The organism is Pedobacter psychroterrae, from assembly GCF_004331695.1.
In the GTDB taxonomy this organism is placed as follows: domain Bacteria; phylum Bacteroidota; class Bacteroidia; order Sphingobacteriales; family Sphingobacteriaceae; genus Pedobacter; species Pedobacter psychroterrae.
Genome location: NZ_SJSL01000001.1, coordinates 692,056 through 807,398, shown reverse-complemented (window position 1 = coordinate 807,398; position 115,343 = coordinate 692,056). Strand labels below are relative to the sequence as shown.

The window sequence follows — 115,343 nt, the reverse complement described above, 5'->3', positions numbered from 1 at the left end:
CTGTCACGGTTTAAATAATCCATTCTGTCCAGATCCAGCTGGCTTGATACAAGCTGAGACAGAAAAGACTTTTCATAATTTCCCTTAAAGATATTGATCGCAAGGGTCAGCTTTCCCTCAAACGCTTTGTTGAGCTTTTCCATGATCAGCATAGAGATGTCTTCATGCTTTATCCCGTTTACCAGGGAGTGCTCCAGTGCATGCGAGAAAGGTCCGTGTCCGATGTCATGCAGTAAAATAGCAATTGTGGCAGCTTCTTCTTCCTCTTTGCTGATCGGATGCCCCTTACCTCTCAGCACTTCTATGGCCAGGCTCATCAAGTGCATTGCACCCAATGCGTGGTGAAACCGGGTATGCAAGGCCCCCGGGTATACCAGATGGGTCATTCCCAGTTGTTTGATGTATCTTAGCCGCTGAAAATAGGGGTGAGAGATCAGATCAAATATGATGGCAGACGGGATGCTAATGAAGCCATATACCGGATCATTTATTATTTTCTTTTTGTTCAATCTTTAAAAATAAATTATACGGTACAAAAATTGCTATTTTTATCCATAGTATGAAAAGGAGAGCCTTCTTTTTATAATTTAATTTACATCCTTTATAAAATAACGATGCAGGAAACCAAGATTCTATGGGCCGATGATGAGATTAACTTGTTAAAACCACATATACTTTTACTCAATGAAAAAGGTTACCACGTAACCACCTATACCAATGGAAATGATGCGCTGGAAGCTTTTGGCAAGGAACACTTTGACCTGGTATTTTTGGACGAGAACATGCCGGGACTGAGCGGACTGGAGACACTTACGGCTATTAAAAACATCAGAAATGATGTTCCGGTAGTATTGATCACCAAAAGTGAAGAAGAAAATCTGATGGAGGATGCAATAGGGTCCAAAATTGACGACTACCTTATTAAGCCTGTCAACCCCAAACAAGTACTCCTGACTATAAAAAAGATCGTAGATAATAAACGTCTTGTCAGCGAACGTACCTCTATGGCCTATCAGCAGGATTTTCGCCGTCTGGGCATGACGTTAAATGATAAGCTAAGTTACGAAGAATGGGTTGAAGTTTATAAAAAACTAGTTTTCTGGGAGCTTGAACTTGAAAAACTCGATGATCCGCAGATGCATGAGATCCTGACGATGCAAAAATCTGAGGCCAATATGCAGTTCTCCAAGTTTATTGAAGACCATTACCTCGGCTGGGTGAACGGCAAAGGACAATCGCCCCTTTTGTCTAATGAGCTCCTTAAGAAAAAAGTATTTCCTTTAATAAACAGCACGACACCTGTTTTCTTTATACTGATCGACAACCTGAGGTATGATCAATGGAGGATCATCAATCCCCTTATTTCAGAGCATTTCCGGCTGGACGAGGAAGATACTTATTCCAGCATTTTACCTACGGCAACCCAATATGCCAGAAATGCGATCTTCTCCGGCCTGATGCCGCTAGAAATGGAGAAGCGTTTTCCCGGATTGTGGCAGAATGATGATGATGAGGGAGGCAAGAATATGCATGAAGGAGCTTTCCTGGCCGACCAGATCAAACGCAGCCTGCGCAAGGATTGCAAGTTCAGCTACAATAAGATCCTAACCTACGATGATGGTAAGGCATTAAATGAAACGATCAACAATCTAATGCAAAATGAATTTAACGCCATCGTCTATAATTTTGTCGACATGCTTTCCCATGCCAGGACTGACATGCAGATGATCCGCGAACTGGCCAACGACGATGCCGCTTACCGCTCCCTTACCCTGTCCTGGTTTGAGCACTCTCCTTTGATGGAACTCCTGAAGAAAATTGCGCAGAAGAATGTGAAAGTGATCATCACCACCGACCACGGAACTATCCGGGTAAAGCACCCAAGTAAAGTCATCGGAGACAGAAATACCAACACCAATTTAAGGTATAAACAGGGGCGTAACCTTAATTTTAATGCCAAAGAGGTCTTTCTGATCAAGAACCCTCATGAAGCCCAATTGCCAAAAATTAATATCAGTTCCAATTATATCTTTGCCAAGGAAGACCGTTATTTTGTTTATCAGAACAACTACAACCAGTTTGTAAACTACTACAATGAAACCTTCCAGCACGGGGGTATATCCCTTGAAGAAATGATCATTCCAATCGCTACCTATAGTTCCAGATAACAATGAATATTACCGTAAGCGGCCTTGCCGATCTAGATCAGGCCGCAGTATCCGTTTTAGACTTTGCCGCAGGGGCAAAGTTTTTCATCTTTGAGGGCGACATGGGCGCAGGAAAGACTACTTTTATCAAGTCGCTTTGCCGTGCCCTTGGTGTAAATGAAGTCGTGTCCAGCCCCACTTTTTCTATTGTCAATGAATACCATTCCGAAGAAAAAATCATTTATCACTTTGATTTTTACCGGATAAAATCGATACGGGAAGCATACGACATTGGCTACGAGGAGTATTTCTATTCAGACAATATCTGCCTGATAGAATGGCCGGAAAAAATAGCGGAGCTATTGCCCGAGGAGTATATAAAAGTCAGCATATCAACCATAAGCCCGACGGAGAGATTGCTTTCCATCTCAAAAATATAAAAGAATTATCCCTGCTTTTCCGTTAATTTTTCCTAATTTCAAGCAAAAAAAATATAAACTAAAATGGCTACAGGATTACGTGAAGGCATGGCCTCTATTGCTCAAAAAGGATTGTTACAACCTAAGGAAGCAATGCTCGAAACTAGTAAAAGAAGCAACAGTTTGTATATTGGTATCCCTAAGGAAATCTCATTTCAGGAAAACAGGATTGCACTGACCCCTTTATCAGTTGCCCTGCTGGTAAACAACGGGCACAAAGTAGTTATCGAGACAGGGGCCGGCGTAGGCTCTAACTTTTCCGACAATGACTATAGCGAACAAGGCGCAATCATCTCCTTCAACAAGAAAGATGTTTTTGAGGCGGATGTGCTCGTAAAAATAGCCCCTCCTACACTTGATGAAATCGCCATGATGCGGAAGGGGCAGACCCTCATATCTGCACTGCAAATGGGCGGGCTCAAAGAGGATTACCTGAAGGCAATGCTCAACAAAAAGATCAATGCACTTTGTTTTGAAAACCTTAGAGACGAAGGCAATATCCTCAGCGTAGTAAGGGCCATGAGTGAGATTGTAGGTGCCACTTCCATTTTTATTGCAGCAGAATACCTGAGCAATGTTACCGGAGGCAAAGGCCTGATGCTGGGTGGCTTTACAGGTGTTCCACCTACAGAGATCGTCATATTGGGTGCGGGCACAGTGGGTGAGTACGCGGCCAGAACAGCCCTGGCTTTAGGTGCAGAAGTAAAGGTATTTGACAGCTCGATTTATCGCTTGCGCCGACTTCAAAACAACCTCGGAAGCCGGGTGTTTACCTCCGTTATGCAGCCAATTGTTTTGGGCAAAGCCATTACTACCTGCGATGTAGTAATAGGTGCCATCCGTGCCTCTCATGGCAGAAGTCCATGCATTGTCATGGAAGAAACCGTTGCGAGGATGAAACCTGATTCGGTGGTTATTGATGTAAGCATCGATCAGGGTGGCTGCTTCGAAACATCTGAAGTCACCAACCATATGGACCCCGTATTCAGAAAACATGATGTCATTCATTATTGTGTTCCAAATATTGCCTCCCGTGTACCGAGAACGGCCTCTTATGCATTGACAAACATCTTTACGCCAATTCTTGTCGACATGGGTGATATGGGCGGATTAATGAACGTGGTGTGGAACAAGCCAGGCATCAGGGAAGCATTGTATATTTACCAGGGCCACCTTACCAATCAGGACCTCGCAGCGATGTTTAATCTTCCCTACAAAGACATCGAGCTTTTGGTAGCCGCCAATCAATAGTACACGCAGATCTTATGCGCTGCCTTAACCTGTTCCTGCCAAAGCTATTACTGATGGTCGCAGTGATACACCTAGTCGACGCCGCAGCCGCCAATGCACAGCAGTTTAGCTTTGCCGGCAAAAGACAGAAAGATGCCATCAATTTTACCATGGTTCGAAACCTGGTGATCGTGCCGCTGTACATCAATGGCAAAGGTCCTTTTAATTTTATTTTAGACACAGGTGTAGGGCCGATGATCATCACAGACACCACGCTGGTTAAAAGCCTTGATCTTAAAAACCTGCGTCCCATTAAAATAAATGGTCTGGGCAAAGGTGTTGAAATAGACGCCTTCCTTAGCGGCGACATCGCCGCAAAAATAGGCCGGGCTACGATTAGCAATATGCCTGCAGCGATCTTAAAGGAAGATATATTCGGCTTATCCAGTTATGTAGGCACCAGGATATATGGATTGCTGGGCCATTCCTTTTTCAACAGTTTCATTGTGGAATTAAAATACGCCAACAAAAGGCTGTTGTTTAACTTGCCAGGGACAAAAAAGAAAATAAGGGGAGAGAAAATACCCGTGCAGATCATCAATAGCAAACCTTATATCAACATAGACATAGAAACAGCCGAGCTGGGCAAAGTTACTGCAAAGATGGTAGTAGATAATGGGGCCAGTCACGCCATTTCTTTAGAAACCTATGAGGAAAAGCCCTTTCCTGCTCCTTCCAATGCCATACAGGCAAACCTTGGGGTAGGGCTAAGCGGACCGATCAGCGGAAGCATCGGCCGCATACCTTTGGTACATTTGGGCAGCTTTACTATGAAAGACGTCATCACATCGTATCCGATATACAGCGATGTTGCCGCCAAAACCTATTTGCGAGGACGAAATGGTAACCTGGGCGCCGACATACTGAGCCGGTTCAACATCATTTTTGATTATGCAGGCGAGGCCATGTATGTCAGACAAAACCAATACTACAAGCGCCCATTTGAGCACGATATGTCGGGCATAGAGTTCTTCATGGAAGAAATAGATAAAAAGCGTTTCTTCATCAGCAGGATCGAAGCCAACTCTCCTGCAGAGCAGTCCGGCCTCATGCCGGAAGATGAGATCCTGACAATCAACTTCGTCAGGACATCCAAGCTCAGCCTCAATGACATCACCAGGATATTCCGTTCTGAAGACGGCAAGCCGGTATTTATCTCGGTATACAGAAATGGAAGTGTGCTAATCCGTCTAATAAAATTAAAGAAAAGAATATAATGTGTTAATTTTACAAAATGCTCAGAAAATCACTACTCATTTTACTACTGCCCCCTGTTCTATTTTTTAGCTGCGATCAGAAAACAAAAAGCAAAGAAAAAGCACCGCCCGTAAGGTTAACTTTTGATCATATCCTGGGGATAAAATATCATGAAGTAAAACGCAGGTTTAGTAATGGGTTGTCGTTTAATGAAATGGGGTTTCAGCAGGAACCCACCTGGATCATACAGTTTAAGTCGAACGATACGGTAATGGCCTGGAGCCCACAAAAACTCAGGATGCAGCCTTTCTTTTTAATGTATGACCATGGAGATGTATACAACTTTGCAAAAGAGTATTTCAGGATCAGGAAGCTCAGCAAAGACAGCCTGGTATTTCAACGTCTCCATGTACAAAAGAAGGAGATTGCCAGCGACATCCGCTCTGATGTAAATATTACCTACTACTCCGAGAACTACATTAAAAACGTACTTAAAACAACACCAGAGGTCTTGCAAAGACCCACAAAAGCAGACACTGTTTATATAAGGGGACTTGCGGAAAAAGCAAACAGGGACCCTGCCAATCCGAAAACTGCCTTTGCGGGGCGTCTGCCAGTCCGGTTTATCCCCCGAAACAACATGGCTAGTGTGATGCAAAAAAGCACAACAGATCCCTTCTCAGGAAGAACTGCTGCCTATGATTATCTGTTCCCGCAGTACAGGATTGTGATCGAAAAAGCCTATAAAGATTTTGGCTATGAATTTAATGTAGTAGTCGATGCCGCCGGTAGAATGCACCTCATTTCCTTTGGAAATGTGCTTCCCGAACACCGGGAGGCACGCAAGAAATCTTTAGAGGCCATTATCAATGTTTATCTCAAAAACCTGCTGCAGGTGATACCGGGCAGTACGCTCGGAATACCACACTCCAGCGAAATAACATTGGTTGTTGTTGGGAGAAAACAAAATTAATATTGTTTTTTAAATTTTATATTCGTCAAAAAATGAAGCATTTGCATTTTTAATAAAAAATATTATGTACCTTGCACACTTAATTTTTTAATAAATAATACAATGCAAGAAGGAACAGTAAAATTTTTTAATGTAACTAAAGGTTTCGGATTCATTATCCCTGCAAACGGAGATAGCGAAATCTTTGTACATTCAACAGGCCTTATCGATGAAATTCGTGAAAACGACAAAGTTGAATACGACGTTGAAAGCGGTAAAAAAGGGTTGAATGCGATTAATGTTAAAGTAATCTAGATTATTAAAAACATAAATTGTAACGGGTGTCTAACAAAATTAGACACCCTTTTTTTGTTTTAATTACAACCCGTGTCATGCTACAACGCTTACTTTTGCGCTTTCCCTTTGAGTGTCTCCAACAACAGTTCAGGCTCATTGGTAGTAATGAATTCTACCTTATTCTCAATTAACCAGTTCATATCTTTTAATTCATTCACCGTCCAGGCGTTGATGGTTAGGCCCAGCTCCTTTGCTTTGACAAACCACTCACCCTTCTGATAAACGCTGTAATGATAGTCGGCACCGTAAAAGCCGTCTTCTTTAAGTTTTTCAAGTGGTATATCACCTTTTAAATAAGCAACTTTAGCTTTCGGGTCGAGCGTTAATATACGCTGCAAAATATCATATCCAAAACTGATGTAATCCACCAAAGGCTTGATCTTTAGTTTTTTCACCATCGCCACAGATTTGTCGGTCATTTTCATATCCCAGTCCTTGCTTACGCCTGAAGGCTTTATCTCAAGAATCAATTTGGTCTTCTTTTGCTTCATTCCCGCTTTTAAGTATTCCTCAAGCGTAGGGATGCTTTCCCCGTTAGACAGCTTTTTCTGCAACAGGTCAGCATAATTGGTTTTAGCGATCTTCATTCCGAAAAAATCAGCATCGTGGTTTACAACCAGGATACTGTCGGCCGTCATATGGATATCAAATTCAGCCCCGAAACATCCCAGTCTTACCGCTTCATTAAGGGAAGCAATAGAATTCTCCGGCAAAGCTTTTGCTTTCCAGGCTCCACGGTGGGCGATCACCGGGTTATATTGTGCATTAGTTGTTGAAAAGGTAAGGAGCATTATTCCAATAGCTAAAATTGATTTCATTCGTTTTTTCTATAAATATCGGTTTTCAAAAAGTTATGCCCTGGATGCTGACCACGCAGTAGCTGCGAAGCAAAATAAACTCAGCAGGACGAGGAGCATAATAAATACTTTCAGCTAAAATAAGCGTTAATGATAATATAAATGTTTTCTTGAAGTTATTTTTTAACTTTATTGATCATTCGAGTGTTAATGGACAGCAATTACGACCTTTTAATTTCTAAAGTCAATGAGTTCATCCAAAAGTTTTATCTTAATAAACTTTTGCGTGGAACCATTTATGCTGCAGCATTATTGTTAGGCGCTTACCTCTTTTTGTTCCTGTTCGTCTATTACACCAATCCTGGCATTGTTGTTAAAACGGTATTATTTTTTTCTTTCCTGTTTGCTGCCACTCTGATCATTGCCATGCTGATCGTTAAACCTGCCTTGTCTTATTTCAAGCTAGGCAAAAACCTAAGCATACAGCAGGCGGCCTTGCTCATTGGCGACCATTTTTTTAACGTGAAGGACAAGCTGCTAAATACCTTGCAGTTAAAAGCCCTGGCAGATCAGAGCCCAAAGGACAATATGTTGATCCTGGCGGGAATTGACCAAAAGATCATGGAACTAAAGCCCATTCCCTTTACCAATGCAATTCGCTTTAACGAAAATAAAAAGTATGTCAAATACTTTCTGGCGCCATTGTCTGTCATTATTCTGATCGGCATCATCTCACCAGCTATTCTTAGCGAAGGGACCCGCAGCTTTGTACAGTATGATAAAAAGATCCTGCCAAAATCTCCTTTTCAGTTCGTGTTACTAAACAGTAACCTGATCGTATCACAGGGCGATGATGTGACCATCAGATTAAAGATGACAGGCAATGAGATTCCACAGGAAGTATATGTTTCTGATGGCGTAAACTCCTATAAACTTGAAAAGGAGCGCAGTACCTTATTCAATTATACTTTCAAAAACCTGCAAAAGAACAAGCAAATCAGTTTTTTTGGAGGTGGCTTTAGTTCGCTGAACCATACCATTGTGGTAAAATCACGTCCGGTGGTCATCAATATCACTGCCAGGCTAAACTACCCGTCCTATCTGAATAAAAAGTCAGAATCAGTTCTGAATGCAGGAGATTTGCTGGTTCCTGAAGGCACGGTTATATCCTGGGAATTCCAGACGCAAAATAGTGACAGGCTCCGTTTCGTCCTGGGCGACAAAAACCACTCTTTGTTAGCCAATGGTAGTGCATTTAACTTCAAAGCTGCTATCCGCAACAATACCGCCTATCAGATTATCCCTGAAAATGACTTCATAAAAAGCAAGGATGTTTTGTCGCATCAGATCAGTGTGATAAAAGACGAGTTTCCCGATATAAAGGTAGTGGAATCAGCTGATTCGCTGAGCAGCAAAGTACGCTATTTTTCGGGCAACATCTCTGATGACCATGGTTTTTCAGCACTGAAGTTTCATTATAACGTTCGCGAAAATGGATCGCTTAAGGCTGGGTTTTCAAAATCCATTGCGATTAAGAAAGGCGTTCAGGATGATGCTTTCTTCTTTCTCTGGAACCTCCGCGAAGTCGGCTTAAAGGCAGGGCAATCGCTTGAATACTATTTTGAACTAGCAGACAACGATGGCGTAAATGGCCCCAAAAAGATTAAATCTGACATAAAAATAGTTGAAGTACCTACACCATATGAAGTATCTGAAAAGATAGAGCAGGGAAGTTCGGCATTAAAAAACCAGATGGAAAAGGCCATTAAATTGGCGGCAGCAGTAGAAAAGGAAAGTAAAAAAATTACGGAGACACTCCTGGATAAAAAGCAGCTGACATTTGAAGATAAAAAACAAGTCGAGCAATTACTGGATAAGCAAAAACAGCTGGAAGACCTGGTTAAAGAAATTAAAAAACTGAATGAAAGGAATACCTTCGAAAAAGAAGAAAACAATGTTTTAAAAGATGAGCTCGCAGAAAAACAGAAACAAATAGACGACCTGTTTAATAACGTGCTGGATGATAAAACGAAGGCTTTGCTGGAACAATTGCAAAAGCTAATGGACCAACAGAACAAAGACCAGACACAGAATGAGTTGTCTAAAATGCAAATGGACAATAAATCTTTGAAGAATGAACTGGATAGGATTCTGGAGCTGTACAAGCAACTGGAATTTGAACAAAACCTGCAGAACAACATAGACAGGCTAAAGGACCTCGCTAAGGAGCAAAAAGAATTGTCGAAAAAAACCAATTCAAAAGACGCAGCTACTACTGAGCTGAAAAATGAACAACAAAAACTATCATCCCAATTCGAAGAACTTGAAAAGGAATTGCAAAAGCTTTCTGATAAAAACCAATCGCTGGAGCGCCCCAATGATTTTAAAAAGCCTGAGAAGGAAGTAAACAGCATAAAGCAGGATCAGAAAGGCAGTAAAGAAAATCTCGACAAAAACAACAAAGAAGACGCTGCTAAAAGTCAGGACAAAGCCGGCAAAGAGATGGAGGAGCTGGCAAAGCAAATGGAAGAGACGCAGCAGCAGTCGGAGGAAGCAGAAAACAGCGTAAACGCGCAAGAATTAAGACAATTACTTGAAAATCTGCTAAACAGCTCCTTCGATCAGGAAAAAGTAATGCTTGGTCTTAGGAATATTGGATCCGGCGACCCGCAGTATACACCGCTGGTACAAAAACAGCGCAACATCAAAGACAATATGGCTATGATTGCCGACAGCTTATTATCCTTGAGTAAAAAAGTCCCTCAGATTGAGTCGGCCGTGAACGAGGAAATGCAAAAGATCAATTTCAACCTTGATAAGAGCCTGGAAAACCTGGGAGAGCGGAATACTGCGGTAGCCAACAGGAACCAGCAGTACACCATGACTGCTATTAACAACCTCTCGCTGATGCTTAATGAAGCGCTTGACCAGCTGCAAAATGCAAAGAAAAAAGGTCAAAAGGGCGGTAGCAAGGGCAGTAAAACAGGGATGCAGGAACTGCAAAAAATGCAGCAGCAGCTGAACCAGAACATGCAAAAGGCAAAAGAGCAAATGCAGAAAAACGGCAACCAGGGAACAGTTCCAAAAGGGCAGATGAGCCAGGAATTTGGTAAAATGGCCCAGCAACAGCAAATGATCAGGAAAGCATTGCAAAAGATCAATAATGAAAATAAGAATGGCAAGAACGGTCAGGGCAATACGGATCAAATGATCAAGGACATGAAAGCAACCGAGACAGACCTGGTTAATAAAAGAATAGAGCAGGCGACAATGGATCGCCAGAAGAAGCTGCTTGATAAATTACTTGATGCAGAAAATGCAGAGCGGGAAGAAGATGAAGAACAAAAAAGGCAAAGCAAGGCGGCCAAAGACTTCCCTCCGTCCTATAAAAAAATGCTTGAAAATTTTAAAAAGGCACAGCAAAGCCAGACAGAAAGTCTTCAGAAATTACCTGCAGACCTGAATCATTATTATAAAAATAAGATCATCGAGTATTTTAAAATGTTAGATTCGGCCCAATAACAAAACAATAAATGGGAAAGCGGGTAATCAATTTTTTCACGGAAGAGATTAAGTATGTCTTAAAAGACAAGCGTAAAATAAAAGCATGGATAGCGAAAGCCATCCTAGCAGAGGGATACGAAGTGGATGAGCTGAGTTTTATCTTTTGCTCTGACGAGTATTTATTGCGTATAAACCAGCAATACCTGGATCATGACACTTATACCGATGTAATCACATTTGACAACTCAGAAGTACTTAAAATGATCACAGGGGATGTGTTTATCAGCATAGACAGAATCCGGGATAACGCGATGCTTTATAAGCACAGTCCGAAGGAGGAGCTGTGCAGGGTAATGATCCACGGCACATTGCATTTGTTGGGTTACAAAGACAAAAGCAAGGCTGATAAAACACAGATGACACAAAAAGAGAACCACTACCTCGCCGCTCTTCATATATAACAATCATACAAAACCTTATACAAAAAGAATTATTGTACTTTTGTAATAATTTCTTATCAGTAATATCGTTTAAACACTTACTTTGAGCACACTAATTGCAGCCGAAAACTTAGGCCATGCTTATCACGACGAATGGCTATTTAAAAACTTGACACTGGGTATTCAAACCGGTCAGCGTGTAGCCCTTGTGGGCATCAATGGCGCTGGAAAAAGTACCCTTTTAAAACTATTGGCAGAGCGCTTCTCTCCTCTTGAAGGTAAAATTGTAAAGAATAAATTTGTGAAAATTGGATTCCTGGATCAGGAGCCTTCCTTTCCTGATGGTTATTCTATCAGTGACTTTATCTTTTCTCTGGACAATAAACAGCAACAGCTTATTAAAGAATATGAAGAACTGATTGAAGACCCTAATCCTGACGAGAAAGCATTAAACCGCTTGTATGAGGAGCTCAGCGAGCACAATGCCTGGGAATATGAGCATGAGATTAAAACCATTCTGAGCAGAATGGGAATTACCCACCTTCAGCAACAGATATCGACACTTTCAGGCGGACAAAAAAAACGGCTTGCACTGGCAAAGTTGCTTATTGAAGATCCCGAAATCCTGGTGCTGGACGAGCCCACCAATCACCTAGATATTGATACTATTGAATGGCTGGAGAAACTACTCACTTCGGGTAATAAAACAATTCTGCTGGTTACGCACGACAGGTATTTTCTTGACAATGTCTGCAATACCATTGTAGAACTAGACAGGGGGAAGATCTACAACTATAATGGCAACTATGCCTATTTCCTAGAGAAGAAGTCAGAACGGGAGTCTGCCGACGAGAGTACTTTTCAGAAGAACAAAAACTTGCTGAAGAAAGAACTGGAGTGGATGAGAAGGATGCCACAAGCGCGTGCCACCAAATCTCAGGCAAGAATTGATGCTTTTTACGATCTGGAAAGCAAAACCAAGCAAAGAACTGACAATCAATCTATTACGCTAAATGTTAAAATGTCTCGCCAAGGAAACAAGATCTTGGAATTGGACCATATTGGCCAGAGCTTTGACAACAATAATATCATTGGTGATTTTAGTTATATATTTAAACGTGCTGACAGAATAGGATTGGCAGGAAAGAATGGTACCGGAAAGTCGACTTTATTAAATATCATAACAGGTTACTTAACACCTGAAAAAGGGAAAGTAAGCACAGGCGAAACAACCGTATATGGGTACTATAAACAAGGCGGACTTGCATTCAATGAAAAGGAAAGGGTAATTGATATTGTTAAGTCAGATGCGGAGTACATCAAAATGGCAGACGGGCAGACGATCTCTGCTTCCCAATTATTGACTTTGTTTTTGTTTCCTCCAAAAAAGCAGCATGGGATGGTAGAAAAGCTTAGCGGAGGGGAAAAGAAACGGTTGCACCTAATGAAAGTGTTAATGCAAAATCCTAATTTCCTGATATTGGATGAGCCAACAAATGACCTTGATATTGATACATTAAACGTATTGGAAGAGTTCTTGGAAAATTTCCCTGGTGTATTAATTCTTGTTTCTCATGACAGGTATCTATTGGACAAGATGAGCGAACAGCTCTTTATCATGGAAGGAAATGGGGATGTAAACATTTACAATGGCAATTATTCTGAATACAGACTTAGCCTGGATGTCCCAAAAACCGAAAAGAAAAAGGACAGTCCCGCGCCAAGCCCCAATACAGCACCTGCGCCCGCTGCAAAAAAACTCAGCTTTAAAGATCAGAAAGAACTGGAATCACTGGAGTCGAGAATAGCGGAAATTGAAGAGATCATTGCAAAGAGCACGGCTGCACTGCTAATAATAGACAGTGCGAATTATGTAGAAATTCAAACCATCACCAAATCAATAGAAACACTAAACAATGAAATGGATACAGTCATGGAAAGATGGCTGGCCTTGTCATGACGAAATAAAAACAAACGTTTCACGTGAAACCTATTATCAATGTTTCACGTGAAACGCAAACTAAAAAGACGATGTTTAAAGAATATGATGTAATTGTAGTTGGGGCTGGTCATGCGGGCTGCGAAGCAGCCGCGGCGGCAGCAAACATGGGTTCCTCGGTCCTGCTGATTACCATGAATATGGAAACGATTGCCCAAATGAGCTGCAACCCAGCAATGGGTGGCGTAGCTAAAGGTCAGATCGTTCGTGAGATCGACGCAATGGGCGGCTATTCTGGTATAATAAGCGACAAGACAACTTTACAGTTCAGAATGCTCAATCTATCGAAGGGGCCCGCTATGTGGAGTCCCCGTAGCCAGAATGACAGGAAAAGATTTGCAGAAGAGTGGAGGTTGGGTTTAGAGCGTACGCAAAACGTGGATTTCTGGCAAGACATGGTGAGCAGCCTGATCATTAAGAACAACACTGTTGTCGGTGTTAAAACCTCTATTGGAGTAGAAATTTATGGTAAGGCGGTCGTGCTGACCAACGGCACGTTCCTCAACGGATTGATACATATCGGAGAAAAGAAATTTGGTGGGGGCAGGACTGGCGAAAAAGCAGCGACAGGGCTCACAGAGCAACTTACTTCTATTGGTTTTGAAGCAGGAAGAATGAAGACCGGCACCCCACCCCGTGTAGACGGACGTTCACTAAACTACAGCTTGATGGAAGAACAGTGGGGCGATGAAAATCCGGGCAAGTTCTCCTTTACAAATACCACTGTTCCAAAAAAACAACGTTGCTGCTGGATCACCTATACCAATACAAATGTACACGAAACCCTAAAAGAGGGCTTTGAGAAGTCGCCAATGTTTACAGGAAGGATCAAGGGCCTCGGTCCAAGATACTGTCCTTCTATCGAAGACAAGATCAACCGTTTTGCAGAACGGGAAAGACACCAAATCTTTGTAGAGCCAGAGGGCTGGGACACCTGTGAAATCTATGTCAATGGATTTTCCACCTCCCTGCCCGAAGATGTTCAATATAGAGCGCTAACCCAAATCCCCGGGTTTGAAAACGCTAAAATGTTCAGACCTGGTTATGCCATAGAATATGACTATTTTCCACCAACCCAGCTATCACTGACGCTCGAAACGAAACTGGTAAGCAATTTATTCTTTGCAGGACAAATAAATGGCACTACTGGTTATGAAGAAGCTGCCAGTCAAGGGTTTATAGCTGGAATTAACGCCCATCAGAAGGTTTTTGACCAGCATGAACTAATTATGAAACGTTCCGAGTCATATATTGGTGTTTTAATAGACGACCTGGTAACAAAAGGTACCGAAGAGCCCTACAGGATGTTTACTTCCAGGGCGGAGCACCGCTTGTTACTGAGACAGGACAATGCCGACATCCGGCTCTCTCCCATCGGCCATAAACTCGGCTTAATCAACGATGAGCGCCTGGAACTGGTAAACCAAAAAATTAAAGATTCAGATGCCATTGTTGCTTTCGCTAAAAAACAGGGAGTAGAAATGTCAGACGCCAATGAACTACTGGAAGGTCTTGGCACTAGCAAGCTAAATCAAAATGTTAAACTCTTCAGTCTCCTGAGTAGACCGCAGGTCGGCATTAATGACCTCAGGACCGTAAGCACAGGCTTCAACGAATTTCTCCAGCCATTTGATAAAGAGACCATAGAACAGGCAGAGATCAAAATTAAGTATGAGAGCTATTTTGAAAAGGAACAGGAAATTGTAAATAAAATGCAGAAAATGGAAGACAAAGACATCAATCCAAATTTTGACTATTCACAACTTGTATCACTTTCAAAAGAGGCAAGAGAGAAATTATTGAAAATTAAACCCAGAACCTTAGGGCAGGCATCCCGTATTTCAGGCGTGTCACCCTCAGATATCTCTGTTTTAATGGTTCACATCAGTAAATAATTTATAACTTACTGATTAATAATATTTTAAATACCAAGAAAGAAATAAAACACAAGACTCATTTTAAAGCGATATAAGCTATTTTCTAACTTTTTGAATGATATCCTTCGGAATGACAATAAATTTAAATACAGCGCAGATAAATGGCCAAAAAAGACATCCTATCAAAGTTCAACGTTTTTAACACTGTATTATTCGCCTCCCTGGTGTTAGCGGGCTGTGCCAGCATGCAGCAACCGCAGGGAGGGCCGAGAGACCTCGCTCCTCCTAAAGTGATAAAAATGATTCCTGAAAACCTCACTGTTAATTTCAACGCAAAAAAAGTCATCATACAATTTGACGAGTACTTCAAATTGCAAAATGAGTTTAAAGAATTTTCTATTTCTCCTGAACTGGAAAAACCACCAATTCTTAAAACAAAACAAAAAAGCCTGGAGATTACATTCCCTGATACGTTAGAGAAAAACACAACCTACACTATGAACTTCGGAGCTGCAATAGCTGATGTAAATGAAAGCAATGTAATTAAAAATCTCAGCTACGTATTCTCAACAGGGCCGGAACTGGATTCTTTGAGCATAAGCGGACGGGTAACGAATTCCTTAACAGGATTACCTGAACTTGATGCCCTTGCTTTTATATTTCCCATAGAAAGGGATACTTTATTTGGGAAAAATAAACCATCCATTTACATCACTACGGATAGTAGTGGAAATTATAGTTTGAAAAATTTAAGAAAAGGGACCTATAGATTGTATGCTTTAAAAGAAAAAAATGGCGACAAAATCTATCAGCAGAACCTGGATGATATCGCCTTCTTAAAAGATTCTGTAGTATTGGTAGATAAAAATCGCGATAGTATGAACCTCAAACTATTTAAGGAAAATGCAGCGGCTTTAAGAATACTCGATAAAAAACTTAACCCGGATGGAAGTATATCGATCGTTATCAATCAAAAACTCAAATCACCGGAAGTGGTAGTGCTTGAACCAAATAACCTCGATGTCAGTAAAAAAATCAAATGGAGTAAAAACAACGACTCACTAAAGGTATGGCTAACAGACCTTGGATTTGACTCAACCAAGATTGTATTAAAAGAAGCAGGCAAATTATTGCAGACGATCATGATAACGAGGGGTAAAAAAGATACTTATCAGAGGCTGTTAACGGCTACAGACAACATTGAAGGAAAAGTCCTTCCTCCAGCCCGGCATTTCAAAATGACCTTCAATTTTCCCATAGAAAGCAGCGACATAAGCAAGATCAGCCTGCTGGAAGATTCTGTAGCCAGGCAAAACTTTACATTGGAAAAAGACAGTCTGGACTTACTCTCCTATTATGTCAAATACCCATGGAAACCAAAGAAAATATACGACCTGAAGTTTTCCGAAGGTGCATTCACCGCAATTTTCAAGGCCAAGAATAAAGAATTTAGTAAAAGCTTCGAACTGGCAAGCAAAGACAATTACGGTACTTTAAGTGTTAAAATAACCATACCTGAAAAGGATAAAGCCTACGTCCTGGAAATTGTAAACGAAACAAAAGCAGTCGTAAATACCATTCCTATCAGACAAGATACTACCATAAACTTTAGCAACTATAAAGAAGGAAAATACTTTATAAGGGTGATTTATGATGCCAATAAAAATGGGATATGGGATACCGGCAACGTTAGTTTAAAAGCACAGCCGGAAAAAATCTACAACGAGCCCAAAGAACTCTCTATAAAGGCCAACTGGGAGCGGAATGAAAAAATCGAAATTCCTAAAGAAAACCCTATCTAAACCAGTCCGAATACATTATATAATTATCCGGCAACTTATTTAATAAAGCCCTTTGCTCCTCAGTAATGGGTTTTATTTTTTTTGCCGGGGTGCCGGCATAGATAAAGCCGCCTTCACAATGCGTATTTTCAAGCACCACGGATCCGGCAGCGATAATGCTGTATTCTTCCACTACTACGTTATCCATCACAATAGCTCCCATACCAACCAGCACATGATCTTTAAGCGTACATCCGTGAACGATGGCATTGTGTCCAATAGAAACCCTATTCCCTATGTGTGTGGAGGCTTTCAGATAGGTAGCATGTATCACCGCACCATCTTGTATATTGGTATCATTTCCAATGGTTATAGCGTTCACGTCACCCCTTATTACTGCATTAAACCAAACCGAACAATTTCCTCCCATCAGCACATCGCCCACTATTGTTGCATTCTCTGCAATAAAACAATTGTCTCCCCATTGCGGGCTAACTCCATTTACTGGTAAAATTACTGGCATAAATTAAAAAATTGTATCCGTTAACTGTTTAGCATGCTCCGGATGATCTGTAGTATAGTGCAGTCCCCTACTCTCTTTCCTAGTCATAGCAGATTTAATCACAATAAAGGCTACCTGAATCACATTTCTAAGCTCACATAGCTTTACAGATACCTTATTACCTTTATAAAAGTCCTCCGTTTCCTGGTGCAAAAGGTATAACCTTCTCATTGCTCTTTCCAGTCTGAAATCTGAACGGACAATCCCCACATAATCACTCATTAGTTTTTGTGTTTCCCGCAGGTTATGCGTTACCAAAATATCCTCGTTAGACTGAATCACCCCATGATCATTCCAATCAGGTATATTATCCGGAATGATATTGTGTTTAAATCTTGCTACAGCATCTTCAAAAATACGATGTGCAAATACCGGAGCCTCAAGTAACGAATTGGAAGCCAACCTATTGGCACCATGTAAACCTGTAGAAGAGCATTCCCCACAAGCATACAGATTATTAATAGAAGACTTACCGTATTCATCCACCAGAATACCTCCGCACATATAATGTGCTGCAGGCGTAACAGGGATCAGGTCCTTTGTCATATCAATTCCAATAGACAGACATTTGGCATATATATTAGGAAAATGTGCTAAAATATCAGCTTTATCACTATGCCTTATATCCAAATAAACAAAATCTTCACCAGATTTTTTCATCTCAGCATCTATAGCACGCGCTACAATATCCCGCGGTGCAAGTGATCCGCGTTTATCATATTCATACATAAACTCATCCCCATTCTTTCTTCTGAGTACCCCTCCAAAACCTCTCACAGCCTCAGAAATTAAAAAAGCAGGATACTCTCCAGGATGATAAAGTGCTGTTGGATGGAACTGTATAAACTCCATATTCCTCACTTTCCCTTTCGCACGGTATACCATCGCCATTCCATCTCCTGTTGCAATAACTGGATTGGTAGTACTGGAATAGATATGTCCTGCTCCTCCTGATGCCATTATAGTGACACTAGCCAATATTTTCTCCACATCGTTAAGCTCTGTATTAAAGGCATATATACCATAACAGTTAATATCTTCAGTACTTTTATCAACATGCTCACCTAGGTGATGCTGGGTGATTAGTTCCAGACAAAAGTAATGTGTTAATATCTCTATGTTGTCATTTTGATGAATCTGCTTCAGCAATACACTCTCTATTTCATATCCCGTTACATCTTTATAGTGCAAAACACGGTGTTCAGAATGGCCACCTTCTTTTGCCAGATCATACACTCCAACCTTGTTCTTATCAAAATTAATACCGTAGTCAATGATCTCCTGTATACGCTGGGGACCTTCTTTTACTACAATTTCTACAATTTGTTTATCACACAATCCATCTCCGGCAACCAGTGTATCATCTATATGTTTTTCAAAAGAATCATCTTTATCTACTACTACTGCTACCCCGCCCTGCGCATACTTTGTATTAGATTCATCTTCGTTTGATTTAGTAACAATTAAAACTCTACCGTGTCTGGCGGCCTTTAAAGCAAAACTTAAACCGGCAATACCGGACCCTATAACCAAAAAATCTACTTTTCTCATTAAATTGTATTAATTCGCTGCTTTGTTAACAACGTTGATAGTAATGTTAACTTCTTGTCTAAATAAATAGAACAACTATTTTTAAATGTTTAAAGCTACTCTAAAAAGACAATTTGACACAATATTTTAAGTTATTTTTGAGCAGCTTTGTATGGTTTATTAACTTTTTAGACACACCTTAACAATACACATATTTCTATTGATAAGTTTTATATACCAAAAATAGATCGCTGTTAATCAGCTTATATTTCATTTAAAAAAGCAATATAAATGTTGGTAATTCACTAACAACTCAAATAATCACATTTAAAAAAAGTATTTATAAACAATACCAACACACTAATAAACAATAGAAATCTATTTATATTAAATAATTATTATTTATTGAAGTGTGGAAAGCACCTATCTTTACAACAGATTCAAAAACCGGATGAAATGGATACCCTAGAAGAATTAACAAAAAAAGGTTTTGTAGATGAGCACATAGATCCCACGCTGGACCTGTTTGATGAGATTGAAAAATTAAAGAAAGAGAAAAATGCAATTATACTGGCACATTATTACCAGGAACCTGATATTCAGGATATTGCAGATTATATTGGAGATAGCCTTGGTCTTTCACAGGAAGCTGCAAAAACTGAAGCCGATGTAATCGTATTTGCAGGTGTGCATTTTATGGCAGAAACAGCAAAGATACTCTCTCCTGGCAAGAAGGTTTTGTTGCCTGATTTAAAAGCGGGATGTTCGTTGGCTGATAGCTGCCCACCCCATTTATTCAGAAAATTTAAAGAGAAATATCCTGATCATGTGGTCATTACCTATGTAAACTGTACTGCGGAACTTAAAGCACTGAGTGATATTGTCTGTACTTCTACCAATGCTGTTCAGATTGTAGAAAGTCTGCCTAAAGATCAAAAAATTATCTTCGGACCGGATAAAAATCTTGGTGCCTGGGTTGCTAAAAAGACAGGAAGAGACCTGGTATTATGGAACGGTGCCTGCATGGTACATGAAATATTTTCAAGAGAAAAAATAACAAAGCTTAAAGAACGGCATCCAAATGCTAAATTTATTGCACATCCAGAGTGTGAAGAAGCAGTGCTGCAAATGGCAGATTATATAGGATCAACTACCGGATTGCTGAAATATACCATGAACAGTGATACTGAGGAGTTCATTGTAGCTACGGAAAGTGGCATCATCCATCAGATGGAAAAAGCCAATCCCGGTAAAACATTCATACCGGCACCTCCAAATAATAACTGTGCCTGTAATGACTGCCCGTATATGAAAAGAAATACGCTTGAAAAGCTTTATTTGTGTTTAAAGAACGGATACCCAGAAGTTACCGTACCTGAAAATATTATAGTGGAAGCACGTAAACCAATTGAAAGAATGCTGGAGATATCAGCGAGCCTTGGACTTTAACTTGCAATAATTAAGGATGACGTCCGTAATAGCTTAATAGCTTAAAAAAATAAAATATATGTTTGAAAATAGTGAGCGTACAGATATAGCGGAATTAGGAGAGTTTGGATTAATCAAGCACTTAACTGAAAACTTTAAAATTAGGCATGAAAGCAGTATTAAGGGTATTGGAGATGATGCCGCGGTACTTAATTTTGATGGTAAAGAGATTCTTGTTTCTACAGATCTGCTGCTGGAAGGCATTCATTTTGATCTGGCCTATGTGCCACTGGTACATTTGGGATACAAGGCTGTACAAGTCAATCTAAGCGATATTTATGCTATGAATGGTGTGGCAACTCAGATAACCGTTTCTATTGGCTTATCGAGCAAATTTTCGCTTGAGGCTGTAGAAGAAATCTATAAAGGAATTGAGCTTGCCTGCAATAAATTTAACATAGACCTGATCGGTGGTGATACTTCTTCAAGTAAACAAGGTCTGGTGATCAGTGTAACGAGTATTGGTTATGTAGATAAAAAGGATGTAGTATATAGAAACGGGGCGCGAGAAGGCGACCTGCTTTGCGTATCAGGTGACCTTGGCGGTGCGTATCTCGGACTTCAGATATTGGAAAGAGAAAAGCTTATTTTTCTTGAAAACCCTAATATTCAGCCTGATCTGGAAGGTAAAGATTACATCATTGAACGTCAGTTGAAGCCAGAAGGCAGAAGGGATATTGTAGATCTCCTTGCTCAGATGGAAATAATACCCACTTCCATGATTGATGTTTCTGATGGGCTTGCCTCAGAAATACTTCATATCTGTGAGCAATCTGGTAAAGGTTGTAACTTGTATGAAGAAAAAATACCCATTGATCCCGTTACTTATGAAACAGCAAGGGAACTTGGATTGGATCCTACTGTATGTGCACTGAGCGGAGGAGAGGATTATGAACTGCTTTTCACCATCAAACAGGAAGATTATCCAAAGCTAAAGAACGATGTAGATATTAGCATTATTGGCCACATTACTGAAAAAAATTCTGGCTGTAAAATGATATCCAAATCCAATATGGTACATGAATTAAAAGCCCAGGGCTGGAGTGCATTTAAAGGCTAGGCCAGGTTCCTACCTGCGTTTACAATACCATATACTGTTCTTATCGCCAACTTTTCGTACGACTGTTGTTCCTGTTCTGACACTTTCCCCTGTAGCTGCTCCAATGCATAATGCTGGATGAGTACCAACGGCAGTACTATTTTCTCTCTTACAGCAATAGAGCGCTTTTCAGCAGGGTAATTTTCCATTAATGTCTGATGCCCTGAAAGCTTTAACAACATGGCTTTAGAAAGCTCAAATTCATCAAAAAGCACTTTCCAGAACGCACCATATTCTTTATCATTTATAAAATGAGCTGTGATGGCAAAGTCAGATTTACTCATAGACATCATACAGTTGTCTACAATGGTTTTGAAGTAACCTGATTCATTGTAGGTCTCCACTACTTTATCCCAATTGCCTAGTTCATCCTGATTCTTTAAAGCGGTGCCTACCCCATAAAAACCGGGGATGTTTTGCTTCAGCTGGCTCCAGGCAGTTACAAAGCTGATGGCCCTAAGATCTTCCAGTTTTAATGATTCGCCTGAATTTCTTTTTACCGGCCTGCTGCTGATCGTAATTTTGGAAAGCAAGGTAAGCGGAGAGAATTTTTCGAGATAGCTGAGGAACAATGGATGCTTGCGGAGTGAAACAAAGACATCGAAACTGTCCTTTGCCATTTCATCAAGCAGGTTTTTATGTACGGGATCAAGCAATATATTGTGTTTTTCCCTGATGCCTGCTGAAATACCTGCATTGATCAATTGTTCTATATTGAATTCTGCACTATCTATTGATCCGTACTGAGAGCTGATAGTCTGTCCCTGTACAGTTAGCTGTATGTTTTTATTGGCGATCTCTTTACCCATAGAGGCGTAGAAACGGTGTGTTTTACCTCCACCCCTTGATGGCGGGCCACCACGGCCGTCAAAGAAAGCAAGTTTTATATTGTGCTTATTGGACGTTTCTGTTAGGGCCACCTTAGCGTTAAATATGGACCAGTTGGCCATCAGATATCCGCCGTCTTTAGTGCTGTCAGAAAAACCGAGCATGATGTCCTGTTTGTTACCTCTCTCCTGAAGGTGTTTTTTGTAGAAAGGATGTGAATATAGGGTTTCCATAATCTCCGCAGCACCCTCAAGGTCATGGACTGTTTCAAACAATGGAACAAAATCTATCGTGAGGTCAGTTTCTTCCCATCCGTTCCACAAGAACAGCTCTATCAGTTGTAAGATATCGCTTGCCTGCTGGCAATTACTGATGATGAAACGATGGCAGGCCAGTTCGCCATTGCTTTGCTGGATCTGGCGCATTTCTGCAATGGTTTGCAGGGTGTCGTCGGTTAAGGAATCCGGCTTTTCTGTATACTGGACCTTTGCGCTTTTAAAAGAAATTGTTTTGATCTTTTCTACTTCAGAGAGGTCATTGTAATTTTCTGGAAAGAGGGATACAATCGGTTTGTTCTGTCTGCAATAGGTATGTACATCCCTTAGTACCCTGCTGTCCTGTCTGATATCAAGTGAAGCAAAATGACAACCATAAAGTTCTACTTTGCGGATCAGGCTGGATACCAGGTCGGCAAACAGGCCGTCATGGTCTTGAAGCAGGGTGTTTTTTATATCTGTCAGGTGTTCGATCACCTGATCAGAAATATTATTAAGATCTATGTTGGGATCAAAAGCATTCTGGTATAGGATGTCGTGTACGATGGCAATAGAATCTTCCACACCTCTGAAAGTAATGCGGCGTTTCAGGTTTCTGAAGTCGCGGTAGTAGCAGCGGAACAAGATCTGGCGCAGCATTTTGGATACCTGTATGGTCGAGTCAGTATGGACATTGGGGTTTCCATCCCTGTCGCCACCGGGCCAGAAGCCAAGTTCCACGATCTTTTTTGGTTCAATGTTAAAATCATTCAGCGTTTTGTCTATGCCCGACTGGATATTGGCAGCAGCAAAGTAAAATACGTTTTCAAGATACCATGCCAGGCTTAGCGCTTCATCAACAGGGGTAGGCGATTTCTTGTTAAAGAAAGGCGTTTTGCCAAGCTGTTGCAGCAGCAGGTGTATGGTTGAGATCTCATTGGTCTTTATGGCTGTGGTCAGGTCGGTAATGATAGACAATACACTGCCCGGATAGAACTGGGTAGGGTGGGCGGTCAGTACCAGGCGCAATGAAAATTCTTCAATTAATTTTTCGATCTTGTCGCTGAGCGGATTGTTATCTACCCCCTTTTTCAAATAAGAAAGGAGGGCATTCTCTTCGTCATCGGCATTGAGCTTGCTAAAAGAGGCATCTTCTACCGCATCAAAAAGTACTACCTGTCTTTCGATATATTGAATAAAACGGAACAGTAGGTCGATCACATCTTTTGTGGCGGTGGCCTGCGTATACTTTTTGAAGAAAACATCAATGATCTTTGCAGGGGTTTCGTGGTTATTTACACCATCTTCACAGTATTTAATAAATAGTGGCAGTAAAGTGCCGGTATCTTTTATCTTGTAGAAGGGAAGGGTAAGGAAAAGACTGTTGTATAGTTCGAATCTGGAAACTACTTCATTGTTAAATACGGATTCTCTCTGGCCTTTTGCGCGTTGTTTCTGCATCATTGTTAAAGGGGAATATATTTTTGCGCTCAAGTTACCAAATAATCTTTACTTAGTAACAAAGAGATTTTAACAGTTTTTAATGTATATCGGCAGGTACGGCTACATTTTTCTTAAACTTTTGCAGGTACAATAGCGGGATCGCTATAAGTGAGCAGCAAGGACTGTTTCGGTACGGTACCTTCTATGGCTTTGATAGCCAAGTGTTTTGCATCCAGGTAAGGATATCCCTTGGCCATAAAGTTTTTTGTAAAGCCATTGAGCCGTTCGGTATCGGGTCGCTGCCGCCAATGCTGAGGGTGTTGGTTGTGATTTCTGCGTGGTTGTATAAAAAGCCCGCAGAAGCACCGGGCAGGGCATTGTCTTTTACCTGTGCCAGCCTGGAGAGGGCTTCGTCAATTTTGCTCTGCGAAAGCTTTAAATTTTTACTGTTGCCTAAACCCAGCTCAATTGCTTCGGACAAGCTCAGCTTTTTAATATTTTGAGCCATTAGCATTGCGGGGAACAGCGAGCTCAAAAGACTTATTTTAATCGTATTGGGTATCATTTTTGGGGCGTTAAAAAAGTTATGATCAGGTCTTTCAGATAGGCGATCAACTGTTCGGTGATGACTTTCCTGTCTTTCTTATTGTTGATGTCGAGTGAGGTGCCAGAGATAATCTGTGATGGTGAAAGGGCCACATTGCTGATGGTGCTCATGACCGTTGCGATCAGCATCCGCACATCTACCCGCCTGAAACTGCCATCGGCTATGCCGGTGGAGATGATGTTTTCAAAGATGAGTAAATTCCCTGCCTTGGCGTCTTTGACTTTTATAAACATTTCGGGGCGCTGCGATAAGAGGAGTTCGCGCTGCATCATCCTGTGAAATGAATGGTTGGAAAGGATTCTGACCGCATAGCCTTCCGCCACACGCAGCAGTTTTTCCATTCCGGTAAGGTTGTCTTTATTGATGCTATCCAGTTCCTCTTTGAATGACTGGATCTTTTGGGTCATGATCTCCATAAAGACCCCTTCTTTAGAGCCGAAATAGTAATTGATCATGGCCATATTAGCTCCCGCTTCTTTGGCTATCTGCCTTGTAGATGCACCCTCGTATCCAAGTTGGGCAAACAATTTGGTCGCTGCTTCCAGTATGCGGGACCTTTTATCTATTTTTTCCATCTGTCAATTATACAGCAAAACTAATCAATCGATTGATTAGTTTTGCTGAAAAATAACACGTCGAATATTTATTGACGCGCTATTGACAAAAGGGTATACAATTGCGGTATCTAGCTTTTCTGCTGATCCAGCCATTTCTTTTCAATGGCATAAGAAACGATCAGGCCCATTCCTCCGAAGATAAAGATGGAGCCGAAGTAGAGCGGTACAGACTCTTTATTGTCAATATTGGTATTGACTACTGTAAGCAGTGCTGCTATTAGCCCCAAGCCCAGGCCTACCATCAGCAAACCAAATTTTAAGCTCAGGAAGGGTTTGGGTGCACTCTGTGCAGGTTTGCCCATGCGTGGGTCAATTCCTCTTTCTATCATGGCCATTCGTTCTTTGTTTGACAAGTATCTGATGCCAAATACCATTGCTGTCGCACATAAGAACAACATTATAAATACAATTCCAGGTTCCATTTTTTTTAGTTTAATTGGTGATTCTTAATTTCTTTGAACTTCGTGTTCTGTATGCTATGACTACATCAAATTTTATTAGGTTACACCAGGAGATCATAAATTGTTATAAATAAAATAATTGAGTAAATTGCTGTAACCTGCTCAGGTAAACCTACGTCATAGCAGATATATGCAGCAGAAGCTAACAGATCAGGACTTAATATCAGCAGTTTTGGCGGGCAATACCAAGGTTTATGCTGAACTGGTAAAGCGTCATGAGCGGTTTGTATTTACGCTGGCCCTGCGTTTTGTGAAGAAGCGAGAAGATGCGGAGGAGGTGGCGCAGGATTGTTTTGTAAAAGCATACAGGGCATTGGGCACATTTAGTCATCACTCCAAATTTTCTACTTGGCTGTATACGATCACCTATACTACTGCTATGACTTTTTTACGCAAGAAGCAACTGGATACACAGTCCATTGATGATGAAGAGACAGGAATACAGCTGGAAAACCAGCTATCCTCCTATGATGCCAATGAGATAGAAAGAAAATCGGCCTATGTGTATTTAAATCAGGCAATAGCCTTACTTTTGCCTAATGATGCGGCGATCATTACGATGTTTTACCAGGGAGAGCAAAGTCTGGAAGAGATCTCGCAAGTATTAAAGACGGAGCCCAACACGGTAAAAGTAAAACTGCACAGGGCGCGGGCAAGACTAAAAGAAAAGATGCAGTTAATATTGAAGGATGAAGTAAAGGAATTATTATGAAGATCACAGATGAACAATTGAGCGAGTTGCTGGAAGGAATGGAGATGGAGCAGCCTTCCATGTCTTTTAGCCGCAATGTAATGGATCAGGTAAAGCTTGAAATTAAACCTGTGGCCTTGAAGACCAGGGTAGACACGAGAATAATTTATGGGATTGCTGCGGTTTTCCTTTGCTCTATAGCGGGAATCTTAGCCTATGTATTCATGAACGCAAACTTCAGTTATTCACTGCCCAGGATAGATGTAAATCTTGATGGCATGGTGCGCATGACATTGACTTCGGGCTTCTTAAAAGCATTTTTATTTACGGACGCAGTGATTGCGCTGATCTTATTTGATCGTTATTGGAAGCTCCACAGAAGTTAAATCCCAATCATTGATCAGGATTGCGCCATTTTATTATTGCCTTTCAGACGGTTATTAGTACTCGCGGTCTTTAACGATTCCGTTTAAAAAGATAGCGCCAACTATAAAGCCGATGATTCCGCCAAGTAGTATCCATCCAACGTGAAGGGTAATCGCTGCTACAAAAAGCATCCCGGCTACGAGGCCAAGAATGTAATAAACCCAGTCAAAACTATTGTTGTTATCTTGCGTACTCATTTGTGAAAGTTAAGGGGCCAAAGATATTGATTATTTTTTAGTTTAAAAAGGCAAAGGCCAGCAAATTTTGCTGGCCTTTGCCTTTTAGGTTTTTCTATGAGGGATATTATGTTGTAAGTAATCCCTCATTATCTTGGAAAAAGTTGTACCAGCTCATAAAACTCCAGATAGAAGTTTTTTCCGTCTGCCGGTTTCCGGTTGAGATATACGCTTTGTACCTTACCCGGCGAAACGCCCAAAAATGGAATCTGCATATTTACAACACTCCGGTCCCGATCCTTATCTACATAATAATCTTTGGTTTTCGAGTCCCTTACCACTACGATGGGGTATAGCTCTGTACCGCTTTGCTGTGGGGTGACCATCGGTACTGGTATCTGCAAATAGGGAGTCCATTCGCCGGGTTTAACATTTTCGGCGATTGGAATCGTAGTCGTGTTTACCACTATTAGCGGATCTGGCTTGGTACTGTCATAATAGTATTCAAGTACATCAATATTGATGTCTACGGGGTTAGTGCCCCCTTTTTTATCCACATAAAAATTAGCCGTATAATCATCTCCCTGTGCATCTGGATAAGAATAACCGTCGTTGAACTTGAGCCCGTCAAAATAGAAATTCGGAACAATGCTCTCTTTATCGTCTATTTTAAATTTCTGGCGATAGATCGTTTCCCCGGTACTTTTTCTTTTCAGTTCCATGTTGACTTCATCCGTTACAAAGGCCAACTGGTTTTGCATCCTGACGGTCCTTACCTGCCCGTAATATTCACGTATTTTAACGTTATCAAAATACTGTTCAATGGTATCCCCCAATACAAACCCACTGATGTTAAAATTTTTATTGATCGCTTTTAGAGTAGGCGATATATGGGTGCCATCTTTTTCACAAGCACCCAAGAATAATACAGGCAGAATAGCCACCAGATATATTATTTTATATTTTCTGATCATGATGTAATAAATTAAAAATTATAAGATAATGAGAGACTGAATGTACGGCCGGTGTAGCGGGTAGAAGTCTCCCTGTCACCCACCTGCCTGTTCGTAACCGGATCTGTATATCCTTTTTCAAATTTTTCCGAGAAACCAAATTTATAGGCATATCTATCGTTCCATTCCAGGTTCAGCTTATCCTCATTTCCCGGTTTTAGTTCATAGGTTGATGGATCATTGATAAAGTAACGGAAGGGAGCATCGAGCAAGTTGCTCATATTCAGTTTGGTTTCCATTTTTCCTTTCAGAAACCTATAGCTGATCTGCGCATCCATTTGCGTACGCGGTCGTTCGTATTCAACAAAAGCTGGCTCTATCCCGGTAATAAAGGTTTTATAACCAGCATGGTTTAAGGTAACGTTCAAGCCCAATTTTTTGCCTGCGTACTGTATGCCTGCATTATACAACAATGGCACCTGTCCATACAATGCACGCGGATATTTCAGGTATTTATAATACATTGAGTCGACGCCGGCAGCGGTTTGTCCATACTGTATTTCTCTTGCCCTTACTTCTGATTTTTGAAGAGTGAGGTTTCCGCTAACAAACACATCCTTTAAAAAAGAAGGCCCATCATTTATAAACCCTAAACTTTTACGTATTTCAAATTCCCATCCCCGTACTTTTGCCCAGTCAGAATTTGAGATTGTGATGTAGCCCCTTCCATTATTTTCATTATCTAGCCGGTAGTATTCTGCCGGTTTATCAAAATACTTATAGAAATAAGCCGCAGATAAAATTTCACCAGCGCCCGGAAACAGCTCTATCTTAGCATCATAATTGTCAATAATCGTACTGCTAACACCATTGCTCCTTACGATAGAGCCGTAGTTGGGGTTGAAACGGGAGAACCTTGAATTTTCCATCATTCCGGGACGAACTGCGGACTTGGCATACGATGCACGCAGGTTGATGTCCTTTATAGGAGAATAGGTAACATTTGCCGAAGGCAGAAAATACCAGTCTTTTTTTTCAGCAAAGAATATTTGACTGTTTTTGTCCGCCAGTTTGCTGGCTGAGTTTACTAAAGTATCCAGCTTAAAGTACTCAGCCCTGGCACCCCACACTACCCTAAGACCGGAGAGTAATTTATGGTCCAACATTGCAAACGCACCTTTATTTAAACTTTTAGCCTCAAATTTATTTGACGTATAATCCTGCTTAAAATAGAACAAACTGTTTGCTGCATTTTCCATGCTCATGTAATTCCCCCAGTCCTGGATAGGGATCAGCTCGACCGGAACAGTAGAATTGGGCCCCATTGTTATAGGAAGTACCTGCCAATCATAAAATGCATGCTTTTTTAAATAATTAGCACCCGTTTTCAAAGTGTGCCTGGTCTTGCCGAGCTTAAAATCATAGGCAGCACTAAGCACACCATCGAGGTTATTTTCCTTGTAGAGGTACTCATCGCGGTGCAGCGGGCCGGAACCTGGATCGCTTATGGTCCCTAAAGAATACATATAAAGCACTCTATTTCCAGTTTCTCTGGGATTCTGTGCGGCCGAAACCGCATCGCGTTCTATAGATTTTAAAGAAGTCCTTGCAAGCCCCCACTCGATAGTGAAGGATTTAACGCGATGGGTGCCGCTTACTTTATTCTGCAGTAGATCTGTGAATTTGGGTCTTTCATCATCTAGTATGCTTGGGTATTTCGTATCATCCTCATTTTTAGGCCTTTCAAAAGTCCAGCCGGTATAGCGGCTAAACTGGTTGTCGAAGATACGTGTGTATAGATTATAGGTATTGATCTGGTGTTTTTCCGTCTTGAAACCACCGTTTAACAGTAAGCCCAGGGTCGTATTAAACTTATAAATATTCCCGGTATTTATATCAGTAGGATCGTCCGAGCGCGTAGGAACCTGGGCCCAGTCTCCCCGGCGCATGCTGGAAACATTATCATTGGTCTGTGTGTTACGGTAACTTACCGAACCAACAAAACCAAACTTTTGTACTTTGGTGTCGCTAAACGAATAGGTTCTGCCCAAACTCAGCTGGTAATTTTGTGAGGGTGCGGCTTTAAAACGGCGCGTACCCAGTCGCTCTGTTCCTCCTATACGTTTGTTCTGTTCTGCGACCTGGGCGGCTTTGATCTCATTTTCAGTATCTTCCTTGGTTGGATCAAACTTACCGACAAGATTTAGCATGTTATCAGGAAAGTGGTCCCTTCCCCCGTCATCAAAACCTAAATAATCATACTTGCCACGTCCATACCCCAGAAAGTCGTTACCGATGGTGCGGCTGTTGTAAGAAGAGCCTGCACTGAAGGACAAAAAATTGCTTTCAGGTACAGATTTAGTGGTGATCTGGACCAGACCTCCGGCAAACCCATAAGGCATATCTGCAGTAATGGACTTAGCCACAACGATATTGTCTACCAGGTTGGTCGGGATCAGGTTGAACTCAAAATCACGCTCCTGAACATCGGTGCTGGGCAAAGTACTCCCGTTCAGCAGGGACACGTTGTAACGCTCGGCAATACCACGGATGACTACTTTCCTATTTTCGTTGGTAGATACCCCGGTGATCCGTTTCAGGGTTTCTCCCACATGTTTATCCGGGGTTGCACTGATTTGCTCGGCGGAGATTCCGTCTGAAAGATTGGACAAGTTTTTCTGTTGTGCATATAACCCTGCTACCGATGCTTTTTTATAGCTGGAAGTGATCACCACTTCAGACAGACCCTTGGTATCTGCCTTCATAGCGATGCTTAACATCGTATTTTTTCCTTCAGTGATAACCACGTCTGTTATCCGCTGGGTTAAAAACGAGACATAGCTGATCTCCAGTGTATAGGTGCCCGGCTTTATATTCAGCTCATAGCTGCCATCAACCATTGACTGCGCCATTTGTCCGGTTTCAACGACTTTAACAGATGCACCCGGCAACACCTCGCCCCTGTCGTCCGTGATTTTACCGGTAATCCGCCCGGGTTGTTGCGGAACAGGCTTGGCATCAATAATGATATAGTTTTTAAAGAGCCGGTATTTAAGGTTGGTTTTCTCCAGGATATTCCGTAAAACCGATCCTGCTGTAATGCTATTGCTGTTTAAAGTGATCTTTTTACTTTCTTTCTGCAGCACTTCTTCCGCATAGGAAATCCTGATGCCGCTTTTTTGCGAGAGTGCAATAAGGCCCTCTTCGACGGAAGCATTATGGAGTGTAATCCCGATTTTTAGCTCATCGAGGTTTTGTCCCCGTACATCACTACCCAGCAGAACACCAATGAAGGTGAGCTGGAACACGGCGATAATCAGAGATAATTTCATGATAAATGGAATTGTTGGACGTAGTTTTCCTACATTATGCATATTTTTGAATGTTAACGTTGTTTGATAAAAGCACTTTAATTGTATCCGGGCCTGGCCCAGAGCATTTCACTTGTAGTACAGCGTCTTGGTAAACATGTTACTGCATGTGATCACATCTTCCGTTTCCGGTTTTACCGGGGACGGATTTTTTATTTTAGTAAAGACTAACCGTTCATTCTTCTCCTTTCCATTTCGTTGTTATTTGTTACCTGATAAGACGACCTGCCCCTTTCCATTAAAATGGTAATTCAGGTGAGCGGTCGTACAGATGATATCCAATGCATCTGCCAGTGAGGCTGTACCGTCGATACTCAGTGAGAGGTGTTTGCGGACTACTGTTGTATTTGCAAAACGAATCTCTACGTCGTACCAGTTTTCCAGTTCAGCTGCAATCTGGGGTAGCGAACGGTTTTTAAATGATATTTCTCCGGTAGCCCAACTTTTAACTGCGGAGATGTCAGTATGGATTGCTTCCGCTTTTCCGCGCTTTTCGTTCCATATGATTCCTTCTCCGGGAATTAGCACGGCGAGTTCAGCTACTTTTGTATTTTCTTTCCTGGATACCCGGACCTTGCCGGTGGCCACTTCAACGGATAACAGGTTATCTTTGAATGCAGCTATTTTGAAGGAGGTGCCCAGTACTGTTGTCTGTATTTCTCCGGTATGGATTACGAAAGGCCGCTCAGGATTTTTTGATATTTCAAAGAAAGCTTCCCCTGTAAGCGTCAAAGTTCTTTCCTTCACAGCAAATTGTTCGGGAAAACTGATGCTGCTGCCTGGCCCGAGATATACAACCGAGCTGTCCGGCAGGGTGACTTTAGAACGGACACCTCTTGGATTCGTCTTTTCCACCATCGCAACTGTAGGGATCGCAACACGCTCAACACGTTGTTTGCTTAAAAAATAGGCGCCGGCACCCAGCACTAGCAGGCAAGCAGCGGCATAGTTCATCCATTGCGTATGCCAGAACTTGATCGGTGGCTTTTTAAAATATTTAGTCCGGAACTCCTGGTCCCATTCCTCCAAAACAGCTTCATCCGCCTTTGGCGGATCCTCCATTGCAGAAAAGTCGGATTCCAGCATCTTTTCCAGCGCCAGCTTCCACATGGGATCTTTAAGAAACTGCTGCACCTGTAGCAGGTCTTCTGCCGTACAGTTGTTGTTGATATAGCGGATTAATAATTCCTTGTCAATTTCTTTCTTCATGCTTTTGGTTTGTGGCAAGCTGCCCTATTCATACATACCGTAAGAAATGGAATTTATACCCAATGGGAGGGTGTTATTTTTTAAACAAACCCGTAAGCAGCTGATATTGAGCGAGAAAATCTACCTGAATTTTCTCATGAATTTTCTGACGGTATGAAAAGAATCTGTAAGATGGCGATTTACTGTTTTTGAGGAAATATTAAGTTCATCTGCTATTTCCTGGTAGCTCATCCCTTGCTGCTGACGCATTTCAAATACCAGTCTTCTTTGGGGACTAAGGCTGTTCAGGCTTTCCTGGTATAACTGGGTTAGTTCACGGTAATTGATCAGGTCATCTGCCCTTTCTATTGAGGCTGGTTCGGTTAGCATGTCCCCGATGGGTAAGATATGGAGGCTTTTCTTTCGAAACTGATCGATAATCACAGCTTTCAACAAATGAAACAGGAAGGGTTGCAAACTTGGACGATCATTGGCCAGTTCATCCTTTTTTTGCCAGGCCTTGAACATGACGTCCATTGCTATTTCTTTTGCCAGTTCAGCATCATGGATATAGCGGGAAGCAAATTTGAACAGTTTATAAAAATGAAGTTTAAATAATTGGTTAAATGCCCTTTCATCTCCGCTTTTCCAAAGGCTAATCAATTCACGTTCGTCATTCGGGTTTGCAGACATTTGGACCAAAATTTATTTCCACCAAAAGTACGGTGCAAGTAAATAAGGGAACATTAAATGTATGTTAACTATTCGTTAGCTAATGTATGTCATATGGATAATATTTTCCGGGTTTTGTCAGGGTCGAAAGGCGAAGGTGTTATAAAGCGACTATTGCGGCTTATTGATAATTGCTACAGTAAGCCTGCTTACACAGTTCATCTTGCCTTTATCGTTGTAAATTTTAATTTCCCAGATGTGCGTTTTGGCGCCAATGTGCAGGGGTTTGCAAATACCTGTTACCAGTCCGCTTTTGACTGGGCGGAGGTGGTTGGCGTTTACTTCGAGACCTACCGCGATGTATTTTTCAGGATCGATACACATGTAAGAAGCTACGCTGCCAAGGGTTTCGGCTAATACCACCGATGCGCCACCATGCAAGATGCCCGCGGGCTGATGAGTACGCTCATTGACAGGCATGGTTGCTGTTAGAGAATCTATGCCGACCACTGTAAACTGTATATCCAGAAAAGCACCCATATGGTTTTTTGGGCGGTCATTTAGCCCCTGCGGAGTAAATTCAGAAAACCACATTACAGATAGCGCTCTTTAATGATCTGTACATGGTGCATAATGTGGCCTGCAATTACGAAAAGTAAAGCCCTTACGGTAATTTGCCTGTTGCTTGCGGTACCCATCTTTTCCAGTTCAGCTTCTGTGAGGGACTTGAACAAGTAAAGGTCAGATTTTCTTAAAAGCGAGAACTCCTCGGAAAGGCTTAGAAGGCTCCTGTCTGAAAAATGGGCATTCGCGACATATTCATCTTCTTCAAAGCCTGGCAAAGGCTGCCGCTCATTACGGGCAAAGCAAGTCAATCTGTATACCAGAATACGCTCTGTGTCAATGATATGTCCTGTCATTTCTTTGATGGTCCATTTGCCTGGCGCATAGGCATAGTCTGCTTTTTCTATCAGATTGCGGATAAAATCGGGATATTCAGTTGCCTGCCGCTCCAGTAAGTTTATCACATCATCGCCATCAATCAATTTGATGTAGGTTTCTGCCCATGCTGGATACTCATGTGTTTGAGGTCGGTTCATAAGTAATGCTGCTTTTTAAAATGATACGAAAGGTAGTCCCTTTGCCCAATTCGGATTCTTTAACAAAGATCTGCCCGTTATGATAATTTTCAATAATGCGTTTGGTAAGTGAAAGGCCGAGGCCCCAGCCGCGCTTGCGTGTAGTATAGCCAGGCTGAAAGACGGCGTCGAATTTAGACCGTGCGATCCCCTTTCCGGTGTCTGATACATCTATAAAGACTTCTTCCTTAGCCAGGTTTTCGATAATGTTGATGGTGATCTTTCCTTCATTTTCAATAGCATTGGCCGCATTTTTAAGCAGGTTTTCTGTTACCCAGTCAAAAAGAGGCACATTTAGTAGCGCCCTCACCTGGTCATCACCTGTGATGCTGAAAATGATCTTATCGGATGTGCGCAATTTAAAATATTGGACAAAATTATAAATAACAGTATACATCACATGGTCTTCTACGATGGGCTTGGACCCGATTTTAGAGAAGCGGTCAGTAATTACCTCGAGGCGCTTGATGTCGTTTTCCATTTCTGCGATCAAGGGGTCTTCCTCTGCATTGAAGCGTGACTTGATGAGCTCAACCCAGGCCATCAATGATGATATCGGCGTGCCAAGCTGATGGGCTGTTTCTTTGGCCATTCCTACCCATACCTGGTCCTGCTCTGCCTTGCGTGCGGAACTGAAGGCTACATATGCAGTAAGTAAAAACAGGGCGATCACGGACAATTGTATATAAGGGAAATAACGCAACTGTGTCAATGTAGGTGTATCCTTGTGATAAATAAACCAGCGTTTTCCATCCAGGCCGGTGATCGGTATTCGCGGATGTTGCTTCCTCATAATCTTTAGCTGACGTGCAAAATATTCGGGGTCATAATTTTCCAGCTTATTATCATCGACATTGTAATAAGTTTTTATAGAATCCAAGCCCTGATAACCGATAATATCGTCGTTGCCGTCAGTCATGATCACCGGCAATTTATTGTTGGTCCTGATGAGGTCGATCACGCCTGTATACCGGTCATCATCGTACATGTTAAATGATTGTTCGGTTACTTTTACATAGAGTTCAAACTGCAACCGCTCTTCGCGTTCCATTTTCTTAACGAAGAAATCGCTGTAAAAAACTGAGGCTGCGCCGATAACAATGGCAAAGACCAGTAAAAAGAATTTCCAGCGCCGTTTTTTCTCGTAAGGATTCATAGATTATGAAGCCAAATTACAAAAATATATCTTTGCAGGCAGTAATATGGAAAAGAAAGTAAGAGTAAGATTTGCCCCCAGCCCGACAGGAGGGCTGCACCTGGGCGGTGTGCGTACTGCGCTGTTTAACTATTTGTTTGCCAGACAGCACAATGGTACGTTTATTTTGCGCGTGGAAGACACTGACCAGACACGCTTTGTGGAAGGTGCAGAAGCGTATATCGTGTCCTGCCTGGAATGGTGTGGCATTGTTGTGGATGAGAGTCCGCAGCAGGGAGGTTCATTTGGGCCTTACCGTCAGAGTGAGCGAAAAGCAAGCTACAGGCAGTATGCGGATCAGTTGATAGCTGACGGCCATGCATACTATGCTTTTGACACGCCTGAGGAGCTTGATGCAAAGCGCAAGGAAGTGCTAAATTTCACTTATGGACAGGGTACGCGGAACGGAATGCGCAACTCCCTTTCGCTGACTGAGCTTGAAGTGGCCGCGCTTTTGGCCGACAATACGCCTTATGTGGTCAGGATAAAAATGCCAAAAGATGAGTTGGTTTCATTTACTGATCTCATAAGAGGACACGTAAGTTTTGATACCAATCTGATAGATGATAAAGTTTTATTAAAAGCTGACGGAATGCCTACTTATCATTTGGCTGTAGTAGCTGACGACAGGGCGATGGAGATCAGCCATATATTCAGAGGAGAGGAATGGCTGCCCTCGGCCCCCATCCACATCTTATTGTGGAGGTATCTGGGCTGGGCCAATGAAATGCCGCAATGGATACATCTACCTCTCATATTAAAACCGGATGGCAATGGTAAGCTGAGCAAACGTGATGGTGACAGGCTTGGATTTCCGGTGTATGCACAGAACTGGACTGATCCGAAAACTGGCGACCTGACCAAAGGATTTAAGGAGCTGGGTTTTATGCCGGAAGCTTTTGTAAATTTACTGGCAATGTTGGGCTGGAACGACGGATCCGATCAGGAATTGTTCAGTTTAGCAGAACTGACCGAGAAATTCTCTGTGGAAAGGATCAGCAAAGCAGGGGCAAAGTTCGATTTTGAGAAAGCAAAATGGTACAATCATGAATGGATTAAACATACGGATGCGGTAAAATTACTGCCAGCTGTAAAAGCTGTTTTTGCTGATCAGGGTTTCGTACCTGCTGATGACAGCTACCTGGAGAAGATCATTGACCTAATTAAAGATCGGTGCAATGTATTTACTGATTTTATAGCACAGGGTTCGTACTTTTTTAATGTCCCGGCTGAATATGATCTGGTTGCGGTAAAGCCAAAGTGGACACCGGAAAAGGAAATCTTTTTTGAGGAATATGCCCTGGAGATAAATGAAGGGCAGTCAGCATCAAACCTGGAAGAGAGGTTTAAACAATTGGCTGAAGCGCGTGGTTTTAAACCAGGGGAGCTCATGCTGCCATTCAGGATTATGCTGGTTGGCGGAAAATTTGGACCTGGTGTATTTGACATCGCAGTTGCCCTGGGAGTGGATGAAACCCGTAACAGGATAACCACTGCCCTCAGTGAATTTTAAGTAATTCGATTTTTTAGTTAGTTTGGTATAACAATTGCCGCTAAGGAACTGTACCAAATTTAACTAAGATTTTATGCAATGGTTCGGTAAAGGAAGTGGTAACATAGATGACCGCAGGGGGATGAGTGGGGGAATGGTAGGCGGTGGAGTCGGTATTGTAGTTGTTATATTAGGTCTGCTTTTTGGCACAGATTTAACTGGGTTGGTTAGTCAGTTGCCAGTTGATGGTGTTACGCAGACTGAAGGTAAAAAAGGTGATCCTACAGATGCTGAAGGGAAGTTTGTGGATGGAGTACTGGAATCAACCAATCAGGTGTGGGCCCAGCAATTTGAATCGCTTGGAAATACATATGAAGAACCTAATATGGTCCTGTTTACAGACATGGTTCAATCTGCATGTGGTAGCGCAAGCGCAGCAGTAGGCCCATTTTATTGTCCTGGCGATCATAAGGTTTACATTGATCTCTCATTTTACGAAGACTTAAAAAATAAGTTTGGTGCTGCTGGAGATTTTGCTCAGGCATATGTGATCGCACATGAAGTAGGGCACCATGTTCAAAACCTGTTGGGCATTTCAGAAAAGATGCAGAGGGCACGCGGCGAGCTTAGTGAAACGGAATACAACCGCTTGTCTGTTAAACTGGAACTTCAGGCAGATTTCTATGCTGGCCTATGGGCACATCACGCACAAAAATTAAAGGATTTTAAGCTTGAGGAGGGTGACATTGAAGAAGCGTTAAATGCCGCAAATGCCATTGGTGATGACAAGTTGCAAAAGCAGGCACAGGGAGAGGTTGTTCCCGATGCTTTTACGCACGGTACATCCGCACAAAGAATGTACTGGTTTAAAAAGGGATTCGATACCGGAGATATTAATCAGGGAGATACTTTTAATTCAAGTCAGTTATAACAAGTTTATTTTTAACTTTATTTTTTTTGATGCTATATAAGCGCATTTATTTTTATAATGATATTAATTGTAGATGATACACCTGAGAACCTGATTTCTTTAAAAAGGGTTCTTGAAACACATAATTTTGAAATAGATACGGCATCATCGGGAGAGGAGGCTTTAAAAAAAGTCCTTAGAAATGAGTATGTTCTGATTATTCTGGATGTTCAGATGCCAGGAATGGATGGTTTTGAAGTAGCAGAGGCGATCTCAGGATATAGCAAAGCAAAAGAAACCGCCATTATCTTCTTGTCAGCAGTAAATACGGAGCTTAAATTTATTACAAAGGGCTATTTGTCAGGAGGTTTGGATTATATTACTAAGCCTGTTGACATGAGTGTTTTACTATTAAAAGTAAAAACGTTTTACAGGATTTATGAGCAGAATAGAAAACTGATAGATATCCAAAAAGCACTGCTTGATGAAATAGAATTCAGAAGGCAGGCAGAGCGTAAAAAGGACGAATTTATCAGTATTGCAAGCCACGAACTAAAAACGCCGCTGACAAGTGTGAAAGGCTATATGCAGTTGCTGGAGAGAAGTATTGATAAAGGAGATACTGAAACATTAAAAAAGCACTTGGGGAAAGCCCAGGTGCAGCTTGAAAAACTCCATGACCTTATAGCGGACCTCTTGGATATTTCAAAAATCGAAAGCGGAAAGCTTAAGTTTAATAAAAGATATTTTTATATTGATGAACTACTGGATAGTGTGATTGACATCATCCATCAATCTAGTCCTGAATTTAAGATTATAAGAAATGGAACAGTAGCGAGAGAGGTTTATGCTGATGAAATGCGTATTGAGCAGGTAGTCATTAACTTTTTGACCAATGCCATCAAATATTCTCCGGGAACCAGTGAAATTCACATCAACCTAAATAATAAAGGAGATAAAGTCTATCTTGGGGTGAAGGATTTTGGTATAGGCATAGCACCTGAACAACAGAAATGTGTGTTTGATAAATTTTACAGAGTAGAAGAAACTGCCATACATTTTCAGGGATTGGGGATAGGCTTGTATATTTCTGCTGAAATCATCAGGCGTCATGGCGGAGAGGTTGGCGTTAAAAGCAAACTAGATGAAGGGTCGGAATTTTATTTCCTATTGCCAGCAGATTCGGGATCAGAAACCGATTAATATATTAATTTTATGGAGAAAACATCATTAAAAAATAATCTGCGTATTGGCTTGGGATTATCGCTACTGATACTTTTTATCACTTCACTGGCGTCTTATATAAGTATAAAGAATCTGATCAGAAGTGCAGACATGGTATCCCACAGCAGTGACATTATCAACAAACTGGAGGGGGTAATATCAACACTCAAAGACGCGGAGACGGGCCAAAGGGGATATCTGCTGACTGGAGATAAAGTTTTTTTAGATCCATTTAACGGTGCTAAGGAGGACGCAACAGCGCTTTTAGACGAAATAACTATAAAAACAAGAGATAATGCATTTCAACAACAAAGTGTAAAGCAATTGCAAAACATCATTGAAGAACGATTGGGTATTATCGAAAAAACCTTGGTTATTAAAGGCAGGGGTGGAAATGTAAGTATCGATGAACTGCTGACCGGAAAAAATTATATGGACAAAGCAAGGTCTATCATAAAAAAAATGCAGGATGAGGAAAAGAGATTGCTTGATATCAGAACTAAGGACTTAAACACCATTGCAGGCTATACACCTATTCTAATAGTTATCGCTGCGGCACTTGCGGTCTTAATTACGATATTTTTTTATCGAAAGGTTTCTATGGATTTCACAACCCGTATGAGACTTCAGCAGGAACTGCAGGAAAAGAATGAGGAAATGGATACCAGGATAACAGTGATCCAAAATATAGCCAGTAAGATCTCAAACGGAGATTATAAAATTCGTCTGGATGAGAAAGAAAAGGATGGTCTGGGTAGCCTGGCAGGGTCATTAAATGCAATGGCGGAATCTCTTCAGTATTCGTTTACGCTTTTGGCCGACAAAGAATGGCTTCAGTCGGGAATTGCCAGTCTGAATGACCAGATGGTTGGTGAGAAAAGCGTAGATGTACTTGCAGATGATATCATTGCGAGTATTGTAGGGCATACCGATAGTGTGGTGGCAGCACTTTATCTGATTGGAGAAGATGGTCATCTGTATCTGGAAGGCGGATATTCGCTTATTGAAGATCAGTATAAAACGATGAAGATTGGAGAAGGGGTGGCAGGACAGGTGCTTAAATCAGGAAAGCAAATCTTAATTAATGACATTCCTCAAGGGGAACTAACGATTAGTTATGCCGCAGGAAATACAAGGCCAAGGAATATCGCGGCGGTTCCGATAATGCGGAACACTGAGGTGATTGGAGTGATGGAATTTGGTTCTTTAAACAGTTATACCCCCTTGCAACTGGAATTTCTTAACAATGTTTCCCATAATATTGGAGTTGCTATTCAGGTTTCTCAGAACCGTAGAAAAATGCAGGAGCTTTTAGAGGAGACCCAGGCACAGGCAGAGGAACTGCAGGCACAGCATAGTGAGCTTGAGGGCCTGAATGCAGAGCTTGAAGCCCAAACGCAGAAAATACAAACCTCTGAAGAAGAATTAAGGGTGCAGCAGGAAGAATTGCTGCAAAGTAATCAGGAACTTGAAGAGCGGACCAGTCTGCTTGAAGAAAAAAACCAGCTCATACAAGAAAGAAATCTTGATATACAGCAAAAAGCTGAGCAGCTGGAGCAGAGTACAAAATATAAATCTGAGTTTCTGGCAAATATGTCCCATGAATTGAGGACTCCTTTAAACTCCATATTGCTATTGTCAAAGCTGATGTCTGAAAACAAGGAGCTGGAAGCGGAATATATTGAGTACGCAGAAGTAATTCAAAGCTCCGGACAAGGCCTGCTAGGCCTGATAGATGAGATCCTTGATCTCTCCAAGATCGAAGCAGGTAAAATGAAGCTCGAATTTACCAACATGAGTATTGTGGAGATCACCACAGATATGCGGTCATTATTCAATCCTTTGGCTAAGAACAAAAACCTGGAGCTCATCATTGAGGTAGAAGAAGGCGTACATCATGTGAATACAGATAAGATGCGCTTAGAACAGATTTTAAAAAATCTGCTTTCTAATGCTATTAAATTTACCAGCCAGGGCAGGGTTTCGCTGACTGTTACAAAGGCAGATAAATTCATATTATTTAAGGTTACAGATACGGGGATTGGCATACCGTCTGACAAGCAATCGTTAATATTTGAAGCATTTCAGCAAGCTGATGGATCAACGCGGCGTAAGTTTGGGGGAACAGGACTTGGCTTATCTATAAGCAGGGAGCTGGCAAAGCTCTTGGGTGGCCATATTGAACTTACAAGCAAAGAAAATGTAGGTAGTGAGTTTACTTTTTCACTTCCCATTGACAGAAGCGATGCGGTTAAACAATTGGTTCAAGCGGCTACAGCACCAGTTTCTTTCGACAGGCCTGAAGAAGTAGTGGCAGAACGGTTTACGGTGACTCATATACCTCAGGAAGTTGACGACGACCGTGACAGCATCAAAGCTGAAGATAAAATTATTCTGATTATAGAGGACGATACTGCATTCGCAAAGACCTTGTTGAATTTTACGCGTAAAAGAAATTACAAAGGAATTGTGGCTGTAAGAGGAGATGCAGGCATAGAACTGGCCAATCTTTATAAGCCGCTCGCTATTTTATTGGATATACAGTTGCCGGTCAAAGATGGCTGGCAGGTGATGGAAGAATTAAAACTGAACCCTTCTACACGGCACATACCGGTTCATATCATGTCCTCGCTGGAGGTTAAGAGGGAGAGCCTGTTAAAGGGAGCTGTTGATTTTATAAACAAACCTGTGGCCCTGGAGCATATGAAGCAGATTTTTCAAAAGCTGGAACATGCATTAAGCCGTCATCCCAAAAAAGTACTGATAGTAGAAGAAAATAAGCAGCATGCAGAAGCCCTTAGTTACTTCTTAAGCAATCATGATATTACTACAAAAGTAACTAACAATGTAGATCAAAGCATTAGTGACCTGCGGAAAAAGGAGGTTGACTGCGTAATCCTTGATATGGGAGTTCCCGACAAAAATGCATACATAACGCTGGAAACCATCAAAAAGACTGAAGGACTGGAAAACCTTCCGATCATCATATTTACAGGGAAACACTTGTCAAAAGGAGAGGAATCGAGGATTAAACAATATGCAGACTCCATCGTGGTTAAAACAGCCCATTCCTATCAGCGGATACTGGATGAGGCGGGATTGTTTTTGCACCTTGTAGAGGAGAAAGAGACTGATAGCAAAATTAAGAAGCCCTTTTCTGAAAGACTGGGAGGGCTATACGAAGTACTGAATAATAAGACTGTTTTGATTGCGGATGACGATGTACGGAATATTTTTTCGCTAACAAAAGCGCTGGAGCAGCACAAAATGAAAGTGCTTGCGGCTACAGATGGCAAAGAAGCCTTGCAGATATTGAAAGAAAACCCTCTTGTAGACATTGTACTAATGGATATGATGATGCCTGAGATGGATGGTTATGAAAGCACTAAGGAAATCAGAAAAATTTCTGCATACAAACATTTACCTGTTTTGGCTGTTACTGCAAAAGCAATGATGGGAGACAGGGAAAAATGCATCTCCGCAGGTGCGTCAGATTACATTTCGAAGCCTGTAGATATTGATCAGTTAATCTCATTGCTCCGTGTTTGGCTTTACGATAAGGTGTGATATATATGGCAAAAAAAGTATTAATAGTTGATGATGATAACAGGAATATATTTGCTTTAACAGCAGTATTAAAGTCTAAGGGTTATCAATGTCTTTCCACTACAGGCGGAGAAGATGCCATTGCTTTGCTCAGGAAGGATAAAGACGTAGCCGTTGTTTTGATGGATATGATGATGCCTGGAATGGATGGCTATCAGGCCATAGCAAGGATAAACGGTAGCCCCGAACTCAAAGATATTCCGGTAATTGCTGTGACAGCACAGGCAATGGTTGGGGACAGGGAGCGCTGCATTGATGCGGGAGCTGTAGGCTATGTTTCTAAACCTATAAATGTTGAGGAGCTGACTAAATTACTTACGCAATATTTTTAAAGGTTTGGAGACGAATGTAATCAATGATGAACAAGTGGAGATTTTGCTCTCAGATCTTTTGGAGCAATATGGGTACGATTTTACAGGGTATTCCAGGGCTTCCCTAAAAAGAAGAATTGTAAGGCTTTACGGATTGGATAAGGCATTGAGTTTTGCTGAGTTCAGGTACAAAATAAATAATGACCATACTTATTTTAAAAGATTTGTAGAGCAAATCACCGTTAATGTAACGGAGATGTTCAGAGATCCGGTTTTTTTTAAAACACTAAGAGAGGAAGTGCTTCCAAAGTTAGGCACATATCCTTTTATCCGGATCTGGCTTGCCGGATGCTCTACCGGAGAAGAGGCATATTCTATATCGATCATTTTAAAAGAGCTTAATTTACTGCACAAATCGCTTATCTATGCTACAGATTTAAATCCTACTGTTTTAGAGAAGGCAGCACAAAGTATGTTTGCCATGAGTCAGATGAAGCAGTATTCGGAAAATTATATCCTTTCCGGGGGAAAAAAGGATTTTTCAAGTTATTATACAGCAAACTATTCTTTGGCTAAGTTTAACGAAGATTTGAAAAGTAAGATTATATTCTCGACCCACAATCTGGTATCAGACTACTCCTTCAACGAGTTTCAACTGATCTTGTGCAGAAATGTATTGATTTATTTTGACAGGGAGCTGCAGTTTAAAGTATTGAATCTTTTTGATGAAAGCCTGGAAGAATTGGGGTATTTAGCATTAGGGACTAAGGAGACGATTAATTTTTCGCAAATTGCGGGTAAATACAAACGTTTGCAAACAGAAAAAATTTGGCGGAAGGTAGAATAATGGAGAAATGTGATGCTTTTATTATCGGAGGCTCAGCTGGAAGCTTGGAAGTTCTTTTGAAAGTCCTTCCTAGAATTAATTCTGAAATTACATTTCCAATCATTATTGTTATCCATCGCAAACATGGGAGTGATTCCCTGCTGGCAGAGTTACTTTCAGGCAGGACATCGCTACCTGTAAAAGAAGTAGACGAGAAAGAGCAAATTTTACCTGGCACCATCTATATTGCCCCTTCAGATTATCATTTGCTAATAGAACAAGATCATACATTTTCTTTAGACTATTCAGAAAAAGTAAATTATTCGAGGCCTTCTATTGATGTGACTTTTCAGACAGCGGCAGAAGTTTATAAGGCTAATCTGGTTTGTTTGTTGCTTTCTGGTTCCAACTCTGACGGGGTAAGTGGGTTAAAGAGCGTTAAACTTTGGGGAGGAGTTGCGGCTATTCAAAATCCCGAAACAGCCCAGGTTTCCTACATGCCTGCTCAAGCAATGTTGCATGTAAAAATTGACCAAATTTTAAATATTGAAGAAATTGGAGGATTTTTAAATTTATTATCCTAATATTACACAAATGAGTATGAATAAAAAAGTATTTGTATTTGATGACAACGCTGATATTTTAGAATTGTGTACTATTATTCTGGAAGATGCAGGTTATGAAATCAAAACATCTTCTACTTCTAATAATATCATTGATCAGGTATTGTCCTATATACCGGATATTATTTTTATGGATAATTGGCTGCCTGATGTAGGAGGTATAGATGCAACAAGGGAATTAAAACAGCATGCAACTTTAAAAAATATCCCTGTTATTTATTTTTCTGCTAACAATGATGTCAAATCGCTTGCGGAACAAGCGGGTGCGGATGGTTATTTGTCAAAACCATTTGATATAGAGGAATTAGAAAATATCATTCACAAACATCTTTCTGTATAAGAGAAATTCGGGTTTAATGTACGCCCAAAACATCAACCCCTTGTTCAAAAATAATATCAACAGGGATTCCCTTTTTGGTAAGTTTGTCTAGATCCTGCTGTAACTCAGTCGTGATAACTGCTTTTTCTTTTTGTGTTTTTTCTACAGCTGCTTTATCCCCATTGCCCTGAAGGGTAATTATTAAGCGACTTAATTTATTCATCGCTTGTTCAAATTTTGTAAAGTCAACTTTATAAGTTCCGTTTTCGTTTCTGATGAATGCACCGTTCTCTTTAAAGAAATTGAAACATTGCATATTGGCTTTGCCATGGGCGCTTGCAGCTCCAAATCTTACAGAACGTAAAATGCCTGCCATATAGGTGGTGTAAAACTGTTTAATGTCACCATCAAGTTCACCTTTTTTAAGCAGACCGGTAACCATGTATAGCCCTAGGACATCGGCTTTTCCTTCTTCGAGCCAGGAGTATTGTTCTTGCAATGCCTCTTTTACAAATCCTTTGCCTGTTATTGTTTTTTTGATACCCAGGCCGTGAGCTACTTCATGAAACATTACGTTGGCAAAAAAGGCATCGAAGTTTAAGTACTGCAGTTGATCCTTATCTATCAGTTCTTTTGCAATTGGCATCAGGATCTTATCAAATTTGGCTTTCATCGCATTCTTTAACTGCGAACGGCGTGTTCCTTTTTTCTGCTGGATGACTTCATCATTTGGCAGGTTTACCGCAATTGTTTTAGATCCTGCATTACAATCTCCGGCATAATAAACTACATCATAGGCATTAAGTTCGGAATCTGTCCCAGGCCTTTCCTTTTTATATTTGGCCTCAACAGGCAGCCCCTGTTGCAACTGTGGGAGCATACTAACATACTTCTCAAGGCGTTTACTCCATGCTTTGTCTTTTACCAGAACATAGGCTTCAAAAGAAGCGCGTGCATTGAACAATTTGTCTTCATAGTTTTCAATAGGACCGATGATGATGTCAAGCGTATTGGTCTTCATATCCAGCCACGCATAGTCGCTAGCCGTATAATTGTCTGTAACAAGTGCGTCAGCACGCAGGGTCAGGTATTTTTTAAATCCTGGATCTTCTGCAAATAAAGCAGCCTGTTTAAGCAGATTTGATGCTTCCTGAAGTTCACTTGCAAATAAGGCATTGTATGGAACTGAAATCAGTCGTCCTGATGAGTCTCCTTTAATCACAGAATACAGGCCATATTTATCAGTAACAGCAGATTTTTCCAATGCTTCTTTCGTCATATTTAAGGGATAGAATGAAGCCCCGGCTGGCTTTGGTCCTATGCCTGCTACAAAAGGTTTATCTCCGTTCAGACGATCCCAGGGGCCATAATTAATCATGACAAAAGATTTAGTCTTTTCATTTTTTATGGTGCTTAATAAGCTGTCACGCTGAGGATAAGCTTGCTTCCAGAACAGGTTGTCCATTATTTGGGCCGCCTGGATAAGCAAGGGTAAAATCTTACGCTCGTTGGTAGTAAGGCCATTTAAATTTGTAGTAAGTTTGACGGTTTCATAAATAGCAATACGTTGATCAACATAGTTTTGCAAGCTATCTTTGCCTGTTGTAGCTGTGCTGCTAGTATCTGTGTTTTTCGAAGTATTATTGCATGATAAAATTCCAAAAATAAGTAAACATCCGGTTAAAAATAAGGTTACCCTGGTAATGTGTTTCATACTGCCGTTAATTTTGCTATTATCTGTTTGATCAATATAGATGTATATTTATTGTGCCTAAAATAGTAAAAAATAGTAATTTCACGACTCATCTAAACATATTATGATCTGCCAAACTAAATTGACAAAAGCACCTGCTTGTCTGATACTGGGTCTACTACTGGCGTCCTGTTCAGTGAACAAATATACTGCCACTAATAAGGTCTATAAAAAACAGGCAAAGGAGTATGCAAATGCCATGTCAGCAATGCCTCCGTTGAACCAATTGATAGATTCGCTGGCGCCTGAAATGCAGTCATGGGTAGGCTCTGTTAATTTTGGTATTCGAAGGCCCAATTTTGTGATCTTACATCATACCGCACAAAAATCTACAGATCAGACAATAAAGACATTTACCGTTAAGCATTCAGAGGTAAGTGCCCACTATGTGGTTGGCAGAGATGGCCGGGTCGTGCAAATGGTGAATGATTACCTGAGGGCTAATCATGCTGGGATAGGAAAGTGGGGCAATGCTACAGATCTGAATTCTTCATCTATTGGAATTGAAATTGACAATGATGGATTTGAGCCTTACACGGAAGTACAAATCAAAGGTGTTGTGACACTGCTCTCGTCATTGAAAAAGAGATATAAAATTCCTGCGGCCAACTTTATTGGTCATTCGGATGTGGCACCAAGCAGAAAACCAGATCCGCATGATTTTCCATGGAAAATGCTTGCGAAAAAGGGGCTTGGATTGTGGTATGACGATGTGCTTAAGATGCCGCCTGCAGAATTTGATACAAATGCCGCATTGCGGATCATCGGTTATGATATTAGTAATCTGCCGGCGGCGATTACGGCCTTTAAAAGACATTTTGTACAAATTGATATTAAGCCTGTGCTTACACCGGCTGATAAACTGATACTTTTCAATCTGTATAAGAAATACCTATAAAAGCCTGCCGCAGACTTTTTATAGGTCAACAAATTTATTTATTGGTTTTAGCCCAGGCGTCTTTTAATGAGACTGTCCGGTTAAAAATAAGAAGCTCAGGAGTAGAATCATCGTCAAGGCAATAGTATCCTTTTCTAATGAACTGATAACGAATGTCCTTGCTAGCATTGGACATGTAGGGTTCGATATATGCTTGCTTAATGACTTCGATACTGTTAGGGTTTAGATAATCTTTAAAATCACCTTCTTCAGCATCCGGAGATTCTACGGTAAACAGACGATCGTACAATCTGATCTCCGCATTTTTTGCATGTTGACGGCTTACCCAATGAATCGTTCCTTTTACATTTATTCCACTGGTATCCGCTCCGCTTTTGGTATCAGGGATGTAAGTACAGTGAATTTCAGTGACATTGCCTTCTGCATCTTTTTTAAAATCTTCACATTTTACAATATAGGCATGTTTAAGCCGTACCATTGAACCAGGAGCTAATCTGAACCATTTTTTTGCGGGTTCTTCCATAAAATCCTCGCGCTCTATCCAAAGTTCATTACTAAATGGTATTTCGCGTGTTCCACCTTTGTCTTCAGCCTCAGGGTTATTTTCGCCGATAAGTATCTCTGTCTGGTCTTTCTGGTAATTGGTAATAACCAGTTTAATCGGGTCTAATACTGCCATAACTCTGGTAGCAGTTTTATTAAGGTGCTCACGAACACAGAATTCTAAAAGACCGAGTTCAATTAAGTTTTCTCTTTTTGCAATCCCGATCCTGTCACAAAATTCACGGATACTTTCAGGCGTATAACCCCTTCTTCTCAATCCACTTATTGTGGGCATGCGGGGATCATTCCATCCACTGACGAAGTCTTCATTGACTAACTGGAGCAACTTGCGTTTGCTCATTACCGTATAAGAAAGATTTAAACGGGCAAATTCATATTGTTTTGAAGGGAAAATGCCGAGTTTCTCAATAAGCCAGTCATAAAGCTCACGATGTGATACGTATTCGAGTGTGCAGATGGAGTGTGTAATGGTCTCCATACTATCGCTTTGTCCGTGTGCAAAATCATACATTGGGTAGATGCACCATTTGTCGCCAGTCCGATGGTGCGCAGCATGTTTGATGCGGTATAAAATTGGATCACGCATCAGCATGTTCGGACTTGCCATATCTATCTTAGCGCGTAATGTGCAGATACCGTCTTCAAATTCCCCATTTTTCATACGGCTGAAAAGATCCAGGTTTTCCTCAACACTACGGTTTCTGTATGTGCTGCCTATACCCGGTTCAGTAGGCGTTCCTTTCAACGCTGCGATCTCCTCTGCAGTGCTATGATCTACATAAGCGAGGTCTTTTTTGATCAGGTCAACTGCGTAATCGTACAGTGTGTCAAAGTAGTCAGAAGTATAAAGTTCATTTTTCCATTGAAACCCAAGCCACTTAATGTCTTCCTGCTGGCTGTTTACATATTCGGTTTTTTCAGTAACAGGGTTTGTGTCGTCAAACCTTAGGTTGGTATAGCCGCCATATTTTTTTGTCAGTCCGAAATTAAGACAGATAGCTTTAGCATGACCTATGTGCAGATATCCGTTGGGTTCAGGTGGAAAACGTGTTATTAACGTTGCATATTTTCCGCTGTTTAAATCATTTTCAATGATCTCTTCGATGAAGTTCAATGACCTTTCCTCACTCATAAAAACTGTAAATTTAGCATCAAAGTTAATATAAAAGCGCTAAATTAATTACATTTACCACCTATTATGTAAATTATGAGCAATGTGTTAAACAGGCCAATCAGGGTTTTGGTAGCAAAAGTTGGATTGGACGGCCATGACAGAGGGGCAAAGGTTATTGCGACTTCATTAAGAGATGCAGGCATGGAGGTAATTTACACCGGACTGCGTCAGACTCCGGAAATGGTGGTAAATACTGCATTGCAGGAAGATGTAGATGCAATTGGTATTTCTATATTGTCTGGGGCCCATATGACTGTTTTTCCGAAAATTATAGCACTGATGAAACAGAAGCAAGTAACTGATGTATTGTTGACTGGCGGTGGGATCATTCCTGATAGTGACATGAAAAAACTTCAGGAGATGGGTGTGGGCGAATTGTTTGCGCCCGGAACTACGATGACTACCATAGTAGCGTACATTAAGAATTGGGTTGCAGTAAATAGAAATTTTTAGGTCATGACTTATCATAATATTTTATCAGAACTAAAGGAACAAATTTTATATGTGACCATTAACAGGGAACACAAGCTTAATGCACTGAATAAAGATACCTTGGCAGAGCTTGCAGACGTGATTGAATTTGCTGGTAAAAGTGATGTGGTTAGCGGTGTTCTTTTGACAGGGGCGGGTGAAAAAGCTTTTGTAGCAGGGGCTGACATTTCAGAATTTGCTGATTATGACTCGGCGCAGGGCGAAGCGCTTGCCCGTAATGGACAGAAAATGGTTTTTGATGCTATTGAAAACTGTCCTAAGCCAGTACTTGCAGCTATTAATGGTTTTGCCCTCGGGGGCGGTTTGGAATTGGCCATGGCATGTCATATGCGTATCGCTTCAGAAAATGCCAAACTTGGACTGCCAGAGGTCTCGCTTGGTTTAATTCCCGGTTACGGAGGAACACAGCGGTTGACCCAGCTAGTAGGAAAAGGCAGGGCGATTGAAATGATTACAACAGGAGAAATGATCACAGCTATACAGGCAGAAAAATTTGGTTTGGTTAATTATGTTGTTCCACAAACTGAGTTAATTGCAAGATCAGAAGCGCTCTTAAACAAAATAAAATCAAGAGCTCCGCTTGCTGTGGGCAAAGCGATATCGGCCATAAATGCATCCTTTAATGCTGAAGGATTTGAAGTGGAGATAAAAGCATTTGGCAAATGCTTCCAAACCGGTGATTTTAAGGAAGGGGCATTGGCTTTTATAGAAAAAAGGAAGCCTGTATTTAAGGGAAAATAATGCCCCCAAATGGGACATAGAGAAAAATAAATGTAATTGCAGGAGCGCCTCTAAAAACATCTTTAGAGGCGCTCCCGTATAAACTGTAGAAAATATTTCCCATAATAAAAAAAACTGATTACATTTAGTTCTAATTAAGCGCCATCCTAATATTATGAGAAAAATATTGATCGTTGACGATGAAGTAAATATCGGCTTACTTTTATCCAAATTCCTGACCAGAAATTCTTTTGTTGTATCTACTGCAGTCAGTGGGGTAGCAGCAATGGATTACTTATCCAAAGAAACCTATGATCTTGTTTTATGTGATTACAGATTAGAAGATACAGATGGAAAAGAGATGCTAATCAAGATCAAAGAGAGCTATCCAAGCACCGGAGTTATTATTATCACCGGTTATTCTGATATAAAATTAGCAGTTGAACTGATCAAACTTGGAGCTTATGATTACATCACGAAGCCATTATATCCCGATGAAATTCTCAATACGATCAACAAAGCAATAGAAACGCAGATTGCCTTGAATGTTAATCAATCAGAATCTTTGTCAGAAGCACCAAAACAAAAGACCGTTAAACAGACATATAGCCAGGCTGAAAATTTTGTTGCCGGCCAGAGCCAGGCATCCAAGGACCTGTTAAAGCAGATCCAATTGGTTGCACCGACTACTTACAGTGTTATTCTAACCGGAGAGAGCGGAACCGGCAAGGAATCTGTAGCTAAGGCAATTCATTTAAACAGCCCAAGGAAGGATGCTCCTTTTGTAGCAATGGACTGCGGTTCGCTGACAAAAGAGCTGGCAGGGAGTGAGTTTTTTGGTCATGAAAAAGGATCATTCACAGGCGCACTTTACACTAAGATCGGACATTTTGAAATGGCCAATGGTGGAACGCTTTTTTTGGATGAAGTGGGAAATCTTTCTTATGACATACAGGCAGCATTGCTGAGAACTGTGCAGGAACGGAAAATAAAGCGTATCGGAAGCACTAAAGAGATCGACCTGGATGTCAGGATCATTGTTGCCACTAATGAAAATCTGGCGAATGCCATTCAAAAAGGTAGGTTCAGAGAAGATTTATACCATCGGTTTAATGAGTTTTCAATTAACCTGCCTCCACTAAGTCAGCGGGGAAGAGATATCATGGTGTTTGCAAATACTTTTTTAGGTGTTGCCAATCAGGAGCTTTCCAGAAATGTAGAACATTTTTCTGAAGAAGTAGAAGAGTGTTTTCTTACTTATAACTGGCCTGGGAATGTAAGAGAGCTTAAAAATGTAGTAAGAAGGGCAACACTGCTGACCGAAACAGAAGAAATACAGCTAAAAGCACTGCCTCTTGAGATCTCAACCTATGCCAAAGCCTCTGCAATAGAAAATTCCATATCACGTGCCGAAAAACCACGGGATTTAAAAAATGCCGCATTGGAAGCAGAATATGATGCAATCTTAAGGGTGTTGAGGGAAGTTAATTTCAACAAAACTAAAGCAGCAAAAATCTTAAATATTGATCGTAAAACATTGTATAATAAAATGAGGGCCATTAATTTGGATACATAAGTGTTACCTGCAACAATCTTTTTCTTTGTATGTTTTTTGGCTTTGTTGTACTGCCACGTTAGAAATATGAATTCAATACAAAGGTTAAAGCATGAAGTCAGTTCGTTGAAAAGAGCAAATGAATGCCTGTCTGAAAAGGAAGCACTTCTTACCATTGCAGAAGGCATCGCTCATTTAGGAAGTTGGGAGTTATCAGTTGAGCAGGATATTATTAAATGGTCTGATGAACTTTACAATATATATGGTTTTGAAGAGAATGATTTTCAGCCTGATGCAGCTATAAATGAAAAAATAATTGCACCTGAATACCGGGAAAAGGTATTGAAAGAGTTAAATGCCACAATTTTTAACAAGACAACTTTTGCTGTAGAATACCAGATCATCCAACCATCTGGTAAGCGGAAATACGTATTAAACCAAGGTATTTATATTGAGAAAGAGGGCAAACTTGTTGGAGCTATCCAGGATGTGACGGAGTTAAAGGAAGCAGTTTTAAAACTCAAAGTAAACGAATCTTTATTAAGAGAAGCGGAGATGGTATCCCATAGCGGCAGTTGGGAATGGGTTGAAGAGAGAGAATTCATGCTGTGGTCTGATGAGATGTATAATATTCATGGATACCTTCCCCATTCCGTGTTTATCAATTTTTTCTTTTATAAAAGCCTTGTACACGAAGATGACCGTCTCGCATTCATCAATAACTTTAACCGGTTGAGAAAGAGCAAGCAGGCTTGTAAAATCAATTATAGGGTCGTAAGGCCTTCAGGAGAAATCAGGCATGTGCTTTCTACAGCTGAGTATAAAAGGATCGGGCTAAATGATAGATTTGCTTTTATTGGCAATACACAGGATGTAACGGAATTGAGGGAGGCCCAGGTTCAATTGGAAGAAAAAGTGATTGAACTGAATCGTTCCAATCAGGATCTGGAACAATTTGCTTACGTCGCTTCCCACGATCTTCAGGAACCTTTAAGAAAGATTCAGCGCTTTAGCGAAAAAATAAAGATTAAGCTTTCCGGACAACTGGATAGAGAGGTATCAGACTATCTGTACAGGATGAATAATTCTGCAGAAAGAATGAGGATTCTAATTGATGACCTGCTTGCATTTTCTAAAGCGACACGGGATAACAGAAACTTTGCAAAAGTCAGACTTGACAAGGTTGTTTATCAGGCTGTTCAGCAGCTTGACTTTATGGTCGAATTGAAAAAAGCCAACATAGAAGTTCATTGTGATATGGAAATCGATGGAATTGGAAGTCAACTGGTGCAGCTATTTCAAAACTTAGTGGGCAACTCCTTAAAATTTACCTGCCATGACATTTCCCCTGAAATAACCATCAATGCTAACATTAAATATGGACATGAATTGGATATAGCTGAAATTCATCAAAATCAGGTATATTGTATCATAGAGGTAAGGGATAATGGAATAGGCTTCGAAGAAACAGAGGCTTTACAAATATTCGATGTTTTTTACAGACTGCACACCCGGGCGGAGTATGATGGCACAGGAATTGGACTGGCTATTTGTAAAAAAATTACAGATAATCACTCAGGATTTATATACGCAAGTGCTGCAGAGGATAAGGGATCTGTTTTCACCGTTATTTTACCAAGAACGCAAATGAAATAAGAGATGAGAGAAGTTAGGGTCTTATTGATTGATGACGATGAAGACGATTATGTCCTTACCAAAGGAATATTCGATGAGGTTTCAAACCGATACGCGTTCTATTGGGTTAATAGTTATGAAAAAGGAATCAGCGCGATTCTAAAAAAACAGTATGATGTCTATCTGGTTGACTATAGACTGGGAAAAGGTACCGGGATCGACCTGCTCACTGAAGCTGTTAACTCGGGTTGCGAGCAGCCAATTATTATCCTTACAGGAAAGGGGGATACGACAATTGATGTGCAGGCAATGAATATTGGTGCAGCAGATTATTTGATCAAAGACGAAATAGATTCCTCCACTCTTGACAGAAGTATTCGTTACGCTATTAAGCAAGCCGAAACATTAAAGGCTTTAAAGTCCAGTGAAAGTAAATACAAGGCTGTTTTCGAGCAAGCCAATGATCCGATATTAATATCAGATCAATCCGGGAAAATACATGATATCAATAATGGGGGATTAAAGTTTTTTGGTTATAGCCGTTCAGCAATTATGAAACTCCAGGATGCTGCGATCTTTAAAAATTTGAATGACAGAGAGCAGTTTGGAACGTTGCTTGAAAAGAATGGATCGCTTGTTAATTTTGAATGTGAACTGATCTCCGGACAGGGCATTGTTTCTTATTGTAGCCTGTCCTCTTTTATTCAGACCGACATGGTCAATTTATCGGAGGTTTATCATACAATAATCCGTGACCTGAGTTACAGAAGAAATAAGGAAGAGAGGTCGGTTAACTTAGGGAAAATGTCTATTTCAGAGCATATCGCCAAAGGATTAGGCGAAGAGATCCGCGATCCGCTATCAACCATTAACCTTGCGATTGATGAGCTGGCATCAGATAATGATATTACAGGCAATGAAACTGTACAGTCCTATATAGAAATCATTAAAAACAACTGCAACAAGGTAAATCGGCTAGTGCAAAACTTCATATCCAGTACAGAGACAAAGACTTTAAACCTTCAGCGGCATAATATTGTTGAAGTGATAGAAGCCGCAATTTCTGATACAGAAGACCTGATGACAGGTCATAATATTAAACTCATAAAAGAGCTTGTGCCCTATGAGCAAATGATTTTGATAGACAAACCCAAAATAAAAAATGTACTGATCAGCGTTATAATGAATGCTATTGAAGCTATGCATAGCTATCCAAAGACCATTAGCATCACCAGCACCATAGACAAGGATGTATATGAAATTGCTGTTGCGGATACTGGAACGGGAATTGAATCTCAAAATAGCGAGATTATTTATGAACCTTTTTTTACGACAAAAAAGCGGGCAGGCGGACTAGGTCTTACTCACGCACAGCGTGTATTGACAACCCATAATGGAAGTATAAAATTTAAACCACTGGCCAATGGAAGCCTATTCCTCATTCAAATTCCTATTTATCATGAAAGTAAACTCTGGATTTAATACAATCAACTATGTCATTATTTACCTATAAGCAACGTAATAATATTAACCTGGTAATTATCATAGCTTTAGGCTGTTTGATTGCCTATTCGCTTCAAGGGATTTTTGGCTCTATCTTAAGCACATTGGTACTTTATACCATATTACGGCCTGCGTACATCTGGCTTACAGATGTGAAAGGCATGAACAGGAGCTTTTCTGCCATACTTCTGCTCTTCCTCTCCATTGTTGTTATTATTTTGCCGTTTTATGCGTTAAGCAGTATGGTGATAGAGAAAATTGCCGAACTCCAGAGTGATCCCAGTTACTTTAAAAACATGCTTTTTAAATTAAAGCACCTGATCCCAATGGGCAATGATATGCAAAACCTCGTGGAAAATGGTCTTCAAAAAGCCGGAACCTGGGCTACAGAGTTATTTCCATCACTTATTTCAGGAGCGTTTAACATTGTACTTGGCTTGTTGCTGATGTACTTTTTATTGTATTTTATGCTGGTGGATATGGAACAGTTTGAATCTGCCCTTGTAAAATATGCCCCGTTCAGAGAACAGAATGCACAAAGATTTGCTGAGGAAATGCGCAATACAACTTACGCCAATGTTGTTGGACAAGGTTTTATTGCCTTAGTACAAGGTTCTTTGGTCAGCCTTGCCTTCTATGTACTTGGTTATACAGATCCCTTATTTTGGGGGATCATTACCACTTTTATTTCGTTTGTGCCGATATTGGGACCACCAGTTATATTTGTTCCGGCTGCTCTGATGCAGATAGCTAATGGCAATGATTTTGCCGGTTGGGGGATGCTGATCTTTGGGTTTGTGATCGTCATAAACATTGATAATGTCCTTCGCTTAATAATCGCAAAGCGGGTGGGAAATATTCATCCTATTATAACTGTTCTTGGCGTAGTTATTGGGATACCGTTATTTGGCATTTTAGGTTTAGTTTTTGGCCCTTTGTTATTGTCTTATTTCGTATTATTGATTAAGATCTATGAAACAAGCTCTATGGCCTCTGAAAGATTGGAGAGAATTAAAACAATTTCAGAACATGAACAGTTATAAACATGTAATCATGCAGTTATTATAAATTTGTAAACATTAAAAAATTAAAATATCATGAACGATAATTCAAAAGTATTGATTGGCTTATTAGCTGGTTTAGCTGCAGGTGCAGCATTAGGATTGTTATTTGCTCCTGATAAAGGAAGTGAAACAAGGGACAAATTGAGTCAGTCTTTAAAAGATCTGGGAGATACAATTAAAGATAGAGCAGCAGACGAAATCAATAACCTTTCCAGCTTAAAGGACAAGGTTGTTAGTTCTGTTAAGAATAAACTACGTCAAACAGAGGAAGAATTGGCAGACGATGTAGAGCACGCTTAATATTATAGCTTTAAAAACAGGATAAAATGCAGGAAAATAAGGAAAAAGGCATAGAAGATCTATATGAAGATGCGAAAAAATATATAGATACCCGGGTAGAGTATACCCGTTTATATCTGGTTGAAAAGATTTCTAAAGTGTTTGCCGATGTGGTGACCAATGCCACTGTTATTTTATGCTTTGTACTGGCTTTTCTATTTGGAACAGTCACCCTTGCTTTGTTTCTGTCTGAAGTATTGGGTAGTTATGCGCGTGGATTCGGATGTGTATCCTTAATTTACGTTATTTTAGCGCTCATTGTGTATTTTACTAAAGAAAAATATATAGAAAAAGCCATTATCAACTTTACTATAAGAAACTATTTTAACAAACTTGCAGATAAGGATGAAGAAGACGAAAAAATATAATATTAATAACCTGGAAGACCTGCATGCCGCAGTAAGTAGTCTGAAAGCTGAATATACCATTCAGGAGAACCTGCTGATATCAGACTCAAAGGCTTATATTGGTCGTTTTACCTTAGGAAATCTGATCAAGAGATACGCCACACCATCTGCTTTCTTTAAAGTGGATGAAAAGTATAACCTAAGCAGCGGTTTACTGTCGTTGGTATTGCCTTTTGTAATGAATAGCACTTTATTTAGAGGTTCCGGTTTTCTTACAAAAACACTTGTTGGCCTTGCTTCCAATAAAGTGGGTAAATCATTGGATGCAGAGCATTTATCAGGCTTGTTCAATTCTGTTAAATCCTGGTTTGGTAGTGGTAAAAAGAAGAATGAAAAATCACAAGAATACGTAGATTACGGGATTCCTCCAGATAGCGAAACGTATTAAAACAAAAATCCCCGTCAGTAACGGGGATTTTTGTTTTAAAGGGCAGTCTTTATTTTTAGTTCATTCAATTGCTTATCGTCAATTGTTGACGGGCTGTCAATCATTACATCTCTTCCTGAGTTATTTTTTGGAAAAGCAATCACATCCCTAATACTGTCAAGACCGGCAAATATCGAACACAATCTGTCAAATCCGAATGCAATTCCACCATGGGGAGGGGCCCCAAACTCAAAGGCATCCATTAAAAATCCAAATTGCTTTTGAGCTTCTTCTGTTGAAAACCCTAAATGTTTAAACATCAATGCCTGTAAAGCCCTGTCATGGATACGTATTGAACCACCGCCGATTTCCGTGCCATTCACCACCATGTCATATGCATTAGCCCTTACCTCACCCGGTTTAGAATCTAATAAAGCAATGTCTTCTGGTTTTGGAGAAGTGAACGGGTGGTGCATGGCATGGTAACGCTCAGTTTCCTCATCCCATTCCAACAGCGGGAAATCCAATACCCATAGTGCGCTAAATTTATTTTTATCCCGGAGGCCAAGCCGTGAGCCCATTTCCAAACGAAGTTCGCTTAGTTGCTTGCGCACTTTATCCGTTGTCCCTGCCATTATTAATACAAGGTCTCCGGCCTGAGTATTTAAAACAGAAGACCACTTTTTTAATTCCTCTTCATTATAGAATTTATCTACAGATGATCTTAAAGAACCATCTTCATTGTGTCTCAGATAAATCAATCCCGTTGCACCAATTTGCGGTCGCTTAATGAAATCAGTTAATTCATCAACTTGTTTGCGCGTATAGCCAGCACATCCTTTAGCATTAATTGCGATAACCAGTTCGGCATTGTCAAATACCGGAAAATCCTTTCCTTTAACAAGATCAGTCAATTCTACAAACTGCATCTCAAAGCGGGTATCAGGTTTGTCAGAGCCATATAGTCTCATCGCATCTGCATATTGCATTCTTGGAACTTCAGGAAGGTCAAAATCCTTAACATCTTTAAACAGTGTCCTAATCAGTCCTTCAAAAGTATTAAGGATGTCTTCCTGTTCTATGAACGACATCTCACAGTCTATCTGTGTAAATTCAGGTTGTCTGTCTGCACGAAGGTCCTCATCTCTAAAGCATTTCACTATCTGAAAATACCTGTCAAATCCAGATACCATCAGCAGCTGTTTAAATGTTTGAGGAGATTGTGGCAGGGCATAGAATTCACCCGCATTCATACGGCTAGGTACTACAAAATCCCTTGCCCCTTCGGGTGTGGATTTGATCAGCACCGGAGTCTCTACCTCTATAAAATCAAGTGCATCCAGGTAGCGGCGAACCGTCTGAGCCATTTTATGGCGAAGGATCATATTGTTACGTACCGGATTTCTGCGAAGGTCCAGATAGCGGTATTTCATGCGCAGGTCATCGCCGCCGTCAGTTTCGTCTTCTATTAAAAACGGAGGTAATTTGGCCGCATTCAATATATCTAGTGAAGTAATTTTTATTTCCACTTCACCGGTTGGCATTTTCAGGTTCTTGTTAGAGCGTTCCACTACCAGCCCGGCAGCTTTTATTACAAACTCCCTTCCCAAACTGCGTGCAGCTTCACATAAGTCGCGGTTATCATCCATATTGAAAACCAATTGAGTAATCCCGTATCTGTCGCGGATGTCTATAAAGGTCATCCCTCCTAAATCTCTTGATTTTTGTACCCAACCGCAAAGGATTACATTTTCTCCTAAGTTCTCCATGGTCAGCGCGCCGCAAGTAGTTGTTCTTAACATTATTAAAATAATTAAGCGGCAAAAATATTCATTTTGAACCACATATTTTAAACACTGGCAATTTTACTTGGTATATTAAAAAATATTTTAGCGTAGTATGCAACGTTTTAAAAAACTGGCTGTCTTTTAATAAGAACCATAAACATTGGAAACAGTATACATAGATAAGCATGTTGCATTGGTTAACGAATGCAGGCACGGCAGCCGGAAGGCACAATTTGAGATTTACAAATTGTACGCTAAAGCTATGTACAATGTTGCCCTGAGAATTGTCAATCATGAAGCGGAGGCCGAAGATGTCTTGCAGGAGGCATTTTTAGATGCTTTTACTAGGATAGAAACATTCAGGGAAGAAACATCCTTCGGGTTGTGGCTCAAGCAAATTGTGATTAATAAATCAATTAACTTGTTGAGGAAGCGTAAAGTGGAATTTATCAGCATAGATGAAATAGATGTGGCTGGTCAGGAACCAAAAGAGGATGATGACATGGAGTGTCAGGTGAACGAGATTAAATCGGCAATAGGGGAGTTGGCAGATGGATACCGGATTGTGCTGACCCTGTATTTATTTGAAGGATATGATCACGAAGAAATAGCCCATATCCTCAAAATATCAGAAAATACCTCACGCAGCCAATACATGAGGGCCAAAATGAAATTAAATAGCTTATTAGCAAAGAGAGGAGTATCGAGATGAACAACAAATTAGAAGAATACGTTAAGGAACATAAAAAAGCTTTTGATACCGGATCGCCTTCCGGGCAGCTATGGAGCAGGATAGAAGCAGGACTTGACCAGGAAAGCATAAAAAAGCCTTTGAGGGTGCCGTTTTGGTTAGGTATAGCTGCATCCTTGATCGTGATAATGACGGTTATTTTTATGTATACCTATCATAGTCCTTGGGCGAAAGGGGAACTGGAAATTGCTGATATCAATCCCGTCTATGCAAAAAAAGAAATGAAGTTTGCCAACCTGATTGAAGAGAAAAAAGACAGCCTGGAAGTATTCGCAAGGAAAAACCCGGAGCTATATGCACAATTCAGTACCGACTTAAATCAGCTGGGGAGTAATTATGAAGCATTAAAAAAAGAATTAAAGACCAGTCCTAACCAAAGAGCAGTAGTCAAGGCGATGGTAAAGAACCTGGAGCTGCAGCTCCAGGTGATCAATCAGCAATTGTCTATTATCAGTGAAGTGGACGAATATAAAAGGGAGAATCAAATATGAAAACTTTAACAAAATGTGCAGTGGTCTTATTGCTGCTGACCAATTATGTGCATGCCCAAGAGGGCCCTGTACAAACTAAAACCTTTACTAAAACTTTTGCTGCCGACAATTCAGACAAACTGATGCTGAGTAATCAGTACGGATCTATACAGATAAAGATTTGGGACAGAAAAGAAGTAAAGGCTGATGTAGATATCAAGGCTTATAGTAATAATGATGCGGATGCACAAAAATTATTGGATGAAGTCAGCATAGAGGCAGATAAAACGGGTGATCAGATCGCATTTAAAACTAAAATGGACCAGAACAATAAAAGCTGGGGCAATATGACCAGGAACGGGAAAAAGTGGAGAAGGGAAGTTAAGGTCAATTATATTGTCTACATGCCTGCAGGAAATGCATTGACCTTATCACAGACCTATGGAAATGTAACTATGGGAGACCTTTCAGGCGCATTATACGCAAAAGTACAGTACGGAAATTTTACCGCACAAAATCTTGGTAACGCAAACAATTACGTTTCTGTTCAATATGGCAATACGGACATCCAGAGCTTAAATGGCGCGGTGATCAAACAACAGTATGGGTCGGGAGTGAACATAGGTACCGTTGGTAGGTTAAACCTGGATGCACAATATGCCGCAGTTAAAGTAGGCACAATCAAAGAAAACGCAACAATTAAGCAGCAGTATGGCTCCGGATTAACCATTGGCAGTGTCGATAACCTAGATCTAAATGCTCAATACGCCAGCGTGAATATAACTACCATAAAGGGCAGTGCCAAAATAAACCAGCAATACAATAACCTCGTTATCGGAACGGTAGGTAAGCTTGACCTCACTACTCAATATACCGCAGCCAATGTGGGTACGCTAAACGGTGATGGCAAGTTCAATATGGACTACAACAAGCTAAACATAGGAGCAGTAACAAATGGCTGTAAAGCATTGACCATTGATGGTGACTATTTGGGTATTACAATTACTTTTAATGACAATTATAATGCAGATTTTGAAGTCCGTACCAGTTATGCAAGTTTTAAGTATGGTGAGAAAACTGCCTCCAGATCTGTTGGAAATAATGATAACTCCACCAGTAAGCATTATGCAGGTAAAATAGGAAGTGGCGGCGGTGCAACAGTCAGTGTGAAGGCAGACTACGGTTCAGTCGCTTTCAAATAAAATATTTAAACCAAATGCCATTAAAGCTTGTTGATACAATCAGCAAGCTTTTTTTATATCTTAGCGGCAAGATTAGTTTTTTAGCATATGGAATTTTTAAGTACCCCAGAGGCCTGGATATCTCTTTTAACGCTTACGGTATTGGAGATCGTTTTAGGGATAGATAACATTGTTTTTATATCGATTCTTGCAGGGAAGCTTCCTGCTGATCAGCAAAAAAGGGCCCGTACTGTCGGCCTGGGACTTGCAATGATTACCAGGGTGTTACTTTTATTTTCACTGAGCTGGGTAATGAGGCTGACTGCGCCTTTATTTAATCTGGGAGATATAATTGGTGTTACAAATGCTTCCTGGTTAGAAAAACTTGCCATATCGGGGCGCGACCTGATCTTGCTTGCAGGAGGACTTTTTCTCATCTATAAAAGTACCCACGAGATCCACAATAAACTGGAAGGAGAGGACGAAGCCAGCGTTAAGGGTAAGGTTCATTCTTTTGCGGGGATCATTGTACAGATCCTCATCCTTGACATTGTTTTCTCACTTGATTCCGTAATCACAGCTGTTGGGATGGCCGACCATATAGAAATTATGATCGCCGCGGTAGTGATCGCTGTGGTTATCATGATGATTTCCGCTTCAAGTATTAGTAATTTTGTCAATGACCACCCTACCGTCAAAATGCTGGCACTTTCATTCTTATTGCTGATTGGTGTTTCCCTGCTGGCAGAAGGACTGGACCAGCACATTCCAAAGGGCTACATCTATTTTGCTATGGCCTTTTCCGTGCTTGTAGAAATGCTCAATCTGAAGATGAAAGGGGCGAAAAAAGAACCCGTTAAACTTAGAAATGTTCCCCAGGATAACGAGGTAAAACCATAATATGATTTCTTTTTTTGAGGCCTCGCTAGCCGAGCTTTCCATCCATAGGGTAGGCAATAGATCGCAGGACGAATTTTATGTTTTGTCGGAGCAGCCCGTACACATCAAAGACACCCTGCTCAGCGGGTTATTACAGCAGTATTTTCTCGGGCCATTTGAAAAGGTCAATGAGATCTATCGCTTTTTTCACCCCAATAGCGACCTAAATTTAAACGAGGTCTACCATTTTGCAGCCGAAATATTCAAAGATGGAACTACCTTCCATGAAAATAGTAAAGAACTTGCCAAGTACCTGTTCGACGTATCCGCCCATCCTAAAATTAAGTCAGGGGAGCTATACCTTGCCTATTTTGAAAATGTGCAGATAGAAGGTGAACTGCACGATGCGATTGGTATTTTCAAGTCCGAGACCAAAGAGACCTATCTAAAAGTATATCCGCAAAACAGCGGGTTCGAAATCAGTTATGAGCAGGAGGCCATTAATATCCATAAACTGGACAAGGGCTGCCTGGTCTTTAACACTGATAAAGAAGAGGGCTACCGGGTTGCCGTGATAGACCAGACCAACAGGAGCACAGAGGCCGTATATTGGAAAGACGAGTTTCTGAAGCTGAAGGTTAGAAATGACAACTTCAGCCAAACCAACAATGTATTAGGCGTATATAAGAACTTTGTTGCCGAAAAACTGGATCAGGATTTTGAGATTTCCAAAGCAGATAAAATAGACCTGTTAAATAAATCCATGAAATACTTCAAGGAAAAAGAAAGCTTTGATCTTGATGAGTTTTCAAATGAGGTAATAGGTAATGAAGCCGGTATAGCATCGTTCAAAAGCTATAAAAAGAATTATGAAGAGGAATTTGATACTGCCATTCCAGATAGTTTTGATATTTCAGGTGCTGCGGTAAAAAAACAGGCAAGGGTTTTTAAAAGTGTCTTAAAGCTCGATAAGAACTTTCATATCTACATTCATGGAGATAAAGAGTTAATAGAAAAAGGTTTTGATGACGATAAATCTATGAATTACTATAAAGTTTATTTCAGGGAAGAGCAGTAGGTATATTGCAATATTTGCATAGATCTTGTATATATAGTGCAAACTTTTGCAAAAATAACATCATAGATAATTAAGAATAAATGGTAGCTTTATTTCCTAAGCCAAATATTCTTAATCTTACATGAGCGCCGAACCACAAAAGAACAGTATTTTTAAAGTAATAGGAGCCTCTTCACTGGGGACATTGATCGAATGGTATGACTTTTATATTTTTGGAAGCCTTGCCAGCATCATTGGAACGCAACTGTTTCCGGCAGATGCCGGGGCTTCTGCTTTGATCAATACACTTGCCATCTTTGCCGCAGGCTTTATCGTAAGGCCATTTGGCGCACTGGTATTTGGCCGTTTGGGAGATCTCATCGGTCGTAAACATACCTTTTTACTCACGCTCGTACTCATGGGAGGTTCGACTTTTCTGATCGGACTAATCCCTTCTTATTCAAGTATTGGTTATGCAGCACCAATTTTAGTGCTGATCCTTCGCTTGGTACAGGGACTCGCATTGGGAGGTGAATACGGCGGAGCCGCCACCTACGTAGCAGAACATGCACCGGCTAATAAACGCGGATTTTTTACCAGTTGGATCCAGACAACGGCCACTGGCGGACTATTCCTGTCGCTGGGCATCATAGTACTCACAAAGAATATGATGGGTGCAGAAGCTTTTGCAGATTGGGGCTGGAGGATTCCTTTTTTACTTTCCATCCTCTTAGTAGGCGTATCCATCTATATCAGGATGAAAATGCACGAATCTCCGATGTTTACCAAGCTTAAGTCGGAAGGCAATGTTTCTAAAAATCCGTTGAAAGAAAGTTTCCGCAACAAGACAAACTTTAAAATGGTATTGCTGGCTTTGTTTGGCGCTACCATGGGGCAGGGTGTGATCTGGTATACCGGGCAGTTCTATGCCCAGTCTTTTCTGGAAAACACGTGTAAAGTAGATTTCAATGATTCAAGGTATATCCTCTTATGGGGCATTGTTTTTGCCACACCGTTCTTTGTGATCTTCGGATCATGGAGCGATAAAGTAGGCCGAAAATGGATCATGCTTACCGGAATGCTCCTGGGCATCATTTTTTACAGGCCTATCTACCAGATCTTCCTGGACGATACAGATGTCAGTAAAATTGAACAAAAGGACATTAAGGAAGTGTCTAACCCTGTTGTTAAACGCACAGCGATAGAAAATACAGGCGACAGCTTGATCACGACTACCTCTACCATATCTTTATTAAATGGCGCATCTTTTACTAAAATACAATCGCATACCAAGTTTGCAGATTTAAGTAAAGCCGAGGTGGTATCTCCAGATACTTATCACGATAAAAAGCTTTCCACTGGTATTTTCTGGAAGTTTGTAGCACTTATCTTTTTCCAGATATTATTGGTTACCATGGTTTACGGGCCCATTGCAGCCTTTCTGGTAGAGCTTTTCCCCACCAAGATCAGGTACACTTCGATGTCGCTGCCCTACCATGTGGGCAATGGCGTATTTGGCGGTCTGGTTCCATTTATCGCTACCCTGATTGCGAGTTTTTCAGGCTCCACTCCACTGTCGGGTTTGTGGTATCCTATTGGAATTGCCACGCTGAGCTTTATCATCGGGGCAATCTATTTGTCAAATAAAAAACCTGATCACGGAGAGGCTGATCATTAATTTAAAGATATAGACGTCATGAACGCATTAAAGAAAGCACTAGGATTGTTCTGGATCATACTAGGTCCGGTGTCCATTATATTTATGTTTATGCAGGCCATTGAAAAGGTTGGTCTGGCAGCGGAAGGCGTTGCAAAGACAAATACTGCATTGCAATGGGGAATTATTCTTTTCATATTCATACCCATCAGCGCCGGACTAGTCATTTTTGGGTATTATGCCATGAAAGGCGAGTATGATAAGCTCCCTGAAGATTAGGTTACAAAACCCGTAACAGCAAGCCTTTCAGATATTCTCCTTCAGAAAACGACATCCTTACCGGATGATCTTCCGGCTGGCTGAATTGTTTGATGATCTGTACCTCTCTGCCGGCATCCAGTGCGGCCCAGGCAATGATTTGTTTAAAAGTGTCCATGTCTACTGCACCAGAGCAGGAGAATGTAGCCAGTATGCCTCCTTTTTCAAGTATCAGCATGCCAAGCCGGTTTAGGTCCTTATAGGCCCTTGCAGCCCTGTCCAAGGCGGAGCGTGAAGGTGCATATTTAGGCGGGTCCAATACCACTACATCAAATTTCTTTCCTTCTTCTTTAAAAATGCGCAACTGTTTGTTCACATCCGATTGGATGCTGAACTGATCTGCTTGTTTAAAGCCATTTAACCCCATATTGTGCTGCAGTGTCTCGATGGCCAGCGCAGAGCTGTCCACGCTTGTTACCTGTGCTGCTCCCGCCTTTAAAGTATTCAGTGAAAAGCCACCGCTGTAGCAAAAGCAATCGAGTACTGTTTTTCCTTTAGTATAGGCTGCCAGAATTTGCCTGTTGTCGCGCTGATCACAATAAAATCCTGATTTCTGGCCCTCAGAAATATTGATGTGGTAGATGATCCCACTTTCTTTTACCTCGATAAATTCTGGTGGGTGCTCCCCCCAGAGCAGTCCCTGCCCCTCGGCCAGGTTTTCATGTTTGCGTGCACCCGCATCGCTCTTGTCAAATATCCCTTTAGGCTGAAGAAGGTTTACCAATATCTCGATCAGTTCTTCTTTTACCGCATCAATTCCCGAACTCAGGATCTGTAAAGAAAGAAAATCAGCATACTTATCTACAATCAGACCAGGAAGAAAATCAGCTTCGCTGAACACCAGCCGGCAGGTATTTGTTTCTTCGTTCAGGACGTGCTGGCGCGCAGCTATCGCATTTTTTAATTTCTCTGCATACCAGTCCTTATCAATCGTTGTATTTTCATTCCATTCCAGCAGGCGTAAAGCCACCCGCGACTGGTCATTAAAATAGGCATAAGCAAGGAATTCTTTATCTGCTGACCATACAGAAACTACTTCACCATTTTCCGGTTTCCCTTTGATTCTGTCCAGCGCGCCTGAAAAGATCCATGGATGATGCAGCACTGCTGCTTTTTCTTTACCTTTCTTAAGAATTACTTCGATCATGAGGGCAAAAGTAAGAGAAAAAATTAGTATTCTCTTCACGGGCTGCGCCAGCCAGTGCCTGAAGGGGCACAGCCTGACAATGCCCGTTCTGAGAAACTAATTTTTTTGGGAAGAGGAAGTAGGAACCGGTTAGTGGTCATTATAAGTGCAGATAACCTTATATTTGGCGCATGAGTTTTTACAATTTTTCAGAAGAAGCCAACCCGGCGGCAGAAGATGAATATTTTATGAAGATCGCACTGCAGGAGGCACAAAAAGCCTATGCAGAAGCGGAAGTCCCCATTGGGGCCGTAGTTGTTTGCAAAGGCAGGATCGTAGGCCGCGGCTACAACCTTACCGAGCGGTTAAAAGATGTAACTGCTCATGCAGAAATGCAGGCTTTTACAGCGGCCTCAGAGACCCTGGGTGGCAAATACCTCACAGACTGCACCCTTTACGTAACCATCGAACCTTGTGTCATGTGTGCCGGGGCCAGCTACTGGACGCAGATCAGCAAAATAGTATACGGTGCCCCAGAGCCAAAGCGGGGTTTTACCACAAAGGGCGGAGCCTTGCTGCACCCGAAGACCACTTTAAAGGGTGGTATATTGGCAGAAGAATGTGGCATGCTGATGAAGCGGTTTTTCCTTGACAAAAGAGGGTAATCTTTACAAACTGTTGAACAAAAGTTAACTCCCGATTGTTATATTTGTCATTATCTAATAAAATATATAAACTTAAATCCTTAATAATATGGCTTTTGAATTACCTGCGTTACCGTACGCAACAGATGCATTAGAACCGCATATCGATAAACAAACTATGGAAATCCACCATGGTAAACATCACCAGGCTTACGTTACCAACCTAAATAAAGCTTTAGAAGGCAAACCAGAAGCTGGTCAGAGCATAGAAGAAATCGTTAAAAATATATCCAAGTTTCCTGCTCCGGTAAGAAACAATGGCGGTGGTCACTACAATCACTCCTTGTTTTGGGAAGTTATCGGCCCAAATAAAGGCGGTGAGCCTACCGGCGAACTGGCCACAGCTATCAACGATGCATTTGGTTCATTTGCAGACTTCAAAACTAAATTTGCAGAAGCAGGCGCTACACGTTTTGGTTCGGGCTGGGCTTGGTTGAGCGTAAGTGCCGATAAAAAACTGATAGTTTCTTCTACACCAAATCAGGACAATCCTTTAATGGATATCGCTGAAGTTAAAGGGACTCCAATCCTTGGTATGGACGTTTGGGAGCACGCTTACTACCTGAAATATCAAAACAGACGGCCGGATTATATTGCAGCTTTCTGGAATGTAGTAAATTGGGACGCTGTAGCAGCCAAGTTCAAAAAAGGATAATCGGCTTTAAATATTTAAAAGAGGCTGCGTCAATAGAATGATAAGTCTCTTTTTTTATGTGCCTTACTGCCGCTTTTTAAGCACGATTTCTGTCATTAATGGAAGGTGGTCTGAATGGTGGACCTCAGTTCCTACCCAACTCGTTATCACCTTCTTTACATTTTCTTTAGTCACTAAAATATAATCAATTCTTTTTGTGGCTTTTTCATCGGGGAAGGTCAACATATCCGTTCCTTCAAGACCAATATTGGCATAATGCGCTTCCAGCTGTAAAAGCTCTTCCTGACCAGGCTCCACATTCAGATCGCCCGTTAATATAGCCGGGAGCCCTCTTTTCAGATATGCGATGGTTTCCAAAGACTGCGTAATCCTGGTGGGCTGGTCTAAGGCGAAGTGTACCGTCGAAAAAACGATTGCTTTCTTACCTGGCAGGATTACTTTAGCAGACAACAAGGCTAGTGATTTCTTCTCTTGCCCCTTAGACAGGGAGGTGATTCGGTCATTTCTGACCTCCGATATGGGATATTTAGACAGGATTCCCAGGCCATACGCGCCTCCCTCATAGGCAAAATGCCTGACAAAGGCATATTGCATACCGGTTATCTCGCCGAGCTTTTTCATCTGGTCTACCTTTCCTGACCGGTTACACATGCTGTCTACTTCCTGTAGCCCTACCAAATCTACACCTGATTCTTTAATAAAGCGGCCAATTTCAGCTAAAGTATTTACCTCCTGCTTATTTGCACCATGATGAATGTTGTAGCTCATGATCTGAATTTTCTGAGCCAGTAGAGGGTGCTCAATAAACAGGGTCAATAGCAGCATGCATAAGATATATGTTTTCATAATGCAAATAAAACTACTTCTTTTTAATTTATATATTAGGCAATACCAAATATTGCCAACATTGAAAATATTATCTTACCTGGCAGCAGGTACTTTTCTTACTTTGCCGGCACTAGCTCAAAATACAGATCAACCTAAGAAGTTGAATGAAGTCATCATCAACAGCATTTCCCGGCAGGGCCATCAGACGGGCGGACATTTTCTACTACTATATCGTTGAGCTTTTAAAACTGTTTTTTCGGTTTAATATGCACTTCGGGGGATTCGCGTCAGGTGTATACCTGCTGCGGTGCTTGTTCGCAAAAAGTACCTTGATTTGCGAAGGAAGTATCGGGAAGGAGCGAAGGGTTACCTATTCCCAATTTTTGTATTAAGTTCAACTGCGCCAAAGTAATGAGGCACGGGAACTTCTTGGCCATAGAAGCTTTATATAATTGAATGATAGAAAACTTAAAAGCACTACATCATGAAGAGAAGTATAATAGCTATAGCTGCTGCTGTTGCAGTAATGTTATATGGCTGCAACAACGAAAAATCCGCAGATTATCAGGAAAGTGAACAGGTAGCCAATGCCTCGTTGGAAACCGGTGATACCACTGTTACTGAGAAAATAATTAAAACCGCAGAAATTCGGTTTCGGGTGAAGAATGCGCGACAAACCAAAAAGGAAATTAGTGATCAGTTAAAGAAGTTGGGAGGAAAACTTGTTGAGTCTGATATGCAGAGCAATATTCAAAAATCTGAAAAAGTAAAGTATAGCGCAGATTCCTTGCTAGAGATTACCGCCTATAAAACCGAGGGAAAGATTATTGCGAAAGTACCATCAGCGATGTTGGATGAGTTTACGGATTTTGTTGCGGAGAAAGCATATTTCGTAGACTACCAATCGCTTAAGTTCGATGACAGTAGCGTCTCTTATTTAGGAAATAAAATTAAGGCCGATAACAGGGTGGCTGCAATCAACAGCCTGAACAAACAAGCCAACAAAAAAAGCGGGAATGTAGAAACTTCTCTATACATCAAAGATGACTACGTCGATCAGAAAATCAAAAATCTGCTTATTGATGAACAAGTAAAGTTTAGTACCATAACATTGAATTTCTATCAAGATAATACAATCTCAAGGCTAGTTGTGGGCAATGACAATTTATATGATTATCGCCCTGGTTTTTTTCAAAGGATGGGATTGAACTTTGTGACAGGTTGGACGATTTTTCAGGAAATGATCCTGATAGCTGTAAACTTATGGATGTTGATTCTGGTTGCTGCACTTATCTATTTCGGTATCGTATACTATAGGAAACATCGACGCTTGCTGAGCGGAAGAGGGATGGTTTAGGGTTTAACTTAAAAAAAACGACTTTTATGCAGGTGAGTCTGTTGTTGAGATGGCATCGCAAAATGCGATACCATCTCAACAATCTTTAGGAGGCGCTCTGGAGTTAATATCTCTTGAGTTTACCAGAAATTCCGACCTCATATTCTTTGCGGTCAATTATCTTGCTTATTTTTGGATATGGCTGAGTTAAAGATTAAATATTCTAATGAAGATTATACGTTGCTGGAAAATGGGCAGATCGGAATAGCAGATTTTTTAAATAAAGTGCTGCCAATTGTGCCTGAGGACATTCTTAATCCTGATAACGACTTGATTAACCTATTGCTGTCTTATCATTCAGATGACGGCGGTGCAGTTACTGTCACCAAGGCAGAACTTGGGCAGGTAGTTTACGATTTGAGTAAAAAGACGGGAAAAATTACTTTTAAGTATCATCTGGCTTATCATTACGCCTGCTCATACAGTGAAAAGGATTACGAAAAAAATGATAAAGTGGACTTTTCAATAGATACTATGACCAACACTGTTGTTCTAACTTTCCTGGATGTAAATACGAGGTCTACTGCAGAAGAGTTTTAATTTCTGTGGTTATTGATGAACTGATTGTCAAATCCCTACTATATCTTTCTTTTTCTTCTGTTTCATGCTTTTCGGAATGATGGCAAGGATTTCTTCCTTTAGTGCATTGAGCATGCGTCTTTTGATGAAGTTTTTATGGGTGATCAGACTGATCTCCCGCACAGGTTCCGGGGATTTGAAATACCTCACTTTGCTCAATTGCTTATTGCTCAATTCTTCCAGTGCCAGTTCGGGCAATAAAGTCGCGCCATTGTTCATGTCCACCATACGGATCAAAGTCTCCACACTTCCGGTGTTATAGGTCAATCCCTGCAAGCGGTTTTGTTTGGTGGAGCGGCAGATGTTCAGTACCTGCGAGCGCATGCAATGACCCTCATTCAGCAACCAGATGTTTTCGTCTTCCAGGTCATCTGCATCTATTGTTTTCTTTTTATAAAGCTTACTGTTTTTGCTGATATAGGTCACAAAGTTCTCATAATAAAGCGGAATTTCATTTATCGCATTGTCTCCAAGCGGTGTGGCCAATATCCCGCAATCCAGTACACCGGTTTTTAAGTGGTGCAGGATGTCTTCTGTAGTATATTCCCATATGAGTAGCTTCAGGCCCGGATATTTTTCCATCATGGCTGCAATTACTTTTGGCAAAAGGTAGGGGGCGATAGTAGGGATAATGCCCACTTTTATTTCTCCTGCCACATCCTGCTGCTGACTGCTGATGATCTCTTTGATTTTTTGACTTTCCTGTAGCACCAGCCTTGCTTGTTCGATGATCTGAGAGCCAATCTCTGTAGGAATAATTGGCTGTTTACTGCGGTCAAAGAGCTTTACATTCAGCGTTTCTTCTAGTTTCTGCACCTGCATGCTTAGCGTAGGCTGGGTTACAAAGCATTTTTCTGCTGCCCCTACAAAACTTCTGTAAGTATCTACTGCTACTATGTATTCAAGTTGGACTAAGGTCATATAGTTAAAATTGATTTACTTTAACAAATATATCAATTTTAACTATGTTTCGATAAAAAGTCCTGATAAGCTAATTTTATGCCTTCTTCAAGTGCTATTTTATGGTTCCAGCCAAGGCTGTGCAACCTGCTCACATCCATTAATTTTCTTGGTGTGCCATCCGGTTTTGAACTGTCGAAATTAAGTGTTCCTTCGAATCCAACTACTTTTTTGATCAGCAGGGCCAGCTCTTTTATGGTCAGGTCTTTGCCTGTTCCTATGTTGACAAAGCCAGGCTCATCATAATTTTGCATTAGGAAATAGCAGGCGTCGGCCAGGTCATCTGCAAAAAGAAATTCGCGCATGGGACTGCCAGATCCCCATATCGTTACTTCCTGCTGTCCATTTGCTTTTGCTTCATGAAATTTGCGGATCAGCGCGGGTAATACATGCGAGTTTTGCGGATGGTAGTTGTCATTATAACCATACAGATTGGTGGGCATTACCGATATAAAATTGCAGTCATACTGCGCGCGGTAAGCATCGGCCATTTTAATCCCCGCAATTTTGGCGATGGCATATGGTTCGTTTGTTTCCTCCAACAAACCGGTAAGCAGGTATTCTTCCTTTAACGGTTGCGGAGCAAGCTTTGGATAGATGCAGCTGGAGCCTAGAAACATCAGCTTTTTAACACCCGTTTTATACGCTTCGTGGATGACGTTGTTTTGGATGCAAAGATTTTCATACAGGAAATCGGCCCTGTAGGTATTGTTGGCAACAATGCCCCCTACCTTGGCTGCTGCAAGGAAAACGTATTCCGGTTGCGCTGCTTCAAAAAAAGCAGTGACGGATTGTTGATCGCGCAAGTCCAGTTCGGCAGAAGTTCTGGTGATGAGATTGGAATAACCTTCGGTAAGCAATTTACGGTAAATGGCCGAACCGACCATGCCACGATGACCGGCTACATATATTTTTGCGTTTTTTTCCATTGAATATTGATCTAATACAAAAATAAGAAATCTCTTTCGTTATTTGATGTTATACCGTCATGCCAGACTTGATCCGGCATCCCGTCCATATTAAATGGTCTTTCCAATTCCGTATCCTGAACCCGAAGAAGCTGTTAAGCAAATTAAATTCAGGATGACGGGGGTGTTCTAAATCACAATCTACTAAGTTTTATATATTTGTATTTTATATTAAAATTAGCGGTGGGTAAAGATAAGTTAAGAAAATTCGCAGAGATAGATACGTTTCCTAATGTATACCAGCTTGATGAAGGCAAAGCCTTGAAAGGAAAGTGGGCAGAGGAACATTTTAAAAACAACAATCCGGTGGTGCTGGAACTGGCTTGCGGAAAAGGAGAATATTCGGTAGGACTGGCCAAGCTGTTCCCTGGAAAGAATTTTGTAGGGGTGGACTTAAAGGGCAACAGGATCTGGCGCGGCGCGCGAACTGGTATGGATGAAAAGATTGCCAACCTGGCATTTTTAAGGATACAGATCGAAGACATTGTTGAGTACTTTGGGGAAAATGAGATTGATGAAATATGGATTACTTTTCCTGATCCCCAGCCCCAGGAAAGCCGTGAGAAAAAAAGACTGACCTATCCTGGATTCCTGAATAAATACAAAACTTTTTTAAAGCCTGGTGGTTATGTAAACCTGAAAACAGATAACGATGGATTATATGCGTTCACAGTTGAAACGGTAAAGGAACTAGGCCTGACCTGCCATAAAAAAACAGAGCAGTTGTATAAATCTGAGTTTGCGGATAGTGTGCTTTCTATCAAGACGCATTATGAAAGAATTTATCTGAAGCATGATAAAAATATAAACTATATTCAGTTTTCCTTATAAACACCGCCTATGAAATTGGACCAATCTTTTTATGACATGGTATTTGACCTGGTAAGGCTGATTCCAAAAGGACGGGTTACTTCGTATGGCGCCATTGCCCGTAGTATTGGTGCCGGTGGCTCGGCCCGTATGGTGGGCTATGCGATGAACCATGCACATCTGGCGCATCCGGCTATACCTGCTCACAGGGTAGTCAACAGCACGGGCCTGCTCACCGGGAAGTTTCATTTTGCCACGCCAGACCTGATGCAGGAGTTACTGGAGCAGGAAGGGGTTTTAGTTAAGGATGATAAGGTCCAGAATTTCAAACAGCATTTCTGGGACCCGATGGATGAGCTATAACTCTAATGCCCCTTATTTTTTCATATCGTTATAAGCCGAGACAAATGCCCTGATGAGCTTGGCATCAAAAGATTCAGTGGCTTTTATGCGCTCTGCCAGGTCTTCGTCATTGGCCAGTTTCTGGAGCAGCACATTTTTGATATGTTGATTTTTACTGTCTGAATTCCCACCCCCTATAGGGATCTCCAGCATTGGGCCTGTACCAAATTTCTCAATAAAATAAGCCGTGGGCCTGACCTGTGCCGATTTATTTTCATCATTGTCAGACCGGCCTCCGCCAATGGTGATGCCTACACCTCCGCCTACACCCCCTAATCCTCCGGTACCACCGCCGATCCCAAAGCTGGGCCTTACCTTAGCACGCTTAGGTTTTGGCTGATCCGGGGCAGTATTGCCGCCTATCGTATAAAGGTTTACAGCTCCATGTTCGATGAGTTTGAAAAACCGGTGCTCCATTTTCTTTTTTACCACAATGGGTTTGCTCACATAGGTTTCTCCGTTCCATAAAAACTCTTTAATGTCTTTAGCTTTATAGAGTGCCACCACATCGTCTTCCTGCTTGATGGCTACGCTGGCATAATCAGTTCCACGGATGGTTCCGCGAATGAAATTTCCCTCACTGATGACCACGATATCCTGCGCAGTGGCCGGAAATAATGTTAATGAAAGGGTCACAATGACGGCAAAGGTTTTAAACAACTTCATACAGCTAAGTAACGAAAATCAGCGGAGTATTGTTACCTTTATCGTAGTAACAAAATTATAGACTGATATAAATACCAATGAAAAAACTCTTCCTTCTAGACGGCATGGCGCTCATTTACCGGGCTCATTTTGCGCTGAGCAAAAACCCAAGGTTTACTTCTACGGGGGTAAATACTTCAGCAGTGATGGGCTTTACAAATACCCTCCTGGAAGTACTAAAGAAAGAAAAACCCAGTCATATCGCAGTAGTATTTGATACGGAAGCGCCTACCGAAAGACATATAGATTTTGAGGCTTACAAGGCCCACAGGCAGGCAATGCCAGAAGACCTTTCGGCTGCTTTACCCTACATATTTAAGTTGATTGAAGGGTTTAAGATCCCAGTGATCACGAAGGATGGCTTTGAAGCGGATGACATCATCGGGACGATGGCCAAAGAAGCGGAAAGGCAAGGTTTTACGGTCTATTGTATGACGCCGGATAAGGATTTCGCACAATTGGTATCAGATAATATTTTTATCTATAAGCCTGCCCGGATGGGTAATGAGATGGAGATCATGGGTGTCCCTGAAGTATTGGCCAAATGGGAGATAGACAATGTACTGCAGGTGATCGACATCCTGGGACTATGGGGTGATGCAGTAGACAATATCCCTGGTATTCCGGGTATTGGCGAGAAAACGGCAAAATCACTGATCAAACAATACGGCTCTGTAGAAAATATCATCGCAAACTCGCATGAGCTGAAAGGTAAACAGCGAGAGAATGTAGAGCTGTATGCGCAACAGGGAATGGTCTCGAAGAAACTGGCTACCATCATTTTGAATGTGCCGGTAGAGTTTGACGAGAAGGCCCTGGAACTGGAAGAGCCGAGCAGAGAACTGCTGGAACCCTTGTTTGCGGAACTGGAATTCAGGACCATTGGTAAACGTGTGTTTGGTGATGATTTTAGTGTAAATGAAGGGAAGTTTGCTGCATCTCAACAAATGGATATGTTTGGAAACGTTACTGAACAGGAGAATAAATCAAAGGTTTTTGTGGTAACAGAGGAATATATTGAAGAGGTAAGGCAGGCCAAAACGATAGAGAACACTGAACACAATTATAAATTAATAGATACACCTGAATTGCGCCGCGAACTGATCGCATTGCTGCTGCAACAGGACAGTATTTCTTTTGACACCGAGACGACCGGAACTGACGCCAACATGGCGGAACTGGTAGGTCTTTCCTTTAGCATAAAGCCTGGTGAGGGTTATTATATTCCGCTTTCAGCAGATCCTGCACTGGCGCAGCCCATCATCGATGAGTTTAGACCGGTATGGGAGAACGAAGCGATCAACAAGATCGGTCAGAACATCAAATACGATATGCTGATACTGAAATGGTACGGTGTGACCATAAAGGGCAAACTATTTGACACCATGCTGGCGCATTATTTAATTGATCCGGATACGCGTCATGGTATGGACGTGCTTTCAGAAAACTATTTGAACTACTCCCCCATTTCGATTACTTCATTGATCGGGCCAAAAGGGAAAAACCAGGGCAATATGCGTGATTTACCGGTAGATAAAGTGGTAGACTATGCGGCCGAGGATGCTGACATCACCCTGCAACTGGCCCATGTGTTCGCGCCGATGCTGAAGGAGCTAAATGCCGAGCAACTGGCCACAGATGTTGAAAACCCATTGATCTATGTACTGGCTGATATTGAGAAGGAAGGGGTGCGCATAGACATGGATACCCTGATCAATTACTCTAAAGAACTGGAGCTGGATATCAGAAAGTTTGAACAGAATGTATATGATAAATGCGGGGTTAAGTTTAACCTGGCATCACCAAAGCAGCTTGGAGAGGTACTGTTTGATAAGTTGTGCCTGGATCCTAAAGCAAAGAAAACCAAGACCGGACAGTACCAGACAGGAGAGGATGTATTGCTGGCCCTGTCTCACAAAAGTGATGTGGTAAAGGATATTTTAGAGTTCCGTCAGTTGCAGAAATTAAAGTCTACTTATGTTGACGCGCTTCCTCAGATGGTGAATCCTAAAACAGGCCGTGTGCATACCAGCTATAATCAGGCTGTTGCCGCTACAGGCCGACTGAGTTCCAATAATCCAAACCTGCAGAACATCCCGATCCGCACCGAAAGGGGACGCGAAGTGCGTAAGGCTTTTATTGCCAGAGATCAAAACCACATATTGTTATCTGCAGATTATTCACAGATAGAACTGCGGATCATTGCGGATATCAGCAAGGAAGAAAACATGCTGGATGCGTTCAATAAGGGCATAGATATTCATACCGCAACGGCGGCCAGGGTGTATGGAATAACGATCGAAGAGGTAGATACTACACAACGGCGCAATGCCAAGGCCGTAAACTTTGGCATCATCTACGGGCAGTCGGCCTTTGGCCTGGCGCAGAACCTAGGCATTTCGAGAAAAGAGGCAGCTGATATCATTGAACAATATTTTGCCCAGTATCCCGGTATTAAGCGTTATATGACAGATACGATGAACTTTGCCCGTGAAAATGGTTTTGTAGAAACTATATTAGGCAGAAGAAGGTATCTGCGCGACATTAACTCGGCCAACCAAACGGTACGCGGTTTTGCAGAGCGAAATGCGATCAATGCACCGATACAGGGTTCAGCGGCAGACATGATCAAGGTGGCTATGATCAATATTCATAAAGATATCCAGGAGCAGGGTCTGCAATCGAAAATGACCATGCAGGTACATGATGAGTTGGTCTTTGATGTGCTGAAGACTGAGGTCGATGCCATGAAAGCAATTATTTCACACCGAATGAAGACAGCGATTAAGACTACTGTGCCTATTGAAGTAGAAATAGGAGAGGGTGAAAACTGGCTGGCTGCACATTAATTGTACTGCATAGAAAAAAATGGTTTTACTATTCGCCGACTCAAAATCTTAAGCCCTGAAGGAGGGCAAAGATTTTACATGTCGTCTCACAGTAAAACCATTTTTTTTGCAACACGCCTAAAGGAAGTATGCGTTCTATGAAAGGCATGTAAAAGCTTTGCGCGCTTCTTCAGCGTGCCTAAGATTTTGAGCCTTTGAATAGTAATGCTTACTTTCTTTAGTATGCGTTAAAAGTGCCACCTTTCACAATTTAAAGCTCAATGGTTTCCCCAATGACGGGTAATAATAAGGTCTTGTTTTCTCTTTTGAATTTGGCAACAGCTTCCTCGGTATCGATCTGAATAGGCGGGAACGTATTGTAATGCACACCAATCACTTTGTCGCATTCCAGGTATTTTGTAGCGATCAATGCATCATCTACATCCATGGTGTAATGCCCGCCTATAGGAAGGATTGCATAATCCAATTTGTGCAGATCAGCCAAAAGCTTCATTTCTAAGGTGAGTGCGGTGTCACCGGCAAAGTAAATGGTTTTGCCTTCCAGCTCCAGGACAAAACCCGCAGGATTTCCTCCATAACTCTCGTCAGGGTTTGCACTGCTGTGTACAGCCCAGACGGTGCGGAGTACGCCAAAATCAAGTTTGGCCTTCCCGAAGTTGATATCAATGACATTTTTAACACCTTGTTTGCTAATCCATGCCGCTACTTCTACAATGGCAATTACCTGTGCATTGGTAGTGTTGGCAATTGCCACCAAGTCCGCAACGTGATCGCTGTGGCCGTGACTTACCAGGATATAATCGGCTTCGATGGTCTTGATGTCGATATCCTTTGCCAGTGGGTTGTGTGTAATGAAAGGATCGAATAAAAATTTTTTGCCATCGGCCTCCAATAGGAAGCAGGATTGGCCATAGTAAGTATATTTCATAAAAGGGATTAATTTCCGAACAGTCCTCCCATTCCTCCTAACATATCCTTTGCCATGGACTGCATTTCAGCCGCATTTACCTGATCCGCCTGTACAAGGGCTTTATTTATTGCTGTGAGCAACAGCTCTTCCAGTTCTTCTTTTTCGGCATTCTGATGTAATTCATCATCAATATCAATGGCGGTGATTACTTTGTTGGCCGTTGCCGTAATGCGGATCTTACCACCCTCTACTTCACCATATACAGAAATAGCATCCAAACGTTTTTTTACCTCATCGGCCTTTTGCTGTGCGGCCATTAATTTATCTAACATAATACAGGGTATTTAGTAATTAAGCTTTAATTAGTTAAACGAATTTAGCAGAAATTAGTTTAGAATATTCATTCCAATAACATATTCATTCGCTACGTGGTTATTTTATCCTTGGTTTGGCAGCTCTGTCATATTGTGCGGGCCATCTTACATCTTCGCCCAATTCTGTTGCGGCATGGAGCGGAAAGTAGGGATCTCTTAGTGACTGGCGGGCAAAAAAAACCAGGTCTGCTTTTTGTTCCTTAAGGATTTCTTCAGCCTGTGCGGCTTCGGTGATCAGGCCAACTGCGGAGGTCCGAATACCCGTTTGCTGTTTGATTGCCTCAGCAAATTCTACCTGATAGCCCGGAAATAATGGGATCTGCTGATGTGCGGCCAATCCGCCACTGGAGCAGTCTATAAGGTCAACACCAAGGGTCTTCAGGATACCAGCCAGGATTATGGATTCTTCGGCCGTCCAGCCCCCTTCGGCCCAGTCCGTTGCCGAGAGACGAACAAACAGCGGGTTTTCTTCCGGCCATTCCTTTTGTACTTCCGCAATGACTTCCAGTAATAGTCTGGTCCTGTTTTCAAAGCTGCCGCCATATTGGTCAGTTCGCTTATTGCTCAATGGCGACAGGAATTGATGCAGCAGGTAACCATGAGCAGCGTGGATCTCAATAACTTTAAACCCTGCTGCCAATGCTCTTTGTGCAGCAGCCTTAAAGTCTGCTTTTACCTTTTCTATGCCATCGTCCGTCAGCGCAAAAGGTGCATCATCCCCCTGATAAAAAGGAATGGCGCTCGGGCCAAGCGTTTTCCATCCGCCGTTTGCTTCGGTAACCTGCTTGCCGCCTTTCCAGGGAGATAGCGTACTTGCCTTTCTTCCTGCATGCGCCAGCTGTATGCCCGCAATGGCACCATGCTCATGTAGGAAGCCGGTGATCCTGCTTAGCATGGGAATATGGTCGTTGCTCCAGATGCCAAGATCGTCGGCACTGATCCTCCCTTCTGGAGAAATAGCGCTTGCCTCCAGGATGATTAGTCCGGCACCACCTACTGCCCGGCTACCCAGGTGTACCAGGTGCCAGTCGCTGGCAAAACCTTCTTCTGATGAATATTGGCACATTGGAGAAACCACAATCCTGTTTCTAAACGTAACGTTCTTTATGCTGAGGGGAGAAAATAATAGTGACATATCTTAATGTTTTATGCAAATAAACAACAGTTCTTTTGCTTTGTTCGGATATCAGTATAATCAAAACATAGCTTTGACAAGCCAGTCCCTCAGCAATCTGAAAAGGTCCTCAAATTCGGTTAGTGGCAGCGTCTTCGCAATATCATTTACATCATGGTACGCATCGATACCGCCTTGTGTATAAATGAAAAAAGCCGGGACACCTTTTTCTGCAAAGAAATAGTGATCGCTATTGGCCGCTTTGCCCCTGGAGTTTATTTTGCTAAGGTATTTTTTTTCGTCGTTGACCTTATTAAGCAAGGCAAATTCCTTTGGATGCTCTGTAGCATTAACCACGGTAATGCCTTTTTCACCAGTGCCCACCATGTCTACATTGACGAGAAAACGAATGGCCTTTAAAGGCAGGAGTGGGTTTTCGGTAAAATACTTAGAACCTACAAGGCCGGCTTCTTCTGCCGCGAAACAGATAAAAGCGATGCTATAGGGCTGCGGGTTGGCGGCATAGTATTTTGCCAGGCCCAGGAGGAAAGCAATTCCACTGGCATTGTCGTTGGCCCCAGGAAAATAAGTGTCGCTGCCCATACCTCCCAGGTGGTCGTAATGCGCAGTGATCAATATCACCGAGTCCGGATTTCTGGTTCCCTTTACTATTCCACAAATGTTGGCAGTTTCAAAATTCTGCACAAAGGAGTTTTGAATGTTGATGCTGATTTGTTCAGGTTTTCCAGAAATGGCCATTTTGAGTAATTCGATGCCCGTATAGTTTTCCTGAAGCTGAGCTACCGACCAGGTGAGCTTATCTTTGAGCACTACAACTACACGTTGAGCCGAATCAATAAAGGTGATGCTGTCTTTTTGCTCCAGTTTTCCGGTGCTGCTTTGTCCCAGGCTTTCAGGCAATACGATAAAATCTTTTCCCGGTATAAGAGATTTTCCGTTTACAGCGACTTCCATTTTTCCTGGAAAGGTATTTACTGAAAATGAGAAGGGCTGCTTGTAAGCCTTCCCATTCATGGGGTTCAAACCATAGGCTTTAAATTCGTTAACAATGAAATCAGCAGCCTTGATCATTCCATTGTTGGTATAGCCACGTCCCCATAGGGTTTTGGAAGTAAGGGTGTCTACCACCTTCTTCGCATATGGCAGATCCTGAGCTGCTAAATGCCCGGTAAGGAGCATCAAAGAGAGGATAAAATAGATTTTCATTAATTGTCTTTGTGTGTTTAGTCATAAACTTACAGAAAATTTGAAATACAATGCATGTAAAGTCACGGTCATCGCATATTAATTTTTTGTAAAAAAATGCGCAACTTATTGCACAACTCAATATTTATTTAAACCTTTGCGCCTCAACACATTCTAAAGAACAATTATATACAGAAAATGATCAAACACGCAACGCATAAACTTTCTATTGTAGAGGCAAAGAATATTGCTTCCAGGAGTCTGTTTATTGAACGTTTACAACCCGTGTTTTTTGTGACTACGAACCGGCAAAACTATACACCGCGGATCTGAGTAAAGCCCTAATTCAGCGCATTTACGAAGAGGATTGCCTCTCAAAAAACAATTAATCAGAACATTTATTTTTTTTCGTTAACCTATTAATGAATATAAACGATTTTATAGTGCAGGTTGCACTTCCTGAACATCGTGTCTTTGCAGAAGAGATCTGTGATGAAATGGCAGAATCTGCTAAAGCACGAGGTACGGGTATCGCAAAACGCTCTCCCGAATATGTAGCCGGTAAAATGGCTGACGGTAAATCGGTGATTGCATTTCATAAAGACGGCTCATGGGCGGGGTTTTGTTATATAGAAACCTGGTCGCACGGACAGTTTGTGGCCAATTCTGGGCTTATTGTGAGTCCAAAATACAGAAAAGCCGGACTGGCCCATGCCATTAAAGAGAAGATCTTTGAACTCTCCAGACAAAAATATCCTAAGGCAAAGATCTTTGGCCTCACCACAGGACTGGCCGTTATGAAGATCAATTCTGACCTGGGCTATGAACCGGTCACCTATTCTGAACTGACTCAGGACGAGGAATTCTGGAAAGGCTGTCAGAGTTGCGTGAACTTCGAAATATTGAAGATGAAGGAGCGCAAGAACTGCATGTGTACCGCTATGCTGTATGATCCGGTAGTACAAAAGCACGATGCTGCAAAGAAATTTGCTGAAGAGCTGCACAAAAACCCGACGCTGTACGAGCGTTTTATGAGTATCAAGCAAAAGCTGGTGCTTAAGTCAAAAACCCCCAATAAGAAGGGCTTGAAATCCCTGCTTTTATTATTATTTACTGTTTTATTTAAATAGCTGTTATATAAGATGAAGAAGAAAGTTGTTTTAGCGTTTAGCGGAGGTCTTGATACCTCATTTTGCTGTATTTATCTGGCCCAGGACCGCGGACTTGAGGTGCATTCTGTAATTGTAAATACAGGTGGTTTTTCTGATGAAGAACTACAGGAAATAGAAAAGCGTGCTTATTCTCTGGGTGTTGTTTCTCATGCGGTAGTGGATGAGACTACCAATTATTATGACAGCTGTATTAAATACCTGATATATGGCAATGTCCTTAAAAACTCAACTTATCCGCTTTCTGTAAGTGCAGAGCGTGTAAGCCAGGCTACGGCAATTGCCAATTACGTTAAAAAGATTGGTGCTGATTATGTGGCACACGGAAGTACAGGGGCAGGCAATGATCAGGTACGTTTCGACATGATCTTTAACATCATCATTCCAGGAGTAGAGATCATTACACCGATCAGGGATTTGAAATTATCCCGCGAAGCGGAAATCGAATATTTGGCCGAACGTGGCGTAGTGTACAGCGCTGAAAAAGCAAGGTACTCGATCAATAAAGGACTGTGGGGAACATCAGTAGGCGGTAAGGAAACCCTTACTTCTCATGAAACCCTTCCTGAAGAAGCCTGGCCTACGCAGATCACAGAGACACAACCGCGCAAGCTGGAACTGAGCTTTGAAAAAGGCGAACTGGTAGCCATTGACGGGGAAACCTTTGAACCGGTAAGGGCCATTCAAAAGCTTCAGGCCATTGCACAGCCTTATGGCATAGGAAGGGACATCCATGTGGGCGATACCATTATCGGAATTAAAGGCCGTGTGGGTTTTGAAGCTGCTGCACCAATGGTGATCATCAAAGCGCACCATACACTGGAAAAACATACCCTGACCAAATGGCAACTGAGCTGGAAAGAACAGCTGTCGTCGTTTTATGGTAACTGGCTGCACGAAGGTCAGTTTCACGATCCGATTATGCGCAACATTGAAGCATTCCTGACGGATACCCAGAAGGTTGTCAGCGGAAAAGTATTTGTAGAGTTGTTGCCTTATCGTTTCAATATTATTGGTATCGAATCAGCGCATGATCTGATGAGCAATAAATTTGGCAGTTACGGTGAGATGAACAATGCCTGGAGTGGTGAAGATGTAAAAGGCTTCTCCAAGATTTTTGGCAACCAGGTAATGATCTGGCACAAAGTGAACGGCGATGAAGATTAAAGCAGGAATAGTAGGCGGTGCCGGCTATACTGGCGGGGAAATGCTTAGGCTGCTGGTAAACCATCCATCGGTAGACGTTGTATTTGTACATAGCAACAGCAATGCAGGCAATCTGATCTCTGATGTGCATACAGATCTTTTTGGCGATACAGAACTACGTTTTACAGAGGCACTATCATCAGAAATAGACGTATTATTTCTGTGTGTAGGACATGGTGATGCAAAGAAATTTCTGGATGCAAACCCTGTTGCCAAAGGCATAAAGATCATAGACCTGAGCCAGGACTTCAGATTAAGAGCCAATGCTGGAACGGACTGGGTTTACGGCCTTCCCGAACTGAACCGTGAAAAGATAAAAACAGCTGATTTTGTGGCCAATCCGGGATGTTTTGCTACTTGTATTCAGTTGGCACTATTGCCCCTCGCGGCTAAGGGTTTGCTGAAAAGTGAAGTACACATCAACGCTACTACCGGATCTACAGGCGCAGGACAGAGTTTGTCTGCTACTTCTCATTTTAGCTGGAGAAACAATAACCTGTCTGTCTATAAAGCATTTGGTCATCAGCACCTGGGTGAGATCGGCGAAAGCCTGCAGCAATTGGATGCGGAATTCGACCAGCAAATGAACTTTATTCCGCAGCGTGGTGATTTTACCAGGGGGATACTTACCGCTGTTTATGTAGAAAGTGACCTTACGGAGGCGGAAGCACAGGAGTTATTTGAAAATTATTATGCGGGTCATGTATTTACGCATGTGAGCAAAAAGAACATAGATCTCAAACAAGTGGTGAATACGAATAAAGGGCTGGTGCATGTAGAAAAGCATGGCAGCAAGCTGTTTATAGTAAGTATCATTGATAATTTGTTAAAAGGTGCCAGCGGACACGCGGTACAAAATATGAATTTAATGTTTGGACTGGAAGAAAGTGCAGGGCTGCGGCTTAAGGCCCAGGCATTTTAAGCCGGGCCCAATATGCCAGCTATTTCAATTTTGTACTAACCCGCTCTGAGAAAGGGCATCAAATTTAAAACAATGAACTTATTCGACGTATACCCATTAAATAATATAGAAATTACCAAAGCATCAGGCAGTACTGTCTGGGATGCCGCAGGACAAGAATACTTAGACCTTTATGGCGGCCATGCCGTTATCTCCATAGGTCATACCCATCCGCATTATGTAAAGCGACTGACAGAGCAGCTGAATAAAGTTGGTTTCTATTCGAACTCAGTGCTGATACCGCTGCAGGTACAACTTGCCGAAAAACTAGGAAAGGTATCAGGCAAAACTGATTATCAGTTGTTCTTATGTAATTCAGGAGCTGAAGCCAATGAAAATGCTTTAAAACTCGCCTCTTTCTACAATGGCAGAAAGAAGGTAATTGCATTTAAAGGAGCCTTTCATGGTAGAACATCTCTGGCTGTTTCGGCAACGGACAATCCTAAGATCATTGCCCCGGTAAACGAAACTGATAATATCATCTTCCTGCCGCACAATGATCAAGCGGCACTGGAAGCTGCATTTGTACAAAATGGCAATGAAATCGCTGCGGTTATTATAGAAGGCATACAGGGTGTAGGCGGGATTAAAGAGGCTTCCATTAGCTTCCTTCAGAAGATCCGTTCCTTATGTGATCAGTACAATGCAGTGTATATTGCAGACAGTGTGCAGTGTGGTTATGGCAGAACAGGACTTTTCTATTCTCATGACTATGCCGGTGTTGAAGCCGATGTATATACCATGGCAAAAGGAATGGGCAATGGATTTCCAATAGCCGGCATATCAATAGCCCCTAAGTTTAAACCATGGCATGGAATGCTGGGCACTACTTTTGGTGGAAATCACCTGGCCTGTGCTGCAGGATTGGCCGTATTGGAGATCATTGAGCAGGATAACCTGATGCAGAATGCGGAAGAAGTAGGGGCTTACCTGATCACCGAACTTAAAAAGATCGAAGAAGTAAAAGAAGTGCGCGGAAGAGGCTTAATGATCGGGATCGAATTGCCGGAAACATTGCCAAACGTAAAGAAAGACCTGCTGTTTAAGCACAAGATCTTTACCGGAGAAGCCAAACCAAACGTAATCAGATTATTACCTGCTTTAAATCTGACCAAAGCTCAGGCAGATCAGTTTTTGAATGAATTTAAAATTGCATTAAAAGGATGAACCAGTTTACCTCAGTACACGATGTGCATGACATCAAACAATTGCTAAATGATGCACTTACCATAAAGGAAAGCCCATATGCGCTACAGCACCTGGGAAAGAATAAAACCCTTGGGCTGGTATTTTTAAATCCCAGCCTGCGTACGCGTCTGAGCACCCAAAAGGCGGCACTTAACCTGGGCATGAACGTAATGGTGATGAACATGGACAAAGAGGGTTGGGCATTGGAAACGCAGGACGGCATCGTGATGAATGGCACCACGGTAGAGCATATCCGCGAAGCGGCAGCTGTAATGGGCCAATATTGTGACATACTTGGTCTGCGTTCCTTCCCTAAACTGGTAAACAGGGATGAAGACTATAATGAAGATTTCTTTAGTAAATTCATCAAATACTGCGGAGTGCCTGTGGTAAGCTTAGAAAGTGCCACGCGTCATCCTTTGCAAAGTCTGGCTGATCTGATCACGATCAAGGAAACCTGGAAAGGTGAGGCTAAGCCAAAAGTTGTACTGGCCTGGGCACCGCACATCAAGGCGCTTCCGCAGGCAGTGCCTAATTCTTTTGCCGAGTGGATGTGCAAAGCACAACAAGATGGGATGATCGATTTTACCATTGCTCAGCCAGCGGGTTATGAGCTGAATGAAGATTTTACACCAGGGGCTACCATCACGCACAACCTGGATGAAGCTCTGGCAGGTGCAGATTATATTTATGTGAAAAACTGGTCTAGCTATAAGGAATACGGCAAAGTGCTTACTTATCCTGAAGGATGGATGCTGAACAATGATAAATTGAAGGGCACCAATGATGCCAAAGTAATGCATTGCCTTCCTGTACGCAGGGATCTGGAGCTGTCTTCCGAAATACTGGACGGGCCGAATTCCCTGGTGATTCATGAGGCGGGGAATCGCTTATGGGCTGCGCAGGCAGTATTAAAGCAAATGTTAGAAGCACTGTAAATTCAGGATGACCTTGGGAATAATAAATGAAAGCATTAAGTATCATAAAAATTGGCGGCAACGTCATTGACAATTCAGAAAAGCTGCACCAGTTTCTGCTGGATTTTACAGCCCTGCCGGGCGATAAGATCCTGATCCATGGCGGGGGTAAGATCGCTACAGAACTTGGCGTGTCATTAGGCATTGAAGCCAAGATGGTAGATGGCAGGCGCATTACCGATATCGATACCCTGCGGATCGTTACCATGGTCTATGCCGGACTGATCAATAAAAATATGGTGGCCCAGTTGCAGGCCAAAGGCTGTAATGCAATAGGCCTGACAGGGGCGGATGGCAACATCATCAAGGCTGTCAAGCGCCCTGTTAAGGACATAGATTATGGCTTTGTTGGTGACCTTGATGCTACATCAGTTTCTTCACAGACCTTGGACAGCTTGTTGAAATCGGGTCTGGTGCCCGTGCTTTGTGCCATTACCCACGATGGGGATACCCAGTTGTTGAATACCAATGCAGATACCATTGCCTCTGCGGTAGCAGTAGCGATGTCGGCCCTGTACGAGACTTCGCTGATCTATTGCTTTGAAAAAAGAGGGGTGATGCGGGATATAGATGATGACAACTCCCTTGTCCGGGAAATCAGGATGAACGAATTTGAATCATTACAAGCAGATGGCATAGTTTCAGGAGGAATGATCCCTAAATTGCATAATGCTTTTGAAGCAATAAAAAGTGGGGTAAATGCAGTATACATCGGCAAGGCCGATGAACTGTCGCAGATAGACCAGCAAAATTTTGGAACCAGATTAATCAGATAGACATGAACCAGTTTAAAGGCAGCATAGCCATTTTAGGAAGCGGAAATATTGGCATCTCATTGGCCAAAGGACTAGTTAAGGCCAATTATGCACAACCCCGGCAGATTAGCTTAACAAGGCGCAACATTTCTAACCTGAGCAGTTTGGCAGATCAGGGCTTTGTGGTTAGTGCAGACAATGCGGCTGTAGTTGCAGGTGCGGACATTATCGTGCTGGCGGTATTGCCTCAGCAGCTCAATCACTTATTAGATCAGATCCGTCCTTCGGTAGATCCTGCTAAACATGTTTTCATTTCTGTGGCTTCAGGTGTTAGCTGTGCGGATATCAGCAATAAATTGGGTGAGCAGGTGCAGGTAGTAAGGGCGATGCCCAATACGGCAATTGCCATTGGCCAGTCCATGACCTGCGTAGCTACCGACAGTGCAAGCAAAGAAAATGTGGAAGAAGTGATCAGGATGTTTGAGACAGTGGGTTCGGTGGTAAAGATCAATGAAGACCTGATGACCTCCGCTACAGCCTTGTGCGCTTGTGGTATTGCTTTCTTTTTACGTGCCATCAGGGCAGCTTCACAAGGAGGGGTTGAGATCGGCTTTCATGCAGATGAGGCTTTGAAAATGGCTGTTCAAACTGCCAAAGGAGCGGCCGATCTGCTGTTGCAAATGCAGTCACACCCTGAACAGGAAATAGATAAAGTTACTTCACCAAAGGGCTGCACCATTGCAGGATTAAATGAGATGGAGCATAATGGCTTCAGTTCATCATTGATTAAAGGCATCAAGCTGTCTGCTATAAAAGCAGGTGCTTTATACACAAAAGAATAATATATGATAGAACAACTGCAAAACGAAAGTTTAGAATTGTTAAAGCAATTGATAGCCATCCAGTCCTTTAGCAAAGAGGAGGATAAAACGGCTGATCTGATTGAGCAATTTTTGCAGCAGCGAAATATACAGACACACCGTAAGCTCAATAATATCTGGGCCTACAACAAGCATTTTGATGCGGCTAAGCCTACGCTTTTGCTTAATTCGCATCATGATACGGTAAAGCCAAATTCAGGTTATACGCGAGATCCATATGATGCCGCAGTGGAAGATGGCAAACTATACGGCTTGGGGAGTAATGACGCCGGGGGATGCCTGGTATCACTCATCGCCACTTTTCTGTATTATTATGATCAGGAAGCCCTGAAATACAACATTTGTCTGGCTACTACGGCAGAGGAAGAGATCTCCGGAAATAACGGACTGGAATGTGTATTGCCTGATCTCGGGCAACTGGAATTTGCCATTGTTGGCGAGCCTACCCAAATGAACCTGGCCATAGCAGAGCGCGGACTGCTGGTGCTGGACTGCACTGTAACAGGCAAAGCCGGCCATGCAGCCAGGGAAGAAGGAGACAATGCCATTTACAAAGCACTTAAAGATATTGACTGGTTTAGGAGTTATCGCTTTTCAAAAGTTTCAGAAGTATTCGGTTCTTTAAAAATGACCGTTACCATTATCAATGCAGGTTCACAGCACAATGTAGTGCCCGCTACCTGTACGTTTACTGTTGATGTGCGCGTAACAGATGCCTATACTAATGAAGAAGTACTGAAGATCATCCGCACCAATGTAGACTGTGAGGTAAAACCAAGGTCTATCCGCTTAAAACCATCGTCAATAGATAAAGCCCACCCCCTGGTACAAGCAGGTATTGCTTTGGGCAGGACAACTTATGGATCGCCTACTACTTCAGATCAGGCTTTGCTGAGCATTCCTTCACTGAAGGTCGGTCCCGGTGATTCTGGCCGCTCGCACATGGCAGATGAGTATGTCTATGTAGATGAAATAGCCGAGGGGATAGACTTGTACATTAAGATGCTTGATCCGGTACTCAAGGGATAGATTGCTTAGCGTATAATTGTCCGGAAGGTCAGGTTCACTCTTGGTGTCATGATTTTTTTCGTTGGAGGTAACCTGTGCAGCCAATGGGTTTGGGTATCATCCTTCATTACCAGTATGCTTCCGTGTTCCAGAAGTAAAGACATCGTTTCTTTGCTTCGTTTGTGTTTAAATGAGAATTTCCTTTCGGCGCCAAAGCTCATGGAACCAATAGCCCCATTCTTTTTCAGGTCTTTTTCTCCATCGCTGTGCCATGCCATGCCTTCATCGCCACGATGGTAGAGATTGAGGAGGCAAGAATTATAGCTTTCTCCTGTTTCCTGCTCTGCGATGGATTTTAATTCCAGCAGATCCTTAGTCCAGGGTAGGGCCTGTTTGGTGATATTGGAATAGGTATATTCAAAATCATGATCTCCATACCAGGCTACTTTTCTTTTGGTAAGGATGTGCCGTCCAAAAATGACTGCTTCATCTTGTTTCCAGGAAACGTTGTTTAATAATGCTTCAAGGTAATAATCGGCCTTTTCTAAAGGCATAATTTTACCATAGTAAATTACCGTGCCGTCATAGGCCAGGAGATTTGTTTTTTCCATCGGAGATTAGGTTGGATTTTTTGTATTTACAAATATCTATTAATCCAGCTTACATAAAACCCGAAACTTGCGGTATGCTCTCAATCTTCTTTTTAAATCTGCCAATACCATATCGCTTATTTCTGTTCCAATCCAGTGTTTTATCTGGTCTTGTATTCAGTGAAAGATAATTGCATAATTGATAAATATCTAGTCCAACTTTTTTCCAGAAATAGTTGGACTAGACTTGGACTCAACTTGGATTCAACTTGGATTTACTATTTTGACAGATTAAACAAAAGACGATAGCTTTCTAGTTAGTTTCTACTATTGAATGACGAACTTTCGGCCTTCATCCGCTAACTGTTACGTAGCCAGGTATACGGCTTCCTGTTTTTAAGGTAATCCGGATCCAGGTCATTGGCATATGCTTCTTTTTCAAAGCAAATGTTAAAATAGGCCTTGCTGCGGTTTTGGTATTTTATCAGATTTACGAAGTAATGAAGTAGATAAAGCACATAAAAAGGAAGGATCAATAGTTCCAGTTGTTGCTTAAAATGGATCTTTTCGTGCCTTATAATCGCTTCGTTATATTTAATGCTTTTAGTTTTAAATAGCATAAAAGGGTAGAGCGCCATTGCCTGGGCAGGAAGTTTGGAAAAGATAACAGACCAGTATTTCATACTCAATTCGAAGATAGCTGGATTAATTCACCAATGCAACAAGGAGGATAAGCTTTCTTAAACTTAGCACGGTATGGGAACGGGACAAAACGGATATAGGGGTATAGTCGTAAAATATAATTATGTGTACGTTATTCTTGAAAATTCGATTATTTTTAACTTTCTAACCATCCAAATATGATCCGAAAATTATTTCTGTTGCTGTGCGTATTGATAGCCCTGCCGGCATATCTTGTTCAGGCTCAGGAAGCTTCTGCAAAACGCCCCAATATTGTGATTTTTATTGCGGATGATCTAGGAGCTGTCGATATCGGTCCTTATGGCAACAAAATAGTGCGGACACCCAATCTGGATGCTTTTGCCATAGAGTCCATGCGCTTTACACGTGCCTTTGCAGGATCGCCTACCTGCGGTCCTTCCCGCAGTACGATCCTTACCGGGCTGTACCCTTTCAGACATGGCGGACATGGCAACCACAGTGCGGTAAAGCATGGTACAATTTCCATAGTGCAGCAATTGAAGCCACTGGGCTACCGGGTGGCAATAGCCGGTAAGCTGCATGTGGGGCCGGAAGCATCTTTCCCTTTTGAAAGGATCTCCCACTCTAATGTGATTGAACCAGGATTTGAAAAAAAGCCAGGACTTAATTACGATCTGAATATGACTGTGGTAGAGGAATGGATAGCGGGACTTAAAAAAGATGAGCCTTTTGTACTGATTGTTTGTGACCATAGTCCGCATGTGGTATGGCCGGAAAAAGCGACTTATACCGCGAAGGAGGTCAATATTCCGTCAAAGCACATTGATACCGAAGATACCCGCAAAGCACGTGCACGATATTATACCGACATTACGAAGATGGACAACAATATGGGCAGACTGATGAATAGTTTGAAAAAGAACGGTTTGCAGGAGAATACGATGGTCATGTTTACAGCCGATCAGGGTCCGCAGTGGGCATTTGCCAAATGGAGTTTGTATGATTATGGGATACAGGTGCCTATGATGGTACGCTGGCCCAATGTAGTGAAAAAGGGCAGCACAGCAGATGCTATGGTATCCCAGGTTGACATAGTGCCGACCTTGCTGGATATCACGGGGGGCAAATCGCCGGTAGAACTAGACGGCAGCAGTTTCTTTGATGTGCTGAAAGGAAAAGCAACTTCGAATCAGGTATATGTATACGCCACTCATACGGGTGATAACCAGATGAACCGCTCGCCGGCCCGTATGGTGCGCACAAAGCAATTTAAGTACATCCTGAACCTTGCGCCGGAGATCGAGTTTAATACCCATATGAACAAAGCGACCGACCATGACGGTGGACGGGAATACTGGCCATCATGGATAGACAAGGCCAAAAGTGATACCCATGCAAAACAGGTACTGGATCTGTACCATCACCGGCCAGCAGAGGAGCTTTATGATGTGATAGCTGATCCTGAGGAGAAACATAGCCTGGCTGCCGATCAGAAATACATCGCTACTTTAAAGCTGCTTAGGGGAAAAGTGGCTGCCTGGAGGAAACAAGAGGGCGACTTTGAGACCGGGCCGGAAAAGGCCGCCGATCCGAATGTAAAGAAGCCTAATGTACCTTATGTGTTCCTGGATTGAAATGACAGAATTAATGTTTGTTTTAACGCAGGTGCTTATTTAAAGTTGATTGTACAGTTGCTTTATTGGGTTTAGAGACAGGAATTTTATCTCCATTGGTTAACAGGAGCGTACCCCCGTCTTCCTTGATCCAGCTCTTTACAAACAGGCTGTTGACCAAATGGCTCTGATGTGTGCGTAAAAATCCAATGGGTTTTAAAAGTTCTGAGTACTCTTTAATGGACCGGGATACCATAATCTTATCGTTATTGGCAAGATAGAAGAGGGTGTAGGAATTGTCAGCTTCACACCGAATGATGTCGCTGATAGCTACATAGCGTATTTCATGAAGTTGAGGCAATGCTATTTTTGCTGGTGCGGCTTCTTCATTTTTCAGGTGGCTTAATAGAAAATTTAACTGCTGTGTTTTCTGTTTAGCCATCAGTTTGTCTTCTGCTTTATTCACTGCCAGCACCAGTTCAGGTATTTCTACCGGTTTGAGCAGGTAATCGAGGGCAGCGAATTTTATAGCTTCTATGCCATACTTGTCAAACGCGGTGACAAAAATCACTTCAAAATCTTTGGTTGGCAATTGCTTTAGCAGATCAAATCCCGATTGCAGACCCAGCTGTATATCCAGAAAGATTAGGTCAGGCTGCTCTGAACCAATCTTTTCAAGAGCATTTTTAACAGTGTTGGCAGAGCCCGCGATGATTACACGCGGGCAATAAGTATTAAGCAATGTGCTGAGATTTTGGATGTTTGACTGTTCGTCGTCTACTATCAGTGCCTTCATGGTTATAACCAGTTCTCTAAAATAATGGTAACAGTGGTGCCTTTTGTTCCTGAGTCAATGGTCATTGAAACAGGGCATTCTTTGTACAGTTGGTTCAATAATTCAATTCTTTTTTTGCAAAGTTTGAGGCCGAGGCCTTCATAGGTTTTGTGCGTGTCAAAGCCTTGGCCATTGTCTTTGAGCGATAAGATAACATTTTTTTGATCGGCTTTTAATTCTATCAGCAGTTTGCCCTTGTCCTGCAGAATCGCCATGTTGTGCTTTATTGCATTTTCTACAAAGGGCTGTAGCAGCATGGCCGGAATTTCGGTATTAGGGAAATTTGTATCGCCGATGATGTTTATCTCGTAGGTAAACTGAAACCGTAGGCTTTCCATGGTTAGGTAGTCGTCCAGCAGATTTCGCTCATCCTGGATGCTGATCAATTCCTGGTCATTTAAGATGTTTCTTGTTAGCCGAGCGAACTTGTTCAGATAGGAATTTGCCTTCTCGGTTTCATTTTGATTCATCAGATTCTGTATGCCACTGAGTGAATTATAGACAAAATGCGGATTGAGTTGGGACCGAATCTGGTCAAGCTCCCCCTTGGCGGCTTCTGTTTTAGATTGGGCCTGCATTACTTTTTTTCGTGTCTTTTTCTTGTTGCGCTCAATGATTAACACGGCAATACATATGGCAGCCATAAGAATTATCATCGCTATGATGCCCATTTCTCGTATTGAAAATACACCGGGAAGAGATGCTACATTAAATGACATTTGACCTTTGCTGTTAATAATATGAGCCGAACTCTCAAGTGTGTAACGATGGCCTAGCAGAATAGGATCTGGTATAATCTTTATTTCATAATCACCCAATTCGCCAAAGTAGCTTTTGTCAATAAAAATGATCGGGTTACCGTCACGGGTGTTATAGTCCCAATTGTTATTTGGGACGTAGCGATATTGCAACTTAGTCTTTTCTACTTGGTTAAATACGTATACCTGATAAGCGAAGTCCAGGTCTGTTTTCTTGACAGACAATGCAATTCCATTGGTTTTTTCATCAACAAAAATCTCTGGGTAATAACCCAGATCCATAACTTTTCTATGTCTTATTTTGCTGGTCCGGTCATCGGAGATCAGACGTTTTGTCAATATTTTTATTCGCTCAAATGGTTTGTTATAGATGATGAGTGTAGTAATCCTATCTACTTCAGGCAAGCGATATATCTTTATAGTGATTTTTTTGCCGGTAACCTCCGGTATTTGTAGGTTCATGGTAAGATGTCCCGGTAAATCGCTTCCGTCTGGCCAGGCAAAATCAATTTTCCTTAGGGTGTTATTGCTAATAATTACGTTTGTGTCATTTTCAATAATTGAATAACGGTAATACTTTAAACTATCTTTTTTGAGTCGGGTCGTTACCTCAACCTGTTTCGCACCGTCCAAAAATACAATGCTACCAAGTGGGTCGTTGGGAATTTGATTGAACGGTCTAATTGATTTGGTATGTTTATCGGCCTTTAGGAACAATGTGATTTTTGATCGTAGCTGAGTAACGCCAAAACTATTCAAATTGCCATTTGCATCTAAGGCGGTGGGTGTGTCACTAAGAGGATAAGTTCTTTCTTGGTCGGTGACAACTTGGCCGGTGACAACTACACATATGAGGGATGATAGAAATATAATAATTAATGTTTTCATGGTTTGCGGTTTAAATATGGCTTAAACCTGCGATAAATATCTGCTTTTGAAAACACATAACTTGTAAGTGAGGAGACTAAACCCATAAATTGGCAGATTGGACTTGAATCTGAAATCGACCATGTAAGTTTTATCGCCATAAAGAAACTTTCACAAGGAAAATAAGTAATTATTGTATTTTTGCTGAATGAAGATCTGGCAAAAAAACGTAAACGTAAATAAAGACATAGAAACTTTTACCGTTGGTAAGGACAGGGAACTGGATTTGCAAATGGCTGCTTTTGATGTGCTGGGCTCACTGGCACATGTGGAGATGCTGGAAAGTATAGGTTTGCTTACCGCTGATGAACTTGCCTCCATTCAAAAGGAACTGAAGAATATTTACGCCGAAATAGAAGCCGGAGACTTTACCATCGACGATACGGTAGAGGATGTACACTCGCAGGTAGAGTGGTTGCTAACTCAAAGAATTGGCGAGGCTGGTAAGAAAATTCATAGCGGACGCTCGCGAAATGACCAGGTGCTGGTAGACCTTAAACTCTTTTTCAGAAACTGTATTGAAGAGATGGTGGGCAATACATCGGTATTGTTTGGCCAACTGATTGAACTGAGCAATACACATAAAGATAAACTGCTGCCGGGATATACGCACTTGCAGATCGCTATGCCTTCTTCTTTCGGCCTGTGGTTTGGCGCCTATGCAGAGAGTTTGGTAGACGATATGGAGCTGATGTTGGCAGCCTATAAGATCTGCAACAAGAATCCATTGGGTTCGGCAGCAGGCTATGGCTCTTCTTTTCCGTTGAACAGAACGATGACTACGGAGTTGCTTGGATTTGAAAGCTTAAATTATAATGTAGTATACGCCCAGATGGGCAGGGGCAAGACGGAGCGCATACTGGGACAGGCGATGTCTTCTATTGCAGCTACACTGGCCAAAATGGCCATGGATGTATGCTTGTTCATTAACCAGAATTTCGGCTTTATCAGTTTCCCTGATGAGCTGACTACAGGTTCGAGCATTATGCCACACAAAAAGAACCCTGACGTTTTTGAGCTGATCCGTTCGCGTTGCAATAAGATCCAGGCTTTGCCTAATGAGATTGCGATGATGACCACCAATTTACCCTCGGGCTATCACCGTGATCTTCAATTATTGAAAGAGAACCTTTTTCCGGCAATGACTTCTTTGAATGAATGCCTGGAGATGACTACTTTCATGTTGCAAAATATTAGTATAAAAGACAATATTCTGGACGATAAAAAGTATGCTTATTTGTTTAGCGTAGAGGTAGTGAATGAGCTGGTTTTAAAAGGAGCGCCTTTCAGAGAAGCCTACAAAATTGTAGGCGATGCCATAGATAAAGGCACTTTTGAGCCTGGAAAAGCAGTACACCATACCCACGAGGGCAGTATCGGCAATCTGTGCAATACAGAAATTGAAGTGATGATGGGTGATGTGCTTGCACAGTTTAAATTTGAAAAGACACAAAACGCGATTCAGAAATTGCTGGCTTAGAATAATCAGGACATTATGCTATTTATTTAAACTCTGAAGTCTTATGAAATTCGATATCCGGATAATCTCTCATGGTCATATTGATCATGAATTCATTATCGGCCAGGTATACCGGGTTTCCGTCTTTATCTTCACCAATGTGCTGCTGTTTCCGCTTTAAAAACTCCTCCAGTTTTTTCGGGTCTTTAGATGTTACCCAGTTTGAACGGGTATAGCTCAGCATCCTGAAATGGGCTTTTGCACCATATTCATGCTCCAGCCGGAAAGCAATTACTTCAAACTGCAGGTCTCCTACAGCGCCGATTACTTTACGGTTGCCGGGCTGCATTACAAACAACTGCGCTACGCCCTCCTCGGTAAGTTGCTGTAAGCCTTTTTCCAGCTGCTTGGTCTTTAATGGATCTCTGTTCTCTACTTCCTTAAATATTTCAGGAGAGAAGCTTGGAATGCCCTTAAACTGAAGTTTCTCACCCTCAGTGAGTGTGTCTCCGATCTTGAAGGTTCCACTATCATACAGGCCTACTACATCACCTGGCCAGGCCTCTTCTACAATGCTCTTTTCATTGGCCATGAAATCCATTGGGTTGGAGAACTTGATCTTCTTGTTGTTGCGTGTGTGGAAGTAGAACTTATTTCTTTCAAACTTGCCCGAGCAGATCCTTAAAAAGGCAATTCGGTCCCGGTGGTTAGGGTCAAGGTTGGCATGGATCTTAAACACAAAACCTGTAAAGTTTTTCTCTGTTGCCAGTACCTCGCGCTCTTCAGCCTCCCTGGCCTTTGGGCTAGGGGCGATGTTTACGAAGGTATCCAGTAATTCTTTGATCCCAAAATTGTTGATGGCACTACCGAAAAATACCGGAGCCAGTAGTCCTTCCAGATACATTTCCTTATCAACAGCACCATATACGCCCTCCACCAGTTCCAGGTCTTCTTTGAGTGCCACGAGCGTTTTTTGTGGTAAGAATTTATGAAGATTTTCATCGTTCAGGTCACTTACCTCGATCACAGGCTCGCTGATCTTGGTCTTATCTGGCTCGAACAGGTTTAAGTGTTTGTTGTATATGCTATAAACGCCTTTAAAGGTATGGCCCTGACCGATAGGCCACGAAAGCGGGCAGAGGCTAATATTCAGCTTGTTTTCTATTTCATCCAGTAGGTCAAACGCATCTTTACCTTCGCGGTCCATTTTATTGATGAAAATTATGACAGGTGTATTTCGCATGCGACATACAGACATCAGTTTTTCCGTCTGCTCTTCCACACCTTTCACACAGTCTACCACCAGGATTACGCTGTCTACTGCCGATAGCGTACGGTAAGTATCCTCAGCAAAGTCTTTGTGGCCCGGTGTATCGAGTATGTTGATCCGCTTATTATTATATTCAAATCCCATTACAGAGGTAGCTACAGAAATCCCCCGTTGCTTTTCAATTTCCATGAAATCTGAAGTGCTGCTTTGATTGGCCTTGTTGCGCTTTACTGCCCCGGCGGTATTGATCGCTCCTCCAAACAGTAAGAATTTTTCTGTTAGTGTGGTTTTGCCCGCATCCGGGTGACTAATAATGGCGAATGTTTTGCGTTTTTCTATTTCCGGGTGAATCATATAACGTTTAAGCCTGTTGCTTGGTAAAAGGCTGCAAAGATAACTATAATATACAAAAGAAAAACCGGCTTATTAGACCGGTTTTTCAACTATATATATTTATTTAACCTCTTCCTCTGCTTTCCCTGGAAGAACTTTCTCTTCCACTACCTGAACTACTGCGGCTTTCTGAACTCCTGGCAGGCCTGCTTGGTTCTGCCCGCTGTTGCCTTGGTTGTTCTACACGCTGCGGTTGTTCAGCTCTTTGCGGTTGCTGTTGCACCCTTTCCTGGCGCTGTGGCTGTTCCTGACGGGGTTGTTCCACACGTTGCGGCTGTTCAGTTCTTTGCGGTTGCTGTTGCACCCTTTCCTGACGTTGCGGCTGCTCTTGTCTTGGTTGTTCCACACGTTGCTCCTGTCTTGGTTGTTCCGTGCGTGCGGATTGTTCTGCACGTTCCTTTGAAGGTTGCACTACACGTTCAGCCCTTTGTGGCCTGGTTCCTTCTGTAACCCTTCCACTTTCGCGCTGCGAATTGTCTCTGGGAGTAGCTACACGCTCAGGTCTGCCATTTACAGTACCCTGATCACCTCTGCTTTGTACCCTGTCAGGAGCTTCTCCTCTTCCGGCCGCAGATACCCTGTCTGGTCTTGCAGTAGCATAACCTTCTCCTCTAACCACCTCTCTCGGGCCTGTGTTTGCACTTGGCCTGCTGCTTCTGGTAGGTGTATACAGATCGATCCTGTTGTTGCTAACGTTTGTTCTGCTAGGCCTGCTGGTTCTGTTTACTGTATATACAGGCACATCACTTCTTGTATACCTTCTGATATCATCTGCTCTCGGGCCGGTATAATAATGGTTCCTGTTTCTGGTATACACATTATTGATAATGGTAGTATTGTGTATGATTGTTACATTTCTGCGCGAATAATACCTTGGGAAACTACTGTAATAGATGTTTCTATTCGGAACAAATACCCACCAAAGATCAGGAATGTTGAAGTTTACGTTGATATTCATGCCAGGTCCCATTGGGGCCCATCCATAATACCCTCCACCTGTTCTCCAGCTTACCCATGCAGGTCCCCATACAGTGTCGGGAATCCATACCCATTGATTATAACGGTTATACACCCATCGTCCATAATGGAAAGGAGCCCATCCCCAGTTATAGTTGGACACCCAGGTGTTTCCATATTCTGTCATTGCCCAACGTCCGTTTGTGTAGTAGGGCCTAAACTCTCCCTGGTCTACGTCCGGTCTCCATACATACCCATACTGCGAGTCCTGTATCCAGGTGCCATAAGGAGATAATTCGTCATAAAATGATTGCAAGGAGATGTCCTCGTCTTGTGCCATAACCTTTTGAGTGGTCCCGGTTAGAAGGAGCATGAGCCCCAGCACAATAGCCGGTAATTTGATCATGTGTTTCATTTTGTGTGTGTTTAATTTACCTAACGATCTTTATATATCAATTTGAGTTCCAATACCACCCAAAGTTTAATTGTCTAAGAAATATTACATTATGATAGTGCTTTATAACGTAATTATATTGGTTTAAGTGTGTTTATGACAAGTATAAAATTCGCCTGCACCAACGAATACTATATTACAAGTTACGCATTATACTATAAAAGACGATGGAAAATATCAAAAGGTTACACAGCTTTTATAATATTTAAGCCGGTATGTGCGCTTTACAGGAAATTATTTTCTTCTTTTGTACACAAAATAAGTTCACACCAATGACCAAAGGCACGTTATTTCTTATCCCGGTTCCCTTGTCTGATAATTCAGCACATAAATCTTTTACAGCTTATCTTGGAGATACCATCAATTCTATCGGCACTTATATAGTAGAAAACGAAAAAACTGCCCGTAAGTTCTTGAAGGAAGCAGGTATAAAAATACCTCAGAGCGATTTGGTGATCCACGACTATGGAAAACATAAACGTAATGATTCTATGGTTCCTTACTTTAAAGAGCTGATGACCGGCAAAGATGTAGGACTGATGAGTGAAGCCGGTTGCCCCGGTATAGCAGATCCAGGTGCTGAAGTAGTGCTTGAAGCGCATAAGCGTGGTATAAAAGTGGTGCCTTTAGTTGGCCCCAGTTCTATTTTGCTGGCACTGATGGCCTCGGGCTTCAACGGACAGAGCTTTACTTTTAATGGTTACCTGCCTATTGATAAAGCGGAGCGGGGCAAAAGGATTAAGGAACTGGAGCAGATAGCGGAAAAGAATAAGCAGACCCAGTTGTTCATTGAAACCCCTTTTCGAAACAATCACCTGTTTGAAGATGTGTTGAAAAATACTGCCGCACAGACTTTACTTTGCGTGGCCACCAACCTTACGGGCGAAGATGAATATGTAAAAACGATGTCAATAGGCCAATGGCGCCAGGAACGGATAGACCTTCATAAAAAACCGACCATATTTTTATTGTACAGGGCCTAACGGTACATGTTTTTACCTTCTATAAACGCGAGGACTTTATCAGGCACAAAATACTGTACATTCTTGCCTTCTTTTATGCCTTTGCGCACAAAAGTGGATGAAATGTCCATTTGTGGTGTGTCGGTAATCACAATAGAAGGATGATCGCGCCATTCAGACAGGTCTACGCCAGGTCTGGGGTAAACGTAAATCTGGTAATTTTTAAGCAATACTTCGTAGTTCTTCCATTTTCTGAAAGATGCCAGGTTATCTGCCCCCATGATCAGTGCAAACTCTTTACCTGGATATTTTTCTTGTAAATAAACTAAGGTGTCTATGGTGTAGGAAGGCTGTGGAAGTCCGAATTCTATATCAGAAACTTTGATTTTACTTGCGCTTTCAGTAGCCAGCCGGGCCATTTCAAGCCTGTCATACATATTGCCCAGGCCGGTCCTGCTTTTTAAAGGATTGTGTGGTGATACGACTAGCCACACTTCTTTTAAACCTGTAAATCCGGCCATATAGCTGGCAATAATCAGGTGCCCGGTATGTATGGGATTAAAGGATCCAAAAAACAAGCCTGTTTTCATTGTCTGGCTATTTTTCAATAAATTCTTTTACCAGACGTTCTGCTTCCGCACATGCTGTATCCAGGTCGTAATTTTTAAGGATCACATCAAATTTATCTGCGTAGCCGAGTTCCTTTTCAGCCTTAATAAATCTTTCAGCCAGCTTTTCAGCGCTGTCGGTTCCACGGCCGCTCAATCGCTCTTTCAGTACTTCAAGTGATGGGGGCTGAACAAATATCGCCAGGGCATCGGCTTCATATTTGCGTTTAAGGCGTAGTCCGCCTTCCACATCTATGTCAAAAATAACGTGTTTATCTATATCCCAGATGCGTTCTATCTCAGATCTCAGGGTGCCGTAAAATGTGCCATTGTACACTTCTTCAAATTCTACAAACTCCTGATGTGCCACTTTATGAAGAAAATCTTCTTTGGAAATAAAGTAGTAATCTTTTTCATTCTTTTCGTCGCCACGAAGTTCACGTGTTGTGGCCGAAATAGAAAAACTTAAGGAAGGGAATTTCTTGAGCAGGTGCTTTACAATCGTTGTTTTGCCTGCGCCTGATGGGGCTGAAAATATAATGAGTTTACCTTGTTTCATTTGTGTTACTTGTTTCTAAGCTTCGGGCTACAAAACATTTAATAGTTGTTCTTTAATCTTTTCAAGCTCTTCCTTCATGCCCACTACCAATTGCTGTATCTGTGCATCATTGGCCTTTGAGCCCATGGTATTGATTTCACGGCCTATTTCCTGCGAGATAAAGCCAAGTTTTTTACCATTTGCATCCTTGCTTTTTAATGTTTCAATAAAATAATCACAATGGCTTCTCAAACGTATTTTCTCCTCTGTGATATCAAGTTTATCAATATAATAGATCAACTCCTGTTCAAGGCGGTTCTGATCTACATTGATCTTGCCCACATTGTCTTCCAGGAACTGGTTTAGCTTGTTTTTAATTTGATTGATCCTCAGTGGCTCCAGCACTTCAATTTCAGAGAAGAACTGAAGTATATTTTTTATCCTAAGTTCCAGATCGGTTTTTAATACCGCACCCTCATCCAGTCTGAACTGATTGAAATTCTTCAGGGCTACATGGAATGTGCTTTGTAAAATATCCCAGTCGCCTTCATTTGCTTCCTCTTCGGCATAACTGATTACTTCGGGAAAGTTAAGTGCTGCCTGCATCAAATTGCTTGAATTGGCACCTAGAGAAAGGTTGATTTCTTCGAGTTGTTTATAATACTTGGTTAGGAGCGCAGCATTAATGGTAGCTCCTTTCAGGTTTTCTTCACTACGCTCTATATTGATAGACACGCTCACCTTTCCGCGTTCAATATCTTTGCTGCATACATTGCGCAGCACCAGTTCTTTTTCCGAAAATGCACGCGGCAACTTTAAGTTTAGTTCCAGAAACTTGCTGTTTAAAGACTTGATCTCGACAGCAAATTTTACATTCTCGTGATCAGCGGAAGCCAGGCCAAACCCTGTCATAGATTTTATCATGTGCAAAGATATAATTTATTGCCTTTGATACCTATTTAACTTTTTTTAACTTAATTGATTGGTAAACAATGGCTATTTTTGCACAAAATAATCAGTAAAATGATAAAACCCAATTGTTTAAGTGCTTTTCTTGTCTTGCTGGTGTTGACAATGAACACCAGTTCAGGACTTGCCCAGCAAGTTGCTGCAATTGGTGGGGTGGTAAAGGACAAAGAAGACGGCAGCAGGATTTCTGATGCTAGGATCACCAATCAAAGAACAGGTGCTGCTGCATTGAGTAGTAGTATGGGCCTGTTTAAGATCACCGCCTCGGTAGGAGATACCTTGATTATCAGCAAACGTGACTACTCAGATTTTACAGCGGCGGTTCCTGTCGACAAAGATATGATCATTCTGCTCAACAGAGAACGGACCTTAAAAGAAGTAAATATAATAGGGCAGTCCAAAAAGAATGAACTAAATGAACTAAAAAGAGAATATAAGCGTAAAGGCTCCTTTTACCAGGGCAAGCCACCTTTTTTATCCTTTCTTTTTATGCCTTTAACTGCAATTTATGAAGTTTTTGGCCGTACGCCAAAGAATGCAAGGAGGTTTGGCAGGTACTATGAAAATGAACTTCAGCAGACGTTAATAGATGGGTTTTTTAATGAATCAATTATCCAGAAGAATACAGATCTGAAGGGAGCGGATCTTGAAAAGTTTATGCTGGACTATCGCCCAGCCTATGAAAAAGTACAGCATTGGGCCGAGTATGATGCCATTAGGCACATTAACACTTCCTACAAGAAGTACACAGATACATTAAGGAAATAGTATTGTTCTAAATCGACAGGGCCTCACAGGCCTTTTCAGCAGCCAGCTTTTCTGCATTTTTCTTATTATAATCCCTGCCTACGCCGCAGCTTTCTCCTTCAATAACAGCCTGAATGGTAAATAATTTAGCACTTTCTCCCTCTCCATTTTGAACCAGGTCAAAGGAAATATCCTTCCCGTGGCGCTGGCACCATTCTATCAGTTTACTCTTAAAATTGGTTTCAGTAAGCTCCAATGTGTGAATGTCAATGTAGGGCTTAACAATTCTTTTCAGCAAGAAATCTTTGGTAAAATTATATCCCTTATCCATATAAATAGCGCCAATCAATGCTTCAAAGGCATCTCCAAGCATAGAATGGTGCTTTGTTTGTACGTTAACCGCTTTCTGATCGAATACGATGAGCTGATCGAAGCCCATTTTACGGGCGAGCTGATTTAAATTCGCTCTGTTTACAATTTTAGAGCGCATTTCTGTAAGGAAACCCTCTTCTTTGTAGGGATAGCTTTTGAAAAGTAACTCAGCAATTACAGAACCAAGAATGGCATCTCCCAGAAATTCCAGGCGCTCGTTGCTGCTTCTGCTGCCATTCTTTAGGATTTTTGCCACAGACCTATGCCTGAACGCCATTTTATATAAAACGGTATTTCCGGGCACAAAGCCCAAAATGTTGTTCAACTTTTTTATAAAGTCTTTATCTGACGACAGATAAAGCTTATACAGGTCAAATAATGACATTAATTATATTTACTCTTCGTATTTTTTGAATATCACAGACGCATTGTGACCGCCAAAACCAAAGGTATTACTTAAAGCAGCACGAATGGTTCTTTTTTGAGCCTTGTTGAAAGTAAAGTTCAACTTTGGATCAAAGTCAGGATCATCAGTAAAATGATTGATAGTAGGAGGTACTATATCATTTCTTACCGCCAGGATTGAAGCAATCGCTTCAATTGCACCTGCAGCACCCAATAAATGCCCTGTCATGGATTTGGTAGAGCTGATATTCAATTGATAAGCATCTTCCCCAAATAAATCTACAATAGCCTTAGTCTCAGAGATATCACCCAGTGGTGTAGAAGTACCGTGGACATTGATGTAATCAATATCTGCAGTAGTCAATCCGGCATCTCTCAGTGCATTTGTCATCACCATTCTTGCGCCCAATCCCTGCGGGTGTGGGGCAGTAATATGGTTCGCATCTGCACTCATTCCGCCACCTACCAGCTCGGCATAAATCTTGGCGCCACGTTTTTTAGCATGCTCCAGCTCCTCTAGTATGATGGTTCCGGCACCTTCACCGGCCACAAAACCATCGCGGTCCTTATCAAAAGGCCTTGAGGCAGTTGTAGGGTCATCATTTCTTGTAGAAAGTGCATGCATGGCGTTAAAACCGCCAATTCCGGCTTCATTGATGATCGCCTCAGATCCACCGCTTATGACAATGTCACACATATTCAATCGAATATAATTGTAAGCATCAATCATTGCATTGGTAGAAGAGGCGCAGGCCGAAACCGTAGCGAAGTTTGGTCCGCGGAGTCCATATTTTATAGAAATATGACCGGGAACAATGTCAATAATAACCTTAGGGATGAAGAACGGATTTATGCGCGGTGTCCCGTCGCCTAAAAAGAAATTCTTCATTTCATCCTGAAAAGTTTTAAAACCGCCGATGCCTGAGCCCCAGATTACGCCTACACGGTTGGTATCGATTTGTGAAAAATCAAAGTTACCATCCTTTACTGCTTCGTCTGTAGCTACCAGCGCATACTGAACAAATGGATCTAGCTTACGTGCTTCTTTTCTATCCATGAAGTCTTCAGGATTGAAATTTTTAAGTTCACACGCGAATTTAGTCTTGAATTTTGAAGTGTCAAAACCAGTAATGGGGCCGGCACCGCTCACCCCATTCAGCAAACCATCCCAGAATTCCGGGATGGTATTACCTATAGGAGTGAGCGCACCCAACCCTGTAACTACTACTCTTTTTAATTCCATTTATACGGATTATACGGAGACCGTATTTTACTTAACGTTCTTTTCTAAGTAGGCAATTGCTTGACCGACTGTACCAATGGTCTCAGCCTGATCATCAGGGATTGCTACATTGAATTCTTTTTCGAACTCCATGATAAGTTCTACTGTATCTAAAGAATCTGCACCCAAATCGTTAGTGAAAGAAGCTTCCGGGGTAACTTCGCTTTCATCCACACCTAATTTTTCAACGATAATAGCCTTAACTCTTGAAGCAATATCAGACATAATGTTATAATTTAATGGTTAAATAATTCAGTGCAAAGAAAAATAAATTCTGACACATTTCAAATGTTTTTATTTCTCTATCAATTTTAATGTTTTTATTTTGAACATCAATGTAAAATTAGTTTTATAATTTCGTATTCCCGTAAAATATTCTGTTTTGAACAAAACTTATTTAAAACTGTCCCTTGATCTTGACTTCGTACTCATTGCCATAACTGCATCTTTAAAGGATTATGTGTTGTGTCATAAGATCAATACCAGTCTGAATTTTAATTTTGAAAAGCTTGAGGATCATGAAGTTTACTTTAATGTGGATGAGGAACCGCTGGCTTTTTCAAAATATTATTTTTTTGTTGAACAAGGTGAAATCGAATATTATTTAGTAAACAACCGAAATGCAGAAGGGTTTTTGATTCCTGAAATGAATAAGGTAGATTTTTTCATGATCGTCCATCAGTATATTGACAAAGAAGATCTAAATTATCTACTCAATGGTTTGAACAAACTATCTGATATTCAGGTAGCTGCGCAGATAGACCAGTACAAGTTGAGGTCGAGGGAAAATTTGATAATGTAATTTTTATGGTGAAGGTGTATTAAATACACTATATTTGAACTTAGATAACGAGACAAATAACAATATTAAGTAATAAATGAAACCATTTCATTCGAGAACAAAAATCGTAGCCACCTTAGGCCCAGCATCTGCTAAACCCGAAGTTTTATACAGTATGTTTAACGCCGGATTAGACGTTTGCCGTTTAAATTTCTCTCACGGCTCTCAGGCAGATCACCAGGAAGTGTTGGATACGATTCGTAATATCAATAAAAAATATAACTATAACGTCGGTATTCTTGCCGATTTGCAAGGCCCTAAGATCCGGATCGGTATGGTTCAGGATGGTGGTATCCACCTGGTTAACGGCAATCGGACAATCATTACTACTGCCAAATGTATTGGAAACGAAGAACGTATCTACATCACTTACGAAGCATTTCCCAAAGATGTGCAGGCTGGTGAGATCATTTTGCTGGATGACGGCAAGTTGCAGATGCGTGTAATAGAAACCAATCTGGTAGACGAAGTTCTTTGCGAAATCGTACATGGTGGTATCCTGACTTCCAGAAAAGGGGTAAACCTTCCTAACACAAAAGTTTCCATTCCTTCTCTTACAGAAGAGGACCGCGATAACCTGGAGTTCGTTCTCGCAAACGATGTAGAGTGGATCGGTTTATCTTTCGTACGTAATGCTGCGGATATCATTGAGTTAAAAGAGATTATCAAACAAAGAGGTAAAAGTGCCCGTGTAATCGCTAAGATTGAAAAGCCTGAAGCAATTGCAAATATTGATGAGATCATTGCCGTGTCAGACGGTATCATGGTTGCCCGTGGTGACCTTGGGGTAGAGATGCCAATGGAAGAAGTACCGTTGTTACAAAAAATGATCGTACAGAAATGCCGCGCAGCCTCAAAGCCGGTAATTGTAGCTACTCAGATGCTTGAAAGTATGATCACCACGCCAAGGCCTACACGTGCTGAGGTGAATGACGTAGCCAATTCTGTATTAGACGGTGCTGATGCGGTGATGCTAAGCGGAGAGACATCAGTAGGAGAATTTCCACTGATCGTGATCGAAACCATGCAAAAGATTATTCAAAACATTGAGACAAATAACTATCCGTTCCATCCTGACAAGTTCCTTAAGCCAAAAGCAGAAAGCTTTTTGAGTGATGCAGTATGCGATTCTGCTTGTACGCTTTCTAAGCAAACAGGTGCAGTTGGAATTGTTTCCATGACCGTGAGCGGCTATACTGCATTTGAAATTTCAAGTCACAGGCCAAAGGCTTTTACTTATATCTTTACCAGCAACAGATCATTGCTAAATGCATTGAGCTTAATTTGGGGAGTGCAAGCATTCTACTATGATAAGTTTGAAAGCACTGATGAGACGATATTGGACGTAAACGAATTACTGAAAGCCAAAAAATTAGTTAAGAAGGGCGATGTGATCATCAATACCGCAGCCATTCCTATGGAGGCAAAAGGTAAGACCAATATGCTAAAAGTTACGGTAATTGAATAATATTCGATAGCAACCAAAAATTTTTCTACTTTTGCAATCCTAATAAAAAAGGAGAGTTGTCCGAGTGGTTGAAGGAGCACGCCTGGAAAGTGTGTATACCTCAAAAGGGTATCGAGAGTTCGAATCTCTCACTCTCCGCCTTGTCTTACAAAATAGCCTGCTAAAGTGTTGATTTTAGCAGGCTATTTATTGTCGGCTTAGTTATCTCAGCTCAACCTAAGTAAGGACCACCCGGCACCCCCCAACCCCATTTTGGCATCGGCTCATCCTCAGCTGCCTGAACTTCATCCAGATTAGAATTGATCAGCGCCAGCCGAGTCCCCCACTCCACATAGGCCATAAACGCAGAGCGGAATTCAGGATCGTCAGGCAATTCCAGTTCATCGGCCGTTTCTATCAATAGAAGTATCCACTGTTTACGGTGAGCTTCAGTTAAATGTTTACCAATATGATGCTGGATCATTTTAAAATGACTGCCCTCCGATGTTGAATAGAAGGCAGGCCCACCAAACACCTCGGCAAAGAAATGCGCAACCTGTAGCCTGTGATTCGCAGACATGTGCTTAAAAACAGGTTCCAGCAAGGGGTCCAGCAACACCTTATCATAAAAACGCATCATTAGATTTTCAAAAACGGGCATTCCCCCAGCCCAATCATATAAAGTTGGTATTGCTTTCATTGTATTAACTTTACCCGATATTAATGAATATTCTAGAAAACCGATAGCCATAAAAGAACTATCGCCTGAAAAATCGCTAAATTTGCTACTCTGGGACTATTTACATCGTTATTGTGAAAGTGGTACCCCATCCTATTTCGCTCATTACCTCAATAGTTCCCTTCAAAGATTCGATCTGGGTCTTGGTCATATATAAACCCATTCCCTTTCCTTCCCGGTCATAATGCAGTCTGCCGTAGAGCATAAAGATTCGGTCCTTATGCGTGTCTAAGTCCATACCCAATCCATTGTCTTCGACAGAAATCACCGTGTGGCCTTCGTTTTTATATCCGGTGATGACAATAACCGGAGACCTGTCCGGCGAACGGTATTTGATTGCATTACTGATCAGATTGAACAATGCGCTTTGAATATAACTTTTTATGCTGGTCAGCTGATCTGCCTGGTCATCTATGGCTACGTTTATCATTGTACCGCTTTCATCAATTTCATTTTTTAGATTAATGCATACCAGGGAAACTATATCACTTATTAAAAATGTTTGCATCTTCTCCTCCAAGGTAGACCGGACAGATAAGACAGTGTTCAGATCGCGTAATAACTCATCCATCGACCTGGCGGCCTGGAGAATATAACCCGTTGTATGGGCTAATTCACTAGAGGGCACGTCATCATTCAGAAATTGTGCCAGTCCCAGAATATTGGCTACGGGTGAACGCAGGTTGTGTGACACAATATGGCTGAACTGCATTAATTCATCATGTCTTTTGCTCAGTTCTAAGATAAGTCTCTCACGTTCTATTTCTGCTTTCCTCCGGGCCGTAATGTCCCGGGCTGATGCATAAAATTCACGTATCCAACCATTCTCATCTAATATTGGCACAAGGTAATCCTCCAGCCAAACATATTCACCGGTGACTTTATGTTTCATCCGATACACGCGTGTACCAGGATTTTTCGATTTAAACATATCCCTGGTTATAGTTTTCACAACGCTAACGTCGTCTGGATGTATGGCGTTTAGCCAGGTAAGGGGATCATTGCGCACGTCCTCAACAGAGAAGCCTATGATATCCTGAACATGTGGGCTCAGGTAAGTAAACGTATTTTTAAAGGGGTCTAACTGGTCTAAGGAAACAATATAGAACACCTGGTCGGATGAGGTGATTAGCCGGGTTACCAGTTGACTTGTTTTTTCAAGCGCCAAGGTGGTCTCCTGCTGTTCAGTCACATCACGTGCGGCCCCATAAATATGAGTTACCTTTCCATATGTATCTAGCTTTACCGATAAGCGGTCTTCAATCCAGCGATAATGTTGCTTTCCCTGATGATACATGCGATAGGTTACAACTGTGTCCTGTCCTGATAGTACCTTTTTGAACGACTCAATCGTCATAGCTTTATCCTCGGCATGTACAGCTTCGCTCCACTTCTGAGGCGCCTCTCTGAGCTCCAGGGCACTGAGCCCGATTATTTCCAAGGAACGCCCGTTGAGGAAGCTGTAAGGACTGGCTACAGGGCGGTCTGGATCTACATCCCGAACATAAATTACCTCGTCGATGCTATCTAAAATGTCACGCAGAAAAGTACACTGAGAATCATTCTCATTTCTATAGTTATGCATCTCTTCGCCAAGTATGTTGAGCCCCGAGACCACGGAATTCAACGGATCTTCATCTTCTGTAATTTCCTCCCGGACCGTAAAATTGCCCCGGCTGAATTCTTTAAGCATTAAAATAATTCCGTCCAGCCTTGAAGCCTTTGTTTTTTGCATATATAATTATTTGGATGTATTACAATTTTATGCTGATAATGCATTGATGCCTAGTATACAGGTATTTCCATTACAAAATTTGCACCACACTTTTCCCCACACCATTCATTACCGTGTTACCCCTCATCACAATTTGATCCGGCGACTGCCCCGGCAGCAATTAAAAATGACTTGCAATATAATACTAACAGGACATCTTATTGTAAATTGTCCCTGTTCATCTTCTTAAATAAAAAGCGCAAGAATCGGATTTCTCCTTAGCATCTAATACCTTACTTTCGTACTATAAACTTCATATGATGAGTATACAGGACGAGATCAACTACAGCCGTATCGCTAAGGCCATAGAATACATCAAAGATCATTTCAGGGAGCAGCCCGGTCTGGACCAGATTGCAGAACATGTAAACTTAAGTCCCTTCCATTTCCAGAAGATATTTTCCGAATGGGCGGGCACCACGCCTAAGAAATTCCTGCAGTACATCAGTACAGAATATGCCAAGCAGCTGCTGAAAGAAAAACAGGTAACCTTATTTGATGCTGCCTATGAAACCGGTCTTTCCGGTACAAGTCGCCTGCATGATTTATTTGTCAATATCGAGGGAATGACCCCGGCAGAATATAAGAACGGTGGTCAAAATCTACATATCAATTACAGTTTTACACAAAGCCCCTTTGGTAATGTCCTGGTTGCATCTACAGACAGGGGAGTATGTTACATGGCATTCGAAGCAGCACAAGCAGCGGGACTGGAAAAGCTCAGGGTAAAATTCCCCAATGCTTTATTCACTAACAAAACGGATGAGTTTCAGCAAAATGCACTCCTTATTTTTCATAGCGACTGGACTAGACTTTCAGAGATAAAACTCCATCTCAAAGGAACTGATTTCCAGCTTAAAGTTTGGGAAGCACTGTTGAAAGTTCCAATGGGTGGCCTTACTACTTACGGATCCATTGCGCAACACATTGATACTCCCGGCGCTTCCAGGGCAGTAGGTACAGCAATAGGCAGTAATCCTGTTGCCTTTCTGATTCCTTGTCACCGTGTCATTCAGTCGTCCGGCGCCGTAGGAGGATATATGTGGGGCAGCACCCGAAAGTCAGCCATAATAGGATGGGAGGGAGCAAAAATCAACCCTTGAGAGTGGATAATTTAATTGATTGCTCTTTGATTTTAAAATCGTTATTTTTACGATAAATGACTAAGATCATAAATTTTAACCCTATTGATTTTGAACCGGTAAGAGCTATTGCGCTTCAGTTTCCGGATGCTACGGATAGTCTTTCCCACTATGACACACCTTCCATAAAGATAAAAAAGAACCTATTGTGCAGATTGCATGAAAACGGTGAGTGGATTGCCTTTCGTACAGACTTCGAAAGCCGGGAGCAGTTCCTGGAGCGGTATCCCGAAAGTTGTTTCATTACCCCACACTATCAGGACTATCCTTATGTCTGCATGTATGTCAACAGTTACAGTACCGAGCTATTAAAAGCAGTACTGGAGACAGGTTTCAAAGCCATTACTGAAAAAAAGAAAGCCAGCTAAATGATATTTATTTATTGGAAGCCGCTACTTGCGACTTCCAATTTCCCAGTTTTGCAGTGATTGACTAAAGCTTTAAAAATTTTAAATCTTGTCTTTTCATGAAAACCAATCTTTAAAAGTGGATAACTCTGCAAAGGTGGATAAGTATTATAAACTTCTGTTGTTCAGCGATGTTAAGCATTTATACTAAAGATCATGAGCTATGAAAAAATGTATTTATGTCGTAGAAGACAATGCAGCAATCAGGGACATCATTGAATTTATGTTAACAGAAGAGGATTATGAAGTGATCGTCTCCCCAACAGTCCGCGAATTTTGGCGGCAAATGCAGATTCACATACCGGATATGGTCGTGCTGGATGTAAGATTGCCTGATGGCAGTGGAATCGACATCTGCAAAGAGTTAAAGTGCAATGCCAAAACCCATAATATCCCGGTGATGATCATGTCAGCCGACAACTACCTCAGCAAAGTAAAGTCAAAATGCACAGCTGATGAATTCATCAACAAGCCCTTTGATCTCAATGACTTTGCCAATCGAATAGAGCATTACGTGCCAAATTAGCACAGGCTAACTTACCAATAGCTCTCCAACATATACCGAAGTGCTTACCATTTTACCGTCAGCACTTGTGTATCCCATCCAGCAATGAACGGAATCACCTGAAAAATCAGCGGGTAGTTGTAACTCTACCATTTTATCTTCCCTTTTGACTGCCTGCTCAAACACTACGAACTTTTCCTTTACCGGATTATAGATGATGAAATTTGCTTTATCATCATCGCTGCTATAAACAGAATCAGCAGGATTTTCCCATTTTATGCTAAGAATTAGATCTGCCAGCAACAGGATCTCTCTTATCCAGGACACCAGCAGAATCCCTTTACTGAGTACCGCACGCGCAAAGTTAATCCTCAATCCCTGCTCATCACTGATCACCGCTTCTTTCAGTTGCAGTCCCACAGCCCTGTTGATGGGTGTCTTGCCGTCTGTTTCCATTTGAAATCCAATATTAATGAACTTCAGAATAGGCTTTAGCCAGTTCATCACCATTGCAAAGATTTTCATGTTTTGCTGTTGCGCTTCAGAGGGCACCTTACTGGTTTTACCAGCACTTCTCATATAGTGTACGCCCCTTGAATTTGCACCTACCATATTACCAATTTTTCCAGAGAAAGACCCCTGGATGCCATTTTTATATTTTGCCATAAAGTGTGTTTTTTTATTGTGTAACCAATTTCGGCTGTCAGTCAAAGGCTGCGCCTACTAAGCTCCCTGCGGTCGCAAACCAGCCAAATGCCTTCTCTCTGACATGCCTCATTGGCCTGAAGCCAACCCGTTTATTGTTATAATACCAACATGTCAAAGAACTTTTACAGCAACCCTCCCGGCTGCTAAACCCTATCTATCCTAAGGGAGGAACCGGCCTGATCCAGTCCGCATACTTCGCAATCGTACGCTTATGCCTCATCTTCCGGAATACCCCAATGCGCGATGCGCGCTGAAATCTGCCGGAAGTTCTACCGTACTAGTCTCCGCACTCCTTGCCGCAGCAGCCTGCGCTACCACATACTTGTCTTTCGCAGGATTGTAAACCACTATCGTAGCCTTATCCGTACCACCGGAACCACCCACAGGCGCATCATTCGACCAGCTAAAGTCCAGCTCACCCGCTACCGCAGCAGCCACTTCCTGGTCAGACAAACCCAATAGGTTTCCCCTGCTGTATACCACCTCCGGATAATCCACTACAAAGTTGGGGTACGTACCCGTTATCGCATGCTCCAGGTTATATGACGAAGCCGCATTATAAGGTGTCAAACCCTTCTTTCTCGATTGAAAACCAACCTTCACCACCCCACCAAGTGTCCTTAAAAAATCCGCCATTAGGCCAAATCTGGACCTTTGCATCAGCTGAGGCAGTGTCGGTGTCTTCGTCGACTTCCTCGGCAAGCCCTTCATATAGTCAATCCCATTGATCGACGATCCTACCACATTTCCTACTTTCCCTGAGAACGCTCCCAGTATCCCTTGTTTATATCTTCCCATCTTTTATGTTTTTTTAAATTTCCTCGTCATCCCGGACCCGATCCGGGATCTTATTATTTATTTTTTATGCTCACCTTCGCGTCATGCTGACCGCTAACCGTGTTCTCGCTATTTCATACTCGCCCCTTTCTTTTACTTTTTGTGACCTTAAAATTCAGTGTCTGGTAAGGACATTCTTTTTACGCGCTTTTCGCGCCTTAAAAAGTCAGTCCGAAAGCAGATCACTTAATTTTACTCCTTTCTTTTACTTTTTGTGACCTTAACAGACACTTAATTTTTAATGAAACAAAGGTACCAAGACCATAAACCAAGAGATCAGGCGAGATGAAGAATGGCGATCGCTGTCGCTATTTCGCTGAATTTTGGCGATCGCTGTCGCAATCAGCATAAATCGCCATCGCTTCACTGATAAATACCCTCACCTGATTTTACTTTTCAAGCTCGCCCATCAAAACAATTAAAAAATGATTAGATTTAGGTAATGGGACATTTCATGTCAATCAGTTGATTTGTAAGTCTTCAGCCAAAGCACAATCGAAGTGTAAAATCAGACCGATAATTATTTTAACATTATATATGAAAATCGTAATACTAGACGGATACACACTGAATCCCGGGGACCTGAGCTGGGACGGCTTAAAGCAATTCGGTGAAGTAACCCTGTACGACCGTACTCCGGTAGATAAAGTTGTTGAACGCTCAAAAGGCGCGGATGTAATATTTACCAATAAAACACCGGTAAACGCAGCCGCATTAAATAGTCTTCCGGACTTAAAATACATTGGAGTCCTGGCCACTGGATATAACATAGTGGATACCCGAATGGCTAGGGAAAAGGGGATAACAGTAAGTAATGTACCAGGTTATGGCACGCCATCTGTAGTGCAGCTAACCTTTGGCCTTTTACTGGAACTTTGCCTGCGTGTGCAGCGCCATAGTGATGCAGTGGCCTCCGGCCGCTGGGCTTCCGCTGCTGACTTTTGCTTCTGGGATTATCCACTGGTTGAACTGACAGGAAAAACGATGGGGATTATCGGGTTTGGCCATATAGGCAGGCAGGTTGCCGATGTGGCCACTGCATTTGGGATGAAAGTTATCGGTACAAGCCGGAACCGGACAGATCAGTCTCAACGCAGTAATTTTAAGTGGGCAGAAATACCCGAGCTGCTGGAGCAGTCAGATGTGGTCAGTATCCATTGCCCATTAACACCTGAAACCCAGGGGCTGATCAATAAAGAGAACTTACAGCGAATGAAAAGCAGCGCTTTTCTGTTGAATACCTCAAGGGGACCTGTCATTATTGAAGAAGATCTTGCCGAAGCATTGAACAGCGGAACAATTGCCGGAGCGGGCCTTGATGTGCTTTCTGTTGAGCCGCCTGCAAAGGACAACCCGCTTTTTAGTGCAAAAAACTGCATCATTACACCTCACATCGCCTGGGCGACAAAAGAAGCGAGAGCCAGGTTAATGGAGATAACTGTCGGCAACCTGACTGCCTATAAAAATGGTAATCCTGTAAATGTGGTGAACTTGTAACTAAAGGCATTATGCATATCCTGATTTCCCCCAATGCTTTTAAACACAGTCTGAATGCCGAAGAAGCAGCGCTTGCTATTCAGGAAGGTTTAAGGCGAAGTAAGGCCGGTGTTACCACTGAGTGTTTCCCGGTAGCAGATGGCGGGGATGGTACTGGAACCTTAATTATCAAAAAATGTAAAGGCACATTGTTGGATGCGGCAGTACACGATGCACTGGGCAGACCCATAAATGGGGTATTTGGCCTGATCGATAATGGTGCAACTGCCGTTATAGAAATGGCAAATGCATCAGGTATAAGGTTACTAAAACCAGAAGAGCGTAACCCGCTGCGTGCGAATTCTTCCGGTACAGGGGAAATGATCAGAAAAGCACTTGACCAGGGGGTTAAAAAAATTATAATCGGCATGGGTGGCTCGGCTACTGTGGATGGTGGTACGGGTATTTTGCGTGCCCTTGGTGTCCGTTTCTTAAACGCGGACGGCAATGAGTTAACCATTCTTCCTGAAGA

At 41.8% G+C, this 115,343-nt stretch carries 111 protein-coding genes and 1 tRNA gene (2 of these 112 only partly in view); 68 read left to right on the top strand and 44 right to left on the bottom strand.

Annotated features, from left to right (window positions below; translation table 11 throughout):
- Positions 1-509, bottom strand: the 5' portion of a protein-coding gene (locus EZ437_RS03440; RefSeq protein ID WP_131593270.1) for an HD domain-containing protein. 715 nt of this gene lie to the left of the window's left edge; 509 of the gene's 1,224 nt are visible here — the first part of the coding sequence; its start codon is at positions 507-509; its stop codon lies off the left edge, out of view.
- A 105-nt stretch (positions 510-614) separates the two neighbouring features.
- Between EZ437_RS03440 and porX the strand changes: the two genes are divergently transcribed.
- The 6 genes from porX to EZ437_RS03410 all read left to right on the top strand — a co-directional run bounded on the left by porX (position 615) and on the right by EZ437_RS03410 (position 6,380).
- Positions 615-2,168 (top strand): T9SS response regulator signal transducer PorX, encoded by a 1,554-nt coding sequence (gene porX, locus EZ437_RS03435; protein ID WP_131593268.1) that lies wholly within the window; start codon positions 615-617, stop codon positions 2,166-2,168.
- A 2-nt stretch (positions 2,169-2,170) separates the two neighbouring features.
- Positions 2,171-2,587 (top strand): tRNA (adenosine(37)-N6)-threonylcarbamoyltransferase complex ATPase subunit type 1 TsaE, encoded by a 417-nt coding sequence (gene tsaE / locus EZ437_RS03430; protein WP_131593266.1) that lies wholly within the window; start codon positions 2,171-2,173, stop codon positions 2,585-2,587.
- A 63-nt stretch (positions 2,588-2,650) separates the two neighbouring features.
- Positions 2,651-3,877 (top strand): alanine dehydrogenase, encoded by a 1,227-nt coding sequence (locus EZ437_RS03425; protein WP_131593264.1) that lies wholly within the window; start codon positions 2,651-2,653, stop codon positions 3,875-3,877.
- 14 nt (positions 3,878-3,891) lie between these two features.
- A complete protein-coding gene (locus EZ437_RS03420) occupies positions 3,892-5,133 on the top strand; it encodes an aspartyl protease family protein (protein WP_131593262.1) in 1,242 nt (413 codons plus the stop codon).
- Between the two features lie 17 nt (positions 5,134-5,150).
- Positions 5,151-6,086 carry a hypothetical protein gene (locus EZ437_RS03415; protein ID WP_131593260.1) on the top strand — a complete coding sequence of 312 codons (936 nt, stop codon included), beginning with the start codon at positions 5,151-5,153 and terminating at the stop codon, positions 6,084-6,086.
- 102 nt (positions 6,087-6,188) lie between these two features.
- A complete protein-coding gene (locus tag EZ437_RS03410) occupies positions 6,189-6,380 on the top strand; it encodes a cold-shock protein (RefSeq protein ID WP_008241764.1) in 192 nt (63 codons plus the stop codon).
- A gap of 89 nt (positions 6,381-6,469) precedes the next feature.
- Here EZ437_RS03410 and EZ437_RS03405 read toward each other — a convergent pair whose 3' ends face one another.
- Positions 6,470-7,240 carry a glycerophosphodiester phosphodiesterase gene (locus tag EZ437_RS03405; protein ID WP_131593258.1) on the bottom strand — a complete coding sequence of 257 codons (771 nt, stop codon included), beginning with the start codon at positions 7,238-7,240 and terminating at the stop codon, positions 6,470-6,472.
- Positions 7,241-7,429: 189 nt separating this feature from the next.
- Between EZ437_RS03405 and EZ437_RS03400 the strand changes: the two genes are divergently transcribed.
- From EZ437_RS03400 to EZ437_RS03380, 5 genes are all read left to right on the top strand, one after another.
- On the top strand, positions 7,430-10,741 hold the full coding sequence (locus tag EZ437_RS03400; protein WP_131593250.1) for a hypothetical protein: 3,312 nt from the start codon (positions 7,430-7,432) through the stop codon (positions 10,739-10,741).
- Between the two features lie 11 nt (positions 10,742-10,752).
- Complete coding sequence (gene ybeY / locus EZ437_RS03395) at positions 10,753-11,184, top strand: rRNA maturation RNase YbeY (RefSeq protein WP_131593248.1); 432 nt, start codon at positions 10,753-10,755, stop codon at positions 11,182-11,184.
- Between the two features lie 82 nt (positions 11,185-11,266).
- On the top strand, positions 11,267-13,123 hold the full coding sequence (locus EZ437_RS03390; protein WP_131593246.1) for an ABC-F family ATP-binding cassette domain-containing protein: 1,857 nt from the start codon (positions 11,267-11,269) through the stop codon (positions 13,121-13,123).
- A 71-nt stretch (positions 13,124-13,194) separates the two neighbouring features.
- Positions 13,195-15,057, top strand: a complete 1,863-nt coding sequence (gene mnmG, locus EZ437_RS03385) for a tRNA uridine-5-carboxymethylaminomethyl(34) synthesis enzyme MnmG (RefSeq protein WP_131595132.1) — start codon at positions 13,195-13,197, stop codon at positions 15,055-15,057.
- Between the two features lie 143 nt (positions 15,058-15,200).
- Positions 15,201-16,841, top strand: a complete 1,641-nt coding sequence (locus tag EZ437_RS03380) for an Ig-like domain-containing domain (RefSeq protein ID WP_131593244.1) — start codon at positions 15,201-15,203, stop codon at positions 16,839-16,841.
- Here the strand turns inward: EZ437_RS03380 and EZ437_RS03375 are convergent.
- Positions 16,834-17,343, bottom strand: coding sequence for a gamma carbonic anhydrase family protein (locus EZ437_RS03375; RefSeq protein WP_131593242.1), 510 nt, complete (start codon positions 17,341-17,343; stop codon positions 16,834-16,836). The two genes, EZ437_RS03380 and EZ437_RS03375, sit on opposite strands and share 8 nt — an antisense overlap.
- Positions 17,344-17,346: 3 nt before the next feature.
- Entirely contained in the window at positions 17,347-18,933 is a 1,587-nt protein-coding gene (nadB, locus tag EZ437_RS03370) for an L-aspartate oxidase (protein WP_131593240.1), read from the bottom strand.
- 435 nt (positions 18,934-19,368) lie between these two features.
- Here nadB and nadA point away from each other — a divergent pair, with 435 nt between their 5' ends.
- Entirely contained in the window at positions 19,369-20,361 is a 993-nt protein-coding gene (gene nadA, locus EZ437_RS03365; RefSeq protein WP_131593238.1) for a quinolinate synthase NadA, read from the top strand.
- A 58-nt stretch (positions 20,362-20,419) separates the two neighbouring features.
- Entirely contained in the window at positions 20,420-21,460 is a 1,041-nt protein-coding gene (gene thiL / locus EZ437_RS03360) for a thiamine-phosphate kinase (RefSeq protein WP_131593236.1), read from the top strand.
- Here thiL and EZ437_RS03355 read toward each other — a convergent pair.
- The 4 genes from EZ437_RS03355 to EZ437_RS03335 all read right to left on the bottom strand — a co-directional run bounded on the left by EZ437_RS03355 (position 21,457) and on the right by EZ437_RS03335 (position 25,670).
- Entirely contained in the window at positions 21,457-24,045 is a 2,589-nt protein-coding gene (locus tag EZ437_RS03355; protein WP_131593234.1) for a phosphoenolpyruvate carboxylase, read from the bottom strand. The two genes, thiL and EZ437_RS03355, sit on opposite strands and share 4 nt — an antisense overlap.
- Before the next feature lie 181 nt (positions 24,046-24,226).
- Complete coding sequence (locus EZ437_RS03345; protein ID WP_131593232.1) at positions 24,227-24,589, bottom strand: hypothetical protein; 363 nt, start codon at positions 24,587-24,589, stop codon at positions 24,227-24,229.
- Positions 24,586-25,206: a TetR/AcrR family transcriptional regulator gene (locus tag EZ437_RS03340; RefSeq protein WP_131593230.1), complete on the bottom strand. Its 621-nt coding sequence runs from the start codon at positions 25,204-25,206 to the stop codon at positions 24,586-24,588. The genes EZ437_RS03345 and EZ437_RS03340 overlap by 4 nt, the downstream gene beginning before the upstream one ends.
- A gap of 110 nt (positions 25,207-25,316) precedes the next feature.
- The gene (locus tag EZ437_RS03335) at positions 25,317-25,670 is read right to left on the bottom strand and encodes a DUF6249 domain-containing protein (RefSeq protein ID WP_131593228.1); all 354 of its coding nucleotides are present in this window, start codon (positions 25,668-25,670) and stop codon (positions 25,317-25,319) included.
- A 169-nt stretch (positions 25,671-25,839) separates the two neighbouring features.
- Between EZ437_RS03335 and EZ437_RS03330 the strand changes: the two genes are divergently transcribed.
- Complete coding sequence (locus tag EZ437_RS03330; RefSeq protein ID WP_131593226.1) at positions 25,840-26,421, top strand: RNA polymerase sigma factor; 582 nt, start codon at positions 25,840-25,842, stop codon at positions 26,419-26,421.
- Entirely contained in the window at positions 26,418-26,786 is a 369-nt protein-coding gene (locus EZ437_RS03325) for a hypothetical protein (RefSeq protein WP_131593224.1), read from the top strand. Before EZ437_RS03330 ends, EZ437_RS03325 begins: the two co-directional genes overlap by 4 nt.
- 54 nt (positions 26,787-26,840) lie before the next feature.
- Here the strand turns inward: EZ437_RS03325 and EZ437_RS03320 are convergent, their stop codons facing one another.
- From EZ437_RS03320 to EZ437_RS03285, 8 genes are all read right to left on the bottom strand, one after another.
- The gene (locus tag EZ437_RS03320) at positions 26,841-27,023 is read right to left on the bottom strand and encodes a hypothetical protein (protein WP_131593222.1); all 183 of its coding nucleotides are present in this window, start codon (positions 27,021-27,023) and stop codon (positions 26,841-26,843) included.
- 128 nt (positions 27,024-27,151) lie between these two features.
- Positions 27,152-27,976, bottom strand: a complete 825-nt coding sequence (locus tag EZ437_RS03315; protein WP_131593220.1) for a hypothetical protein — start codon at positions 27,974-27,976, stop codon at positions 27,152-27,154.
- 11 nt (positions 27,977-27,987) lie between these two features.
- Positions 27,988-31,287, bottom strand: coding sequence for a TonB-dependent receptor (locus tag EZ437_RS03310; protein ID WP_165500330.1), 3,300 nt, complete (start codon positions 31,285-31,287; stop codon positions 27,988-27,990).
- A 240-nt stretch (positions 31,288-31,527) separates the two neighbouring features.
- On the bottom strand, positions 31,528-32,535 hold the full coding sequence (locus EZ437_RS03305; RefSeq protein ID WP_131593216.1) for a FecR family protein: 1,008 nt from the start codon (positions 32,533-32,535) through the stop codon (positions 31,528-31,530).
- A 120-nt stretch (positions 32,536-32,655) separates the two neighbouring features.
- Entirely contained in the window at positions 32,656-33,207 is a 552-nt protein-coding gene (locus EZ437_RS03300) for an RNA polymerase sigma factor (RefSeq protein ID WP_131593214.1), read from the bottom strand.
- 150 nt (positions 33,208-33,357) lie between these two features.
- Positions 33,358-33,780, bottom strand: a complete 423-nt coding sequence (locus EZ437_RS03295; protein WP_131593212.1) for a hotdog fold thioesterase — start codon at positions 33,778-33,780, stop codon at positions 33,358-33,360.
- Positions 33,780-34,286, bottom strand: coding sequence for a DinB family protein (locus EZ437_RS03290; protein ID WP_131593210.1), 507 nt, complete (start codon positions 34,284-34,286; stop codon positions 33,780-33,782). Before EZ437_RS03290 ends, EZ437_RS03295 begins: the two co-directional genes overlap by 1 nt.
- Positions 34,264-35,481, bottom strand: a complete 1,218-nt coding sequence (locus EZ437_RS03285) for a sensor histidine kinase (RefSeq protein WP_131593208.1) — start codon at positions 35,479-35,481, stop codon at positions 34,264-34,266. The genes EZ437_RS03290 and EZ437_RS03285 overlap by 23 nt, the downstream gene beginning before the upstream one ends.
- A gap of 46 nt (positions 35,482-35,527) precedes the next feature.
- On the opposite strand from EZ437_RS03285, the gene gltX reads away from it, so the two are divergent.
- The 8 genes from gltX (at position 35,528) to EZ437_RS03245 (ending at position 44,852) form a co-directional block, all read left to right on the top strand.
- Positions 35,528-37,033, top strand: a complete 1,506-nt coding sequence (gene gltX, locus EZ437_RS03280) for a glutamate--tRNA ligase (protein ID WP_131593206.1) — start codon at positions 35,528-35,530, stop codon at positions 37,031-37,033.
- 73 nt (positions 37,034-37,106) lie between these two features.
- The gene (ypfJ, locus tag EZ437_RS03275; protein WP_131593204.1) at positions 37,107-37,943 is read left to right on the top strand and encodes a KPN_02809 family neutral zinc metallopeptidase; all 837 of its coding nucleotides are present in this window, start codon (positions 37,107-37,109) and stop codon (positions 37,941-37,943) included.
- Between the two features lie 57 nt (positions 37,944-38,000).
- The gene (locus EZ437_RS03270) at positions 38,001-39,125 is read left to right on the top strand and encodes a hybrid sensor histidine kinase/response regulator (protein ID WP_131593202.1); all 1,125 of its coding nucleotides are present in this window, start codon (positions 38,001-38,003) and stop codon (positions 39,123-39,125) included.
- 12 nt (positions 39,126-39,137) lie between these two features.
- Positions 39,138-42,713 (top strand): response regulator, encoded by a 3,576-nt coding sequence (locus EZ437_RS03265; RefSeq protein ID WP_131593200.1) that lies wholly within the window; start codon positions 39,138-39,140, stop codon positions 42,711-42,713.
- 5 nt (positions 42,714-42,718) lie between these two features.
- Entirely contained in the window at positions 42,719-43,084 is a 366-nt protein-coding gene (locus EZ437_RS03260) for a response regulator (protein WP_131593198.1), read from the top strand.
- A 4-nt stretch (positions 43,085-43,088) separates the two neighbouring features.
- The gene (locus tag EZ437_RS03255) at positions 43,089-43,910 is read left to right on the top strand and encodes a CheR family methyltransferase (RefSeq protein ID WP_131593196.1); all 822 of its coding nucleotides are present in this window, start codon (positions 43,089-43,091) and stop codon (positions 43,908-43,910) included.
- Complete coding sequence (locus tag EZ437_RS03250) at positions 43,892-44,473, top strand: chemotaxis protein CheB (RefSeq protein ID WP_225869481.1); 582 nt, start codon at positions 43,892-43,894, stop codon at positions 44,471-44,473. Before EZ437_RS03255 ends, EZ437_RS03250 begins: the two co-directional genes overlap by 19 nt.
- Before the next feature lie 16 nt (positions 44,474-44,489).
- Complete coding sequence (locus tag EZ437_RS03245) at positions 44,490-44,852, top strand: response regulator (RefSeq protein ID WP_131593194.1); 363 nt, start codon at positions 44,490-44,492, stop codon at positions 44,850-44,852.
- Between the two features lie 13 nt (positions 44,853-44,865).
- On the opposite strand, the gene EZ437_RS03240 is transcribed toward EZ437_RS03245, so the two are convergent.
- Positions 44,866-46,545: a dipeptidyl-peptidase 3 family protein gene (locus EZ437_RS03240; protein WP_131593192.1), complete on the bottom strand. Its 1,680-nt coding sequence runs from the start codon at positions 46,543-46,545 to the stop codon at positions 44,866-44,868.
- 103 nt (positions 46,546-46,648) lie between these two features.
- Between EZ437_RS03240 and EZ437_RS03235 the strand changes: the two genes are divergently transcribed.
- Positions 46,649-47,482: an N-acetylmuramoyl-L-alanine amidase gene (locus EZ437_RS03235; RefSeq protein WP_131593190.1), complete on the top strand. Its 834-nt coding sequence runs from the start codon at positions 46,649-46,651 to the stop codon at positions 47,480-47,482.
- Between the two features lie 34 nt (positions 47,483-47,516).
- Here EZ437_RS03235 and EZ437_RS03230 read toward each other — a convergent pair whose 3' ends face one another.
- The gene (locus tag EZ437_RS03230; protein ID WP_131593188.1) at positions 47,517-49,178 is read right to left on the bottom strand and encodes a glutamine--tRNA ligase/YqeY domain fusion protein; all 1,662 of its coding nucleotides are present in this window, start codon (positions 49,176-49,178) and stop codon (positions 47,517-47,519) included.
- A 75-nt stretch (positions 49,179-49,253) separates the two neighbouring features.
- Between EZ437_RS03230 and EZ437_RS03225 the strand changes: the two genes are divergently transcribed.
- The 9 genes from EZ437_RS03225 to EZ437_RS03185 all read left to right on the top strand — a co-directional run bounded on the left by EZ437_RS03225 (position 49,254) and on the right by EZ437_RS03185 (position 57,323).
- Positions 49,254-49,673 carry a cobalamin B12-binding domain-containing protein gene (locus tag EZ437_RS03225; RefSeq protein ID WP_131593186.1) on the top strand — a complete coding sequence of 140 codons (420 nt, stop codon included), beginning with the start codon at positions 49,254-49,256 and terminating at the stop codon, positions 49,671-49,673.
- A gap of 3 nt (positions 49,674-49,676) precedes the next feature.
- Positions 49,677-50,453, top strand: coding sequence for an enoyl-CoA hydratase/isomerase family protein (locus EZ437_RS03220; protein ID WP_131593184.1), 777 nt, complete (start codon positions 49,677-49,679; stop codon positions 50,451-50,453).
- 154 nt (positions 50,454-50,607) lie between these two features.
- Positions 50,608-52,008, top strand: coding sequence for a sigma-54-dependent transcriptional regulator (locus EZ437_RS03215; RefSeq protein WP_131593182.1), 1,401 nt, complete (start codon positions 50,608-50,610; stop codon positions 52,006-52,008).
- Between the two features lie 66 nt (positions 52,009-52,074).
- Positions 52,075-53,643: a sensor histidine kinase gene (locus EZ437_RS03210; RefSeq protein WP_131593179.1), complete on the top strand. Its 1,569-nt coding sequence runs from the start codon at positions 52,075-52,077 to the stop codon at positions 53,641-53,643.
- 3 nt (positions 53,644-53,646) lie between these two features.
- Positions 53,647-55,104 carry a hybrid sensor histidine kinase/response regulator gene (locus tag EZ437_RS03205; RefSeq protein WP_131593177.1) on the top strand — a complete coding sequence of 486 codons (1,458 nt, stop codon included), beginning with the start codon at positions 53,647-53,649 and terminating at the stop codon, positions 55,102-55,104.
- An 11-nt stretch (positions 55,105-55,115) separates the two neighbouring features.
- Positions 55,116-56,168, top strand: coding sequence for an AI-2E family transporter (locus EZ437_RS03200; RefSeq protein ID WP_131593173.1), 1,053 nt, complete (start codon positions 55,116-55,118; stop codon positions 56,166-56,168).
- A gap of 54 nt (positions 56,169-56,222) precedes the next feature.
- Entirely contained in the window at positions 56,223-56,489 is a 267-nt protein-coding gene (locus tag EZ437_RS03195) for a YtxH domain-containing protein (RefSeq protein WP_131593171.1), read from the top strand.
- Between the two features lie 26 nt (positions 56,490-56,515).
- Positions 56,516-56,896, top strand: coding sequence for a phage holin family protein (locus EZ437_RS03190; protein ID WP_131593169.1), 381 nt, complete (start codon positions 56,516-56,518; stop codon positions 56,894-56,896).
- Positions 56,874-57,323 carry a hypothetical protein gene (locus EZ437_RS03185; RefSeq protein ID WP_131593167.1) on the top strand — a complete coding sequence of 150 codons (450 nt, stop codon included), beginning with the start codon at positions 56,874-56,876 and terminating at the stop codon, positions 57,321-57,323. Before EZ437_RS03190 ends, EZ437_RS03185 begins: the two co-directional genes overlap by 23 nt.
- Before the next feature lie 35 nt (positions 57,324-57,358).
- On the opposite strand, the gene aspS is transcribed toward EZ437_RS03185, so the two are convergent.
- Positions 57,359-59,104, bottom strand: a complete 1,746-nt coding sequence (gene aspS / locus EZ437_RS03180) for an aspartate--tRNA ligase (protein WP_131593164.1) — start codon at positions 59,102-59,104, stop codon at positions 57,359-57,361.
- Positions 59,105-59,249: 145 nt separating this feature from the next.
- Between aspS and EZ437_RS03175 the strand changes: the two genes are divergently transcribed.
- The 7 genes from EZ437_RS03175 (at position 59,250) to EZ437_RS03145 (ending at position 65,363) form a co-directional block, all read left to right on the top strand.
- Positions 59,250-59,801 (top strand): RNA polymerase sigma factor, encoded by a 552-nt coding sequence (locus tag EZ437_RS03175; RefSeq protein ID WP_131593162.1) that lies wholly within the window; start codon positions 59,250-59,252, stop codon positions 59,799-59,801.
- Positions 59,798-60,331, top strand: a complete 534-nt coding sequence (locus EZ437_RS03170; RefSeq protein WP_131593161.1) for a hypothetical protein — start codon at positions 59,798-59,800, stop codon at positions 60,329-60,331. Before EZ437_RS03175 ends, EZ437_RS03170 begins: the two co-directional genes overlap by 4 nt.
- Entirely contained in the window at positions 60,328-61,512 is a 1,185-nt protein-coding gene (locus EZ437_RS03165) for a hypothetical protein (RefSeq protein WP_131593159.1), read from the top strand. The genes EZ437_RS03170 and EZ437_RS03165 overlap by 4 nt, the downstream gene beginning before the upstream one ends.
- Positions 61,513-61,599: 87 nt before the next feature.
- Complete coding sequence (locus tag EZ437_RS03160; RefSeq protein ID WP_131593157.1) at positions 61,600-62,391, top strand: TerC family protein; 792 nt, start codon at positions 61,600-61,602, stop codon at positions 62,389-62,391.
- Between the two features lies 1 nt (position 62,392).
- Entirely contained in the window at positions 62,393-63,448 is a 1,056-nt protein-coding gene (locus EZ437_RS03155) for a nucleoid-associated protein (RefSeq protein WP_131593155.1), read from the top strand.
- Between the two features lie 121 nt (positions 63,449-63,569).
- Entirely contained in the window at positions 63,570-65,105 is a 1,536-nt protein-coding gene (locus tag EZ437_RS03150; RefSeq protein WP_131593153.1) for an MFS transporter, read from the top strand.
- Between the two features lie 18 nt (positions 65,106-65,123).
- Positions 65,124-65,363, top strand: a complete 240-nt coding sequence (locus EZ437_RS03145) for a DUF6814 family protein (protein WP_131593150.1) — start codon at positions 65,124-65,126, stop codon at positions 65,361-65,363.
- A gap of 1 nt (position 65,364) precedes the next feature.
- Here the strand turns inward: EZ437_RS03145 and EZ437_RS03140 are convergent, their stop codons facing one another.
- Positions 65,365-66,549: a class I SAM-dependent rRNA methyltransferase gene (locus tag EZ437_RS03140; protein ID WP_131593149.1), complete on the bottom strand. Its 1,185-nt coding sequence runs from the start codon at positions 66,547-66,549 to the stop codon at positions 65,365-65,367.
- Positions 66,550-66,719: 170 nt separating this feature from the next.
- Between EZ437_RS03140 and EZ437_RS03135 the strand changes: the two genes are divergently transcribed.
- Together EZ437_RS03135 and EZ437_RS03130 are read left to right on the top strand one after the other, a co-directional pair.
- Positions 66,720-67,193, top strand: a complete 474-nt coding sequence (locus EZ437_RS03135) for a nucleoside deaminase (protein ID WP_131593147.1) — start codon at positions 66,720-66,722, stop codon at positions 67,191-67,193.
- Positions 67,194-67,281: 88 nt separating this feature from the next.
- Positions 67,282-67,887, top strand: a complete 606-nt coding sequence (locus EZ437_RS03130) for a superoxide dismutase (RefSeq protein WP_131593145.1) — start codon at positions 67,282-67,284, stop codon at positions 67,885-67,887.
- Positions 67,888-67,950: 63 nt separating this feature from the next.
- Here the strand turns inward: EZ437_RS03130 and EZ437_RS03125 are convergent, their stop codons facing one another.
- The gene (locus tag EZ437_RS03125; protein ID WP_131593142.1) at positions 67,951-68,733 is read right to left on the bottom strand and encodes an endonuclease/exonuclease/phosphatase family protein; all 783 of its coding nucleotides are present in this window, start codon (positions 68,731-68,733) and stop codon (positions 67,951-67,953) included.
- 61 nt (positions 68,734-68,794) lie between these two features.
- Between EZ437_RS03125 and EZ437_RS21500 the strand changes: the two genes are divergently transcribed.
- The 3 genes from EZ437_RS21500 (at position 68,795) to EZ437_RS03115 (ending at position 70,651) form a co-directional block, all read left to right on the top strand.
- Positions 68,795-68,953 (top strand): hypothetical protein, encoded by a 159-nt coding sequence (locus EZ437_RS21500; RefSeq protein WP_165500329.1) that lies wholly within the window; start codon positions 68,795-68,797, stop codon positions 68,951-68,953.
- Between the two features lie 246 nt (positions 68,954-69,199).
- A complete protein-coding gene (locus tag EZ437_RS03120; RefSeq protein ID WP_225869480.1) occupies positions 69,200-70,072 on the top strand; it encodes a DUF4349 domain-containing protein in 873 nt (290 codons plus the stop codon).
- 177 nt (positions 70,073-70,249) lie between these two features.
- Complete coding sequence (locus tag EZ437_RS03115; protein WP_131593140.1) at positions 70,250-70,651, top strand: hypothetical protein; 402 nt, start codon at positions 70,250-70,252, stop codon at positions 70,649-70,651.
- A 27-nt stretch (positions 70,652-70,678) separates the two neighbouring features.
- Here EZ437_RS03115 and EZ437_RS03110 read toward each other — a convergent pair whose 3' ends face one another.
- Positions 70,679-71,611 carry a hydrogen peroxide-inducible genes activator gene (locus EZ437_RS03110; protein ID WP_131593138.1) on the bottom strand — a complete coding sequence of 311 codons (933 nt, stop codon included), beginning with the start codon at positions 71,609-71,611 and terminating at the stop codon, positions 70,679-70,681.
- Between the two features lie 38 nt (positions 71,612-71,649).
- Positions 71,650-72,579, bottom strand: coding sequence for a GDP-L-fucose synthase (fcl, locus tag EZ437_RS03105; RefSeq protein WP_131593136.1), 930 nt, complete (start codon positions 72,577-72,579; stop codon positions 71,650-71,652).
- A 222-nt stretch (positions 72,580-72,801) separates the two neighbouring features.
- On the opposite strand from fcl, the gene trmB reads away from it, so the two are divergent.
- The gene (gene trmB / locus EZ437_RS03100; protein ID WP_131595126.1) at positions 72,802-73,449 is read left to right on the top strand and encodes a tRNA (guanosine(46)-N7)-methyltransferase TrmB; all 648 of its coding nucleotides are present in this window, start codon (positions 72,802-72,804) and stop codon (positions 73,447-73,449) included.
- A gap of 15 nt (positions 73,450-73,464) precedes the next feature.
- Positions 73,465-73,791, top strand: coding sequence for an MGMT family protein (locus tag EZ437_RS03095; protein ID WP_131595124.1), 327 nt, complete (start codon positions 73,465-73,467; stop codon positions 73,789-73,791).
- Between the two features lie 12 nt (positions 73,792-73,803).
- Here the strand turns inward: EZ437_RS03095 and EZ437_RS03090 are convergent, their stop codons facing one another.
- Positions 73,804-74,496, bottom strand: a complete 693-nt coding sequence (locus EZ437_RS03090; protein WP_131593134.1) for a hypothetical protein — start codon at positions 74,494-74,496, stop codon at positions 73,804-73,806.
- Positions 74,497-74,573: 77 nt separating this feature from the next.
- On the opposite strand from EZ437_RS03090, the gene polA reads away from it, so the two are divergent.
- On the top strand, positions 74,574-77,384 hold the full coding sequence (polA, locus tag EZ437_RS03085) for a DNA polymerase I (RefSeq protein ID WP_131593132.1): 2,811 nt from the start codon (positions 74,574-74,576) through the stop codon (positions 77,382-77,384).
- Between the two features lie 250 nt (positions 77,385-77,634).
- Here the strand turns inward: polA and EZ437_RS03080 are convergent, their stop codons facing one another.
- From EZ437_RS03080 to EZ437_RS03065, 4 genes are all read right to left on the bottom strand, one after another.
- Positions 77,635-78,312, bottom strand: a complete 678-nt coding sequence (locus tag EZ437_RS03080; protein WP_131593131.1) for a metal-dependent hydrolase — start codon at positions 78,310-78,312, stop codon at positions 77,635-77,637.
- Positions 78,313-78,320: 8 nt separating this feature from the next.
- Positions 78,321-78,626: a YbaB/EbfC family nucleoid-associated protein gene (locus EZ437_RS03075; protein ID WP_131593129.1), complete on the bottom strand. Its 306-nt coding sequence runs from the start codon at positions 78,624-78,626 to the stop codon at positions 78,321-78,323.
- Positions 78,627-78,726: 100 nt separating this feature from the next.
- Positions 78,727-79,803 carry an NADPH dehydrogenase NamA gene (namA, locus tag EZ437_RS03070; RefSeq protein WP_131593127.1) on the bottom strand — a complete coding sequence of 359 codons (1,077 nt, stop codon included), beginning with the start codon at positions 79,801-79,803 and terminating at the stop codon, positions 78,727-78,729.
- A gap of 60 nt (positions 79,804-79,863) precedes the next feature.
- Positions 79,864-81,009, bottom strand: coding sequence for a M28 family metallopeptidase (locus EZ437_RS03065; RefSeq protein WP_131593125.1), 1,146 nt, complete (start codon positions 81,007-81,009; stop codon positions 79,864-79,866).
- A 401-nt stretch (positions 81,010-81,410) separates the two neighbouring features.
- Here EZ437_RS03065 and EZ437_RS03060 point away from each other — a divergent pair, with 401 nt between their 5' ends.
- From EZ437_RS03060 to EZ437_RS03025, 8 genes are all read left to right on the top strand, one after another.
- The gene (locus EZ437_RS03060; RefSeq protein WP_131593123.1) at positions 81,411-82,118 is read left to right on the top strand and encodes a GNAT family N-acetyltransferase; all 708 of its coding nucleotides are present in this window, start codon (positions 81,411-81,413) and stop codon (positions 82,116-82,118) included.
- Between the two features lie 12 nt (positions 82,119-82,130).
- Positions 82,131-83,324 carry an argininosuccinate synthase gene (argG, locus tag EZ437_RS03055; RefSeq protein WP_131593121.1) on the top strand — a complete coding sequence of 398 codons (1,194 nt, stop codon included), beginning with the start codon at positions 82,131-82,133 and terminating at the stop codon, positions 83,322-83,324.
- Positions 83,314-84,285: an N-acetyl-gamma-glutamyl-phosphate reductase gene (gene argC, locus EZ437_RS03050; RefSeq protein ID WP_131593119.1), complete on the top strand. Its 972-nt coding sequence runs from the start codon at positions 83,314-83,316 to the stop codon at positions 84,283-84,285. The genes argG and argC overlap by 11 nt, the downstream gene beginning before the upstream one ends.
- Positions 84,286-84,357: 72 nt before the next feature.
- Positions 84,358-85,491: an aspartate aminotransferase family protein gene (locus EZ437_RS03045; protein ID WP_131593117.1), complete on the top strand. Its 1,134-nt coding sequence runs from the start codon at positions 84,358-84,360 to the stop codon at positions 85,489-85,491.
- Positions 85,488-86,450 carry a Rossmann-fold NAD(P)-binding domain-containing protein gene (locus tag EZ437_RS03040; protein WP_131593115.1) on the top strand — a complete coding sequence of 321 codons (963 nt, stop codon included), beginning with the start codon at positions 85,488-85,490 and terminating at the stop codon, positions 86,448-86,450. Before EZ437_RS03045 ends, EZ437_RS03040 begins: the two co-directional genes overlap by 4 nt.
- A gap of 26 nt (positions 86,451-86,476) precedes the next feature.
- The gene (argB, locus tag EZ437_RS03035; protein ID WP_131593113.1) at positions 86,477-87,265 is read left to right on the top strand and encodes an acetylglutamate kinase; all 789 of its coding nucleotides are present in this window, start codon (positions 86,477-86,479) and stop codon (positions 87,263-87,265) included.
- Positions 87,266-87,267: 2 nt separating this feature from the next.
- Positions 87,268-88,086: a pyrroline-5-carboxylate reductase gene (gene proC, locus EZ437_RS03030; protein WP_131593111.1), complete on the top strand. Its 819-nt coding sequence runs from the start codon at positions 87,268-87,270 to the stop codon at positions 88,084-88,086.
- Positions 88,087-88,089: 3 nt separating this feature from the next.
- Positions 88,090-89,154 carry a M20 family metallo-hydrolase gene (locus EZ437_RS03025; RefSeq protein WP_131593109.1) on the top strand — a complete coding sequence of 355 codons (1,065 nt, stop codon included), beginning with the start codon at positions 88,090-88,092 and terminating at the stop codon, positions 89,152-89,154.
- A gap of 5 nt (positions 89,155-89,159) precedes the next feature.
- Here the strand turns inward: EZ437_RS03025 and EZ437_RS03020 are convergent, their stop codons facing one another.
- The gene (locus EZ437_RS03020) at positions 89,160-89,744 is read right to left on the bottom strand and encodes an alpha-ketoglutarate-dependent dioxygenase AlkB family protein (RefSeq protein ID WP_131593107.1); all 585 of its coding nucleotides are present in this window, start codon (positions 89,742-89,744) and stop codon (positions 89,160-89,162) included.
- A 338-nt stretch (positions 89,745-90,082) separates the two neighbouring features.
- Positions 90,083-90,406, bottom strand: coding sequence for a hypothetical protein (locus EZ437_RS03015; RefSeq protein ID WP_131593105.1), 324 nt, complete (start codon positions 90,404-90,406; stop codon positions 90,083-90,085).
- Positions 90,407-90,583: 177 nt separating this feature from the next.
- Between EZ437_RS03015 and EZ437_RS03010 the strand changes: the two genes are divergently transcribed.
- A complete protein-coding gene (locus tag EZ437_RS03010; RefSeq protein ID WP_131593103.1) occupies positions 90,584-92,020 on the top strand; it encodes a sulfatase family protein in 1,437 nt (478 codons plus the stop codon).
- A gap of 22 nt (positions 92,021-92,042) precedes the next feature.
- Here EZ437_RS03010 and EZ437_RS03005 read toward each other — a convergent pair whose 3' ends face one another.
- Both EZ437_RS03005 and EZ437_RS03000 read right to left on the bottom strand, forming a co-directional pair.
- Complete coding sequence (locus EZ437_RS03005) at positions 92,043-92,795, bottom strand: LytR/AlgR family response regulator transcription factor (RefSeq protein WP_131593101.1); 753 nt, start codon at positions 92,793-92,795, stop codon at positions 92,043-92,045.
- Between the two features lie 2 nt (positions 92,796-92,797).
- The gene (locus EZ437_RS03000) at positions 92,798-94,480 is read right to left on the bottom strand and encodes a sensor histidine kinase (protein WP_131593099.1); all 1,683 of its coding nucleotides are present in this window, start codon (positions 94,478-94,480) and stop codon (positions 92,798-92,800) included.
- 187 nt (positions 94,481-94,667) lie between these two features.
- On the opposite strand from EZ437_RS03000, the gene argH reads away from it, so the two are divergent.
- Positions 94,668-95,999 carry an argininosuccinate lyase gene (gene argH, locus EZ437_RS02995; protein ID WP_131593097.1) on the top strand — a complete coding sequence of 444 codons (1,332 nt, stop codon included), beginning with the start codon at positions 94,668-94,670 and terminating at the stop codon, positions 95,997-95,999.
- Positions 96,000-96,021: 22 nt separating this feature from the next.
- On the opposite strand, the gene EZ437_RS02990 is transcribed toward argH, so the two are convergent.
- Both EZ437_RS02990 and EZ437_RS02985 read right to left on the bottom strand, forming a co-directional pair.
- On the bottom strand, positions 96,022-97,602 hold the full coding sequence (locus EZ437_RS02990) for a peptide chain release factor 3 (protein WP_131593095.1): 1,581 nt from the start codon (positions 97,600-97,602) through the stop codon (positions 96,022-96,024).
- A 103-nt stretch (positions 97,603-97,705) separates the two neighbouring features.
- Positions 97,706-99,013, bottom strand: coding sequence for a DUF6600 domain-containing protein (locus tag EZ437_RS02985; RefSeq protein ID WP_131593093.1), 1,308 nt, complete (start codon positions 99,011-99,013; stop codon positions 97,706-97,708).
- 311 nt (positions 99,014-99,324) lie between these two features.
- Between EZ437_RS02985 and EZ437_RS02980 the strand changes: the two genes are divergently transcribed.
- On the top strand, positions 99,325-100,035 hold the full coding sequence (locus EZ437_RS02980) for an SAM-dependent methyltransferase (protein WP_131593091.1): 711 nt from the start codon (positions 99,325-99,327) through the stop codon (positions 100,033-100,035).
- On the opposite strand, the gene nadD is transcribed toward EZ437_RS02980, so the two are convergent.
- The 3 genes from nadD to EZ437_RS02965 are packed head-to-tail and all read right to left on the bottom strand — an operon-like array spanning position 100,032 to position 102,072.
- A complete protein-coding gene (gene nadD / locus EZ437_RS02975) occupies positions 100,032-100,604 on the bottom strand; it encodes a nicotinate (nicotinamide) nucleotide adenylyltransferase (RefSeq protein ID WP_131593089.1) in 573 nt (190 codons plus the stop codon). The two genes, EZ437_RS02980 and nadD, sit on opposite strands and share 4 nt — an antisense overlap.
- A 7-nt stretch (positions 100,605-100,611) precedes the next feature.
- Positions 100,612-101,181: a guanylate kinase gene (gmk, locus tag EZ437_RS02970; RefSeq protein ID WP_131593087.1), complete on the bottom strand. Its 570-nt coding sequence runs from the start codon at positions 101,179-101,181 to the stop codon at positions 100,612-100,614.
- Between the two features lie 27 nt (positions 101,182-101,208).
- Positions 101,209-102,072 carry a YicC/YloC family endoribonuclease gene (locus EZ437_RS02965; RefSeq protein ID WP_131595121.1) on the bottom strand — a complete coding sequence of 288 codons (864 nt, stop codon included), beginning with the start codon at positions 102,070-102,072 and terminating at the stop codon, positions 101,209-101,211.
- 111 nt (positions 102,073-102,183) lie between these two features.
- Between EZ437_RS02965 and EZ437_RS02960 the strand changes: the two genes are divergently transcribed.
- Positions 102,184-102,897, top strand: coding sequence for a hypothetical protein (locus tag EZ437_RS02960; protein ID WP_225869479.1), 714 nt, complete (start codon positions 102,184-102,186; stop codon positions 102,895-102,897).
- A 7-nt stretch (positions 102,898-102,904) separates the two neighbouring features.
- Here EZ437_RS02960 and rnc read toward each other — a convergent pair whose 3' ends face one another.
- From rnc to EZ437_RS02945, 3 genes are read right to left on the bottom strand one after another with little or no spacing between them, the layout of a single operon-like run.
- A complete protein-coding gene (gene rnc / locus EZ437_RS02955) occupies positions 102,905-103,633 on the bottom strand; it encodes a ribonuclease III (RefSeq protein WP_205942633.1) in 729 nt (242 codons plus the stop codon).
- 9 nt (positions 103,634-103,642) lie between these two features.
- Entirely contained in the window at positions 103,643-104,896 is a 1,254-nt protein-coding gene (fabF, locus tag EZ437_RS02950; protein WP_131593085.1) for a beta-ketoacyl-ACP synthase II, read from the bottom strand.
- Between the two features lie 27 nt (positions 104,897-104,923).
- A complete protein-coding gene (locus EZ437_RS02945) occupies positions 104,924-105,160 on the bottom strand; it encodes an acyl carrier protein (RefSeq protein WP_008508386.1) in 237 nt (78 codons plus the stop codon).
- Between the two features lie 157 nt (positions 105,161-105,317).
- Between EZ437_RS02945 and EZ437_RS02940 the strand changes: the two genes are divergently transcribed.
- The 3 genes from EZ437_RS02940 (at position 105,318) to EZ437_RS02930 (ending at position 107,382) form a co-directional block, all read left to right on the top strand.
- Positions 105,318-105,737, top strand: a complete 420-nt coding sequence (locus EZ437_RS02940; RefSeq protein WP_131593083.1) for an IPExxxVDY family protein — start codon at positions 105,318-105,320, stop codon at positions 105,735-105,737.
- Between the two features lie 76 nt (positions 105,738-105,813).
- Positions 105,814-107,244, top strand: coding sequence for a pyruvate kinase (pyk, locus tag EZ437_RS02935; RefSeq protein ID WP_131593081.1), 1,431 nt, complete (start codon positions 105,814-105,816; stop codon positions 107,242-107,244).
- A gap of 50 nt (positions 107,245-107,294) precedes the next feature.
- Positions 107,295-107,382, top strand: a tRNA-Ser gene (locus tag EZ437_RS02930).
- 73 nt (positions 107,383-107,455) lie between these two features.
- On the opposite strand, the gene EZ437_RS02925 is transcribed toward EZ437_RS02930, so the two are convergent.
- A complete protein-coding gene (locus EZ437_RS02925; RefSeq protein WP_205942632.1) occupies positions 107,456-107,923 on the bottom strand; it encodes a group II truncated hemoglobin in 468 nt (155 codons plus the stop codon).
- A 100-nt stretch (positions 107,924-108,023) separates the two neighbouring features.
- A complete protein-coding gene (locus tag EZ437_RS02920; protein ID WP_131593077.1) occupies positions 108,024-109,697 on the bottom strand; it encodes a sensor histidine kinase in 1,674 nt (557 codons plus the stop codon).
- A 299-nt stretch (positions 109,698-109,996) separates the two neighbouring features.
- Here EZ437_RS02920 and EZ437_RS02915 point away from each other — a divergent pair, with 299 nt between their 5' ends.
- From EZ437_RS02915 to EZ437_RS02905, 3 genes are all read left to right on the top strand, one after another.
- A complete protein-coding gene (locus tag EZ437_RS02915; RefSeq protein WP_131595115.1) occupies positions 109,997-110,839 on the top strand; it encodes a bifunctional helix-turn-helix domain-containing protein/methylated-DNA--[protein]-cysteine S-methyltransferase in 843 nt (280 codons plus the stop codon).
- 56 nt (positions 110,840-110,895) lie between these two features.
- On the top strand, positions 110,896-111,246 hold the full coding sequence (locus EZ437_RS02910) for a hypothetical protein (protein WP_131593075.1): 351 nt from the start codon (positions 110,896-110,898) through the stop codon (positions 111,244-111,246).
- 202 nt (positions 111,247-111,448) lie between these two features.
- Positions 111,449-111,811, top strand: coding sequence for a response regulator transcription factor (locus EZ437_RS02905; RefSeq protein ID WP_131593073.1), 363 nt, complete (start codon positions 111,449-111,451; stop codon positions 111,809-111,811).
- 6 nt (positions 111,812-111,817) lie between these two features.
- On the opposite strand, the gene EZ437_RS02900 is transcribed toward EZ437_RS02905, so the two are convergent.
- Entirely contained in the window at positions 111,818-112,456 is a 639-nt protein-coding gene (locus tag EZ437_RS02900; protein ID WP_131593071.1) for a DUF6266 family protein, read from the bottom strand.
- A 258-nt stretch (positions 112,457-112,714) separates the two neighbouring features.
- Positions 112,715-113,296: a DUF6266 family protein gene (locus EZ437_RS02895; RefSeq protein WP_131593069.1), complete on the bottom strand. Its 582-nt coding sequence runs from the start codon at positions 113,294-113,296 to the stop codon at positions 112,715-112,717.
- A gap of 576 nt (positions 113,297-113,872) precedes the next feature.
- On the opposite strand from EZ437_RS02895, the gene EZ437_RS02890 reads away from it, so the two are divergent.
- Both EZ437_RS02890 and EZ437_RS02885 read left to right on the top strand, forming a co-directional pair.
- Positions 113,873-114,832, top strand: a complete 960-nt coding sequence (locus EZ437_RS02890; RefSeq protein WP_131593067.1) for a D-2-hydroxyacid dehydrogenase — start codon at positions 113,873-113,875, stop codon at positions 114,830-114,832.
- Positions 114,833-114,843: 11 nt separating this feature from the next.
- On the top strand, positions 114,844-115,343 hold the beginning of the coding sequence (locus EZ437_RS02885; protein ID WP_131593065.1) for a glycerate kinase. 646 nt of this gene lie beyond the right edge of the window; only the first 500 of its 1,146 coding nucleotides appear in the window; the start codon lies at positions 114,844-114,846; its stop codon lies off the right edge, out of view.

Bases quoted from the DNA above. Each gene is read 5' to 3' on its own strand.
- porX (WP_131593268.1), top strand. From the start codon at position 615: ATGCAGGAAACCAAGATTCTATGGGCCGATGATGAGATTAACTTGTTA.
- tsaE (WP_131593266.1), top strand. From the start codon at position 2,171: ATGAATATTACCGTAAGCGGCCTTGCCGATCTAGATCAGGCCGCAGTA.
- EZ437_RS03425 (WP_131593264.1), top strand. From the start codon at position 2,651: ATGGCTACAGGATTACGTGAAGGCATGGCCTCTATTGCTCAAAAAGGA.
- EZ437_RS03420 (WP_131593262.1), top strand. From the start codon at position 3,892: ATGCGCTGCCTTAACCTGTTCCTGCCAAAGCTATTACTGATGGTCGCA.
- EZ437_RS03415 (WP_131593260.1), top strand. From the start codon at position 5,151: ATGCTCAGAAAATCACTACTCATTTTACTACTGCCCCCTGTTCTATTT.
- EZ437_RS03410 (WP_008241764.1), top strand. From the start codon at position 6,189: ATGCAAGAAGGAACAGTAAAATTTTTTAATGTAACTAAAGGTTTCGGA.
- EZ437_RS03405 (WP_131593258.1), bottom strand. From the start codon at position 7,240: ATGAAATCAATTTTAGCTATTGGAATAATGCTCCTTACCTTTTCAACA.
- EZ437_RS03400 (WP_131593250.1), top strand. From the start codon at position 7,430: ATGGACAGCAATTACGACCTTTTAATTTCTAAAGTCAATGAGTTCATC.
- ybeY (WP_131593248.1), top strand. From the start codon at position 10,753: ATGGGAAAGCGGGTAATCAATTTTTTCACGGAAGAGATTAAGTATGTC.
- mnmG (WP_131595132.1), top strand. From the start codon at position 13,195: ATGTTTAAAGAATATGATGTAATTGTAGTTGGGGCTGGTCATGCGGGC.
- EZ437_RS03380 (WP_131593244.1), top strand. From the start codon at position 15,201: ATGGCCAAAAAAGACATCCTATCAAAGTTCAACGTTTTTAACACTGTA.
- EZ437_RS03375 (WP_131593242.1), bottom strand. From the start codon at position 17,343: ATGCCAGTAATTTTACCAGTAAATGGAGTTAGCCCGCAATGGGGAGAC.
- nadB (WP_131593240.1), bottom strand. From the start codon at position 18,933: ATGAGAAAAGTAGATTTTTTGGTTATAGGGTCCGGTATTGCCGGTTTA.
- nadA (WP_131593238.1), top strand. From the start codon at position 19,369: ATGGATACCCTAGAAGAATTAACAAAAAAAGGTTTTGTAGATGAGCAC.
- thiL (WP_131593236.1), top strand. From the start codon at position 20,420: ATGTTTGAAAATAGTGAGCGTACAGATATAGCGGAATTAGGAGAGTTT.
- EZ437_RS03355 (WP_131593234.1), bottom strand. From the start codon at position 24,045: ATGATGCAGAAACAACGCGCAAAAGGCCAGAGAGAATCCGTATTTAAC.
- EZ437_RS03345 (WP_131593232.1), bottom strand. From the start codon at position 24,589: ATGATACCCAATACGATTAAAATAAGTCTTTTGAGCTCGCTGTTCCCC.
- EZ437_RS03340 (WP_131593230.1), bottom strand. From the start codon at position 25,206: ATGGAAAAAATAGATAAAAGGTCCCGCATACTGGAAGCAGCGACCAAA.
- EZ437_RS03335 (WP_131593228.1), bottom strand. From the start codon at position 25,670: ATGGAACCTGGAATTGTATTTATAATGTTGTTCTTATGTGCGACAGCA.
- EZ437_RS03330 (WP_131593226.1), top strand. From the start codon at position 25,840: ATGCAGCAGAAGCTAACAGATCAGGACTTAATATCAGCAGTTTTGGCG.
- EZ437_RS03325 (WP_131593224.1), top strand. From the start codon at position 26,418: ATGAAGATCACAGATGAACAATTGAGCGAGTTGCTGGAAGGAATGGAG.
- EZ437_RS03320 (WP_131593222.1), bottom strand. From the start codon at position 27,023: ATGAGTACGCAAGATAACAACAATAGTTTTGACTGGGTTTATTACATT.
- EZ437_RS03315 (WP_131593220.1), bottom strand. From the start codon at position 27,976: ATGATCAGAAAATATAAAATAATATATCTGGTGGCTATTCTGCCTGTA.
- EZ437_RS03310 (WP_165500330.1), bottom strand. From the start codon at position 31,287: ATGAAATTATCTCTGATTATCGCCGTGTTCCAGCTCACCTTCATTGGT.
- EZ437_RS03305 (WP_131593216.1), bottom strand. From the start codon at position 32,535: ATGAAGAAAGAAATTGACAAGGAATTATTAATCCGCTATATCAACAAC.
- EZ437_RS03300 (WP_131593214.1), bottom strand. From the start codon at position 33,207: ATGTCTGCAAACCCGAATGACGAACGTGAATTGATTAGCCTTTGGAAA.
- EZ437_RS03295 (WP_131593212.1), bottom strand. From the start codon at position 33,780: ATGTGGTTTTCTGAATTTACTCCGCAGGGGCTAAATGACCGCCCAAAA.
- EZ437_RS03290 (WP_131593210.1), bottom strand. From the start codon at position 34,286: ATGAACCGACCTCAAACACATGAGTATCCAGCATGGGCAGAAACCTAC.
- EZ437_RS03285 (WP_131593208.1), bottom strand. From the start codon at position 35,481: ATGAATCCTTACGAGAAAAAACGGCGCTGGAAATTCTTTTTACTGGTC.
- gltX (WP_131593206.1), top strand. From the start codon at position 35,528: ATGGAAAAGAAAGTAAGAGTAAGATTTGCCCCCAGCCCGACAGGAGGG.
- ypfJ (WP_131593204.1), top strand. From the start codon at position 37,107: ATGCAATGGTTCGGTAAAGGAAGTGGTAACATAGATGACCGCAGGGGG.
- EZ437_RS03270 (WP_131593202.1), top strand. From the start codon at position 38,001: ATGATATTAATTGTAGATGATACACCTGAGAACCTGATTTCTTTAAAA.
- EZ437_RS03265 (WP_131593200.1), top strand. From the start codon at position 39,138: ATGGAGAAAACATCATTAAAAAATAATCTGCGTATTGGCTTGGGATTA.
- EZ437_RS03260 (WP_131593198.1), top strand. From the start codon at position 42,719: ATGGCAAAAAAAGTATTAATAGTTGATGATGATAACAGGAATATATTT.
- EZ437_RS03245 (WP_131593194.1), top strand. From the start codon at position 44,490: ATGAATAAAAAAGTATTTGTATTTGATGACAACGCTGATATTTTAGAA.
- EZ437_RS03240 (WP_131593192.1), bottom strand. From the start codon at position 46,545: ATGAAACACATTACCAGGGTAACCTTATTTTTAACCGGATGTTTACTT.
- EZ437_RS03235 (WP_131593190.1), top strand. From the start codon at position 46,649: ATGATCTGCCAAACTAAATTGACAAAAGCACCTGCTTGTCTGATACTG.
- EZ437_RS03230 (WP_131593188.1), bottom strand. From the start codon at position 49,178: ATGAGTGAGGAAAGGTCATTGAACTTCATCGAAGAGATCATTGAAAAT.
- EZ437_RS03225 (WP_131593186.1), top strand. From the start codon at position 49,254: ATGAGCAATGTGTTAAACAGGCCAATCAGGGTTTTGGTAGCAAAAGTT.
- EZ437_RS03220 (WP_131593184.1), top strand. From the start codon at position 49,677: ATGACTTATCATAATATTTTATCAGAACTAAAGGAACAAATTTTATAT.
- EZ437_RS03215 (WP_131593182.1), top strand. From the start codon at position 50,608: ATGAGAAAAATATTGATCGTTGACGATGAAGTAAATATCGGCTTACTT.
- EZ437_RS03210 (WP_131593179.1), top strand. From the start codon at position 52,075: ATGAATTCAATACAAAGGTTAAAGCATGAAGTCAGTTCGTTGAAAAGA.
- EZ437_RS03205 (WP_131593177.1), top strand. From the start codon at position 53,647: ATGAGAGAAGTTAGGGTCTTATTGATTGATGACGATGAAGACGATTAT.
- EZ437_RS03200 (WP_131593173.1), top strand. From the start codon at position 55,116: ATGTCATTATTTACCTATAAGCAACGTAATAATATTAACCTGGTAATT.
- EZ437_RS03195 (WP_131593171.1), top strand. From the start codon at position 56,223: ATGAACGATAATTCAAAAGTATTGATTGGCTTATTAGCTGGTTTAGCT.
- EZ437_RS03190 (WP_131593169.1), top strand. From the start codon at position 56,516: ATGCAGGAAAATAAGGAAAAAGGCATAGAAGATCTATATGAAGATGCG.
- EZ437_RS03185 (WP_131593167.1), top strand. From the start codon at position 56,874: ATGAAGAAGACGAAAAAATATAATATTAATAACCTGGAAGACCTGCAT.
- aspS (WP_131593164.1), bottom strand. From the start codon at position 59,104: ATGTTAAGAACAACTACTTGCGGCGCGCTGACCATGGAGAACTTAGGA.
- EZ437_RS03170 (WP_131593161.1), top strand. From the start codon at position 59,798: ATGAACAACAAATTAGAAGAATACGTTAAGGAACATAAAAAAGCTTTT.
- EZ437_RS03165 (WP_131593159.1), top strand. From the start codon at position 60,328: ATGAAAACTTTAACAAAATGTGCAGTGGTCTTATTGCTGCTGACCAAT.
- EZ437_RS03160 (WP_131593157.1), top strand. From the start codon at position 61,600: ATGGAATTTTTAAGTACCCCAGAGGCCTGGATATCTCTTTTAACGCTT.
- EZ437_RS03155 (WP_131593155.1), top strand. From the start codon at position 62,393: ATGATTTCTTTTTTTGAGGCCTCGCTAGCCGAGCTTTCCATCCATAGG.
- EZ437_RS03150 (WP_131593153.1), top strand. From the start codon at position 63,570: ATGAGCGCCGAACCACAAAAGAACAGTATTTTTAAAGTAATAGGAGCC.
- EZ437_RS03145 (WP_131593150.1), top strand. From the start codon at position 65,124: ATGAACGCATTAAAGAAAGCACTAGGATTGTTCTGGATCATACTAGGT.
- EZ437_RS03140 (WP_131593149.1), bottom strand. From the start codon at position 66,549: ATGATCGAAGTAATTCTTAAGAAAGGTAAAGAAAAAGCAGCAGTGCTG.
- EZ437_RS03135 (WP_131593147.1), top strand. From the start codon at position 66,720: ATGAGTTTTTACAATTTTTCAGAAGAAGCCAACCCGGCGGCAGAAGAT.
- EZ437_RS03130 (WP_131593145.1), top strand. From the start codon at position 67,282: ATGGCTTTTGAATTACCTGCGTTACCGTACGCAACAGATGCATTAGAA.
- EZ437_RS03125 (WP_131593142.1), bottom strand. From the start codon at position 68,733: ATGAAAACATATATCTTATGCATGCTGCTATTGACCCTGTTTATTGAG.
- EZ437_RS03120 (WP_225869480.1), top strand. From the start codon at position 69,200: ATGAAGAGAAGTATAATAGCTATAGCTGCTGCTGTTGCAGTAATGTTA.
- EZ437_RS03115 (WP_131593140.1), top strand. From the start codon at position 70,250: ATGGCTGAGTTAAAGATTAAATATTCTAATGAAGATTATACGTTGCTG.
- EZ437_RS03110 (WP_131593138.1), bottom strand. From the start codon at position 71,611: ATGACCTTAGTCCAACTTGAATACATAGTAGCAGTAGATACTTACAGA.
- fcl (WP_131593136.1), bottom strand. From the start codon at position 72,579: ATGGAAAAAAACGCAAAAATATATGTAGCCGGTCATCGTGGCATGGTC.
- EZ437_RS03090 (WP_131593134.1), bottom strand. From the start codon at position 74,496: ATGAAGTTGTTTAAAACCTTTGCCGTCATTGTGACCCTTTCATTAACA.
- polA (WP_131593132.1), top strand. From the start codon at position 74,574: ATGAAAAAACTCTTCCTTCTAGACGGCATGGCGCTCATTTACCGGGCT.
- EZ437_RS03080 (WP_131593131.1), bottom strand. From the start codon at position 78,312: ATGAAATATACTTACTATGGCCAATCCTGCTTCCTATTGGAGGCCGAT.
- EZ437_RS03075 (WP_131593129.1), bottom strand. From the start codon at position 78,626: ATGTTAGATAAATTAATGGCCGCACAGCAAAAGGCCGATGAGGTAAAA.
- namA (WP_131593127.1), bottom strand. From the start codon at position 79,803: ATGTCACTATTATTTTCTCCCCTCAGCATAAAGAACGTTACGTTTAGA.
- EZ437_RS03065 (WP_131593125.1), bottom strand. From the start codon at position 81,009: ATGAAAATCTATTTTATCCTCTCTTTGATGCTCCTTACCGGGCATTTA.
- EZ437_RS03060 (WP_131593123.1), top strand. From the start codon at position 81,411: ATGAATATAAACGATTTTATAGTGCAGGTTGCACTTCCTGAACATCGT.
- argG (WP_131593121.1), top strand. From the start codon at position 82,131: ATGAAGAAGAAAGTTGTTTTAGCGTTTAGCGGAGGTCTTGATACCTCA.
- argC (WP_131593119.1), top strand. From the start codon at position 83,314: ATGAAGATTAAAGCAGGAATAGTAGGCGGTGCCGGCTATACTGGCGGG.
- EZ437_RS03045 (WP_131593117.1), top strand. From the start codon at position 84,358: ATGAACTTATTCGACGTATACCCATTAAATAATATAGAAATTACCAAA.
- EZ437_RS03040 (WP_131593115.1), top strand. From the start codon at position 85,488: ATGAACCAGTTTACCTCAGTACACGATGTGCATGACATCAAACAATTG.
- argB (WP_131593113.1), top strand. From the start codon at position 86,477: ATGAAAGCATTAAGTATCATAAAAATTGGCGGCAACGTCATTGACAAT.
- proC (WP_131593111.1), top strand. From the start codon at position 87,268: ATGAACCAGTTTAAAGGCAGCATAGCCATTTTAGGAAGCGGAAATATT.
- EZ437_RS03025 (WP_131593109.1), top strand. From the start codon at position 88,090: ATGATAGAACAACTGCAAAACGAAAGTTTAGAATTGTTAAAGCAATTG.
- EZ437_RS03020 (WP_131593107.1), bottom strand. From the start codon at position 89,744: ATGGAAAAAACAAATCTCCTGGCCTATGACGGCACGGTAATTTACTAT.
- EZ437_RS03015 (WP_131593105.1), bottom strand. From the start codon at position 90,406: ATGAAATACTGGTCTGTTATCTTTTCCAAACTTCCTGCCCAGGCAATG.
- EZ437_RS03010 (WP_131593103.1), top strand. From the start codon at position 90,584: ATGATCCGAAAATTATTTCTGTTGCTGTGCGTATTGATAGCCCTGCCG.
- EZ437_RS03005 (WP_131593101.1), bottom strand. From the start codon at position 92,795: ATGAAGGCACTGATAGTAGACGACGAACAGTCAAACATCCAAAATCTC.
- EZ437_RS03000 (WP_131593099.1), bottom strand. From the start codon at position 94,480: ATGAAAACATTAATTATTATATTTCTATCATCCCTCATATGTGTAGTT.
- argH (WP_131593097.1), top strand. From the start codon at position 94,668: ATGAAGATCTGGCAAAAAAACGTAAACGTAAATAAAGACATAGAAACT.
- EZ437_RS02990 (WP_131593095.1), bottom strand. From the start codon at position 97,602: ATGATTCACCCGGAAATAGAAAAACGCAAAACATTCGCCATTATTAGT.
- EZ437_RS02985 (WP_131593093.1), bottom strand. From the start codon at position 99,013: ATGAAACACATGATCAAATTACCGGCTATTGTGCTGGGGCTCATGCTC.
- EZ437_RS02980 (WP_131593091.1), top strand. From the start codon at position 99,325: ATGACCAAAGGCACGTTATTTCTTATCCCGGTTCCCTTGTCTGATAAT.
- nadD (WP_131593089.1), bottom strand. From the start codon at position 100,604: ATGAAAACAGGCTTGTTTTTTGGATCCTTTAATCCCATACATACCGGG.
- gmk (WP_131593087.1), bottom strand. From the start codon at position 101,181: ATGAAACAAGGTAAACTCATTATATTTTCAGCCCCATCAGGCGCAGGC.
- EZ437_RS02965 (WP_131595121.1), bottom strand. From the start codon at position 102,072: ATGACAGGGTTTGGCCTGGCTTCCGCTGATCACGAGAATGTAAAATTT.
- EZ437_RS02960 (WP_225869479.1), top strand. From the start codon at position 102,184: ATGATAAAACCCAATTGTTTAAGTGCTTTTCTTGTCTTGCTGGTGTTG.
- rnc (WP_205942633.1), bottom strand. From the start codon at position 103,633: ATGTCATTATTTGACCTGTATAAGCTTTATCTGTCGTCAGATAAAGAC.
- fabF (WP_131593085.1), bottom strand. From the start codon at position 104,896: ATGGAATTAAAAAGAGTAGTAGTTACAGGGTTGGGTGCGCTCACTCCT.
- EZ437_RS02945 (WP_008508386.1), bottom strand. From the start codon at position 105,160: ATGTCTGATATTGCTTCAAGAGTTAAGGCTATTATCGTTGAAAAATTA.
- pyk (WP_131593081.1), top strand. From the start codon at position 105,814: ATGAAACCATTTCATTCGAGAACAAAAATCGTAGCCACCTTAGGCCCA.
- EZ437_RS02925 (WP_205942632.1), bottom strand. From the start codon at position 107,923: ATGAAAGCAATACCAACTTTATATGATTGGGCTGGGGGAATGCCCGTT.
- EZ437_RS02920 (WP_131593077.1), bottom strand. From the start codon at position 109,697: ATGCAAAAAACAAAGGCTTCAAGGCTGGACGGAATTATTTTAATGCTT.
- EZ437_RS02915 (WP_131595115.1), top strand. From the start codon at position 109,997: ATGAGTATACAGGACGAGATCAACTACAGCCGTATCGCTAAGGCCATA.
- EZ437_RS02910 (WP_131593075.1), top strand. From the start codon at position 110,896: ATGACTAAGATCATAAATTTTAACCCTATTGATTTTGAACCGGTAAGA.
- EZ437_RS02905 (WP_131593073.1), top strand. From the start codon at position 111,449: ATGAAAAAATGTATTTATGTCGTAGAAGACAATGCAGCAATCAGGGAC.
- EZ437_RS02900 (WP_131593071.1), bottom strand. From the start codon at position 112,456: ATGGCAAAATATAAAAATGGCATCCAGGGGTCTTTCTCTGGAAAAATT.
- EZ437_RS02895 (WP_131593069.1), bottom strand. From the start codon at position 113,296: ATGGGAAGATATAAACAAGGGATACTGGGAGCGTTCTCAGGGAAAGTA.
- EZ437_RS02890 (WP_131593067.1), top strand. From the start codon at position 113,873: ATGAAAATCGTAATACTAGACGGATACACACTGAATCCCGGGGACCTG.